The organism is Mesorhizobium sp. M0491 (genome assembly GCF_040321265.1).
Lineage (GTDB): Bacteria > Pseudomonadota > Alphaproteobacteria > Rhizobiales > Rhizobiaceae > Mesorhizobium.
Genome location: NZ_JAMYRE010000009.1, coordinates 107462 through 220432 on the forward strand (window position 1 = coordinate 107462; position 112971 = coordinate 220432).

The window sequence follows — 112971 nt, forward strand, 5'->3', positions numbered from 1 at the left end:
CGAGCGCCACCCTGGTGATCGGCTCGCCGTCCGCCAGCCTGGGCAGCGCCGCGAACAGGCAGGCCTGCTGGCGCCATGTCGACAGCGACAGGCCGGTCTGGCGCTGGAAGGCGCGCGTGAACGAACGCCGGCTCATGCCGGCGGCATCCGCCCATTCATCGATCGTCGCGTGCGGCGACGGTGCGGCGACGAAGCGCCGGCACAGCGCCGACAGCCTCGGATCGGACGGGAATGGCAGCCCGAGAGGCCGTTCCGGCAAGGTCGGGATTTCGTGCAGCAAAAGGTTCATGATCAGCCCACCGCGTCCTTCCAGAACGCCGCCTTGCGGCAGCTTTTCCGATTCCACGATCAGGCTGTGCATCAGGTCGGTGACGCCGACGACGCGCAAGCCTTCGGGCAGCCCGGGGATCGCCTGTGGCATGACATAGACCGAACGCATCGAGACATCGCCCAGCATCTCGACGGAATGCTCAGTGCCGGCTGGAATCCACATCGCGTGGTCCGGCGGCACCATCCAGCGCCCGTAGCGCGTCGTCACCAACACCACGCCGACAAGCGCATGCAAGAGCTGGCTGCGGCTGTGGCGGTGCTGCGGCACACGGTAGCCATCGGGATATTCGGTCGGCAATGCCACCGCCGGCCCGGCCACTTGCTCAAGCCACTGCCAGCGGCTCTCGTGCAACTGGCCGAGATTGGCGTTGCCAGCGTGAAAGACTTCTTTGCCGTGCGGCATCCGATATGGCCCACTTGCGAAACTATTGGACCAAACCACGAAAGAAGTCATCCCGCAAGCAGCTTATAAGGCACCGTCCCAAGCGCTCCACAGGAGCGTCCGACAAGGCGGCCGCAGGTGCGTCCGTCAACTGCCTGCGGGCCTGCCCGCCAAAAAGACCACGGAGCCTACCTTGACCGATACGATAGCCGCCAGCGTCGCCCCACCGGCGACCACCAGTCACGCTTCAGCCCAGGCGACGGCCTTCACCGTCATCCTGGCGGTGAGCTTCTGCCATTGCATCAACGATATCATGCAGTCGCTGCTGTCGGCCATTTACCCGCTCCTGAAAGAGAATTATGGCCTCGATTTCTGGCAGATCGGCTTGTTGACCTTCACCTTCCAGGTGACCGCGTCGCTGCTGCAGCCTGTGATCGGCATGATCACCGACAAGCGGCCGATGCCCTACTCGCTGCCCTACGGCATGGCGTCATCGCTGATCGGCCTGATTGTGCTCGCCTATGCCGGGCATTATTCGCTGCTGCTGATCGGCGCCTCGCTGATCGGCATCGGCTCGGCGATCTTCCATCCGGAATCCTCGCGCATCGCCCGCTTCGCCTCCGGCGGCCGCTTCGGCCTGGCGCAGTCACTGTTCCAGGTTGGCGGCAATTTCGGCCAGTCCATGGGGCCGCTGCTGGCGGCCTTCATCGTCGTGCCGTTCGGCCAGACCAGCATTTCCTGGTTCGCCGTCGGCTCGCTGATCGGCATCATCGTTTTGTGGCAGGTCGGCGGCTGGTACAGCCGGCTGCGTGCCGCGCAGGGCACCCGCAAGGCGGCGAGCTTCGTTTCGCCTTTCCCGCGCCGCAAGGTGACGAATGCATTGATCGTGCTGACATTGCTGGTGCTGAGCAAGAATGCCTACATCGCCAGCCTCGCCAGCTACTACACCTTCTATTCCATGCATAAGTTCGGCGTTTCGGTGCAGATGTCGCAGGTCATGCTGTTCCTGTTCCTCGGTGCCTCGGCGCTGGGCATCCTGCTCGGCGGCCCGTTCGGCGACCGCTACGGACAGAAGGCGATGATCTGGTTCTCCATCGTCGGCGTGCTGCCTTTCACGCTCGCCCTGCCCTACGCCAATCTGGAATGGACGATGGTGCTGACGGTGCTGATCGGCCTGATCCTGTCCTCGGCCTTCTCGAACATCGTCGTCTTTGCGCAGGAGCTCGTGCCGGGCCGCGTCGGCATGATCGCCGGCATCTTCTTCGGCTTCGCCTTCGGCATGGGCGGCATCGCGGCGGCCGTGCTCGGCATCGTCGCCGACATGAAGGGCATCGATTTCGTCTTCCAGATCTGCTCGTATTTGCCGTTTCTTGGATTGCTCACCGTGTTCCTGCCGAACATGAAGGAAGCACGCAAAGCGCAGTTAGTTGCCTAGATCACGCTAATCTGAACCTCACAAAAAATGCACCCGCCTGATGGCGGGTGCATTTTTGTAGGCTATTCGGAAAGCCCTATGCCTTGAAGAAGGCCAGCAGGTCGGCGTTGATGACATCGGCATGGGTTGTGGCCATGCCGTGCGGAAAACCCTCGTAGACCTTAAGCTCGCCCTTCTTGAGCAGCTTGATCGTCAGCAGCGCCGAGTCGGCGATCGGAACGATCTGGTCGTCGTCTCCGTGCATGACCAGGACCGGCACGTCGATTGCCTTCAGATCCTCCGTGAAGTCGGTTTCCGAGAAAGCCTTGATACAATCATAATGCGCCTTGGTGCCGCCCATCATGCCCTGGCGCCACCAATTGTCGATGACGCCCTGCGAGATGTCCGCGCCCGGGCGGTTGAACCCATAGAATGGACCGGCGGGAACATCGCGGAAGAACTGGGCGCGATTGGCTGCCTGGGCGGAGCGGAAGCCGTCGAAGACCTCGATCGGCAGGCCGCCGGGATTGGCAGCGGTCTTGAGCATGATCGGCGGCACCGCGCCGATCAGCACCGCCTTGGCGACACGGCCTTCGGCGCCGTATTTGGCGACATAGCGCGCCACTTCGCCGCCGCCGGTCGAATGGCCGACATGGATGGCGTTCTTGAGGTCCAGATGAGCGGTGAGTTCCGCGACGTCGGCGGCATAGGTATCCATCTCGTTGCCGATATCGGTCTGGGTCGAGCGGCCGTGGCCACGACGATCATGTGCAATGACACGGTAGCCCTGTGACAGGAAGAACAGCATCTGAGCGTCCCAATCGTCGCTGCTCAACGGCCAGCCGTGATGAAAGACGACAGGCTGCCCGGTCCCCCAGTCCTTGTAGTAAATCTGCGTTCCGTCCTTGGTGGTGATCGTACCGCTGCCGGAACTGGGCTTGGTTTGCGAGGTCATCTCAATCTCCTTCTGTTATTTTCGCGATAAACGATATCGCGATAACGATTTAGCTAGCGCGACTCAAAACCCTTGTCCACAAAAATATGTATCGCGATATTATTTTTCGTGGTATCAAATTGACGCCCATATTGGCAAAAGGAATGCGCCGTGCCTCTCCCGTTGGACAATCAGCTCTGTTTCACGCTCTATGCCACCAGCATGGCCATCAACCGCAGCTACAAGCCTATGCTGGACGAGATGGGCATCACCTATCCGCAGTACCTGGTACTGAACGCACTTGGAGAGGCTGACGGCATGTCGGTCGGCACGATCGCCCACAGGCTCGCTCTGGAATCGAGCACCGTCACGCCGCTGGTAAAGCGAATGGAGCAGGCCGGGCTGGTGACCCGCCAGCGCAGCCAGACCGACGAACGCCAGGTGCAGGTCGACCTGACATCAGCCGGGCGCGGGCTGCTGGTGCAATGCAACTGCCTGAATGAAGCCTTGATCGAGCGCTCGGGCATGACGCTGGCGCAGCTCGATGCCTTGAACCGGCAGATCCAGGCGCTACGCGCCGCGTTGATCGGCGACCGGTAGCCGGCCCGGCCTTCTCGACGGTCGGACCTCACCCGCCGGCCTCTGCCCGCGAGATGCATCCTCGAAGACATTCGCGGATCGAACGCGACGACTGCGTCAGGGCGCGTCGCCCAGATAGATGCGGTGGAGATCGTCACGCGCTGCAAGGTCGGCCGCCGGCCCTTCGAGCGCCACGCGGCCGGTGTCAAGAACATAGCCGCGCTGTGCGTAGGCAAGCGAGAGAGCCGCATTCTGCTCCGCCAGCAGAAAGGCCGTCCCTTTCTCCCGGTTAAGGCGCGCGATGATCGCGAAGATTTCCTGAACGATGCGCGGTGCGAGCCCCATGGAGGGCTCGTCGAGCAGGACGAGCCTTGGTTGCGTCAACAACGCCCGGCCGATGGCCAGCATCTGCTGTTCGCCGCCGGACGCAAGCCCGGCATGCGTGCGCCGCTTGTCGCGCAGGCGTGGAAACCAGCCGTAGACGTCGTCGAGCTGACGCTGCAGTTCCTTGCGGCTTGGCCGGTGCAGAAATGCGCCGGTCAAGAGGTTCTCCTCGACCGTCAGATGCGAGAAGACATGGCGCCCTTCCATGACGTGGACGATGCCCCGCGTTGCCAGTCTGTTGGCCGCAAGCCCGAGAATATCCTCACCGTCGAGGCGAATATGCCCCCGGCGCACCTTGGCCCGATCGGCGCTGGCCAGGCCCGAAATCGCCTTGAGCACAGTACTCTTGCCGGCACCGTTGGCTCCAAGCAAAGCAACGATTTCGCCGTTGCCGATCGTCAGCGACACATCGGCGACGGCCAGAATGGCGCCCCCATAGACGACTTCGATGCCCGACACTTCGAGAAGGGTGTCCTGATCAGCCGCCGGGGCGACGGGCTTCGATGTCGTGGTCATGGCGTTTCTCCTTATCGTGGGAAACCGTCAAAGCGGCCGCCGCGTCCTGTCAGTTGCTGCCGATATCGCGGGGCGTAATTCCATGCTCCTTGGCATAGGCCTCGGATTTCGCGTCGATCAACGGACGCAGCGTTGTGCGATCGGCCTGCACCCAGTCGCTGACGAGAGACCATTTGGACCCGTTCCATTGCTGCACGCGCACCGCGCCGCCGCCCTCATGGTCCGCGGGCGTCAGTTGGAGGTTCTGCACCAGGCCTCGGAAACCTGCCCTTTCAAGGGCTGCGTCATCAAGCTTCAGGTGCTCCAGCGCCCACTGGCCTTCTTCTCCGGTGATCGGGCGGTTGCCGAACTTGGCCTGGGCCTGCCGAACGATCTCCACAGAGAGCAGGGCGCCGACGAGACCTGAATTGTAATAGACGCTGCCGAAGGCCTTGGTATCGCGCAGGTCGGACTTGCCGGCGTCGATGATGTCCTTCTTCAAACGCTCGTGGATCTTGAAGTCGGCGCCGGCCGGATAAGGCGTCAGCGCCAGATATCCCTTCGCCGCTTCGCCGGCCGGGATCACGTCTTCCTCGGACGAAGCCCAGACATCGCCGATGATGTGGTCGGCGGGAAAGCCGAAACGCACCGCGGTCTTGATGGCTACCGGCGTCGAAACACCCCAGGTTCTCAGGAACACCCAGTCCGGCTTTGCTTCGCGGACCTGCCGCCACTGCGAGGATTGTTCGCTGCCCGGATCGGCAACGGGAATCTGGATATTCTCGAAACCGTATTTCTTTGCCAGAAGGGCGAGCGGATCAAGCGTCTCGCGGCCATAGGCGCTGTCATGGTAGACGGTGGCGATCTTCTTTCCCTTGAGCTTGTCGAAGCCGCCTTCGCGCTCGGCAACATAGTTCACGACCGCCGACGCCTCGCTGTAGAAGGTCACTATGACCGGAAAGATATAGGGGAACACACGCCCGTCGGTGGCCTCGGTGCGACCGTAGGCAAGTGTTACCAGCGGTATCTTGTCCGTGGCCGCGCGGTCGGAAAGCGCATAGGCGGCCGGCGCGCCGTTCGGGAAATAGGCGGCGACCGGAGCGCCGTTCAACCCGTGCTTGAAGCGCTCATAGCATTCGATGCCCTTTTCGGCCGTCCATTCGGTCTCGCATTCCTGCCAGACAATCTTGACGCCGTTTATGCCGCCTTCGACTTCGTTGATATAGCGGTAATAATCGATCTGCCCGGCCCAGATGGAAGCGCCCGACGCCGCATAGGGGCCGACGCGATAGCTGGCGATCGGGAAAAACTGTTTGTCGCTGTCGGGACCCGGCTGGGTTTCAACGGCCTTGGCTGCACTGGCAAGCAGCAGCAACGAAGTGGCAGCCGCCAGGGCAGCGCGCAAGAGCTTTTGGTGCATGGCGAGCTTTTGGTGCATGTTTCAGGCAAGGAGGGGCACGACGCCCCTCCCCCGGTGGGACTATCAAGTGGAATATCAATTGGTTTCGGTATCTGGCGTACGCGGTGCGATGCCGTGTTCCTTGGCATAGGCGGCGGCTTGCTGCTCGATCAGCGGCCGTAGCGCTTCGTGGTCGGCCTTGATCCAGTCGGTCTGGAGAACCCACTTCTTGCCATCCCAGCTCTGGATGCGGGCAGCGCCGCCGCCTTCATGGTCAAGCGGCGTGATCTGGATCGGCTGCAGCAGGCCGACAAAGCCGATCTCCTTGAGATGGTTTTCGTCGATGGTCAGATGCTCGAAGGCCCACCGGCCTTCATCGCCATTCAGGGGACGAGCGCCAAACTTCTTGTAGCCGGTGCGGAGCGCCTCCACGGCGAGCGCGGCATTGACCAGACCGACATTGTAATTGACGGCGCCGAAATACTTCTGATCGCGCAGGTCGGACTTGCCGGCGTCGAGAATGAATTTCTTGAGCCGCTGATGGATCTCGAAATCGGCCCCCGCCGGATAAGGCGCAAGGGCGGAATAGCCGATCGCCGCCTTCCCGGCCGGGATGACGTCGGATTCGGAGCCGGCCCAGACGTCGCCGATGATATGATCGGCCGGAAAGCCGAAGCGGGCTGCCGTCTTGATGCCCACCACGGTGGAGACACCCCAGGTGCGCAAGAACACCCAGTCCGGCTTCAGCTCATGGACCTGGCGCCATTGCGGCGACTGTTCATTGCCTGGATCGGCGACGGGGATCTGGATGTTCTCGAAGCCGTATTTCTTGGCGAGCAGGTCGACAGCGGGCTGGGTGGCACGCCCATAGGCGCTGTCGTGATAGACGGTTGCTATCTTCAAGCCCTTGAGCTTATCGAACCCACCGACCTTGGACGCGATATAGTTGATGCCGGTCGAGGCCTGGCTGTAATAGCTGAACAGCAGCGGGAAGGCATACGGGAACACCCTGCCGTCGATGGATTCGGTGCGCCCACCGGCCGGATCGATCAGCGGGATCTTGTCGGCGGCAGCCTTCTCGAGCAGCGCATAGGTCGCGGGCGTGCCGTGCGTGAAGAAGAAAGCGATCGGCGAACCATCCTTGCCGCCCTTGACCCGCTCGTAGACCTCGACAGTCCGGTCCGGGCTCCACTCGGTCTCGAACTCTTCGTAGTTGAGTTTTATCCCGTCGATGCCGCCCTCGACCTCATTGATATAGCGGAAATAGTCCCTTTCGCCTGCCCACCAGAGTTCGCCCGAAGAGGCGTAGGCACCGACACGATAGGTCGGCAGCGGGATATATTGCGACACGTCCGCGGCGTTGAGCGTGGCGGGGCTCGCCACGAAGGCGCCACCCGCCAAAAGCGCGGCAATGATCAGTTTCTTCACGTCTGTCTCCTGATTTTGAGCCGCGCAAGGCGGCGATTGCCTAAATCTCCACGCTGTCTTTGCAGCAAGCGGGCTAGTCCCTCCGGTTCCTTGATGAGAAACCAGAGGATGAGGACCCCGAAGATCACCTTCTGGATGTTTTGAAGCAGTCCGGCGTCGACATGGCCGCCGAGCAGCCGCTGGAACAGCCAGTCGAGCGCCAGCGGCAACAGGCTGACGAAGGCGGCTCCGAAAGAAGCGCCGCGAATGGTGCCCATGCCGCCAATGATGATGATGAAGAGTATCTGGTAGGATCGCGTCAGGCCGAAGCTCTGCACGCTGGCCGATCCGAGATACGCAAATGCCCAGAGTGCGCCCGCAATGCCCAAGATGAAGCTCGATACGGCGAAGGCCTGGAGTTTCGCGCGCAGGATCGGCACGCCGATCACGGCCGCTGCCGTATCCATGTCGCGGATGGCCATCCAGTTGCGACCGGTCTGGCTGCGCACGAGATTGTAGGAAAGCCAGGTCAGCACGGCGACGCTGGCGAGCGTCAGGTAATAGCGTCCGTGCGGGCTGTTGAGATCGATGCCGAAGACGGACAGACCCGCTGGAAGCGAGATCGTGGCGGACGGATCACCGTTGTAGAACCACGGAAATTTGAGAAACAGCCATTCGAAGAAGAACTGCGCGGCAAGCGTGCTGACGATCAGATAGAAACCCTTGATGCGGGTCGAGGGAAAGCCGAAGGCGAACCCGACCGCGCCGGCGACGATGCCGGAAGCTATCAGCGCGAATGGCAGCGGCAGTTCGGGCAGCCGCAGCTGGAAGGCAAATGCCGCATAGGCGCCCACCATCATGAACGCACCGGCGCCGAGCGATATCTGGCCGGCATAACCCGTCAAAAGGTTAAGGCCGAGACCTGCCAGCGACAGAATAAGGAACGGCACGGCGATAGCATTGATCCAGTATTCCGTGGCGAGGAAAGGTAGGGCAACAATGAGGGCAGCTGCGGCTATGCCGGCCAGTGTCCGGGTGCTTGCGCCCTCGCCTATGCCGCCGGTAAGCCGGAGTTCAATATCGGACATGATTCAGACTCTTTCGATTTTCTGTTCGCCAAACAGACCGGCGGGGCGGATGAAGAGGAAGGCGAGCGCCAGCGCATAGGCAAACCAGGGCGTGATGCCGCCGCCGAGGAAGGGGCCGATATAGGTTTCGGCTAGGCTTTCCGTTGCACCGACAACGAGCCCGCCGACGATGGCGCCGGCAATAGAGGTGAAGCCGCCGATGATGAGCACCGGCAGGGCCTTCAGCACCACCAGCGACAATGAGAACTGCACGCCCTGGCGGGCGCCCCAGAGCAGACCGGCCACAAGCCCGACGAGCCCCGCAATGGTCCAGACGATCTGCCAGATGCGGTTGACATCGATGCCGATGGAGAGAGCGGCGCGAGTATCGTCGGCCACGCCCCTGAGCTCAACTCCGAGGCGGGTCTTGTTGAACAGCAGCGACAGGGCCACCACCAGGACGAGCGCGACTGCGGCGGCGGTGAGATCAAACTGGCTGATCATGATGTCACCGAGGAAGATCGGCAGATCCTCGATGCCGAGATCGAGCGCCCTGACCTGCGACCCCATGAGCCCTTGGGCTGTCCCTTCGACGATGTAGGCCAGCCCGAGCGTCGCCATGAACAGCGTCATCGGGCTGCGGTTGACGAGCGGGCGCAGTATCAGCCTCTCGATCCCGACTGCCATCAGCGCAAGCACGACCACCGTGATCGCCAGCGCCACCAGCACCGGCACACCCTGATCGGTCAGCGACACGAAGGTCAGGGCTGCAAACAGCAGGATGGACCCCTGCGCGTAGTTGAAGACGCCGGAGGCCTTGTAGATAAGCACGAAGCCGATGGCGACGAGCGAGTACATCGTGCCCGCCAGCAGGCCGCCGATGAGGGTTTCGAGAAACATGTTCATGCGGCGATCTCAACCTTGTCGTGGCCCAGATACGCGGCGATGACCTCGGGATTGTCGCGAATGGTATCCGGCGCGCCATCGGCCAGCTTGCGCCCGTAATCGAGCACGACGACATGGTGAGCGAGCTTCAGCACGATGCCGATATCGTGCTCGATCAGCACGATCGTCAGCTTCAGGTCGCGGTTCAGCCTGGCAATGATCTGCGCGATTTCCTGTTTCTCGGCGCTGTTCATGCCTGCCAGCGGTTCATCGAGAAGCAGCAGGCGGGGAGCCGCGACAATGGCGCGCGCTAGTTCGACCTTCTTCTGCACGCCGTAGGGCAGCAAGGCCACGGTGGTCTCGGCATGCCGCTCCAGATCGAAGAGGCGCAGGACTTCATGGGCGCGCTCGCGGAAACGGCGCGCCTCGGCGCATGCGCGCGGCAAAAGCAGTGCTTCTTCCAGGAGCGTTGCGCGAGCATGCCTGGACAGGCCGGCAATGACATTGTCGGCGACACTCATTCCCGAAAACAGCGCGTTGTTCTGGAACCCGCGGCCGATGCCGCGGCGCGCGGCCTCCAGCGGCTGCATCCGATGGAAATGTTCGCCCTCGAAGATGATCTCGCCTGAATCGGGAACATAGACGCCGTTCAGGATGTTCAGCAGCGAGCTTTTTCCCGCCCCATTCGGGCCGATCAGGGCGCAGATTTCCTGAGGCGCCACCTCGAAACTTAGATCGGAGATCGCCTTCACGCCTTTGAATGCGAGGGAGATGTTCTTGACTTCCAATGCGGGTGCGGATGGCGTTGTCATGAATTCAGCGCTCCATGGTGGCTAACAGAGGCAAAGTCCGACGGTCCGGCGGCGCGGGCCGCTTTCCCTTCGGCGCCGTGCAGGGATGATGTCAGGCCGGTTCGGATTGGCGGGCGTGCCCTTCGGTCAAGGTTGATTGCGCCGCGGCCTCGTCGCGCTTGACGCGTTCGATGTCGCGGAAGCGATGGGCCGGATGGTTTGCCGGCAGATAGGGGCCTTCGCCGAACAGCTTTTCGCGCAGTGTGCCCTCGCGATACTGCGTCGCGTACACCCCGCGCTTCTGCAGTTCCGGCACGACGTATCCGATGACGTCGGCAAAGCTGTCATGCGCCAGCGCATAAGCCAGGTTGAAGCCGTCGATGTCGGTTTCCTCGACCCACTCCTGCAGAAGATCGGCGATCGTCGATGGCGATCCCACGAAAAGCGGCCCGAGACCGCCAATGCCGCCCCATTTTGCAAGCTCTTCGATGGACCAGACCTTGTCGCCTCCGGCCAGATGCTCGACGGCGGAGATGATCGCGTTTGTCTTGACCTTCTTGACCGTATCCGTCGGTTTGTAGTGTCCGAAATCGATGCCGGTCCAGCCAGACATCAGGACCAGGGCGCCGTCATAGGAGGCGTGGTTCGCGTAATCCTGATATTTAGCCCGTGCCTTTTCGTCGGTTTCATCGACGATGATGGTTGCCATCGCGTAGATCAGCACCTTTTTCGGATCGCGACCCTGCTCGGCGGCGCGCTTGCGGATTTCCGCGACATAGGCGCGGGTGGCATCCTTCAGAGGCGTCGAGATGAACACGCATTCGGCGTGGCCGGCGGCGAACTGCTTGCCGGCACCCGAGGCGCCGGCCTGGAAGAGAACGGGCGTGCGCTGTGGCGAAGGTTCGCATAGGTGAAAGCCCGGCACATCGAAATATTTTCCCTTGTGGCCGATCTCGTGGATTTTTGTCGGATCGGCAAATATCCCGCGCTCCTTGTCGCGCAGCACGGCTCCCTCTTCCCAACTGCCCTCGAACAGCTTGTAGAGGACTTCGACATATTCGGTTGCAACGTCATAACGATTGTCGTGGCTGCGCAGCCCGCCTTGGCCGATGTTCTTGGCCCCGCTCTCCAGATAGGACGTGACGATGTTCCAGCCGATACGGCCCTTGGTATGGTGGTCCGCCGTCGAGAGGCGGCGTGCGAAGGTGTAGGGATGCTCAAAGCTCGTCGAAGCCGTGATGCCGATGCCGAGATGTTTGGTGGCCAAGGCGATCGGGTTGGCGAGCTGCAGCGGATCGTTCACCGGGATTTGCACGCCTTGCAGCAACGCATTGTCGAGGTTGCCCTTGTAGACATCATAATAGCCGATCACATCGGCGATGAAGACGGAGTCGAAGAACCCGGCCTCCAAAAGCCTGGCGAGATCTGTCCAATACTCCAGATCCTTGTAGTCCCAGGACCGGTCACGCGGGTGGCGCCAGAGGCCGGGCGACTGGTGACCGACGCAGTTCATTTCGAAGGCATTGAAGCGGATGGTCTTGCTCATTGTCGGTTCCGGAATCCTGCAAGCAATCGTGGTTGAGCTGGCAGGGTAGGGCCGGGAGCCAAATATTAAAGTAAATATATGGTTTTAATAGACTAATCCAGGGAATAGCATTCCTCGATCGAGCCGTTTCGCGGAAGCAAGGTGTTTTGCGCGAGATCCCCATCAGGAAAAAGTAGACGCAATCACCTTGCCGCCGGTGGCGATCTTGACCCGGTCCACCAAGCGGATGGTGCGATGATCCTGACGGCGATGGTCGGGCTGATCTGGCGCCGGCCTTCTCCACGTGGTCGTCTTTGGTGCCGGGCCGCGTCTCGACATCCGCCGCGGCTCAGCCCGCTGACGGTGTTCCTGCCGATATGAAGCAGGCCAGAAACTGGAAGCCGGCGCGGCGCTCAGGTGAAGTCAGCTAGACTTCGGCTTTTGGCCCGTCGCGGCCAAATAGCGGCCTAAACTCTAAGCCAAATGCCACCGCCCACACGTCATCATGCGGACTTAAGCACGGCAAATGACCGTTTGCGCATGGCCCGCTTTGCCTGGAAACTGACGGCGGGAGCGGGGCGGCCGACATGGAAGCCCTGGATCTTGTCTATGCCGAATTCGCGCATCAAGACCATCTGCTCGTCGGTTTCCACCCCTTCGACCAGGATCTTGTGGCCGCGATTTCGGACCAGGGTGATAATGTCCTGTAGCATTGCCTTGCCGCTCGGGGAGCTGCAGTCGTGAAGAAACGAGCGGTCGATCTTCACCGTATCGAAATCGATCAGGCGAAGCCACGAAAGGCCCGCGAAGCCCGTCCCGAAATCATCGAGCCATATCTTGATCCCGAGCAGCTTCAGGTCGCTGATGCAGCGCAGGATGTCCGAATGCATCTCCATCTCCAGCCCTTCGGTGATCTCGAAGGCCAGTCTGCTGCCGGCGACGCGGGTCTCGCCCAGAATGGTCGCAACAGACGTTGCGAAGCCCGGTGTCTTAAGCTGGATCGGGGAGACGTTGACACTGACGACATGGACGTGATCGTCTGCCAGGAGCTCGGCGCACACTGTCCTTATCGCCCAGCGCCCGAGTTCCAGGATCGCGCCGGTTCGTTCGGCGACGGGAATGAACAGGCTGGGCGGAACCGATGTGCCGTCCAGCATCTTGAGGCGCATCAGAGCCTCCACCGCTTCGACCCGGTCCGATTTGACATCCTGGATGGGCTGATAAACGAGTGAAACGAGATTCTGGCCGATCGCGATCTTCAGCAAGGCCGCAATGTTCTCACTCTCGTCGCTGCTTTGCGGATCGGTTGGATCGAACAGCCGGGCACAATTTCGGCCGCCGGCTTTTGCCAGATAGAGAGCGCGATCGGCCTCGTGGATGATCTTCTCCAGCTTGGCCCCGGTCTGCGTCCTGGTGAATGCGGCGCCAACGCTCACCGTTACGATCGAGACGCCGTCGCGCCGGAGCTCGTGGGTAAGCGCCAGGTTCTCCACCGTGCTGCAAATGGCTTCCGCGATGTTCAGGATCTGCTCTTTTGTCTCCATGCGCGCCAGGACGATGAACTCTTCGCCGCCGTAGCGGCCTATGGAACCATTATACTGTTTGATCATCTCGCTAAGGGCATTGGCGACATGGATCAGGCAGCGGTCGCCTTCCTGATGGCCGTAGCAGTCGTTGAATTTCTTGAAGAAGTCCACGTCGATGAGGATCGCCCCGAAGCTGGTGCCGACCTTTTGCCAATCGCTCCAGTAGTCCCGCAGCTTCTCGTCGATCGCGCGCCGGTTCTCCAGACCTGTAAGCGGATCGGTCCGCGACAATCTCAGCAGGGCCTTGCCGCGTTCGGTCGCCTCATTGTGCTGGATCTTGGCTTCCAGGGCATTCAGAAAGACGTTGTAGCGTTCCTCATTTAGTTTCCAGTTCACATACGAGGTGAACGTGAAACAAGAAACATAGAAAGCCCCAAAAACCATTTTGTATGTGAGGGTTGAAGGAACAAAGTAGTTTACAATGTAAAGTATACATAAAATTATTGCGGAAGTTACGATAGAAAGCTTGAAATTGAACGTAAAGAAAAGATTGGCGCTCATCATGAATATGGTCCCAAAGACCATATAGTAAGAGACACTTTCCTTGTCCGCGCCCATAATCGCCGGACACAGCCAACCAACATAGCCAAAGATAATGGCCCCGGCGCAGGTCACGTCGAGCCATTCCGTCCCGACGCCATGGCGAAGCTGCGCTTCCAGGATCAAAAGCGCGCTCAATCCGACCGTGAAGCGCGCCGTGATCGTATAGGCGGCCACATCCGGGATCAGCAGCAGATCGGTTGCCGAAAACAAGAGATAGATCGCAACCGCGATCCAAAGCCCTGGCCTGGCTTCCCCTCTTCGCGTCGCCTGCGCTTCCGTGCGGTAAAGGGTGCGAAGCTCGTCGGCCCCCAGTTCGTAGCGCGGCTCGTACGGCTCCGCATCAACCGCATCGACCAATACGGAGGACAGGTGTTCGTTCATCACAATAGACCCCGTTTGAAAGGGATTTTGTTTTCCGAACTCATTTCCAGCTTCTGCCCCCACGCGGGCCGGCTCCTTGGACGCGACGGCGATTGCGACGCCGGGCAAACAAATGCAATCGCGCAAGACAAGTTTCCGTTAACTCGAACCCGGAATTCGGGCCGAAAGCCGTCTAAAGAGGAACATGGTTGGCGGGAAATTAATCATAACGATAAAATGCCGTCGGCCCGACATTGGCAAAGGGAGCATTCTACGCAATAAGTTAACCGACTGTTAACTATGGAGTGATGGCGTGCAGACCGTTCTTGATGGCAAAAGCTTGATTACTGCCGAGATGCTCGCCGGCACGCTGCCTCGGGGAAAGCTCGAGCATCATGGCGAAGCGTTCGAAACCGCGCGTGCTGAGCTGGCCCTCATTCTCCACGCGACACAGCAGCAGGTCGAACAGGACAAGAACCCGGCCGAGATCGTCGGTCGCTTGCTGTCCTTTCTGAATGGCCTGCATTCCAAGGTTCATCCCGACGTCTGGCATGCGTTGATACCGGTCGCGCAGAACCATCCGATCCTGAAGTATTTTCTCGAGGATCCGCTGACGCACTGGTCCTTCACCAAGCCCAGGGGCTATTCCGGCGACGCGCAGTTGCTTGATTACATCTATTGCGATCCGCATGTGGCAGAGAGCGTGGCCAACGCCTCGGAGATCGGCAAGGCCCTGTACAGCCATACCCAGAACGTACCGTCATGCGTCGCCGCACGGGAGCGGCGCGATCTCTTGACCCGATATGTCGATCAGATCGCGGCGAAGAATGGACCGGAAACCGAGGTCCTGGCGATCGCGGCCGGCCATTTGCGGGAAGCCAATCGTTCGGTCGCCCTGACGGAGGGCCGGCTCAAGCGCTGGGTTGCGCTCGACCAGGACCCCCAGAGCGTTGGGCTTATCGCGCGCGACTTCCAGGGCACCGCGGTCGAAGCCATCGACGGCTCGGTGCGAACCGTGCTCACGCGAGGCCACAAGCTCGGCAAATTCGACTTCATCTATGCCTCCGGCCTTTACGACTACCTCGCCCACAACGTCGCCGTGAAACTCACGAAGACCTGCCTGCAGATGTTGAAGCCGAACGGCACCTTCCTGTTTGCGAACTACGCCGAGGGCACGCCTGACGCCGGCTACCGGGAGACATTCATGGACTGGGTGTTGCTGCTGAGATCGGAGATCGATATGTGGAACATCGTCAATGCCAGCGTCGACCGCAACACCGTCGAGGCGCAGGTGTTCTTCGGCGAGAACCGCAACGTGCTTTATGCCGTCATCGAAAAGCGCGGATAGCGACCGCCTGGACTGCACCAGGCCGGGCGTGCCTTTGGCTTGCACCTCCGGCCGCCTTCCGCTATAGAGCCGCCACCCGCGTAGACACCCTTGGAGGCAACGCGGCGGAAGGCCGCCTTCCCGCATGATCCCGAAAAGTGGATTCCGGTTTTCGGACCAGATCATGCATGGGTATGTCGGCTTTCGACGTTTACGGTCCAGGCACTCTGCCCACCGTGAGCGCTCCAGAACAAACCGAAAGGAAATGCCATGAGCCACGACACTTACGAGCTCAAGGCCGAAGCACGCGAACAGGTCGGTAAGGGGTCCGCCCGTGCAGTTCGCCGCAACGGTAAAGTGCCTGCAGTAATCTATGGTGACAAGCAGCCTCCCCTGGCTATCGCGCTCACCTACAAGGACATCTACTACAAGATCCATGGCGGCGGGTTTCTGACCACGATCGCCACGATCGATGTCGACGGCAAGAAGATCCAGGTCCTGCCGAAGGACTTCCAGCTCGACCCGGTCAAGGATTTCCCTGTCCATGTCGACTTCCTGCGCATCGGCAAGGACACCCAGGTCAATGTCGACGTGCCTGTCCACTTCATCAATGAAGACAAGTCGCCCGGCATCAAGCGCGGCGGCGTGCTCAACATCGTGCGTCACGAAGTCGAGTTCCACTGCCCGGCCAATGCGATCCCGGAGTTCATCACCGTCGATCTCACCGGCGCCAACATCGGCGACTCGATCCACATCTCGGCGGTCAAGCTGCCGGCTGGCGTCAAGCCTGTGATCTCCGACCGCGACTTCACCATCGCGACCATTGCCGGTTCGTCGGCGATGAAGCCGGAGACGGAAGAGACGGCTGAAGCGGCTGCACCTGAAGCGGCTCCTGCCGCCGAAGAGAAGTAACTCTTTCCCGCCCGGAGCAGACGATGCTTGTCTTTGCAGGCCTCGGCAATCCGGGCGCGAAATACGCCAGCAACCGCCACAATGTCGGTTTCATGGCGGCGGACGCAATCGCCCGCCGCCATTCCTTTTCGCCCTGGACGAAGAAATTCCAGGGCCTGATTTCTGAAGGCACGCTCGGCGGCGAAAAAATCGTCCTGATCAAGCCGCAGACCTTCATGAACCTGTCCGGCCAGTCGGTCGGCGAAGCACTGCGCTTCTACAAGCTCGAGCTTTCCGCGCTCACCGTCTTCTATGACGAGATCGACCTTGCCGAAGGCAAGCTGCGCATAAAGACTGGCGGCGGTGCCGGCGGCCATAACGGCATTCGCTCGATCGACGGCCATGTCGGCAACGCCTATCGCCGCGTACGCATCGGCGTCGGCCATCCCGGCGTCAAGGAAATGGTCCAGCACCATGTGCTCGGCGATTTCGACAAGGCCGACCGCGAATGGCTCGAACCGCTGCTCGACGCGATCGCCGACAACGCCGCCATGATCGCCAAGGGCGACGAGTCCGGCTTCATGAACAAGACCAGCCTCGCCGTCCAGGGCAAGGCCGGCTCGCAACCGGAAAAGCCGGCACCGAAGCAGCCGGCGCAGAAGCAGCAAAGTCACGTCCGCCAAGCACGGCCGCAGCAGGTGCCAGCCAAGCTGCCGGAAAGCGGTCCAATGGCCGCCATGCTGAAGAAGCTGTTCGGCGGCAAGGACTGAGCATCAAGGGGACCGAAGGGCTTGACGTTGATCACCCCTATCGCCCATAGCCCTGATCAAATTTCTATTTTCCCGATAGGACCGAACAAAAATGGGTTTCAAATGCGGCATCGTTGGCTTGCCCAACGTCGGCAAGTCGACGCTTTTCAACGCGTTGACCAGAACGGCTGCGGCGCAAGCCGCCAACTATCCATTCTGCACCATCGAACCGAACACCGGCGAGGTGGCGGTGCCAGATCCGCGCCTGCAGAAGATCGCCGCGATCGCCAAGTCGAAGGAGATCATCCCGACCCGCATATCCTTCGTCGACATTGCCGGTCTGGTGCGCGGTGCCTCGAAGGGCGAAGGGCTGGGCAACCAGTTTCTCGCCAACATCCGTGAGGTCGACGCCATCGTGCATGTGCTGCGCTGCTTCGAGGATGACGACATCACCCATGTCGAGGGCCGCATCGACCCCGTCGCCGATGCCGAGACGGTCGAGACCGAGCTGATGCTCGCCGACCTCGACAGCCTCGAACGCCGCATCGTGCAATTCCGCAAGCGCGCCGGCAGCAAGGACAAGGAAGCGACGACCGTGCTGCCGCTGATGGAGGCAGCGCTCGAACTGCTGCAGGCCGGCAAGCCGACCCGCATTCTGCTCAAGGGTATTTCGCCCGAAGATTTGCGCATCCTGCAGGGCTTGAACCTTCTGACCTCGCATCCCGTGCTCTATGTCTGCAATGTCGCCGAGGCCGACGCCGCCACCGGCAACGAGCACACCAGTGCCGTGGAAAACATGGCCACCGCCCAAGGCGCCGGCACCGTGGTGATCTCGGCGGCGATCGAGGCGGAAGTCGCCCAGCTCTCCGACGAGGAAGAAATGGAATTCCTGTCGTCGCTGGGCCTCGACGAACCCGGCCTGAACAAGGTCATCCGCGCCGGCTACGACCTGTTGCATCTCATCACCTATTTCACCGCCGGGCCGAAGGAGACGCGCGCCTGGACCATCCATAAGGGCGACAAGGCGCCACAGGCCGCCGGTGTCATCCACACCGATTTCGAGCGCGGCTTCATCCGCGCCCAGACCATCTCCTACAACGACTTCGTCACACTGGGCGGCGAAGTGGCGGCCAAGGAAGCCGGCAAGGCGCGTGACGAAGGCAAGGAATATGTCGTCCAGGACGGCGACGTGCTGTTGTTCAAGTTCAACACCTGATGTGACGGATGTCACGCCGCCGTGGCGGCGTGATCAGCGCCCTCTCCGGCTAGCCCGGGAAAACCAGCTATTGCCCAACTACCCTCCGGCCACTCACCCAGACCGTGGCGATGTTGGCCCGCGCTGCGTTGAGCACGATCTTCTGGAATATCTCCTCAAGCGTATCGTCGGCCATGCCGATGTGGATGTTCGATGCCCTGGCGCTGGTGTCGATCAGCAGCGCGTCAAACTCATAGCCGACGCGAAAATTGCCCGTCGGCAGATCAAGTGCTTCCGCACCGCCGGCGGTCGCCAGCCAGAACGCCTCCTGGTGCGTGATGGGTTCGCCGGGCGCACCGCGTTGCTCCGGCGGCAGGCCGGCATGCACACCGCTTTGCAGCGTCCTCGACGCTGACAATGCATGTCGGCAGCCATCGAACAGTGACGGGCTGTAGCCTCCGGAAATGTCGGTTCCGAGCCCGACGTGCATGTGCCGGTCAAGTGCTGCGCGCAGCGGAAATGCGGCATTGGCGAAATAGAAATTGGACAGCGGGCAATGGGCAACAGCCGCGCCCCTCTCCTCTATGAGGTCCATATCCTGCTCATCGATGAAATTCGAATGCGCCAGGATCGTATGCCGGGTGAGCAGGCCGAAACCATCAAGGCTTGCCGCATCGGTGCGGCCGAAGCGCGTCTCGACGAACTGCTTTGCCCAGTCGCTCTCCGAGCAATGCGTCTGCACGTGGCAGCCGAATTCGGTTGCCAGCTCGCCGAGTCCTTGCAGCGCCGCATCCGTGCAGCTTGGGATGAAGCGCGGTGTGATCGCCGGCTGGACGAGCGGCCTGTCGCGCGGATCCAGCGACTTGACCGCCTCGATGAACCGTCTGGTGTCCGATACCGCGCTTGCCGCATCGGCATCGCGGTAGAAAGGTGGACACTGCTCTGGATCGTCCATCACCACCTTGCCGACGAGCGCGCGTTGACCCTTCTCAAGACAGGTCTCGGCAAGCGCCAGGCTCGCGTCAACATGGACCGTGGCGAAATAGAGCGCCGTGGTGGTTCCGTTGGCCAGCAGGTTATCGACCAGATCGGCATAGACCTCGCGGGCATAATCGACATCCGCATAGCGGGCTTCGAGCGGAAAGGTGTATTTCTGCAGCCAGACTTCGAGCGGCACATCCAGCGCCTTGCCCATCTGCGGCCATTGCGGCGCATGGATATGCAGGTCGATGAGACCGGGCAGCAGGAATTGGCCATTGGCAAGCTCAACAAGCGTGCCCGCCAGGCGGGCAGCGTTCTGCCTGACCTCGTACTCGCGATGATCCGGCGCCAGCATTTCCGCGATGCGCCCCTGTGCATCGACGCTGAACAGATGGTCCTTCAGCACCTCCAGCCTGCCGCGTTGGGGCGTGTGGAAGGCGGTGCCGAGCAGCGTGAAGGGTTCTCTCGTCATTGCGGCTCCGGTTTGGCTAACGGTCTGCTTGGCCTACAAAAAAACAGTTGGCAAATGTTGTGGCCGCTGTCCTTCGGCACCGACTGATCCCATGATCGAGCGGGAATTTCCAGAGGGGTCAGAAGGGGAACGGTACATGGAACGCGTTGCGTCAGAGATCACATTGATTGCCCAACCGGACGATCCGCTGCCATGGGGCAAGGCAGCGCTGCTCGGCCTCCAGCATGTACTGGCGATGGACGTCTACATCGTGCCGTTTATCATCGCATCGGTGCTCGCCTTCAGCGTCGGCGATGCCGGCGCCTTTATCCAGTCCGCATTCGTGGCCGCAGGCATTGCCACACTGATCCAGTCGCAGCTTTTGATGCGGCTGCCGGTCGTCCAGGGGCCGTCCTTCGTCCCGATCGGCGCGGTGCTGGCCATCGCCTTCGGAGCAGGCGGCGGCGTTGGCGGTCTCTCCGCCGTGGTCGGAGCGCTCATTCCGGGCGCCATACTGGTCATCCTGCTCGGTTCGCCGACAAGAATCTTCCATCGCCTCGTCAACCGCTTCGTACCGCCCATCGTCGGCGGTGCGATCATCATCGTCGTCGGCGTCGCCTTGATGCCGGTGGCGCTCAAGGAGAGCGTGTTCGCGGTCCACGGCACCGCCACGGTCGGCGGCAACATCGTCCTCGCTTTTATCGCCGCTGCCTTCCTCGTCGGCTGCATGCTGACCGGCATGGCACTTGGCGCGAAGGGCGCCTGGCTGCGCCTGCTGTCCGTGATCATCGCCCTGGTGGCAGGCAGCGTGGCCGCCGCCTTCATGGGCCAGTTGAACATGGCGGGCGTTGCGGACGCGACATGGTTTTCCATGCCGCGAATCGCCTTCCTCAATCTCGACGTGACGTTCTCGCTGTCGGCGACACTGACGATGCTGATCGTCTATATCGTCGTTCTCGCCGAAACCACCGGCACCTGGTTCGCCGTCGGCGCCGTCAGCGACAAGCCGCTGTCGGACGAGCAGCTCGACAAGGGCGCGACAGGTGAAGGCCTCGGCTGCCTGGTCAGCGCGCTGCTGTGCAGCACCCCGGTGACCGGCTATTCGTCCAATGCCGGCATCATTGCCATCACCGGCATTGCCAGCCGCGCCGCCTTTGCCGCCGCCGGCATCTTCCTGGTGCTGTTCGGGCTGATCGGCAAGCTTTCGGCGGTCATCGCCTCGATACCGGGGCCTGTCATCGGCGGCGTTTTCGGCGTCCTCTGCGTCGTCATCGCCATGAACGGTTTCCGCGTCGTGCGCGGTACACCCCTGACCGAGCGCAACATGCTGGTCATCGGTCTGCCGATCCTGATGGCGCTGTTTGCCACGCTGGCGCCGCCGGATTTCGTCAAGACGCTCCCCGACCTCGTGCAGTACATCCTCGGCTCATCGATCGCCTTCGGCGCCGTCTGGGCCATCGTGCTGCACCAGATCCTGCCAAACTCCCGGTAGACGTATCCTAAGATGGCGGGCGGCAATGTGCCGTCCGCTATCTCTCTGCATCGTTGACAGCACTTGCCGTTGACCTGTTTTGCGGGCGGCATGGCCTGCCTTGACCTTGTCACATCACGGGTCTAATCGGCTGGGGCACGCGGTCGGCGCTTTCGGCGAAAGTGTCCGTCTCGTGCAATCCAACACGACGCGTCAATCCGAACGCACCCTTTGACCCCAGCAAGGGATATCAGGCGATGATCAAGGCCTTCGTCGTGGACAATGACCGCCTGCGCGTCGTCGACGATCTCCTGGCAAACAGCGAGACCATCGTCTGGGCGGACCTGTTCAACCCGACAAAGGAAGAGGAAGCGACGATCGAGAGCTGGCTCGGCGTTGCCATTCCGACGCGCGAGGAGATGGAGGAGATCGAGATTTCGAGCCGCCTCTATGTCGAGGACGGCGCCTACTTCATGACCGCCACCCTGCCCGCCCAGACCGAGGTCGACGATCCCTTGATGTCGCCGGTCACCTTCGTGCTCGCCGGCACAAGGCTGATCACGGTGCGCTACCACGAGCCGAAGGCCTTCAAGACCTTTCCGCAGCGCGCCGAGAAGGTGGCGACCGGCTGCACCAGCGGCGACACCATCCTGATCGGCTTGCTGGAGGCGATCGTCGACCGTCTCGCCGACATTCTGGAACGCGCCGGCCGCGACATCGAGGCGATCTCGCGCGATATATTCGAGGCGCGGTCGACCAAGGTTTCCAAGCGCAACCGTGATTTCCAGGAGTTGCTGAAAGCCATCGGCCGCAAGGAGGACATCGCGTCTTCGATCCGCGACAGCCTGATCTCTCTGCAGCGGCTGGCAGGCTTCTTCGCCCATGCCTCGACCCGCACCAAGATGAGCAAGGACACCAAGGCGCGCATCAAGACGCTGTCGCGCGATGTGCTGTCGCTCGCCGACCACGCCACCTTCCTGTCGCAGAAGATCTCCTTCCTGCTCGACGCCACCCTCGGCATGATCTCGATCGAGCAGAACGCCATCATCAAGATCTTCTCGGTCGCCGCCGTCATCTTCCTGCCGCCGACTTTGGTCGCCTCGATCTACGGCATGAATTTCGACGTCATCCCCGAGTTGAAATGGGAGCTTGGCTATCCCTTCGCCATCGCCATGATGGTGCTGTCGGCGATCCTGCCCTTCTGGTACTTCCGCCGCCGCGGCTGGCTCTGAGTGGCCCTGTCGATCGGCTGCCACAGGCTGGCGCAGTAGAAATCGCTTGACCAAACGAACGCCGGCCTGCATCCGGAAACCCCGATCCTGGGGATCGTGGGTCGACAAGCCGGATTCCAGACCATGACTGCAGAGATAAAAACATGGGCCTATGAGGACTTCATCGAGGGCGCATCGATCGACCTCGGCTCGAAGCTCGTGAGTGCCGCCGAGATCGTCGAATTCGCCGGAGAATTCGACCCGCAGCCGATGCATCTCGACGAGGAAGCCGGTAAGGCCAGCATCCTCGGCGGGCTGGCAGCGTCGGGCTGGCACACCTGCGCAATGTTCATGCGCATGCTGTGCGATGCGTTCCTGCTGGACTCGACCTGCCAGGGCGCGCCCGGAGTCGATCAGGTCAAATGGAAGAAGCCGGTCCTGGCCGGCGACCAACTGACCGGCACCCTGATGGTTATTGCCAAGCGCCTGTCGAAATCGAAGCCGCAACTCGGCTTCGTCACCATGCGCAGCGAACTGTTCAACCAGCGTGGCGAAAGCGTCTTCGAGCTCGAGAACTCCGTCATGTTCCTCACGCGCGATGCCGCGGGGAGCCAAGCATGACACTGGACGAGTTCTTCCGTATCGGCACCACCGTCACGCTCGGCTCGCACTCATTCGAGCCCGAGGCGATCAAGGCCTTCGCCCGTAAGTACGACCCGCAAATCTTCCATATCGACGAGGAGGCCGCGAAGAAAAGTGTGCTCGGCGGCCTCTGCGCGTCCGGCTGGCACACGGCCGCGACCTGGATGAAACTCAATCTGGAAAACCGTATGGACGCCGAGATCGCTGCGTGGAGCGGTCCCGGTCCAGTGCCGGAATTCGGTCCCTCGCCCGGCTTCAAGAACCTGAAATGGCTGAAGCCGGTCTATGCCGGGCAAACCATCACCTTCACGCGCACCGCGCTGTCGCACCGCCCAATCGCCTCACGCCCCGGCTGGCGGCTGCTGGCGCTGCGTTCGGAAGCTTTCGATTCCACCGGCGACAAGGTGCTCGAGTTCGAAAGCGCCGTTCTGGTGAAGGCCGAGTAACGCCACTTTCCCTCTCCCTTCTTGTAGGAGAAGGGAGAGCACTCCTCAATGTCCTTCGAACCCTATCAGCGTTCTGACCGGCACACCGAGGGCTTCGAGCTTGGCGCGGCCGCCGAGGTCCGGCAGGTCGATGACAAAACAGGCAGCGAGGATGTCGGCGCCGATCTGGCGCAGAAGTTTGACCGCGGCTTCAGCCGTTCCGCCGGTGGCGATCAGATCGTCGACAAGGATCACCTTCTCGCCCGGAGCAACGCCGTCCTTGTGCATCTCCATCTCGTCCAGCCCATATTCCAGGCTATAGGCGACGCGCACCGTTTCGTAGGGCAGCTTGCCCTTCTTGCGGATCGGCACGAAACCGGCCGAGAGCTGATGGGCGACGGCGCCGCCAAGGATGAATCCACGTGCCTCGATGCCGGCGATCTTGTCGATCTTCTGGCCGGCATAGGGATGCACCAGTTCGTCGATGGCGCGGCGGAAGGCGCGCGCATTGCCGAGCAGCGTGGTGATGTCGCGAAACAGGATGCCGGGCTTGGGATAATCCGGAATGGTGCGGATCGCGGCGAGCAATGTGTCTTCGAGGGAGGATTTCATGGGTCGAGATTACCTGAAACGGACGTTCTTGCGCGACAATTGTTCGATCGAACTGCAGCCCATCAGCTTCATGCCGCGTTCGATCTCGACCCGCATCTGCTCAAGCGCCCGTTCGACCCCGGGCTGGCCTGCCGCCGCGAGCGGGAACAGATAGTAGCGTCCGACGCCGACGGCCTTGGCACCGAGCGACAGCGCCTTCAGCACATGGGTGCCGCGCTGCACGCCGCCATCCATGATGACGTCGATCCTGTCGCCAACGGCGTCGACGATCTCGGCAAGCTGATCGAACGCCGCCCGCGAGCCATCCAGCTGCCGCCCGCCATGGTTCGACAGCACAATGCCGCTGCAGCCGATGTCGACGGCGCGTCTTGCATCCTCCACCGATATGACGCCCTTGAGGCAGAACGGACCCGACCAAAGCTTGACCATCTCGGCCACGTCGTCCCACGTCATCGACGGGTCTAGCATCTCGGTGAAGTAGCGGCTGATCGACATCGTGCCGCCACCCATGTCGACATGCTCGTCGAGCTGCGGCAGCTTGAACCCCTCATGGGTGAAATAATTGATCGCCCAGGCCGGCTTGAGCGCGAACTGCGCCATTCCGGCGAGATTGAGCTTGAAGGGAATGGCAAAGCCGGTGCGTTTGTCGCGCTCGCGGTTTCCCCCGGTGATGCTGTCGACGGTCAGCATCATCACCTCGACGCCGACCGCCTTTGCGCGCTGCATCATCGCCCGGTTAAGACCTCGGTCCCGGTGGAAATAGAACTGGTAGACCTGTGGGCTGCTGCTGATGCCGCGCGCCTCCTCGAGGCTGACGGTGCCAAGCGAGGAGACGCCGAACATGGTGCCGTATTTGGCGGCGGCCCTGGCGACCGCGCGCTCACCCTGATGGTGGAACAGGCGCTGCAAGGCGGTCGGCGAGCAATAGAACGGCATCGCCAGCTTCTGGCCCATGACCGTCACCGACATGTCGACCTCGCTCACTCCGCGCAGCACGTTGGGAACAAGGTCGCAGGTCTCGAAGCTTTCGGTGTTGCGGCGATAGGTGACCTCATCGTCGGCCGCGCCGTCGATGTAGTTGAAGATCGGCCCGGGCAGCCGCTGCTGTGCCATCCGCCGGAAATCGGAAAAGTTGTGACAGTCGCTGAGCCGCATCATCGAATTCCAAAGGCCATGGCGGGACGAGCTTCTCGCCACCGTTCGATGCGTCGAATATCAACCTGATGCCGCCATGCCAACGGACTAATTGCCGAACTTTCGCTTGAGCACGAGCGTTAACAAAAAAGGAGCGCCTTAAGCGCCCCTTCCCGTCTAAATCCGGCTGACGAGGATTACATGCCGAGATCGGAACGAAGCTCGGCCCTGGCCACTTCATATTCAGCCTTGAAGTCGTCCCGGTTGAGCAGGACCGCGGCAATAACGCTGCCGGAAATCTTGCCCATCTCGACGTCGGACGCATAGTGGATGCCGCCGACCTCGCGGTTGTGGGCGTATTCGGCCGCACGCGCCATGATCTCGGCGCGCTTTTCCGGGACCATGTCGGACAGGATGATGCCCATCATCGTGCCTACGGTGGCATGGCCGGACGGCCAGGAACCGGAGCTCGACAGCTTGACCGCCGGCTTGACGAGATCGCTGAGCTGATGCGGGCGCGGGCGCTTCCAGACATCCTTGGCCGGGTCGACTACAGCCCCTTCAGTAGCCACCACGCGATCGAAGAAAGCGCTGAATTTCGGCAGCGTTTCCTTGTTGAATTTCGGCCCCATGACGTCGGCAAAGCGCCAGACATTCTCCTCGGCATCAGCCACCGCGCTGGCGACCATCTCCGGGGTGCGCGTCACCTGCAGCGTCAGCACCTCGCCGAGTTCGGCCTTGGTCTGCGCCGAATCGTTTGCCGGCGGCGGCGGCAGGATCATCGTCAGGTCGACGTCCTTGTTGGTGACGAAGGGCTGGGCGTCTTCCGCTTGCGCTGCCGAGCCGAGGATGAGCAGCAACAGGCCTGCCGCGAGCGATGCGTATCTTTTCATGAATGCGATCCTTTGATGAGAGCAGCACAGGATCGCCGGATGCGATGACGGCCATGTGACATGACCAGCCTCCGGAAATGCAAAAGGGCGCCTCTCGGCGCCCTTCGCGATCACTTGATTGTATGGCCTAGTGGGCCACGCCTTCCCACACCTTGCGCTTGGTGAGATAGACCAGCGCGCCGAACAAAAGCAGGAACACCAGAACGCGAAAACCGGTCTTCTTGCGGTCTTCCATATGCGGCTCGGCCGCCCACGCCAGGAAGGCGGAGACGTCGCGGGAATACTGGTCGACGGTCTGCGGCGCACCGTCATCATAGGTCACCTGGCCGTCGGAGAGCGGCTTGGGCATTTTCAGCGACACGCCGGACATGAAGTACGGATTGTAGTGGGTGCCTTCCGGGATCACCATGCCGGCCGGCGGCGTCTGGTCGTAGCCGGTCAGCAGCGAGTGGATATAGTCGGGACCGCCGGCATCGTATTGTGTGAAGATGTCGAAGACGAATTGCGGAAAGCCGCGCTCGACGCCGCGCGCCTTGGCCAGCAGCGACATGTCGGGCGGGGCAGCGCCGCCATTGGAAGCAGCAGCCGCTTCCTCATTGGCGAAGGGCGGCGGGAAATGGTCGGACGGCTTGCCGGGACGGTCGAACATGTCGCCGGCATCGTTGGGGCCGTCATGGATTGTGTACTCGGCCGACAGCGTCTTGATCTGCGCATCGGAATAGCCGAGGTCCGACAGCGTGCGGAACGCCACCAGGTTCATCGAATGGCAGGCCGAGCAGACTTCCTTGTAGACCTTGAGGCCGCGCTGCAACTGCGCCTTGTCGTAAGTGCCGAATGGGCCGGTGAAACTCCAGTCCATTTCCTTTGGCTCGTCGATCGGGAAATGCGTCGGATTGGCCACATTGTGTGCCTCTTCGGCGGCGATCGCCCGAGTGCCCGCGGCCCCAGCGGCGACCGCCACGAGGCCGATCAGCGCCAGCGAGGTGAGAATCTTTTTCATGCCAAATCCCCTTAGATTCTCTACCCGCTCAGCCTTTGGTTTCCGGAGCCGCCGTAGCGCCCGCCGGATGTCCGCTGCCGCCCTTGTTCTTCTCGAGCACCGCCTCGGTGATCGAGTTCGGCAGCCGTCGCGGCGTCTCGATCAGGCCGAGCACCGGCAGCGCGATCAGGAAGAAGGCGAAGTAGAACAATGTCGCCATCTGCGCCATGAACACATAGCTGCCTTCGGCCGGCTGCGAGCCCAGCCAGCCAAGCAGGATGGCATCGGCCACGAACAACCAGAAGAACAGCTTGTACCAGGGCCGGTAAACGGCCGAGCGTACCTTCGAAGTGTCGAGCCACGGCACCAGGAACAACATGACGATGGCGCCGAACATGCACAGCACGCCGCCGAGCTTGGAGTTGATCGGCCCGACATTGAAGGTGATGGCGCGCAGGATCGCGTAGAACGGCAGGAAGTACCATTCGGGCACGATGTGGGCCGGCGTCTTCAGCGGGTTGGCGACGATGTAGTTGTCGGGATGGCCGAGATAGTTCGGCAGGTAGAAGACGAAATAAGCGAAGAAGAACAGGAACACGATCATGCCGAACGCGTCCTTGATGGTCGCGTAGGGGGTGAAGGCGACAGTGTCGGTCTTCGACTTGACCTCGATACCCGTCGGGTTCGACTGGCCCACGACATGCAGCGCCCAGATGTGCAAAACGACGACGCCGGCAATCATGAACGGCAACAGATAGTGCAGCGCAAAGAAACGGTTCAGCGTCGGGTTGTCGACGGCAAAGCCGCCGAGCAGCAGCTGCTGAATCCAGTCGCCGACCAGCGGAATGGCGCTGAAGAAGCCGGTGATGACGGTGGCGCCCCAGAAGCTCATCTGGCCCCATGGCAGCACGTAGCCCATGAAACCGGTCGCCATCATCAGGAGATAGATGATGCAGCCGAGGATCCAGAGCAGTTCGCGCGGCGCCTTGTAGGAGCCGTAATAGAGGCCACGGAAGATGTGGATGTAGACGGCGACGAAGAAGAACGAGGCGCCGTTCGAATGCATGTAGCGCAGCAGCCAGCCGGAATTCACGTCGCGCATGATCTTCTCGACCGAGCCGAAGGCCAGATTGGTGTCAGCCGTGTAATGCATGGCCAGCACGATGCCGGTCAGGATCTGCGCCACCAGCATGATCGAAAGGATGCCGCCAAAGGTCCACGCATAGTTGAGGTTGCGCGGCACCGGATAGGCAACGAAGCTGTCATAGACCAGCCGCGGCAGCGGCATGCGGGCGTCGAACCAGCGTCCGAGACCGGTTTTGGGCGTATAGGTCGAGTGTCCCTCGCTCATCGAAATATCCCCTGCCTCAACCGATAAGGATCTTGGTATCGGAAATGAACTTGAATACCGGAACCGCCATGTTCTCAGGCGCCGGGCCTTTGCGGATGCGGCCGGCCGTATCGTATTGCGAACCGTGGCACGGGCAGAACCAGCCGCCGAAATCGCCTTCCTGGCCAAGCGGAATGCAGCCGAGATGCGTGCAGACCTGAACCATCACCATCCAGGCCTCCTTGCCGGGCGTGGTGCGATTGGCGTCGGTCGCCGGCGCATCGGACGGCAGATTGGCGTTGCGGGCGATCGGATCCTTGAGATCGGCGAGATTGACAGCCTCGCCGTCCTTCATTTCCTGTTCGGTGCGGTTGCGGACCACGACCGGCTTGCCGCGCCACTTGACGATCAGCGACATGCCCGGCGTCAGCGAGGCGACGTCGACTTCGACGGAAGCGAGCGCCAGCGTCGAGGCATCGGGGCGCATCTGGTCGATGAACGGCCACGCGAAAGCACCCGCGCCGACCACTGCGGCCATGCCGGTGGCGACGTAGAGAAAATCACGACGGTTGGGATCCTGGGTGTCGGTTGCGCTCACGGGTGCCTGATCCTTTCGCCTCTTCCGTGCCGGTGGCTGAGCCTTGTTCCCCGCTCAATTACGCCAACCCGACAGCGCATGGCGAACAGGCTTGCGAATTCCTCCGGCATTTGGACTTCGGTTTATGCGTGAAGCCCGTTTTTGTCCAGACGGGTGAAGGCACAAGGGCAGATTGTCGCGGGCGTTCCGCACAGCGATGAATTTGACGTGCTTGGCTAAATGTAGCAATATGTCTACATCTACTCGACGGAGGTGCTGAAATGAACATCTCAACGAAGACGATCACCATCATGTCGAGCCGTGAATTCAACCAGGACACGGCGCTTGCGAAGCGGGCTGCCAGGAACGGACCGGTTATCATCACCGATCGCGGCAAGCCTTCCCATGTGCTGATTTCGATGGAGGAATACGAGCGGTTGGAGAAGAAGCCGAGAAGCCTCGCGGACGCGATTGCCGACGATCGCCCCGAAGCAGACTTCGACTGGGAACCACCTCGCCTGGAAGGACCGTTTTTCAAGATTCCCGATCTCGACTGATGTTTATTCTCGACACCAATGTCGTTTCGAATCTGCGTCGTCGGGACAAGGCCGATCGCAACGTTTTAGCCTGGTCTGAGACCCACGACGTCGCCAGCTTTTTCATGTCGGTGATTTCGATCCTGGAACTCGAAATCGGAACACTGTTGTTGTCGAGGAAGGACACCCGCCAGGCCGCCATGTACCGTGAGTGGTTGGATCAAATACTAATTCCACAGTTCGACGACCGGATACTGAGCATAGACACGGCCGTTGTCGTGCGTTGCGCAAACCTCCACGTTCCTGACCCTAAGCCGGAACGCGATGCTCTCATTGCCGCCAGCGCGCTTGTCAATAATTTGACAGTCGTGACACGCAATACCAAGGATTTTGAGGGCACCGGGGTGAAGCTTTTCAACCCCTGGATACCCGCGAAGGGCTAGATAGCCAGGGCACAAATCATAGACCGCGACACCTGGTCTGTTCGCTCCGACCATTGGAAGGGCGAATTGCAATGTGGCGCCTACGGCTCTCCTGCCTGATCTTCAACTATCTGCCTGGCGTCGGAGGCGGCCCCGCCTGCATACACATCCCTACGCTGAGATCTTCATCATTCGCCAGGGCACCGGCCTGTTCACCGTCGGCGACCAGGAGATCGAGGCATCCGCCGGCCAGATCCTGATCGTGCCGCCCAATACGCCGCACAAATTCACCAATCTCGGCCCAGGCCCGCCGGAGACGACCGACATCCACGAGAATGGCAGCTTCATCACCGAATGGCTTGAGTAGACCATGATCCCGAAAAGTGGGAACCGGTTTTCGGAATAAGATCATGGTCCAACAAAAGAGAGTTATTTCGCGCCGAGCCTGGCCAGCACCGCTTTCGGGATGTTGTATTCACGAATGACGGTATCGTGCTTGCGCAAGCCGCACAGCTCGCGCTGGATGAAATAGCCATGCACCGCCTCGGCGGCATCCTTGAGCAGCCGGGGGCGCAGTTGCTCGTCGGCATTGTCGCGCAGCCTGGCCAACGTTTCCTCTACCCGCTGGCCGGCGCGGCCAAGTGCTGCCGCCTTTTCCGCCAATATTTCATGGCCGAGCGCGTCGAAGGCGGCTTCCGCGGACGAGGCGCCGGCTAGATGAGATGGCGGACGCAAGGACATTTCAGCTTCCTTTCCCGAAGACCATGCGGTGTGTGACGAATTCTTCGCCTTCCACGCGCTGAAAGCCAAGCCGTTCGTAGAAACCGAAGGCTTCTTGCGGCGCGCGGGTGTTCAGCACGGCGAAATGGTGACGTGCCCTGTCGATAACGGTCTCGACCAGCATCCGGCCAAGACCGTTGCGACGGTGGCGCGCACTGACGAACAGGTGCCGGACCCGGCCGTGGCCCCTGGCCTCGAAATAGGGATCGATGTTCAGCCCGCACACGCCGGCGAGTTCCCGGCCATTCCAGGCTCCGTAGAGTGCCTCGCCGCGCTTCAAGAACTTGTTACGGCCGCTAGCCCAGCCATCCGCCAGGCGCACCAGCATCCAGTAGCCCCCAAACCGGCTTTCCTGCTTCAGCGCGTCGAAGGCCGGCGTGGTTGGCCGGAGCCGCTTGAGCACATAGCTCACTCCGGGGCCGATCTCTGGAATGACCTCTGCCGATCCAACCATGCCCTACTCCGCAGGCCGCGTCTCTTCGAGCACGCTGTCCTCGTGATAGAGAAAACCGCCGGACTGCCGCTTCCACAGCCGCGCATAGAGCCCGTCGAGCGCCACCAGCTGGTCATGCGTGCCTTGCTCGACGATGCGGCCGCCGTCGAGCACCACCAGCCGGTCGAGTGCTGCGATCGTCGACAGCCGGTGGGCGATGGCGATGACCGTCTTGTTCTCCATCAGCCGCGTCAGATTCTCCTGGATTGCCGCCTCGATATCCGAATCGAGCGCCGAGGTCGCCTCGTCGAGGATCAGGATCGGCGCGTCCTTCAGGAAGACACGGGCGATCGCCACGCGCTGGCGCTGGCCGCCCGACAGTTTGACGCCGCGCTCGCCGACAAAGGCCTCGTAGCCGGCGCGGTCCCTGTTGTCGCGCAAGGTCAGGATGAACTCGTGCGCCTCGGCCTTTTTCGCCGCCGCGATCACCTCCGCATCGGTCGCGTCAGGCATGCCGAGCTTGATGTTGTCGCGCAGCGAACGGTGGAACAGCGCCGTGTCCTGGCTGACGACGCCGATATTGGCGCGCAGCGAATTTTGCGTGACTTTGGCGACATCCTGGCCATCGATGGTGATCGACCCGCTCTCCAGATCGTAGAGCCGCAGGATCAGATTGGCGAGGGTCGTCTTGCCCGCGCCAGACGGTCCGACCAGCCCGACCTTCTCGCCCGGCTTGACGACAAGGTCGATGCCGTTCAGTACGCCGAAACCTTTGCCGTAATGGAACTCGACGTTCTTCACCTCGATACGCCCGCCTGCCACCACGAGTTCCTTGGCGTCGGGCGCATCCGTGAGGCCGAGCGGCTGCGAAATCAGCGCCTTGGAGTTCTCCAGCACGCCGAGGTTTCGCAAGATGCTGTTGAGCTGCATCATCAGCCGGCCAAGCAGCATGTTGAGCCGCAGCACCAGCGACAGGGTGAAGGCGACAGCGCCGACGGTGATCGAGCCCTCGACCCAGAGATAGACGGCAAAACAGCCGATCGCCGTGATCATGATGCCCGACAGCGTCGTCAGCGCCATGCGCACGCCGGTCAGCCGGCGGGTGAACGGGCGCAATGCGTCGAGGTAGATGTCGAAACCGTTCCTGATGTAGCGGTCGTCGCCATCGGCCGAGAACAGTTTCAGCGTCTGCACGTTGGAATAGGAATCGACAATGCGGCCGGTGATCATCGAGCCGGCCTCGGCTGTTTCCTCGGCATGCTTGCGGATTGCCGGCAGATAGAGCTTGGCCAGCCAAGCGAAAGCGGAAATCCAGATCACCACCAGCACCGCCAGCCTGAGATCGAGGCCTGCGACCAGCGCCAGCGTCGTCACCGTATAGACGATCATGAACCAGACGACCTCGATGAAGCTTTCCATCAGGTCGCCGGTGGCCTGGCCCGCCTGCCAGACCTTTGTTGCGATGCGGCCGGCGAAATCGTTCTGGAAGAAGGCGTAGGACTGGCGCGAGACATGCCGGTGCGCCTGCCAGCGCACCAGATTGTAGAAGCCGGGCGTGATCGTCTGTTCGTCGACCAGCGCCGAAAGGCCGACGACGACGGTGCGGATGACCAGCACCACCACGGCCATGAAAACCAGTTCAGGGCCTGCGGCGGCCCACAGTGCGTGCCAACTGCGCTCGGCGGGAAGCTGGTCGAGAATATCGACCAGCCGCCCGACGAAGTAGAACAGGCCGGCCTCGACCAGCGGCGCGATGCCGCCGATGACCAGCATGGCGAAGAAGGCGAACTTCGCCTGGCCGACATAGTGCCAGAGAAAGCCGCCGACGCTGGTCGGTGGCCGAAGATTCGCTGGCTCCCTGAACGGATAGACCCAGTTCTCGAACCAGCGATAGACGGCTGTCATCATGCGGCGGCCATCATTCTGCGGCTTGCCCCTTTGCAAGTGCGTCGTTGGCGGCGTCGGCGGGACCGTCCTCAAGCAGGAACCCGCCCGACTGGCGCTGCCAGAGCTGCGCGTAGAGCCCGCCCTTGGCGACGAGTTCCTCGTGCGAACCTTCCTCGATGACACGACCCTTGTCCATCACCACCAGCCTGTCCATCGCCGCGATGGTCGACAGCCGGTGCGCTATGGCGATGACGGTTTTGCCTTGCATGAGCTTGTAGAGATTCTCTTGGATCGCCGCCTCGGCTTCGGAATCAAGCGCCGAAGTCGCTTCGTCAAGGATAAGTATAGGTGCGTCCTTCAACATAACGCGAGCAATGGCGACGCGTTGCCGCTGGCCGCCGGACAATTTGACGCCGCGGTCACCGACATGGGCATCGAAGCCCTTGCGGCCGCTGGCATCCGAAAGCCCGCCGATGAAATCCAGCGCCTCGGCGCGGCGCGCCGCCTCGACAAGCATCTCGTCGGTGGCATCGGGCCGGCCATAAAGGATGTTCTCGCGCACCGAACGATGCAGCAGCGAGGTGTCCTGCGTGACCATGCCGATCTGCGCACGCAGCGAATCCTGCTTCACACCGGCGATCTCCTGGCCGTCGATCAATATCTGCCCGGCTTCGAGGTCGTAGAAGCGCAGCAACAGGTTGACCAGCGTCGACTTGCCGGCGCCGGAACGGCCGACGATGCCGACCTTCTCGCCCGGTTTCACCGCCAGCGACAGGCCTTCAATCACACCCTTCTGCTTGCCGTAGTGGAAGCGAATGTCCTCAAAGCGGATCTCACCCCTGGAAACGCTGATCTCCTTCGCGTCCGGCCTGTCCTCGACAAGGCGCGGCAGCGAGATTGAGGCGATGCCGTCCTGCACCGTGCCGATGTTCTCGAACAGGCCCGACATTTCCCACATGATCCATTGCGACATCCCCCACATCCTGAGCACAAGGCCGATGACCACGGCGACCGCGCCGATCGTCACTGCTTGCCCCAGCCACAGCCACAACGCCATCGCGGTGACAGAGAACAAGAGCAATGCATTTAGGATGTAAAGCGAGCCAAAAAGCACTGTCACCAGCCGCATCGACCGGTAGACCGTTTCGAGAAAGCCGGACATGCCGTCTTTGGCGAATGACGCTTCGCGGCGTGCATGGCTGAACAGCTTGACCGTCTGGATGTTGGAGTAGCTGTCGACGACACGGCCCGTCATGATCGAGCGCGCATTGGCCTGTTCCTCGCCAACCTTGCCCAGCCGGGGAATGAAAAACCGCAGCAAAAGGATATAGCCGACCAGCCAGACGCCGAGCGGCGCGGCCAGCCGCCAGTCGGCCGAGCCGACGATGAGCAGCATGCCGAGGAAATAGACGATAACGTAGTTCAGGACGTCGATCACCTTGATGACGCATTCGCGCACGGCGAGAGCCGTCTGCATCAGCTTTGTCGCGATGCGGCCGGCGAACTCGTCCTGGTAGAAACTCATCGACTGCTTGAGCAGATAGCGGTGCACCTGCCAGCGGATGCGCATGGGATAATTGCCCATCAGCGTCTGCTGGTTGAGAAACGAATGCAGCCATACCGTGCCCGGCAGCGCGAACAGCACGATGAAGGCCATGCCGGCGAGCTTCCAGGCTTCCGTCTGCAGGAAGGTTTCGCGATTCTGCCCCGACAGCCAGTCGACGATGCGGCCGAGGAAGCCGAACATCCATACTTCGGCGATCGCGATGGCCGTCACCAGCACCGCGTCGAAAAGGATATAAGGCCATGCGCCGCGCGTATAATGCAGGCAGAAGGCAACCAGCGTCTTGGGCGGCTCGACCGGTTCCGCTGCGGGGAACGGATCGAGCCTTTTTTCAAACCAGCTAAACAACAACATAGGTTATGCCTGTGAAATGTGTTTGCCGCTTACGCGGCACGTGAGCGTACGAAATCCCCGGTACCCATGGCATCAAGGGCCGACGGTCTGGAATCACCCGGACCGTCGGCCATGCCTCGTGCAATATAGGGGCTCGCGGGCTTTTCGCCGACAGCTGCGCCAGCCGATCCTGACGACACGGTGCCGCCAGCCCGGTTTTTCGCGCCCGGCCTGACCAGCCGGATGATCCGGCGCACCAGCGACGGGCGGCTCGGATCGGGAACCGCGCGCGAAAAATCGACATCCGGCAGCATGCCGCGATGCGGCCGGCGGCGAACCTCGGCGTGAACCGCAGACGAATAGGTGTCGCCGATCAGCAGCGCCCAGGTCGGCAGTCGGTGGATATGCAGGCTCCTCGAGCCAGGTATTCTATAGGGATCGAACATCGGTCCGTCCTCCGTGTGAAAATCGAGATAAAAAGGCGAAGCAATATCGTCCGCCGGCATTCGGCCGGAGGCGCGCTTTGCGTCGGTCTGGACACGATAAGCATCGGTCCGGACACGACAAGCATCGGTCCGGACAGCTTCAGTTGGGGCGTTTAGCCCTTTTGACTTTTTGAAAACATCGCAGGATTCCTTCGAGAGCCGAAAAATCGTTTCGGCGGGAATCGGTGCGATCAAGTCTTAGAGAGTCAGGAGAATCGTCGTACCGAAACCGCCGGCAGGCAGGTAAGCCCATAAGAGGGGCGCTGGATGTGCATGGTCATCATGAATTACCCCTCCATCGGTTCGGGTTGACAATGGAGCTGACATACCCGACTTCGCAGAAAATGGCCACCCGCAGGTCCAGCAATTTCCAAAACCGCGAGCCCGCTGTGGCCGATTTGCCACTTATTAGAAAGACGCGGAAATGAACTGTCGTCTCCGCATCGCGCTCTACCAGCCGGATATCGCCGGCAACACCGGGACAATCCTGCGCTTCGCCGCTTGCCTCGGACTTGGCGTCGACATCATCGAACCGGCCGGATTTCCGCTCTCCGACAAAGCGCTCAAACGAGCCGGCATGGACTACCTCGAAATGGCTGCCCTGACCCGGCATGTCGACTGGCACGCCTTCGAGGAACGGCGCAAGGCTGGTTCGCACCGGCTGGTGCTGCTGTCGACCAAAGCGACGACGGCCTACACCGACTTCACCTTCGCCGAAGGCGACATTCTGCTGTTCGGTCGCGAATCCGCAGGCGTGCCGGATCCTGTCCATCAGGCGGCGGATGCGCGGCTGACCATCCCCATGCAGGGCACGGCGCGCAGCATCAATGTCGCGCTTTCGGTCGCCATGGCGGCGGGCGAAGCCATCCGGCAACTCGGATAGGATCCGCAACCCATCGACAACACCATGCTTGCCGCCGCCGACGACAGTGGTTTCTCCACTCATTCTTACCCAGGCACACATCGCCTTCTCCTTCGTTTGCAGACCCCGGGTTTCTTCGCTACAAGCTCAGCTTAACTTGAGGTCAAGCGGGAAAATCAGGAATGGCACCGATAACGGAATTAACGGTCGGCCAGGTCGCCATGCGCAGCGGTGTGGCGGTGTCGGCATTGCATTTCTATGAGGCCCGCGGCCTGATCCGCAGCCACCGCACGGCGGGAAATCAGCGCCGCTACGGCCGTGACGTGCTGCGGCGCGTGGCGATCATCAAGGTGGCGCAGGAGGTCGGCATTTCGCTGGCCGAGATCGGTGAAGCCCTGGCATCGCTGCCAGAAGGCCGCACGCCGACGCGCGATGACTGGAACCTTTTGTCGACCGCCTGGCGCGACGGGCTCGATCACAAGATCGCCCAGTTGAAGAAACTGCGCGACGGGCTGACCGACTGCATCGGCTGCGGCTGCATGTCGATCGACAAATGCCCGCTGCGTAACAAGGGCGACCGGCTGGCGCGCGAGGGGACAGGGGCAAGAAGGCTGGTTGCTCCGCCTCTCTCGAGGACATCCTAGTCAGCCGCAGGCAAGCGCCTGATGGTGAACTCAATCAAGTCGCCCGGCCGCTCGAACCAGCTTTCGATCTCGGTCCAGTAGGCCTGCTTGGGAAAGCGCTCGAACCATTCCTTGGCCTTGAGCCGCGCATCGGAGCGCGGCAGCACGAAGGTCTCGCGCAGGAAACCGTCGCGCGGCACACGAACACGCTCGGCACGGCTTTGGTCGAGCCTTTTCTTCAGGCCATCCAGCGGCGGTCTTGCCGGGGTGCGCACGAAACAACTCCTTGCACCTGGCGCATGACCCCGAAATCGGAATCGAGTTTCGGAAAGGATCATGCGCAAAACCAAAGTGACTTGACCCTTGCCCTTAAGAGATTAGGGATCGCGCCGGCAAAAGACGAGTCATTTGTGGGACTCGCCGCCCCAACCGGAGACGGCACTTGGAACGACCAGAAATACCGGCAGGCCTGCCCGCCGACATCGAACAGAAGAAGATGAAGGCAAGGCTGTGGTTCGAGGCGCTGCGCGAACGCATCTGCGCCACCTTCGAGCAGATCGAGCAGGATCTTGGCGGGCCGCTGGCCTCGTGGTCGCCCGGCCGCTTCGAAAAGACGCCATGGGAACGTGACGAGGGGCGCGGCGGCGGCGGCACCATGTCGATGATGCACGGCCGCGTCTTCGAAAAGGTCGGCGTCCACACCTCGACCGTCCACGGCGAGTTCTCACCCGAATTCAGGAAGCAGATGCCGGGCGCCGAGGAAGACCCGCGCTTTTGGGCATCTGGCATTTCGCTGATCGCGCATCCCTGGAACCCAAACGTTCCGGCCGTGCACATGAACACGCGCATGGTGGTCACATCTCGCCAATGGTTCGGCGGCGGCGCCGATCTAACGCCGGTGCTCGACAGCCGCCGCACGCAGGACGACCCCGACACGGTAGCCTTCCACCGCGCCATGCAATTCGCTTGCGAGAAGAACGCCGACGTCGCCGATTACCCGAAATACAAGGCCTGGTGCGACGAGTATTTCTATCTGTCGCACCGCAACGAGCCGCGCGGCACCGGCGGCATCTTCTTCGACTGGCTGCATTCGGGCGAGGACAAAGGCGGCTGGAATGCCGATTTCAACTTCGTCCAGGATGTCGGCCGCTCTTTTCTCGTCGTCTACGGCCACCTCGTGCGCGCCAACTTCAACGAGAACTGGACCGATGGCGACCGCGACGAACAGCTCATCCGCCGCGGCCGCTATGTCGAATTCAATCTGCTTCACGATCGCGGCACCATCTTCGGACTGAAGACCGGCGGCAATGTCGCGTCCATCCTTTCCAGCCTGCCACCCGAGGTCCGCTGGCCGTAACAAAATGGTGAGCCCGGCGTGAGCCGCATTGATGTCCCATTCGCTCGAAATGGGCATGGAATGTGGCACACGGTGCGGCGAAAAATTTCTTTTTCGTCTAATAGGCTATTGAAAAGACTAGTCTATTTGTGGCGCCGGGTCGGGAAGCGCCGGCGGCTCGCCTGCGCGCAATTCCAGGAAAGTGCGAAACGGCTTTCCGACGGGAATTGCGTCAAGACAAAGCGAGCCGCGACCCGACGCGACCGGACGGCCCAAGACGATGCGGGACATCTTCGTCAAAAAGATACCCGCCTTCCAGGAGTACTTCGCAATGCGCAAGATCATTGTTTCGGCTGCCGCCGCTGCCCTTCTCGCTTCCGGTTCAGTGGCATTCGCCGCCGTCAAGCACACCACCGGAACGATCAAGACCTTTGACACGACGGCCATGAGCCTGGTCCTCGATGATGGATCGTCTTTTACGCTTCCCAAAACCTTCAAGGATCCTGGCCTGACGGTCGGTGAAAAGGTCCGCGTCTCATGGGATATGAAGGGCAAGAACAAGGTCGCCGAGGCCGTCAAGGTCGCAAAATGATGGCTTGCCCGCCAGAGCAGGATGAGACGATATCCGGTCCTGTTTGGGGGTAGCGTAAGAGGGCGGAGCAGCGCCTGCTCCGCCTTTTCGCCGTTGACTGCAACCAATGCCACTCTACCTGTGTTATGCTTCTCCCGCTCGCGGCCCCAGGATCCGATCTCGGATTTGGACCGTCAGCCAAAAAAGTGCCGGAGCCTCGGGCTCCACGGAGGAAAAGGAGAAATCTCATGAAGGAATTTCACTGCGGGTCGCTCGTGCCCGGCTGTGACTGGCACACGCGTGCCGACGAGGAGGCCGAGGTCATGCGCCGTGCCGTCGAGCACATGCGCGAGACGCATGGCGAGACGGTCATCCGCGAGACGATGATCGAGGCGATCCGCTCGCGCATCGAAAAGACCCGCGACGCGGCCTGATCTACCCGGCCTTCAAGGCTTCGGCGGCGCGCTTGAGGAGCGCGTCGCGATTAGGGGTAAACCCGGCTTCGACCCATTCCGCTTCAAGATTCCTGAGGATTTCGCCCAGTTTCGGCCCCGGAGTTGCGCCGAGCGCCGTCAGATCGGCACCTTTCAGCGGAAATAACGGCTTTTCCCATTTGGTGGCGAAGGCAAGCAGGCGCGAAAAACCACCGGCTTCGAGCAGCGCCTCATTGTCCTCGACGGCGCGCACCCTGGCTGCCGCAAGCGACAGCCGCAGACGGTCGACAAACCCCTGCCGGTCACCGCGATAGAGCCTTTTCGCCAGTTCGCCCTCGGTCGTCTTCGGCTCGACGGCGCTGGCAAGCGCCCAGTGACGCAGGCGATCCGCTTCGGCGGTCGAGAGTTTGAGCCGCTCGGCGAGCGTCTTCATGCGAGCGGCATCGGGCGGCACGATCGCTTCCAGTCTGAGCAGCGGGTCGGGTGCCCAGCCCAGATCCTTCCCGGCCTTGGCCAACCCATGGATGGCATCGATGCCCCATTTCTCGCTTTCCGGCAGCGCTGCGGTCAAGACACCTGCCTGCCGCATCCAGAGCAGCGCGCGTGACGGATCGGGCGCCGACAAAAGTTTCTTCAGTTCCGACCAGATTCGCTCGGACGAAAGCTGGGCCAGCCCTTCCTTAAGCCGGGCACAGGCTTTCAGCCCTTCGGCGTCCGGCCGCCCGTCGCCGTACCAGGCGAAGAAGCGGAAGAAGCGCAGGATGCGCAGGTAGTCTTCGCGAATGCGCGCTTCCGGGTCGCCGATGAATCGCAGCCGGCGCGCCTCGATGTCGGCAATGCCGTCAACCAGGTCGACCACCTTGCCATCGGCCCCGGCATAGAGCGCGTTGATGGTGAAGTCGCGCCGCTCGGCATCGAGCTTCCAGTCGCGCCCGAACGACACTTTCGCGCGCCGCCCGTCGGTCTCGATATCAGCGCGCAAGGTGGTGATTTCATAAGGTTTTCCGCCGGCAACCACGGTGATTGTCCCATGCTCGATGCCGGTTGGCACCGCCTTGAACCCTTCCGCTTCGGCGCGGCGGAGGGTTTCCTCCGGCAGGCAGGTGGTGGCGATGTCGATGTCGGCGACCGGCTGGCCCATCAGCGTGTTGCGCACCGCGCCGCCTGCGACTCGCGCCTCTTCACCGCCTTCGGCCAGTGCGAACAGCAGGCGCTGCAGATGCTTGTCGCCGAGCCAGTCGGCCCTGTCCGCGATCGAGACACTCACGCATAAAGCCTTTCATAGAGGGTACGGATGATGCCGGCGGTGACGCCCCAGATGCGCCGTTCGCCGTAAGGCATGTCGTAGAAGAACCATTCGAGATCGTTCCACATACGGCTGTCGCGCTTGTGGTTGGCCGGGTCCATCAAGAAGCGCAGGGGCACTTCGAAAGCGGCGTCGACCTCGTCGGCGTTGAGCGTCAGTTGGAAACCGGGCAGCACGATGCCCAGCACCGGCGCGATGCGGTAGCCGCTGCCGGCCACATAGTCGGGCATGCGGCCGATGATCTCGATGCGGTCTCGGCCAAGCCCGATCTCCTCGAAGGTCTCGCGCAGCGCCGCAGCCTCAGGGCTCGGATCGGTCGGATCGATTGTGCCGCCCGGAAATGCCACCTGCCCCGAATGGCTGCGCAGCTTTTCGGCCCGTTTGGTCAGGAGAACCGTCGCATCGCCCTCATGATCGACCACCGGGATCAGCACCGCGGCATTGCGCAGCGCCATGCCCTGATTGAGGCGCGGATGGCCGGGGTTAAAGCGATGATCGCCATAATCGTCGCCTGCATGCGCATCGGGCTGCACGGCAAAACGCGCGCGAAAATCCGCGGATGAAAACGGCGCCGGCGTCACCTGGTCCATCACGCGCTCAGCCGCTTCAACTGGTCCGCCGGCATGATCGGGAACACGGCGCCCTTGGAGCGCACCGCGAACATCGTCTCGCCGCCGATCTCGACCTCCTCGCAATGCCCGACCAGTTCATACATCACCGGCCGCGCCACCAGCGCCTCCAGACGGCCACGCACCAGCACATAGGGCTTCAATCCGCCGGTCTCGTTCTCGTCGACAAAGCGCAGCGGCCGTTCCGGCCCGGCCTCGACGACATCGCCGACATTGGTGCGGAAGGTGATGGTCTGCGCTTCGCCGCTACCCGAAACGTCCATTTCGACGGCGATGAACGGCGCATCGGCGACGCGGATGCCGACCTTTTCCACCGGTGTCACCAGATAGGTCCTGCCATCGGCGTCCTTGCGCAGCACCGAGGAGAAAAGCTGCACCAGCGGCATGCGCCCGATCGGCGTGCCCAGATAGAACCAGGTGCCGTCGGACTTGATCTCCATGTCCAGATCGCCGCAGAAGTCGGGATTCCAGCGTTCGACGGGTGCCGCGCCCTTGCCGGCACGGGCGGCGCGCGAGATGAGTGCCTCGAGGCCACGCGCCTCGGTGGCACCAGTCAGGCTTTCTTCACGATGTACCAAGGGTCCCGTCATGGTCACGAAATAGTCACTGTTGTTCCGCTTGTCAGCCTAAGTCTGTGATTTAAGTTTCGACATAGGCGCCACGCGAGGCCGAATCGCGGCAACTTATGGTATGGTGCAGCCGTTGTTCCAGCCATGGTATTCCAACCACAAGGATCGATGCGGCATGAGCGTGATGGTCAAGGAAAGCCCGATCAGCGAAAAGGACATGATCGCCGAGGCCGAAAAGGCGCTTGCCGACATCTCCCGGATCCGCGACGGGGTCGGCCGGGTCATCTTCGGACAGGAAAGCGTCGTCGAGCGTACGCTGGTGGCGCTGCTGGCCGGTGGACATGCGCTTTTGGTCGGCGTGCCGGGCCTCGCCAAGACCAAGCTGGTCGAAACACTTGGCATCGTGCTCGGCCTCGATTCGCGCCGCATCCAGTTCACCCCGGACCTGATGCCGTCCGATATCCTCGGCTCCGAGGTGATGGAGCAGGACGAGACCGGCAAGCGGGCCTTTCGCTTCATCTCCGGGCCGATCTTCGCCCAGCTTCTGATGGCCGACGAGATCAACCGCGCCTCGCCGCGCACCCAGTCGGCGCTGCTGCAGGCCATGCAGGAATACCACGTCACCATTGCCGGCGCCCGCTACGACCTGCCGGCGCCCTTCCATGTGCTGGCAACGCAGAACCCGCTCGAGCAGGAAGGCACCTATCCCCTGCCCGAGGCGCAGCTCGACCGTTTCCTGATGCAGGTCGACATCCTCTATCCAGAAATCGAGGCCGAGCGCCGCATCCTTCTGGAAACCACCGGCATCGAGGACGCGAAAGCCCAGAACGTGCTGCAGCCGGTGCGGCTGAAGGAAATCCAGACGCTGATCCGCCGCATGCCGGTGCCGGAAAGCGTCGTCGAAGCGATCCTGACGCTGGTGCGCTCGGCGCGTCCCGGCCAAGGCAACGCCGAAACCGACAAGAACGTCGCGTGGGGCCCCGGCCCTCGCGCCAGCCAGGCGCTGATGCTGTGCACAAGGGCGCGCGCGCTTTACGACGGACGGCTGGCGCCCTCGGTCGACGACGTGCGTGCGCTGGCCGAGCCGGTGCTGCAGCATCGCATGGCGCTGACCTTCGCCGCCCGCGCCGAAGGCACCAGCGTGCGTGACGTGGTGGCGAAACTCGTGAAAGGGATTTGATGCCGCGCATCGGCGAGGTCCAGGCTCCGGCAGCGACGCGTGACGCGCTCGCCCGTGGCCGGTTGCGGGCCTCGCTTGTGCCAGACCTGCTGGTCGAGGCGCGGCGCATCGTCAACACCGTGATCGCCGGCTGGCACGGCCGCCGCAAGCGCGGCATCGGCGAGAATTTCTGGCAGTTCCGGCCCTATGTCGAGGGCGATTCCTCGCGCATCGACTGGCGCCGCTCGGCCCGCGACGACCACACCTATGTGCGCGACCGCGAATGGGAAGCCGCCCATACCGTCTGGCTGTGGGCCGACCCCTCGCCGTCGATGCTCTACAAATCGACCGGCGCCAGCGTTTCCAAGCAATCGCGCGCGCTGGTGCTGGCGCTGGCCATGGCCGAGCTGTTGTCGCGCAGCGGCGAGCGCATCGCCTGGCCGGGCCTCACCGATCCGTTCACCGCCCGCAACGGCGCCGAACGCATCGCCGCCCAGTTGATGCATGCCGGCGATTTGCCGGCAAAACCCGATTTGTCCGATATCAGGCGCTTCTGCGACATCGTCATCGTCAGCGATTTCCTCGATCCCGTCGAAGAGACGATGGCCTGGCTCGACGTGCTGGCCCGCCACGGCGTACGTGCCCACCTGATCGAGGTCGCCGACCCGGCCGAGGAGACCTTCCCCTATGCTGGCCGAACCGAGTTCACCGATCCTGAGACCGGCGACAAGCTGACCGCCGGCCGCGCCGAAATGCTGGGGGATGAGTATCGCCTGCTCTACGCCGCCCGACGCCACGAACTGGCAGCCTGGTGCAAACGGCTTGGCTGGAGCTTTACCGTCAACCACACCGATCGGCTGGCTTCCGACGCGCTGGTGCGGCTGCACATGGCGATGACCACTGATGGCCCCTCGGTCAGGCCGACCGCTGACGGTCGTGCCGGCACGATCGCCGGTGGCGATCGGCCAGGAAAGGCTGTCGCATGAGTTGGCTGCCGCTTTCCTTTGGCGCCCCCATGGTGCTGTGGGGCCTCCTGGCACTGCCGGTGATCTGGTGGCTGCTCAGGCTGACGCCGCCCAAGCCGCAGACCGAAATCTTCCCGCCGCTGAAGATCCTGGCCCGCGTGCTGAAGCGCGAGGAGACGCCGCAGCAGAGTCCGTGGTGGCTGACGCTGCTCAGGCTCTTGATGGCGGCCCTCATCGTCGCCGCATTGGCCGACCCGGTCTTCAATCCGCGCGAAAAGCTGCCGGCCGAGGGTGCAGCGCTTGCGCTCGTCATCGACAATGACTGGGCAAGTGCCGCCGACTGGGGCAAACGCGTCGCCACCGCCGAGCGGCTGATCAACGACGCCGGCTCCAACGGCGTGCCGGTCGTCATCGCCTTCACCGCCGAAAAGGCCAATGCCGAGATCGGGCCGTTCGATGCCGCCACCGCCCTTGACCGGCTGCGTGCCGCCAAGCCGCGGCCGATCCCGACCGACCGGCCCGCCGTCTATGCCCGCGTCGCCGGCGTGCTGGAGACCTTGCCCGGGGCCAGTGTCGCCGTGCTTGCCGACGGCCTGGCGGCAAAAGGCGATGAAGCCGCCTTCAACACACTTTTGTCGAAAAATGCCACCCGTGTCGTCTGGGCAACCGCAGACAGGCTGTCGCTGACCGGCCTGACCACCGCCGACAACCAGGTCGACGGCTTTGCACTGACCGCCATCCGCGCGCCGGGCGACCCTGCCCCGGCTCAGGTCACCGCCGGCGCCTTCGATGACAAGGGCCGCCGCATCGCCGATGCTACGCTGACCTTTTCGCCTGGCGAAACCACCGCCACCGGCACCATGGCGGTGCCGTTCGAGCTGCGCAACGACTTCGCATCCATCGCGCTCGACGGCGAGCGGCAGGCCGGTGCGGTCCGCGTGCTCGACGAAAGCTCCAAGCGGCGGCGCGTCGGTCTATTGTCGCAGGCCGAGGCCGACCAGGCACAGCCGCTTTTGTCGCCGCTCTACTACATCAGGCGGGCGCTGCAGCCATTCGCCGATCTGGTCGAACCCTCCAGCGCCGATCTTGCCGACGCCATCCCGCAGATCCTCGACCAGAAGCCCGCGATGATCGTCATGGCAGATATCGGCACCATTCCCGGACAAGTCCGGCAGAGGCTTGTCGATTGGGTCGACAATGGCGGCACGCTGGTGCGTTTCGCCGGTTCGCGGCTGGCTACTGCGGGCGATGACGACGATCTGCTGCCGGTCCGCCTTCGCACCGGCGAGCGTTCGCTCGGCGGCGCGCTATCATGGACGTCGCCGCAGCCTGTCACCGAATTCCCCAAGGCCGGCCCGTTCGCCGATCTGGCGCCCCCGACCGAGGTCACCGTCAGCAGGCAGGTGCTGGCCGAGCCGACACCCGATATCGTCGAGCGCACCTGGGCGGCCCTTGCCGACGGCACGCCGTTGGTCACCGGACTGAAGAAAGGCAAGGGCACGCTGGTGCTGTTCCACGTCACCCCTGAGGCAACCTGGTCGAACCTGCCGATCTCTGGCAGCTTCGTCGAGATGCTGCGCCGCATCGTGCAGCTGTCGCGCAACCAGGGCGCGGCCATCGCCAATGCCGAAGCCGCCGCGGCGTCGCTGGCGCCCTATCGCATGATTGCAGCCGACGGCTCGCTGGTGCCGCCGACGCCGGACGCGCGGCCGCTTGTACCGGGCGCTGGCGCGCTGCCGGTGACTTTTGAAAACCCGCCCGGTCTCTATGGTTCCGAGACGGGTGTATTTGCCCACAATCTGCTGGAAACCGACAGCAAGTTGGCGCCCCTGGTGCGCCCGCGAATCACTGTTCCAGTCACCTCGATCCAGTATGCCTTTGACGAATCGCGCAATTTGAAAGGCACGCTGGTCGCGGCCGCCCTGGTGCTGATGCTGCTTGATACGCTGGCGGTGTTCTGGATGGGTGGCCTGTTTTCACGCCGGCCGCGCCGCGCCGGTGCCGTGACAAGCGCCGCCGTCGTCCTGATTGCGCTCGGTGCCTTGTTCGGTCATGCCGACCTTGCCCGCGCCGACGACGCCAAGCCGGGTGACGAAATTGCCATCGAGGCGATTTCGAAGACCCGCATCGCCTATGTGCTGACCGGCGTGCCGGGCGACGATTCGATCAGCCGCGCCGGGCTCGAGGGCCTGACGCGCTTTCTGGTCGAGAAGACGGCACTGGAACCGGGCGAGCCGGCCGGCGTCGACATCTCGAGGGACGAGTTGTCGTTCTATCCGCTGATCTACTGGCCGATCGATCCGGCCGCACCGATGCCCAGCCAGGCCGCGATCGCCCGCGTCGACGCCTATATGCAGCAAGGCGGCACGGTGCTGTTCGACACCCGCGACCAGTTCGCCAACGGCATCGGCGCCGATTCGACCAGCCCGGCGACGGAGCGGCTGCGCGACATCCTCGGCAACCTCAACGTGCCGCCGCTGGAACCGGTACCGTCCGACCACGTGCTGACCAAATCCTTCTTCATCCTGCCCGAATTCCCCGGCCGCTTCGCCGGCAGCCCGCTCTGGGTCGAGGCCTCGCTCGACGCCAGCAACGCCGAGAACCGGCCGGTGCGCACCGGCGATGGCGTCTCGCCGATCATGATCACTGCCAATGATTTCGCTGGCGCCTGGGCGGTCGACGAGAACGGCGATGCGCTGCTTCCGACCGTGCCGGCAGACCCGATGCAGCGCATCTACGCGCTGCGCGCCGGCGTCAACATCATGATGTACATGCTGACCGGCAACTACAAATCCGACCAGGTGCACGTGCCCATCCTGCTCGAACGGCTGGGGCAGTAAGATGAGTTTGTTTGGTGCCCTCCGGTCTCGGATAAACCCTCCCCACAAAGGGGAGGGTAAGGGATGAACTGGTCGATCTCCTTCGAACCGCTGATCTCCTGGCCCCTGCTGGCCTTGGCGCTGGTGCCGCTGGCGCTGCTGGCGCTTGTCGGCCTGTGGTTTCGCCAGCGCGGCTCGGTCTTCCGCTTCGTCGCCCTTCTGGCGCTCGCCGCCGCCCTGTTCAACCCGGTGTTCCTCAACGAGGAGCGCGAGCCGCTGAAAAGCGTCGTCGCGCTGATTGTCGACCGTAGCCAGAGCCAGGATATCGGCGACCGCACCAAGCAGACCGACGAGGCACTGGCCGGGCTGCAGCAGCGTCTTGGCCGCTTCAAGCAGTTCGACGTGCGCGTCGTCGAAGCGGGTAAATCCGAAGCCGCCGAGGAGCGCACCGAGACACGGCTGTTCGGCGCGCTCGAGGGCGCCTTCCGCGACGTGCCGCCGTCGCGCATCGGCGGCGCCATCATGATCACCGACGGCGAGGTCCATGACGCCCCCCCGGCCGCGCCCGATTTCAACGCCCCGCTGCATGCCCTGATCACCGGCAACGACCACGAAAAGGACCGCCGCATCCGCTTCGAGAACGCGCCGCGCTTCGGCCTTGTCGGCAAGCCGCTCGACATGACCTACCGCGTCATCTCGACCGAAAACGAGACCGGCCCGGTCGATGTGCGCGTCTCGGTCAATGGCGAACAGGTCGCGGTCGAGCACGCCACCGTTGGCCAGGCGATGCCGCTGCAGGTGACCATTCCGGGTGCCGGGCGCAACATCGTCGAACTCGCCATCGACCGCGAACCGGGCGAACTGACCGACACCAACAACCGCGCCATCGCGCTCATCGACGGCATTCGCGAGAATCTGCGCGTGCTGCTCGTCTCCGGCGAGCCGCATGCCGGCGAACGCACCTGGCGCAACCTGCTGAAATCCGACGCCTCGGTCGATCTCGTCCATTTCACCATCCTGCGGCCGCCGGAAAAGCAGGACGGCACGCCGATCAACGAATTGTCGCTGATCGCCTTCCCGACCCGCGAACTGTTCGTCGAGAAGATCAAGGATTTCGACCTCATCATTTTCGACCGCTACCAGCACCGCGACGTGCTGCCGATCCTCTATTACGACTACATCTCCGAATATGTCGAAAAGGGCGGCGCGCTGCTGATCGCGGCCGGCCCCGAATATGCCGGCGAAAGCTCGATCGCGCGCACGCCGCTGATGTCCGCCCTGCCGGCGATGCCGACCGGCGAGGTGGTCGACAAGGCCTTCTATCCGCGCCTCACCGAACTCGGCCAGCGCCACCCGGTGACGCGTGGGCTGGATGGCTCCGCCACCGAGCCGCCGCACTGGAGCCGCTGGTTCCGCACCATCGGCGTGCAGAACCCCGAAGGCGCAGTGGTGATGAAGGGCGCCGACAACCGGCCGCTGCTGTTGCTCGACCGCAAGGGCGAAGGCCGCGTCGGCATGCTGCTGTCCGATCAGGGCTGGCTGTGGGCGCGCGGCTTCGAGGGCGGCGGCCCGCATGTCCAGCTCTACCGGCGCATCGCCCACTGGCTGATGAAGGAGCCTGAGCTCGAGGAAGAGCGGCTGACCGCCGACGGCCGTGGCATGGTGCTGGAAATCCGCCGCCAGACGATGGCCGACGATCCCGGCCCCGCGCAGATCATCACCCCGTCCGGCAAGACCTTGACCGTCAAGCTCGATAAATCCGAGCCCGGGGTCTTCCTCGGCAGCGTCGAGACCAGCGAGATCGGCCTCTATCAGGTCGCCAATGGCGACCTCACCGCGCTCGCCCATGTCGGGCCGGTCAACGCACCGGAATTCGGCGACGTCATTTCCACCGAAAGCCGGCTGAAGGCGCCGGCTGAAGCCACCGGCGGCAGCGTGCGCCGGCTGGCGTCGTCCACAGCCCTTGGCAGCGACGTGACGCTGCCCTCCATCGTGCCGGTGCGCTCGGCTGGCGCCGCGTCCGGCAACGACTGGATCGGACTGCGCACCACGGACGACAGCGTGCTCAAGGCCGTCTCGCGCGTGCCGCTGTTCGGCGGCTTCCTCGGCCTCGGCCTGCTGCTTCTGGCAATGGGTTCGATGTGGTACCGCGAAGGACGGTAGGGCTACTCTTCCGGCTCCGTCGTGAACATCAGCGGATAGCCCTTGGCCTTGCCGGCATCGGTGGCACGCGTCGCCTTGGTCTCGGCGACATCCCTGGTGAACACGGCGACGACGCAGACGCCACGCCGATGCGCGGTGATCATCACCCGATGCGCCTGGTCTTCGCTGAGTTTGAACTCGCCCTTCAGCACCGTCACCACGAACTCGCGCGGCGTGAAATCGTCGTTGATGAGGATGACCTTGTAGAGCTTTGGCCGTTCGACCTGCGGCTTGACCTGGACGCGCGGTTTTGTGGTGATTTCAGGCATTGGAACCGACCATTTGCGTAAGCGACCTTCGCCATTCTGGCACCAGCGAAAGCAGCCGTCTATTTTGATCAACGCCGCAAGCCGGGCGCGGCTATTCACACCTATGTGGGAAAGTGTCGTTTGCCGTTCAACGGCCCTGGCGACCGAACATCCGACGGCTTGGAATCTGCCGCGCGGTCGTGGCGGACGGCATATCGGGGCGAAAGCGGTTTCCACCGGCATCCGCCCGGCGTTCCAGCCAGGTCGCGATCGGCCACGCGGCGACGCAGATCAGCGTCGCGCCGGTCAGCACGACCAGCAGCCAGGTCTGTGCCGGCGTGATGTAGTCCCAGCTGGTGGAAATCGCCGGCGCGAACAGCGAAGGCTCGGTGCGTCCGGTGGCCGGATCGGGCACCGGGCTGGCGGTGAACAGGATCAGCACCCTGGCGACGCCGGTGGCAACCAGGCCGCCGATCACCATCGAGCGCAAAATGGACGAAAGCCGCTTCTTCATGCGGATTGTCCTACACGGTCGGCGTTGCAAACGGGTTAAGTGTCAGTCGAGGCGGAAGCTGCCGGTGCCAGACTTCGTCAAGATCAGTTGAACCCATCGACCCGCTTCATCGCCAACGTCAGGGCTTCAGCGGTTCGGACAGGAAGAAGGCCGCTCCAGCCGAAACCAGCTGGAGCGGCCTTGGTCAACAGGCCGGCATTTTGCGCCGGACCTTATTAGGTCTTCGGGGCGTCCTTCTTGACGGCCTTCTCGGCAGCCTTCTTGTGCTTCTTGACGGTCTTCTTGACGACCTTCTTCGGAGCAGCCTTGGCCGGAGCGGCAGTCGCCGGAGCGGTGGTCGTCGAAGCAGCCGGAGCAGCGGTCGTGGTGGCGGCGGCGTTGCCGAGAGCCGGCATCGCGAAGGCGAGAGCGACGGCGAGACCCGTTGCGGAGAGGATGGACTTTTTCATGGCTTCGTTTCCTTTTTATGCGGGCCAAGTTTCGGAGTGTTACTGAACCGGGTCGTTCGGCGTCACTCCAAGCAGCTTCAAAGCACTGGCGAGCATCCGGATGCCCTGCGCCTGTTTCTTGGCGGCGCAGTACCGGTTGCCCTTTCTCTGAAGTGCCTTTGCCGCGGTGACCTGCGTTGCCGTGGCATGGGTTTCGAGGGCTTCATCAAATTGGTGGCTAAGATTGGCGCACCGTTCGCTCCGGGTTGTGAGCGTCACCTTTGCGTCCGATTGTCCGACAGCGGCAGTGACCAGGCAGAAGCCCAGCAACGCACCCAACAAACTGATCGACAACCTTGGCATCGGTTTATCCGTAAACCCGGAGACTAGCGTCGCAGCCGATGACCTGACCGCCACGAGATCAGTTATGCCCTTGAAATTTTTCAGGAGTTTTTCTGAACTGTAGAATTTTGTTTCTGGATTGTGTCTGAGAAAGCCGGTGTGAACCCGTCATAGCCACTGGCCAACATATGGCCTGAATTCTATCGTGTGGGTTGCGACAGAAGGGCTTGGCAATCAAAGACAGAAGGGCTTGGCAACAATGACAGGGCTGCTGTGAAATCCGACGCACACATACTGATCGTCGACGACGACAAGGGTATCCGCGACCTGCTGCAGGAATTCTTCCAGAAACGGGGCCTGCACACCTCGGTTGCCGCCGACGGCATCGAGATGGAGACCATCCTGCGGCGCGTCCAGGTGGACCTCATCGTCCTCGACGTGATGCTGCCCGGCAAGAGCGGGCTGGAGCTGTGCCGCGACCTGCGCGCCCAGTATTCGACGCCGATCATCATGCTGACCGCCGTCACCGAGACGACCGACCGCGTCGTCGGCCTGGAAATGGGCGCCGACGACTATGTGCCCAAACCCTTCGACCCGCGCGAGCTTTTGGCGCGTATCCGCGCCGTGCTCAGGCGCAATGGCGCCGCCGAGCCGAAGCGCGCCACCACCAAGCAGATCTACCGCTTCGCCGGCTGGACGATGGATTGTGCTCGGCGCCGGCTGATCGCACCCGACGATGTCAGGGTCGAACTGACCATGGCCGAATTCAATCTGCTGCAGACCTTCGTCAAGAGCGCGCAGCGCGTGCTGACCCGCGACCAGCTCATCGAGCTGTCCGGCGGCGACAGCGACTATTCCTTCGACCGCAGCATCGACATCCTGGTCAGCCGGCTGCGACGCAAGATGGAGGATGACCCGAAGACGCCCAAGCTGATCCTGACCGTACGCAGCGGCGGCTACCAGTTCCTGCCCGAGACGACCTCCGAATGAGACGTTTCCTGCCGCAGACCTTGCCTGTCTGGGTGCTGCTGATCGTCATTGCCGGCCTGCTGATCAGCCAGGTCGCGACCCTCTATATCGTGTCGCGCGACCGCGCCGCCGCCAACGGCGTCGTCGACCTCTACCGGCTCAACGACCGTGCCTTCTCGCTGGTTCAGCTCATGCATGACGCCAGTCCGGACGAGCGCAAGGCGACGGCGACCGGCCTCTTCAACTCCACTTACGCGCTCACCGTTTCGGACACGCCGGCGGTCACTTCGTCGATCGCCGGCGACGACGAACTGGCCGAACTCGAAGACATCCTCGTCGGCCGGCTGTCGAAATTCGGCATCACCGATGCACGCGTGCGCCGCGATCCGGCGACGCGCGAGGCCGATGACGCGGACGGCACGGCGCCGGGACCCGACATCGGACAGGTCGAGCGTGACCTTCTGGTGCTGGCCGCCGACTTCGCCCAGAGCGACAAGCTGACGGCCTCGCTGCGCTTCGCCGACGGCCAATGGCTGAACTTCACCGAACCGATCACGCCCGTCGGCCCGATCCTGAGCTTCGACAGCCTGCCGCTTTATTCGCTGATCGCAGGGCTGGTGGTGATCATGTCGATCTGGTCGCTGCGCCGGCTGACGGCGCCCTACCGGATGATGGAAACCGCCGTGAACCGGATCGGCAAGGATCTGAAGAGCCCACCGATCGCCGAGAGCGGCAGCCGCGAGGTCCGTGCCGCCGCCAAGGCGATCAACGCCATGCAGGCGAGGTTGCGCGAATATGTCGAGGACCGCGAACATCTGGCGGCGGCATTGGCGCATGATCTGCGCACGCCGATGACCAGGATGCGCCTGCGCCTGGAGCTGTTGCGCAAATCGGCGGTCCGCGAGGCGCTGGCGCACGACCTCGCCGACGTCGAGGGCATCGCCAGCTCGGTGATCGACTTCGCCACCTTCGAAGTGACCGAGGAAAAGAACGAACGCATCGATTTCTGGTCGCTCGTGGAATCGATCGCCGACGGCTATGACGACGTGTCGTTCGACGACGAGACCCGTTCGCGCGGGCTGATCTGCATGGCGCGGCCGGTCGCGCTCAAGCGCTGCGTCACCAATCTGGTGCAGAACGCGGTCACCTACGGCAAGAAGGCGCATCTTTCGCTGCGCCGGTCGGAAGACATGATCCTGCTCACCATCCGCGATGAAGGGCCCGGGATACCGCAGGCACAGATCGACGCCGTGTTCGGCTCGTTCGTGCGCCTCGAACAATCGCGCAACCGCCAGACCGGCGGTCTGGGCCTCGGCCTGACCATTGCCCGCAACATCGCGCGCGCCGCAGGTGGCGAGATCCGCCTGTCCAACAACCCGGGCGGTGGCCTGCTGACGCAACTGCGCCTGCCGCTGGCGGCATAAAAAGCATTCAAGCAGCCTCCGCTGCCCGCGGCGGCGTCCACGAATTTGGCGTTACCGCCGCAGCACCGCGCTCAGCACATCGCGGATGCCGATGGCGCCGACGAAGCGCGACTGGTCGTCGAACAGCGCCACGGGTGCTGTCTGCGAGCGGTGCATGGCCAGCATGACGGTTTTCAGCGAGGTGCCCGGATTGGCCCAGAACACCTGCGCTACTTCCTCGGGCTGGCCTTCGACGTCGGCGCACGACACCCACACCGCCGGCTTGCCGTCGCGTTCGGCCGCCGCCACCAGCCCGTGATCGTCGATCTTGAAGCGCGTCGTCTTGCGGCGGTCGAGCCACACCCAGCCGTCCTTGCCGTGCTCCAGATCGCGACGGTCGCGCATCACGTTCCAGGCGGTCAGCACCGACAGCGGGTTCACATTGGCGATGAAGTCGCGGACATAGTCGTTGGCAGGCCGCAGCACGATGTCCTCCGGCGCGCCGGTTTGCACGATGCGCCCACCCTCCATGATGGTGATGTGGGAGCCAATCTTCAGCGCCTCCTCGAGGTCGTGGCTGACGAAGATGATGGTCTTCTTCAACTCGGCCTGCAGTTGCAGCAATTCGTCCTGCAGCTTGGTGCGGATCAGCGGGTCGAGCGCCGAGAACGGCTCGTCCATCAGCAGGATCGGCGCCTCGGTGGCGAAGGCCCGCGCCAAGCCGACGCGCTGCTGCATGCCGCCCGACAGCTCATGCGCGTATTTCTTCGACCACTGGTCGAGATTGACCAGCTTGAGCTGGCGTTGCACGCGCTCCTTGCGCTCGGCTTCCGGTACGCCGGCGAGTTCGAGGCCGAGACCGACATTCTCCTCCACCGTACGCCAGGGCAAAAGGCCGAACTGCTGGAACACCATCGCCACCTGTTTCTGGCGCAGGCGCCGCAGGGTCGCCTCGTCGCAGGTGACGACGTCGACGGTCTTGTCGCCATCCTTGACCAGCACCTGGCCGCGCGACACCACGTTGAGCCGGTTGACCGCCCGCAGCAATGTCGACTTGCCCGAACCGGAGAGACCCATCAGCACGGAGATTTCGCCCTCGTTCACGGTCAGGCTGGCGCCGGCGCAACCCAGTACATTGCCGGTCTTGTCGAGGATCTCGGCGCGGCTGGCTCCGGCGTCGACCATCTTCAGCGATCCGGCCTGGTCGGCGCCGAAGACGATATCGACGTTCCGGAAATCGACGGCGACGGTCATTTCTTGCCTCCAACGGCGATGCGGGTCATCCGGTCGAGCACGATGGCCAAAACGACGATAGCGAGGCCCGCCTCAAGCCCGAGGTCGATCTTGCGCGAACCCAGCGCCCGGTTGATTTCGGTGCCGAGGCCGCCGGCGCCGATCAGTGCGGCAAACACCACCATCGACAGCGACAGCATGATGGACTGCGTCAGACCGGCCATGATGGTGGGCAGCGCCGAGGGCAGCTCCACCTTCCACAGCAACTGGCTCTTGGTGGCGCCGAACGCCTCGCCGGCTTCGACGATCGACTTCGGCACCGAGACAACGCCGAGATGCGTGAGACGAACCGCGGTCGGGATGACGAAGATGATGGTGACGATGAGGCCGGGCGCATTGCCGAGGCCGAACAGCGTCAGCACCGGGATCAGGTAGACGAAGGTCGGCAGCGTCTGCATCAAATCGAGCACCGGCAGCATGACGCGATAGACCTTCGGCTTGTGCGCCGCCCAGATACCGAGTGGCACACCGATGGCCATCGAGACGGCGGCGGCGGCAACCACCAGCACCAGCGTCTCTACCGTCTGCTTCCAGAGGTTCTGGTTGAGGATGAACAGCAACCCGAGAAAGACAGCCACGGCCAAGCCTCTCGATCGCTGCAGATAATAGGCAAGCAGTGCAATCAGCGCGATGAGAAGGACCGGCGGTACCAGCAGCAGCGTGTCGACCACTCCGTCGAGCAGGAAATTCAAACCGCCGGAGAGACCGCGGAAGAAGGTGTTGAAATTGTCGGTAAGGAAGGTGAAGAACGCTTTGCCCCATTCGCCTATGGGGATCTTGTAACTGACAAAGAATTTTGAAATCGGATCCATCTTGCCCCTCTTTGACAGTCGCCGTCCTTGCCGGACGGTCATCTTGTCACAGGATATGAAAAAGGGCAGCCCCTTCTAAAGTGACTGCCCTTCTTGATCGGTCACGCCGAACGCAAGACCTGCTCAGCTTCCGAGCGCAGTCTTCACGGCTGCAGCCGCGTCGCCGCCATCGAAAGTGGTCACGCCGGCAATCCATGGAGCAACCGCGTCCGGATGCTTCTTGAGCCAGTCGGTCGCAGCCGTATTGGCATCGGCGCCCTTGAGGATCGCGTCCATTATCTCGCCTTCCATGTCGAGATTGAACTTCAGGTTGGCGATGAATTTTCCGGCATTCGGGCACTCGGTGGTGTAACCCTTGCGCACATTGGTATGCACGGTGGCTGCGCCAAAGCCGCTGTCGCCCATGCCATCGAGATAGGTGATCTTCATGGCACCCATCACCGGATGCGGCGTCCAACCGAGGAACGCGATCCACTCATTGCTCTTGATCGACTGCTCGGCCTGCGTGAGCATGCCAGCCTCCGAGGATTCGACCAGCTCGAAGCCTTCGAGATTGTCCTTCGGGTTCTTGATCATGTCGAGGATGATGCGGTTACCATCATTGCCGGCCTCGATGCCGTAGATCTTGCCGTCGAACTTGTCCTTGAACTTGCCGAGGTCGGTCAGCGTCTTGACGCCGGCGTCCGCGACATAGGTCGGCACGACGATACCGTAGCCGGCGCCACTGAGGTTTTCGCTGATGGTCTCGACCGAACCGTCGGCGGTGTAGTCCTTGATGTCGTTGGTCATCGACGGCATCCAGTTGCCGAGGAAGACATCAAGATCCTTGTTCTTCAGCGACGCCATGGTCACCGGCACCGACAGCTGGATCGTCTGCGGTTCGTAGCCGAGCGCGGTGAGCAGTACCGATGCGACGCCGGTCGTCGCCTGGATGTCGGTCCAGCCGACATCGGAAAGACGCACCGCCTTGCAGCTCGCCGGATCGCCGGCAAAGGCAGCGCTGGTGGACAAAAAAGCCGCCAGGCCGAGGCCGGCGACGAAAGAGTTCATACGCGACATAGACAGTCTCCCATTGTGATTCTTTGGCGAAGCGTAGCTACGGTTTCTATGCCCGCCTTGTTTCGTCAGCCAAACACCATTCTGGTGTGGTTTCAAGCATTAAGACAATCACGATCAACGGCGCGGGCTGGCCAATCAGCGACACATCAGGCGCTTTTGCCATGCCGGACGGTTTTTTCGAAGACGGGCGGGCTTTTTCAGGGGAATGCGGGCGACCGCCCCTCCCCGTATCAGGGCAAGTCGGCTTAAAAGAGCGGCATGGCCAAGCTTTACTTCCACTACGCGACTATGAACGCCGGCAAGACGACGATGCTCTTGCAGGCCTCTTACAATTATCGCGAGCGCGGCATGGGCACGATGCTGTTCGTCGCCGGCCACTACCGCAAGGGCGACACCGGCCTGATCTCGTCGCGCATCGGCCTGGAGACGGAAGCCGAGATGTTCCGCGATGGCGACGATCTGTTCACCCGCGTCGCCGATCATCACGCGCATACGTCAGTGCATTGCGTCTTCGTCGACGAGGCGCAGTTCCTCGAGGAGGAGCAGGTCTGGCAGCTCGCCCGCATCGCCGACCGGCTGAATATCCCGGTCATGTGCTACGGCCTGCGCACCGATTTCCAGGGCAAGCTGTTTTCCGGCTCGCGCGCGCTGCTGGCCATCGCCGACGATTTGCGCGAAGTGCGTACAATCTGCCGCTGCGGCCGCAAGGCGACGATGGTCGTGCGCCTCGGCCCCGATGGCAAAGTGGCGCGCCTGGGCGAGCAGGTGGCGATCGGCAAGGACGTCTATGTCTCGCTCTGCCGCCGTCATTGGGAAGAAGAAATGGGCCGCGCCGCGCCCGACGACTTCATCGGCTTTATCAAGGGCTGACTCTGTCTCTTGGTTTTTGGAGCAGTTCCCAGGGGGAGCGCTATGTGCTTTTCTTGGAATTGCACCGGGCTCATACGGTCGAGACACGCCACTTCGGAAACCGCCAACCCAGCCGCACACCCAGCGTCGCCACTGCAATCAGCGCCATGCCGGCAGCCTGCGCCAGCCCGAGCGGATGCCCATAGATCGCCCAGTCGACGATGATGGCGACGACGGGATAGATGAAGGTGATGACGCCGATCACCGGTGTCGTCAGGCGCGGAAAGGCCGAATTCATCAACACGTAGGCAATGCCGGTGTGCAGCACGCCGATGCCGAGCAGCCAGCCCCATGACGCAAGCGCAATATGTTGGCCGACGCCGGCGAACGGGGCGAGCATGACGACCCCCACCACCGTCTGGCAGAGTACCGTAATTTCGGCGCGCTGCTGACCAAGGCCCTTGGCGAGGATCGTTGTAACGGCGTAGAGCATTGCGCCGCCCAGCGTCAGCGCAATGCCCGGCGCCCAGTTGGCATCGTCGTGGCCGTGCGCGAAGACGAGGCCGCTGGCCAGCACGACGCCGAGAAACGCACCGAGCATCCACAGCAGTTGGTCGAGCGAGATGCGCTCCTTGAGGAAGACGACACCGATCAGGACCACGAAGAACGGCTGGATATGGTAGATAATCGTCGTCGTGGCGATCGATGTCATGGCGAAGCCGGCGAAGAAGGCCGTCCAGCTCAGCACCATGCAGACGCCGGCAAGTGCTGCAAGGGCAAGCCGAGACGGCGACAGCGTCCGATCCGGCAGATAGCCGCGCAACAGGCACCATAAGAAAAGGAATATCGCGCCGAACACACATCGCCAGAAGACGACGGCAACGGGATGCAGCCCCGATTCCGTGGCGAAGGCGCCGACCGTGCCTGCGATCACCATTGCCAGAGCAAGGCTCGCGGCCGGGAAGCGGGCTGTCGAGGCGTCCGTCATGTGATGGTTCCCAGCGATCCCAGCAACCATCTGGTCACTGGCGCCACCTTCAAACAAGCGAATAGATTTGGCATGACCTATTCGATATGCTGATAGCACCATGGCCGCGCCACTCGATCTCAATCTGCTGAAAACCTTTGTCGCCGTCGTCGAGAGCGGCAGCCTTTCCAATGCAGCACCCAGGGTCGGCCGCAGCCAGTCGGCGGTCAGCATGCAGATGCAGCGGCTGGAGGAGATAGTCGGCAGCCAGCTTCTGGTGCGTGGTCCCAGAACCGTCACTCCCAATGCGATCGGCGAGGATTTCCTGATCTATGCGCGCCGGTTGCTGAAACTGTCGGATGAAGCCTGGGCAAGCGTCACCCGGCCTAAGGAAACAGGCAGCGTCCGCTTGGGGGTGCCCGACGATTATGCCGCCTTCCTCCTGCCGCCCGTGCTCTCACGCTTCGCGGCGGAGCATCCCCTGGTGACGGTGGAGTTGATCTGCGAACAGTCGACCGCGCTGGTGAAGACGCTGGCGGAGGGGCGGCTGGATCTGGCGATCATCACCCGCTTGCCGGAGCAGCCGCTTGAGGTGATCCGGCTGGAACGCTTCGTCTGGGTCGCCTCATCAAACCATGTCGCCTGGGAGACCGATCCGCTTCCGGTCGCCTTGTTCGAACCGGGCTGCGCCGCCAGGATGAATGTCCTGCAGGCGCTTGGCGATGCCGACCGCTCCTATCGCTGTACCTATTCAAGCGCCTCTCTGCTTGGCCTGATCGCCGTCGTCCAGGCCGGGCTCGCGGTGGCTGGCCTCGCCCTGCGCAGCGTACCACCGTCGCTGCGCATCGTCGGCGGCAATGAAGGGCTTCCGGTGCTGCCGGACCTCGAAATCGGCATCCTGCGCAACCCGCTGTCGACGACCCAGGCGGTCGAGCGGCTGAATGATTTCCTGCGCCGCGATCTGGCACAACAGGCCTGACTCGCGGGCCTGTCTTCCGCAATCCCGCCGCGATGCAGCGTTTGTTAAAGCCTCGGTACTATAAGGCCGCCAGCCAGAACTCTCCGGAGGCAGCATGTTTCGAGCCGCTTCGTCCGCCAGCATCCTTCTCCTTGCCAGCTCGCTTGTGGCCCATGCCGGCGGCGACCCGGCCCTGGGCAAGAAGGCCTTCAACCGGTGCATGGCCTGCCATGAAGCAGCCACCGACCGCGACAAGGTCGGTCCGCATCTGCTGGGCGTCGTTGGTCGCACCGCCGGAAGTGCGGAGAGTTTTCTTGGCCGCTATTCCGAGGCGATGAAGAGTGCCGGCGCCGCCGGCCTGGTCTGGGATGAAGCCAATCTCACCGAGTATCTCAGGGCACCCAAGCTGAAAGTGCCCGGCAACAAGATGGCGTTTGCCGGCCTGGCCAAAGACGACGACATCGCCAATGTCATTGCCTATCTGAAGGCCGATCCCAAGCCCTGATCCGCTGTTCGTCAGCTCTGTAAAGCCGGCTTTCTCCTCGCATATCGCGGCCGCGATTGCTTCGGTGGTTTGCCCAATACAAAGGCATCCGTGCGCCTTCGCCTTGCCGCATGAAAGTTCAATGACAGCTGAACTATGGCTGGTCGGCAAGCTAATCACGCCAAGCCCACGCCTTCACTGGTTTTCAAGACCCTGACGAATTTTTTTGTTTTCACGCCGCCCTTATCTTCACGTCTTTCAATCCCCTGATGCCCCACATATATTCGCCGCTGTTCGCGACCAGCGACGTCATGCCGAAGCGGGAGGCCCCAATGGCGACATTGCAGAATTTCGACGCCGAAATTGCCAAGACCAAGCAGGTCGTGCAGGACATGCGCTCCAAGATCGAGCAATCCGGCACCATGCTTGATACGCTTGCCACATCAGACAAGAAGATCGGCGACGCAAATTTCGACCTCGAGAACGCCCGCATCGAGGATGTGCTGAAGCAGCAGAAGGTGATGGAAGGCAACATTGCCGACCTGATCATCGGGCTGGAGGACGCCACCAACGTCTTCGGCGCCGAGTTCGAGAGCATGAAGAACTACACCGGCTGGGAAAAATTCATTGGCATCTTCTCCAGCCAGAGCAAGCAGCGCATGCGCACCGACCGCGTTCGCAACATGTCGCTGGCCGGCAATCTGCAGGAACTGCTGGTCAAATCCGACACCATCGTCGGCATATTGAAGGCGCAGAAAGAGGTTCTCGACCAACGCTACAAGACCTCGGAAACCAGCCTGTCTCAGGTTATCGAGCGCCGCAAGACCACCATGACCAATCTCGAAGCCGTGCAGAAGCGCATCGAGGAGCTCAACCCGATGCTGCTCGACATCGAAAACAAGATCGCCGCTTCGACCAGCCAGAAAGACCGCACGCAGCTCGAAGGCGAACGCTCCAAGCTGGCGACGGAATACAACGAAAAGCAGGCCAAGGAGCAGGAGCTGCTGGCCGAGAGCCAGACGCTCGAGCGTTACACCTCGATGTTCCAGACCTTCGTCGATTCGCTCAACAACCAGATCGCCGCGCAATCGACGCTGATCAACAAGCTGACCATCGATACCGAGCAGCGCATCGTGCTCTACAAGGCGCTGGAAGATTCGCTGAAGACCGCGGCCCAGCAGGACGTCGCCCACAAGATCAACACGCTGGGCAGCCGGGTCGACAACACCGCCGAGGAAACCATGGCCGGCATCGGTGCCGCATCGCAAAAGCACATCGGTGACCTGCTCGAGATGCACGAGAAGAACATGGTCGCCACCGCCGACATCCAGCGCCGCAAGAAGCTGGCCGACGATGCCTTCGCCCGCCGCTTCGACGAGGTGCTGAAGAAGCACAATTCGGCTAACTACGTGCAGTCTTAAGGGTGACAGCACTGCCCGCGAGCGACCAGGCATGACCCCCGAAAACGAAGCGGCGGCACGGTATTTTTCCGCCATCACGGCCGCGCTCAGCGGCCTTGAAGTGTTCATGCGCGACGATCGCTCGCCGCTCTACCGGCATGGCATCGTCGCCAAGATCGTCGCCGAACACATCGCCAGGCTCGACAAGTCGTTTTCCTGCTGGCGCAACCGGCTCGGCTTCATGGACACATTCCGCATTTCGCGCGCCGAAAGCGGATTTCCGGTGTTCCAGAACCTGCTCGAACTGGAAAACGACCGACGCCAGGCCGACGCGCGGCTTGCCAACATTCCGCTCGCCGGCGAGTTGCGCGAGGAAATGGCCGACTTCATCCTGCGCCACAAGGAATTCCCCGCGGCGCTGCAGAAGTCGATAGCCGAGCGGCTTTATCTCGAGGACGTGAAAAGCGAGAACACCTTCGGCCCGTTCACCCTGGCGCAAACGGCCAAGGTCTCGGTCAATCCGAAGACGGGGCGGCCTTATTATCTCGTCCACTGGGCGACGTTCGACGGCAGCGCCAACCTGCCGCTAGTCTACATGGTGACGGTGGAGGATTCGTCCGAAACGATGATTCGCCAGCTTGTCGATAGAAACGGCAAGCTGAACGAGACGATTGACATTCCGCTGCCGGTCGATGGCCTGCTCAATCCCGAGCTTGCCCACCGTTTCGACGATTTCACCGAGAAGAACTCCGCCTATACGCTGTCGCCGGCGACCATCGCGGTCAATCTCGACAAGGATTTCGAGCCGCTGCACCCCAAGCAGCTGCGCCGCGTCGTGCTCGGCCCGTTCTATTCGGCTGGCATTACCGACAACAATTCGACGGTGACCGAGGTACTCGCCAAGGTGCGCAAGCCCGAAAATGCCTGGCTGCTGACCTGGACCATCCAGGAGGTCTATTCCAAGGCCGAGAAGCCCGGCCGCAAGGGCCTGTTTTCGAGCGAGAAGACGACCCAGGAATTCTTCATCAACACCGACGATCTGGAAGCCGCGCGCCAGGGCGTGTCGAGCTATGAAAACCACGCGCTGATCCCGCACGAGGCCTATCAGGCGCTCTACGCCGCTGGCGAAGCGCAAAAGGTCTTTGCCGGCTACAAGGTTCACATCCTGTCCAACGGACAGGTCATCTCGGACGTCTGACCGTCACACCACGGAGCACCCTTCATGGATACCGGCCTGACCACCATCCCGGAAGCCGCCATCGAGAAGCACCGCGCTACCGCGCAGAGCTTCATCACCCGTGTCGTCGTGCTGGAGGACCCGTCTAGCTCCTCCGGCACAGCGCTTGCCGGCACCAACCGCCGCTTCGTTTCGACCGTCTCGGTCGGTTCGGTGCGCCGCACGCGCGAGGTCGAGCTGTCGAAGACCGTCGGCGCCGTTCATCCCGATGATCAGCTGCTGACCATCCCGCAGCACACGCTCCTGTTTCGCGCCCGGCGCGGCACGGCGATCGCGCTGGCAATATCGGACGTCTTTGCCGAGGGCTCGGACCTTGAAAGTCTGCAGGCCAAGAACACCCGCGCGCCGCTCGAAGGCGACGAGGCGTCTACCTTCAAGAAGCTTCTGTCGGCCTCGGCTTACATTTCGGCCTTCAGCCTCGCCTCCTACCTGTTCCAGCTGATCGACAGCGACGGCGAGGCGCCCAACGACAGTCCCGAACCGGACTTCCTGTTCGACACGCCGCAGGATGCGGTGAAGTCGATCCTGGCCAGCCTCGACAAGGCGATCTCGGGATCGTCCGACGACGCCGACCTGATGACAAGGGCGCGTGCCTTCGCCCGCGTCGCCATCGACGGGCTGCTGGCCCGCAAGGGCCGCTTCGACGGCATCGGCCCGTTCGAGAACGCGCATATCCGTATCGATGCCGACGATTTCACCCTGGATGGTTTCGACGTCGCGCCGGGCAAGCGTTCAAAACCGCTGGTGATGACATTCAAGAAGCCGGAAGAGGTCGTCGGCAATCACATCGCCAAATACCAGTCGGTCAAGCTCGCCAAGATGCTGATGGCCTACGACTTCGAGCGCGAACTCAATCCGTTCGTCGAACTCGGCGGCTTCCTGTTCACGTTCATCGGCGACGGCGCCCCCGGCACCGGCAAGACGACCCTGATCCAGATGATCGCCGGCCTCGTCAACGGCTACTGCCAGGTCGCCGGCTATCCCTTCGCCTACGAGAATTTCGGCGTCGACCAGATCTCGTCCTATCAGGGCAAATCAGGCCAGAACTGCCGCCAGTTCATCAACAATGTGCTGAACCCGCGCGTCATCGGATTCGGCACCATCGACGACATCGACCAGGTGGCGGCGCGCCGCTCAGACGACCGCGCCTCGGCCGGCCAGCAGGAAATCACCGGCGTGTTGATGGATGCCTTCGCCGGTGCCGCGACCGTGGTGCGCGGCAATTGCTCGTTCGGCATGTTCTCCAACTATCCCGAAAATGTCGACGACGCGCTGCGCCAGCGCGCCGGCGCCCGCTGGCTGGTCGACGGGCCGCAGAGCCGCAACGACTACATCGATATTTTTGTCCTGCTGGCGGGAAAAAACCACAAGATCCCGCTCGGCGACCACGATCTCTACGCCGCGCAGGAAATCCAGCGCGCCGTGACCGAAGCCTATGAGGGGCACGAGAAGCCGCAAGAAGACGGGCTGATGAAGGTCTACGAGCGCTACATGAAGGAGAACGGCGCACCGAAATCGATGGCCGACATCGGCACCTATCTGCACCTGATCAAGGATGCCGAGCCCCGCTTCACCGGCCGCGCCATCAAAAACGTCACCGACGCCATCAAGATGCGCGCCATGGACATCGAGCTTCCCGACGACTGGTTCGAGAAGCCGGAAGTCTTCATGCACAAGGGTTATGACGAGAAGAAAGCGATGATCGAGGAACTGCGCGGCCCCTTTTCGATGGACATGGTCATGCAGGAGATCAACCGCTACGCCGACTCGGAGTTCCGCTATTCCGACAAGTCCGACGACTCCGCCGTACAAAAGCTGCTGCGCGACGCCCGCCTGCGCGAACGGGCCGCGCGCGAGATGGAGGAGATGAAGAAGAAGGGGCTGTGGAATGCGTGAGTGCGCGCCTACCCCCCTCTGGCCTGCCGGCCATCTCCCCCTCAAGGGGGGAGATCGACTTTCACCATCGCTTTTGCCAATCTTCGACCTATCTGGAGAAGCGACACGGACGACGCTGCCAATCTCCCCCCTTGAGGGGGAGATTGCCGGCAGGCCAGAGGGGGGTGCTGGCACGCTCCTCGGGAGCGATGAACCTTGACCACAAAACCCGCCAAACCCGATCTCCTGCGCGACAACGAGCTGATCTATGGCCGGCTGCTGACGGTCGACGAGCCGCATTTGATCCAGCGCTACAACAAGGCGCTCGCCGCATTCGGCTTGAAGCCGACCAAACTAAAGAGCTTGCAGATCGACCGCACCGGCTTCTCGCCTGAAGTGGCCGAGGAATGCGATGATTATGACTATCTCGATCCCAACGAGGTCAACCGCCGCTTCATCATCCTGACGCCGTCGCAGATCGACCTGCCGGTGGTGCACACCGCCTTCTCCAACACCTCGCAACTGATGTTCGAGTTCATGTCCAGGAACCGGCGCGCCATCGATGCGCTGACGATCAAGGACGTCATCTACGGCGAGATCGAGGATTCCATTCCGAAGGTCAACGACATCGAGGATTTGCTGTCGATCAGCCAGGTCGAATTCAAGGTGCTGTCGGCCGAGGATGTGCTGGGCAAGGCCGCCGAACTCGGCAAGCTCGTGGACCGGCTGAAGCAGGAGCCCGATGCCTGGCGCGACAGCGCCATGCTGAACCGGATGGTGGAGCTTGCCAAGATCTGCGGCGACATCCGCGAGAACGCGCTGGTGCCCGACCAGGTGATCTTCCGCCACAATGCCTACTGGACCAGTCACTTCGGCGGTCTCTACGTGTTCGTCGACCCTGATATAACGACGGTGATCAGCGATCCGGCCGCCCCCGGTTTCCGCCGCTCGCGGCCGTGGCAGGTCAGCTATCTCTCGATCAACGACGCCGACAAGGTGTTCAAGTTCCTCGCCACCACCGGCCGCATCGAGCTGCCGCGTGCCTCCTGGGTGGAGACCTCGGGCTATCTCGAGCACCGCGCCGAGATGGTGGTGCGCGCGCTGATCCGCGATGCCGAGCCGAACCGCAATTTGACCGATGTCGACAAGGTCTGGCTGCAGACCTGGATCCAGAGCCATGCCGACCTGATCACCAGAGACGGCAATTTTCCGTTCCTCAACGCCGCCAAGCGCGAGATCGCCCAACTCGGCCACCTCAAGATCGAGGATGTCTTCCCGCAGCAACGTTTCCTTGTCATCCGCGCCAAGCCTGACCACCCCGACGCCTGGCTGACCAACCGGCTGATCTCGGATTTCGTACCGTCGGACTTCGTTTCGCGCTACATCTTCAACAAGGACGGCTTTTATGAGGACTATGGCGGCTTCAGCGACGCGTGGCGATCGCATGTTGTGGACGTTCTCAAAACCACATATTTGAAGGACAAGGTGGCGTTTCGCACACGCCTCTACGGCCTGACTGACTAGAACGAAATGAATCGTTATGTCGTTCTAACTTCTTGTTTTGGCGCATGATGTTATCCAAAAAGCCTGCAACTTTTTGGCGTCATGCTTTGAGGGGGTGACACAGCCATGCTCGATCCGATCGTGAATTTCTTCACCCGCATTTTCCAGTGGATTGGCCGCGGCATCGGCCTGTTGATCGGCGTCATCCTGTGGCCGTTCCTGTGGGCCGGGCGCTGGTACACGCAGCGCGGCTGGATCCTCAAGGCGGCGGTCGGCCTCGCCCTGCTGGTGCTGATCGGCCTCTACGCCAATTTCTTCTACGCCACCCAATGGTGGAACAATTTCAACCCGAACTATCCCGACACCTACACGTTCGAGAAGCGCAATGTCTCCGCCGGCGAACAGGTCTCCGCCGGCGCCGGCACCGACACCGCCAAGACCTGCGGCAACTCCGGCATTGCCCAGATCGCCGCCGACCTGACCGACTTCAACGTCAACCAGAATGCCTGGATCTCGTCGATGATCCTCTACAAGCTTGGCCTGTTCGGCATCGACTGGGACAACACGCCGTGGATGGACAACAAGGCCTCCTTCCAGCGCGGCATCAACCAGGCGGTGCGGCGCACCGCGACCGAACTCGCTGACAATCTCGGCCGCGTCCGCACCACCTCGCAGATCGACAGCGATCTGCAGAATGCCCGCGGCAACCTGCAGTTCGACGAGGAGACCTGGTATTTCGGCCTGAACCCGTTCGGCCCCAAGACGCCGACACCGAGCTACTATCGCGACGCTGTGCGCATGCTGCGTTCCTTCAACGCTCGCCTTGCTACCTGCCAGGCGACATTCGACGCCCGCGCCGACAATCTGAAACAGTATATCGACCGCATCTCGTCCGACATCGGCTCGACCTCGGCGATCCTCAAGGAACGCGCCGAGAACCACAACAATGGCTGGTTCGACTTCCGCGCCGACGACCGCTACTGGTTCGCCTATGGCCAGCTCTATGGCTATTACGGCCTGATGAAGGGCGCCCAGGCCGACTTCGAGGACGTCATCAAGGAAAAGCATCTGCAGAACCTGTGGGACACAATGGACTCGCAGTTCGTTTCGGCGCTGAAGATCCAGCCTTTCATCATCGCCAATGGCCGCGAGGATGGCTGGCTGTTGCCGACGCATCTGACGACGATGGGCTTCTATGTGCTCAGGGTGCGCTCCAACATGGTCGAAATCAGCAACGTTCTGACGCAGTAGCGCTGTTCCATTAGGGACCAGGCGATGGCGAATTTGCGCCGTCGCCTCTGTCGCATTCCGTGCATTGTGCGGCTGTTTTGAGACGGCGGCGCGGCGTGTCCTCTGGCTTCTATACGGCGCGGCAACGGAGCCAGGAAGAACCGATGACAGGTCGGCCGGTCCGCAGAGGAATTTTCTCTATAGGAAACATAGTTGCATGAAAGTTGACGCCGCGGCAGCGACAGGGTTAGAACATGCCCGCGCCCGGGTCCAACCTGCCTGCGAGTAAGATCAACCCGTCCCCTCCATCGTCCAATCCAGAGGAAAGCCGTCATGGCCGAAGTGAAGTCCGACATCGAGATCGCGCGCGGCGCCAGGAAAAAGCAGATCCAGGAGATCGGCCAGAAGATCGGTATCCCGACCGAACATTTGCTGCCCTATGGCCACGACAAGGCCAAGATCTCAGCTGAATTCATCAAATCGGTGAAGGGCAACAAGGACGGTAAGCTGATCCTCGTCACCGCCATCAACCCGACGCCGGCCGGCGAAGGCAAGACCACGACCACGGTCGGTCTCGGCGACGGCCTGAACCGCATCGGCAAGAAGGCGATCATCTGCATCCGCGAGGCCTCGCTGGGCCCGAACTTCGGCGTCAAGGGCGGTGCCGCCGGCGGCGGCTATGCGCAAGTCGTGCCGATGGAGGACATGAACCTCCACTTCACCGGCGACTTCCATGCCATCACCACGGCGCACAACCTGCTTTCGGCGCTGATCGACAACCACATCTACTGGGGCAATGAGCTCGGCATCGACACCCGCCGCGTCGTCTGGCGCCGCGTCATGGACATGAACGACCGCGCGCTGCGCGAAATCATCTGCTCGCTCGGCGGCGTCGCCAACGGATTCCCGCGCGAGGGCGGTTTCGATATCACCGTCGCCTCGGAAGTCATGGCCATCCTGTGCCTGTCGACCGACCTGAAGGACCTCGAAAAGCGCCTCGGCGACATCATCGTCGCCTATCGCCGCGACAAGTCGCCGGTCTATGCCCGCGACCTCAAGGCCGACGGCGCCATGGCCGTGCTGTTGAAGGACGCCATGCAGCCGAACCTGGTGCAGACGCTGGAGAACAACCCGGCCTTCGTGCATGGCGGCCCGTTCGCCAACATCGCGCATGGCTGCAACTCGGTCGTCGCCACCACGACGGCGCTCAAGCTCGCCGACTACGTCGTCACCGAAGCCGGCTTCGGCGCTGACCTCGGTGCTGAAAAGTTCTTCGACATCAAGTGCCGCAAGGCGGGCCTCAAGCCGGCGGCGGCCGTCATTGTCGCCACCGTGCGCGCCATGAAAATGAATGGCGGCGTCAAGAAGGAAGACCTCGGCAAGGAAAACGTCGAAGCGGTGAAGAAGGGCTGCGCCAATCTCGGCCGCCACATCGAGAACATCCGCCAGTTCGGCGTGCCGGCGGTGGTTGCCATCAACCACTTCTACTCCGACACCGACGCCGAGATCCAGGCGATGAAGGACTATGTCGCATCGATGGGCGAAGAGGCGATCCTGTGCAAGCACTGGGCGCACGGCTCGGCCGGCATCGAGGATCTCGCCAACAAGGTGGTGGCACTGGCCGAATCCGGTGCTTCGCAGTTCGCGCCGCTCTATCCCGATGCCATGCCGCTGTTCGAGAAGATCAACACCATCGTCCAGCGCATCTATCGCGGCTCGGAAGCGATCGCCGACAAGTCGGTGCGCGACCAGCTCAAGGCCTGGGAAGACGCCGGCTACGGCCACTTGCCGGTGTGCATGGCCAAGACGCAGTACTCGTTCTCGACCGACCCGAACCTGCGCGGCGCGCCGACCGGCCACACGGTGCCGGTGCGCGAGGTCAGGCTGTCGGCCGGTGCCGGCTTCGTCGTCATCATCTGCGGCGAGGTCATGACCATGCCCGGCCTGCCCAAGGCGCCGTCCTCGGAAAAGATCTTCCTCAACGAGATGGGCCAGATCGAAGGCCTGTTCTAAAATCCTTCAGTTCAAACCGCAAAGGGCGCCGCAGCGATGCGGCGCCCTTCTGTTTTCGGATAACCCTAAGCAGCGCTGCGCGACAGCGCCCGCTGGTTGGAGCCGAAGATCGTGTCGCGTTCCGGCAACGCGCCGGTTTTCAGGCACTCGACCCATTCGGCGGTCTTGAGCACCGCCGCGAAGCGCGACTGCAGGATGATCGTGACCACGCGGTGGATCTCCTCGGCCGAGGCGTAGCCGGCGCTGTTGGCGTAAGGCACCGAGCCGGTCGCATCCGACAGGAACTCGACGGCAAAGCCCATATGCACGGCGTGGATGATGGTCGACAGGTCGCAATTATGCGTCATGTAGCCGACCACAGTGATCGTGTCGATGGCATTGGCGCGCAGCCAGTCCTCGAGATCGGTGCCGGTGAAGGCGGAGGGCAGGTTCTTTTCGACATAATGGTCGCGCTCGCGCCTGGCGATCTCGGGATGCAGTTCCCCGCCGTGGCTGCCCCTAGCGAAGATCGGCGATGTCTCCGGCGCCATCTGCTTGACGACCACCACCTTGATGCCGGCAGCAGTCGCTGCATCCATCGCCCGCGCCACATTGACGACGCTGTCGCGGAACGGCGGATGCTGGATGGCGAGATTGCCGCCGTCATAGTCGTTCTGCACATCGACGACGATCAGCGCCCGGCGTGGCGTGGTGTTGGCTGGGTCAGACATGGTGTTTTCCTTTCCGGCTTGAATGCGATGGGCCGAAAATAGACGGGTCGCCGGCCTGCTAAAAGTGGCCCGATTGACATCATTCGAAAGAATTGGGACAATCCGCTTTCAACTACCGGAAGCACCCATGACCGACCCGATCATTGCCGTACTCGCCTTCGACGGCATCAGCCCGTTCCATCTTTCCGTACCGTGCCTGGTCTTCGCAGAGGACAGGACGGCGCTTGGCCTGCCGCGCTTCGACTTCCGCATCTGCGCGGTCAAGCCCGGCCCGATCCACACCGAGGCCGGACTGACAATTGCCGCGCCGCATGGGCTCGAAGGGCTCGACGGCGCCGATATCGTCATCATTCCAAGCTGGCATCATCTCGGCGAGCCGGCATCGCCGCCGCTGATGGAGGCGTTGCGCCGGGCGCACCAACGCGGCGCCTTGATCGTCGGCCTGTGCCTCGGAACCTTCGCCATTGCCGCGGCCGGGCTGCTTTCGGGCCGTCGTGCCGCGACGCACTGGGCCTATTCCGAACAGTTGCAGAAACTCCATCCCGACGTCGCCGTCGACGCTTCGGTGCTCTATGTCGACAATGGCAACATCGTGACCTCGGCCGGCGTCGCCGCCGGCCTCGACTGCTGTCTCCACATCGTGCGCGCCCGCTACGGCGCGGAAGCGGCATTGCGGCTCGCCCGCCAGATCGTTCTTTCTCCGCATCGGCAGGGCGGGCAGGCGCAATTCATCGAGCATCCGGTGGCAAGAAGCGCCGACGCCGACCGCTTCACCCAGGCCCTGGACTCGGTTCGTGCGACGCTTGGCGAGACGCATAGCCTCGACAGCGTCGCCGAGGCCGCTGGCCTGACCCGCCGCACCTTTACCCGTCGCTTTCAGAAATCGATCGGCGCCAGCTTTGGCGATTGGCTGACCAGCCAGCGGATCGAACTGGCGCAGCGTTTGCTGGAAGCGACGGAGAAATCCATGGACATAGTGGCCTTCGAAGCCGGCTTCGGCAGCGCCACCTCGCTGCGCCAGCATTTTTCGGCACGGCTCAAGACATCGCCGGCGCAATACCGGCGGGAATTCTCCAGAAGGACCGATCAGGACGAACGCATGACGTACGTCCTATCGTCCTGACCTGTTCAGCCTCGCTTGATCGCCCGCGCCGGATTGCCGACCACCGTGGTGTTCGCAGCCACGTCGCGTGTCACCACCGCGCCGGCGCCGACGATGGCACCTTCACCGATGCTGACGCCGCCAAGGATGACGGCTGAGCCGCCGATCCACGCATTGGCGCCGATCTCGACGGGTCGGGCGATCTCCAGTCCGGCCTGCCGCCCACTGGCCTCCTTGTGATGCTCGGCGCAATAGATCTGCACATTGGGACCGAGCAGCGTTCCCTTGCCGATGCGCACACTCGCTGTGTCGAGGATGGTGCAGCCGGCATTGAGAAAGACGCCGTCGCCGAGAAAGATGTTGAAGCCATAGGCGCAGTGAAACGGTGCCTCGATGCGGGCGCCCTCGCCGGCGTTGCCGAGCAAAGCTCTCAAGCCCGGCCCGAGATTGCCGCGCTGCCGCGGCGGCAGGCAATTGTGCTCGAACACCGCGTCACGCGCGACAACACGCAAGGACTCCAGCTCATCATCGAGGCAGGTGTACCATTCGCCGGCCGCCATCTTCACGCGCTCGCTCTCAGCCATGACGCGGTCTCCAGTTCACGTCCTTGCAAAGCACAGGTACAGCCAACAGAAAAGCGCCGATGCCAGTACTGGTCAAATATTGGACCTATGGTAGCCTGTGACTCAAGGCCGTCCTGGCCCGGTGATCGAGGGGGATCGACCATGCTCTATATTCTCGCACTTCTGATCGGCGTCATTGCCGGTCTTCGCGCCATGACCGCGCCGGCCGCCGTGGCCTGGGGTGCGTATCTCGGCTGGCTGCCGGTGGCCGGCACCTGGGCGAGTTTCATGAGCCACTGGGCGGCTGTCGGCATCTTCACCATCCTGTGCATCGTCGAACTGGTCACCGACCAACTGCCGTCGACGCCGAGCCGCAAGGTACCGCAGCAGTTCGGCGCCCGCATCGTCATGGGCGCCTTCACCGGCGCGGTGATCGGCGCCACCGGTGGCGCCACCATCGGCGGCCTGATCGCCGGCGCCATCGGCGCTGTTATCGGCACGCTGGGCGGCGCCGAAGTACGCGGCCGGCTGGCAGCCGCCTTCGGCAAGGATCAGCCCGCCGCCTTCATCGAGGACGCGGTGGCAATCATCGGCGGTCTGCTGATCGTAGCGGCGGTGGCATGACGACGAAAACCTTCGACGCCATCATCATCGGTGCCGGACAGGCTGGCTCCCCGCTGGCCGGCCGGCTGAACGCCGCCGGCATGAGCGTGGCGCTGATCGAGCGCAAGCTGGTCGGCGGCACTTGCGTCAACACCGGCTGCATGCCGACCAAGACCATGGTCGCCAGCGCCTATGCCGCGCATCTGGCGCGCCGCGCCGCCGACTATGGCGTGACGCTCAGTGGCCCCGTCGGCGTCGACTATGCCAGGATCAAGGCGCGCAAGGACAAGGTGACGATCGACGCCCGCACCAATCTCGAGACCTGGATTGCCGGCATGAAGGGCTGCACGCTCTATCGCGGCCATGCGCGTTTCGAATCCGCCAACACGGTGCGCGTCGGCGACGATCTGCTGACCGCCGAAAAGATCTTCCTGAACACCGGCGGCCGCGCCTCGGTCCCAGACCTGCCCGGCATCCACGACATCGACTATCTGACCAATTCCTCGATGATGAATCTCGACGTGCTGCCGCGCCATCTCATCGTCGTCGGCGGCAGCTACATCTCGCTCGAATTCGCACAGATGTTCCGCCGCTTCGGTAGCGAAATCACCGTCATCGAGAAGAGCCCCCGCCTGACCGGCCGCGAGGACGAGGATGTCTCCGCCGCCATCCTGTCGATCCTCGAAAACGAAGGCATTACGGTCCATCTCGGCGCCGACGACATCGGCTTTGCCAGACAGGGCAAGGACATTTCCGTGACCTTCTCGGCCGGCAAACCGCCGGCGGTCGGCTCGCACGTGCTGCTGGCTCTGGGGCGGACGCCCAACACCGACGACCTCGGCCTGGAAAAGGCCGGCGTCGAGGTCGACAAGCGCGGTTTCGTCTCTGTCGACGACCAGTTGCGCAGCAGCGTGCCCGGCATCTGGGCAATGGGCGACTGCAACGGCAGGGGCGCCTTCACCCACACCTCCTACAATGACTACGAGATCGTCGCCGCCAATTTGCTCGACAACGATCCGCGCAAGGTCAGCGACCGTATCGAGGCCTATGCGCTCTACATCGACCCGCCGCTTGGCCGCTGCGGCATGACCGAGGCCGCGGTGAAGAAATCCGGCCGTCGCGCACTGGTCGGCCAGCGGCCGATGACCCGCGTCGGCCGCGCTATCGAAAAGGGCGAGACGCAGGGCTTCATGAAGATCCTGGTCGATGCCGACACCAGGCAGATCCTCGGCTGCTCGGTGCTCGGCCCCGGCGGCGACGAGGCTATCCATTGCGTGCTCGACCTGATGTACGCCAAGGCGCCCGTCGACACGCTCGCGCGTGCCGTGCATATCCACCCGAATGTCTCGGAACTGTTGCCCACCATTGCTCAGGAACTGAAGCCGCTGGCTTGACAGCCTGTTGGCGACCCATTTCAAAGCTCTTCCTTTTCTGCATCGCTGCAATGCAGCAATGCCGCTTGCGCACGGCGGCGTCCTTCGCGCAGTCTCAATTTGAACCGATTCAGTCTGGACGCCCCATGCCCTTGCCGATCCTTGCGCTTGCCATTGCGTCCTTCTGCATCGGCACCACCGAATTCGTCATCATGGGCTTGCTGCCCGAGGTCGCCGCCGACCTCGGCGTGTCGATCCCATCTGCGGGCCTGCTGGTCACAGGATATGCGCTGGGCGTCGTCTTCGGCGCCCCGATCGTCGCCATGGCCACCGCGCATTTGCCGCGCAAGCCGGTGCTGGTCGGGCTGGCCGTGCTGTTCGTCATCGGCAATCTGTTTTGCGCCATCTCGCCCAATTACTGGACGCTGATGGCCGCGCGCGTCTTCACCGCTTTCGGCCATGGCGCCTTCTTCGGCATCGGCTCGGTCGTTGCCGCCAGCCTGGTGCAGCGCAACAAACGCGCCAGCGCCATCGCGCTGATGTTCGCCGGGCTGACGCTGTCCAACATCCTGGGTGTTCCCGCCGGAACCGCACTTGGCGAAGCGTTCGGCTGGCGCTCCACCTTCCTTGCCGTGGTGGGTATCGGCCTGATCTCGGTGGCAGCGATCGCCTGGCTGGTGCCGTCCGATGTCGCCCAGCCAAGCGGTGGCGGCCTGCGCGGCGAGCTGCGCGTGCTGGGCAAGCTGCAGGTCTGGCTGGCCATGCTGATCGCGGCGCTGACTTCCGCAAGCCTGTTCACCGTCTTCACCTACATCAAGCCCTACCTCACCGAGGTATCGGGCTTGTCGACCGCCGCAGTCACGTGGGTTCTGCTGCTGTTCGGCGCGGGCATGACCATCGGCAACATTATCGGCGGCAGACTGGCCGACTGGAAACTGATGCCGACGGTGATCGGCACGCTGCTGCTGATGGCCCTGCTTTTCGTTGGCTTCAGGCAGTTCGGCGCAATCGCCAGCGTTGCCGTCGGCATCGTCTTCCTGTGGGGCCTGCTCATCTTCGTCGTCGTGCCGCCGCTGCAGATCCGGGTCGTCGAGGCGGCCTCCGAGGGACCGAACCTCGCCGCCACGCTGAACCAGGGCGCCTTCAATGTCGGCAATGCCAGCGGCGCCTGGATCGGCGGCGTGGCCCTTTCCGCCGGTGTTTCCTATGCCAATTTGCCGCTGGTCGGCGCAGCACTCGCTTTGTTGGCAGTGACCGTCGCCGTGCTGTCACAGGCGCTGGACCGGCGCGCGCCGGTCATCCCGCTCCCGGCTGAATAGTCTCTTGCGCCCATAGCGCGGCGGGCTGGACCAATCGACATAGGCGCCTTCAAATCGCATGTCTTCTGGTCCTTGATGGAGGAAGTCATGCAGAAATCGATCGAGCGCATCGCCGGCGAAAGCGAAGGGGTTTCCTACGAATTCCCGCTGTTCCGCTTCACTGGTTCCGACAAGGCTGCTCCTTCGGCCTATCTGCAGGCGGCGCTCCATGCCGGTGAGTTGCCGGGCGTCGTCGCCATCGACGCGCTGATGGCGATGCTTGCCAGGGCGGAGGCCGAAGGCCGCATCAAGGGCAACCTCACCGTCGTGCCCTGGGCCAACCCTGTCGGCCGGGCGCAATATCATTTCGGCGAGCATCAGGGCCGCTTCCATCTGGGCACGCGCACCAATTTCAACCGCGGCTTTCCGCTGCTCGCCGCGCCCGACACAGCCCTCTTGCCCGACACCACCCTTGGCAGCGTCGACCAGCGGCTGAAGACGCGGCTGGTGCAGCTGTCGTTCGGCCATGACATCGTGCTCGACCTGCACTGCGATGACGAGGGCCTCGCCTATCTCTACGTCCACACCAGCCTGTGGCCGGCCATGGCCGATTGCGCCGCCGCCATGGGCGTCGACGCAGTCGTGCTGTGGAGCGAGGACACCGACGGCACCTTCGAGGGCGCCTCGATCATGCCCTACCAGAACGTCCCCGCCGATATGGCCAAGCTCGACCGTCGCGTCGCCACCACCGTCGAATATCGCGGCATCCTCGATGTCGACGGTGCCTTGGCCGACGCCGACGCCGACGGCCTCTACCGGCTGCTGGTGGCACGCGGCGTGATCGCCGATAGCGCCCTGCCCGCGCCGGGTCCTTTCACCGGCTTCGTGGCGCTATTGGAAAACATCGACATGATGCCGGCGCCACGGGCCGGTGCCGTGCTCTACGACGTGAAACCCGGCGACCGCGTCGCCAAGGGCGCGCGCCTAGCCACCATCGTCCATGCACCGGGTGAAACCGATGGCCGCACCGAAGTGTTTGCGCCGCAGGATGGCATCATCCTGACCCGCCGCTCGCGCCGCATCATCCGCGCCGGCGAGGATCTGTTGAAGCTGGTCGGCGACAGGAAGAGCGCCGACGCCCGGTCGGGGACGCTGGAGGACTGACTTAACCCGAAATAGCCAGCCGCGCCTTCGCCTCCAGCCATTCGGCCATCTGCCGGTAAGGCACCGGGCCGTGGCTGATGCGGGCGACACCCAGTTCCGCCAGCCGCTGGCGCGGCGGCACATGCGCCAGCGCAATGATGTTGACCGGCAACGCAATTGCCTTGCAGAGTGTCTCGATCAGGCCCTCATCGCCAAGGCCCGGCGCAAAGAAGCCGTGCGCGCCAGCTTTTTCGAAGGCCTGTGCGCGCTCTATGGCCTGGTCGAGCAGGGCGTCATCATGCGCATCCGGTTTCGCCTTGAGGAAGATGTCGGTTCGAGCGTTGATGAACGCCGGTATCCCTGAAGCCTTGACGGCCGCCGCCGCGGCTTCGATGCGTTTTACCTGAACAGCGATGTCGTGCAGGCCGCTGCCACCGACAACCTGGTCTTCGAAATTGAACCCAACAGCGCCGGCCCGCAGTGCCGACGTTACCGTGCGAGCAACAATTTCCGGGTCGACGCCGTAACCACCCTCGAGGTCCATGGTCACCGGCAGGTCGACGGCAGTGACGATGCGCTTGATGTTGTCGAGCGCCAGCTCCAGCGGGATTTTCTCGCCATCGGCATAGCCGAAGGCGGCCGCCACCGGCCAGCTTCCGGTGGCGATCGCCTTGGCGCCCGCTTTCTCGACGATCTTGGCCGAACCCGGATCCCAGACGTTGTAGAGAACGATCGGGTTTCCCTTGACGTGGAGGGAATGGAACGTCCGCGCACGCTCGATCTGCTCGGTCATGATTGTTTTCTCGTCTTCCTGCTGTTGATGAACATTCTAAGCGCCATAGCCGGTTCTGGCGATGTACCATGAGGCGCAGAAGCGACAGCCACCGGACAGGCTTTTCAAACCTGTTGCGTATCCTCCCTTTCGCAGCTATGGATTTCGCCATGAACATGCGTTCGATCAAGACCATTTGGTGGTGGGCCTGCTGACAGCGGCCTGTTCGAACACGTGCGCGTGAAAAGAGAGGGTGGCCGCAACGGAAAGTCCGGGCGGCCATTTGTTTTTTCCAAGCCATTCCCGGGTCCGTTGCCCAAGAAGCTGATGGAGACGGCAATGACGATGAAGGTTCTGGAAAACGGCGCGGAAAGTTTCGTGACCGCGGGTGGCATAACCATCACGCGCGCGCGCCACGACCGGCCCTATGCAGGTGCGATTGACGCCTATGTCGACGGCCTGAATTCGCGCCGCGGTGCGGTGTTTTCCTCCAATTATGAATATCCCGGCCGCTACACGCGCTGGGACACCGCCATCATCGATCCGCCGCTGGTCGTCTCGGCGCGCGGCCGTGCCATGCGCATCGAGGCGCTGAACCGCCGTGGCGAGGCGCTGCTGCCGGTCATCGGCAAGGCGCTCGCCAGCCAGGCGGATGTCACCATCGCCGAGACGTCGAAGACACTCATCCGCCTCGATGTCGCCAAGCCCGGCCGTGTCTTCACCGAGGAGGAGCGCAGCCGCGTCCCTTCAGTCTTCACCGTACTGCGCGCCATCACCGCTCTGTTCAAGACCGAGGAAGACGCCAATCTTGGTCTCTACGGCGCCTTCGGCTACGACCTCGCCTTCCAGTTCGATCCGGTCGAACACACTCTCGAGCGCAAAGAGAGTCAGCGCGACCTGGTGCTTTTCCTGCCCGACGAGATTCTGGTCGTCGACCATTATTCGGCCAAGGCCTGGACCGACCGCTACGACTATGCCGGCGACGGGTTTTCGACGGAGGGGCTGGCGCGCGACGAAACCGCCGAGCCGTTCAAGAGCCCCGACCGCATCCCGCCGCGCGGCGACCACGAACCCGGCGAATACGCCGATCTGGTGCGCAAGGCGATGGATTCGTTCAAGCGCGGCGACCTGTTCGAGGTCGTGCCCGGCCAGATGTTCTACGAGCGCTGCGAAACGCAGCCATCCGAGATTTCGCGCAAGCTGAAGGCAATCAACCCCTCGCCCTATTCCTTCTTCATTAATCTGGGCGAAGGCGAATACCTGATCGGCGCCTCGCCCGAAATGTTCGTTCGCGTCAACGGCCGCCGCGTCGAGACCTGCCCGATCTCGGGCACCATCAAGCGCGGCGACGATGCCATTTCGGACTCCGAGCAGATCCTGAAACTGCTCAACTCGAAGAAGGACGAATCCGAGCTGACCATGTGCTCGGACGTCGACCGCAACGACAAATCGCGGGTCTGCGAGCCGGGTTCGGTGCGCGTCATCGGCCGCCGGCAGATCGAAATGTATTCGCGTCTGATCCACACGGTCGACCACATCGAAGGCCGGCTGCGCGAAGGCATGGATGCTTTCGACGCCTTCCTGTCGCACGCCTGGGCGGTCACCGTGACCGGCGCGCCGAAATTGTGGGCCATGCGCTTCATCGAGCAGAACGAGAAAAGCCCGCGCGCCTGGTATGGCGGCGCGATCGGCATGGTCAATTTCAACGGCGACATGAACACCGGCCTCACCCTGCGCACCATCCGTATCAAGGACGGCATTGCCGAAGTGCGCGCCGGCGCCACATTGCTGTTCGACAGCATTCCCGAGGAAGAAGAAGCCGAAACCGAACTGAAGGCATCCGCCATGCTCTCCGCCATTCGCGACGCCAAGACAGGCAATTCCGCCAGCACCGAGCGAACCACCGCGCGCGTCGGCGACGGCGTCAACATCCTGCTGGTCGACCACGAGGATAGTTTCGTCCACACGCTGGCCAATTATTTCCGCCAGACCGGCGCCAACGTCTCGACGGTTCGCTCGCCGGTGCCGGAGGAAGTCTTCGACCGGCTGAAACCCGATCTCGTCGTGCTGTCGCCCGGCCCCGGCACGCCGAAGGACTTCGATTGCGCCGCAACCATCAAGAAGGCGCGCGCCCGCGAACTGCCGATCTTCGGCGTCTGCCTTGGCCTGCAGGCATTGGCGGAGGCCTATGGCGGCGAACTGCGGCAGCTACACATACCGATGCACGGCAAGCCGTCGCGCATCCGGGTCTCCAAGCCCGGCATCATCTTCTCGGGCCTGCCCAAGGAAGTGACCGTCGGCCGCTACCACTCGATCTTTGCCGATCCGGTGCGCCTGCCCGACGATTTCATCGTCACGGCCGAGACCGAGGACGGCATCATCATGGCCTTCGAACACCGCAAGGAGCCGATCGCCGCGGTACAGTTTCACCCGGAATCGATCATGACGCTCGGCCACAATGCCGGCATGCGCATCATCGAGAACATCGTCGCCCACCTGCCGCGCAAGGCCAAGGAAAAGGCCGCCTGACGATCATGGCCGAAGCCGAGAACACGATGGCGATCGCGGCCAAGGCGGCCGCGAAGCGCAAAGTCGCCAACCTCGCCTTCTGGTCGATCGTCGTCGCCTTTGTCGTGCTCGCGCTGAAGGCCGCCGCCTGGTACGTCACCGGCTCTGTCGCGCTCTATTCGGACGCCTTGGAATCGATCGTCAACGTCATTGCCTCGGTTGCAGCCTTCTGGGCGATCCAGGTCAGCCACAAGCCGGCCGACCAGGACCACCCTTTCGGCCATCACAAGGCCGAGTATTTCTCGGCGGTGCTGGAAGGCGTGCTGATCGTGCTCGCCGCCCTTTTGATCCTCAACGAGGTCTGGCGCCACTGGCAGACCCCGGCACCGCTCCAACAGCCCTGGGAAGGTCTTGCCGTCAACGGCGTCGCTACAGTCATCAACGCCTTCTGGGCCTGGACGCTGATCCGCGCCGGCAGGGCTGAGAAATCACCGGCGCTGGTTGCCGACGGCAACCACATCATGACCGACGTGGTGACCTCGATCGGCGTCTTCGGCGGCCTGGTCGGGGCGATCCTGACCGGCTGGCAGATCCTCGACCCGGCGCTTGCTGTCCTCGTGGCCTTGAACATCCTGTGGCAGGGCTGGCATGTCATAGGCTCGTCGATGAACGGCCTGATGGACCGCGCAGTCGATACGCAGGAGCACATGCGCATCCGTGACGTCATCTCGGCCAATTGCAAGGGCGCGCTGGAGGTGCACGACCTCAAGACGCGCATCGCCGGCCGCGCCACCTTCATCGAGTTTCATCTGGTCGTGGATGCCGACATGTCGGTCGGCGCCAGCCATGTCATCTGCGACCGGATAGAGGACGCGCTGAAGGCCGAAATCCCCTCGGTGCGCGTCACCATCCATGTCGAGCCCGACGACGAGGCCAAGCTCCCCAAGGGCACGACGGCCGTGCCGTTTGCGTGAGGCGGTCTCCCGTCACGACCTTGGAAAATTAGCCGAAGTCTCTCGACTTCGTCATCCACGGGCGGAGCAGGAGCGAAGCTCCGTCGCGGAGACCCGAGGATCCATGCCGCGACCTTGGCCTCAGAGTGCAGCGGAACAGAATTCTGCACCGCAGCAGCGCTCGGATGTCACGGCATGGATCCTATGGTCTGCGCCGCGTCGCTTCGCTCCTTGCTCCGCCATAGGATGACGAAAACGCTGGGTGCTCACGGCGAGCAGGCCGATTGCGGCATCGGCTGCAGCCGATAGACCTTGTCGTCGGATTTCGTCTTGCCGTCGACGGCCTTCGAACACAGGTCGACGATCGCGAGTGCACTGTTGGGATTTGCCAGCATCATTGTGCCATCGGCGCCACGCTTGAGGAAAATCTCCTTCTGCGCGATGTCGCAGGAGAAATCGCTCATCTTCGAACTGGCCGCGCAGCGCCACTGGTCGGCTTCGCCCTGGCAGGAATAAGTCTGCGTCACCTCAGCCGATTTCTGCTGTGTGGTGACGGTAACGGCAATGTCGGCGCCGTCTGGCCAGTTGGCGGCGTCGCCCCCTGAAGCAAACGACGCCAGTTCGACCCGGCCGCGGAAAACCCGGATCGACTTGGTGAGCTGATCGGGGTGCGAGCCGAGATGCGCTGCATCGTAGTCGCGCCCATAGCAGAATGCCTGGTCCGGCTTCAGCCGCTCGCGCAGTGGAGCCCCGAGCGCAGGGGCGATCGGATCGATGCGCGCGAACTCGGCCTTGCAGGTCGCCGCCGGCATCGGGTCGAGGCGGAAATTGTCGTCCTCCGAGCCGAGCGCCTGCCTGTCATACTCCGCTGCGCCAAGCTCCTCTTCCGATCCGGCATCGAGATAGATGTCGGGCTGCAGATCCGAGAGAAGCAGCCGGCCCTTGTCGTCGACCTTCAGCGATGCAAGCGTCCGGTCGCACTCCATACCGCAATGGATGGGGCCTGTCTTGCCGTCCTCCGACACATGATTGCACCAGCCGCCGGCCCATTCCGGCGCCTTGGCGCCGCGCACGGAGGTGGCGATGAAGGCATTGTAAGAAGTGTCGGAATTCACGGTCGGCTCTTCATTCGGCCGGCTGACTGGATCATGGCCGTAGTAGAAGAAGATCCGCGCCACCTTCTGCTTCGGGTGCGCCTTGAGATGCCCCGCATCATAGACGCGGCCGAAACAGACATCAGCGCCGTTCGGACTGAGTTCGGTGAGCTTCAGCGCATCGTCGGCGGAGGCCGGTCCGGCAAGCAAGCCAAGCAGCGCCGCGCCAAACCCGGCGCCGGCGACTGTCTTCCATTCCCCTGCCCTGAACGCCATGTGATCTCTCCTCCGCATCGACAGGACGCAACGTCAATTTATGCTAGTATTGCGGCCGCAGCCACGCAATTCGCGGCGGGCCGCCAAGCGAAGGAGGATGCCATGCGTCGGCGCGACATGTTCCGCGCGGTTCTTGCCGGAACCGGAACGCTTCTCGGTTTGCGGGCAGCACAGGCAGCCGCCACCGAGCCCACAAGGCAAAAAGTCGCCTACCACTTGAGCGACACCGACAAGGTCAATTTCGTGCTCGGCAACATCAAGAACCACTATGAGGGCACCGGCGGCAATGTCGACATCGTGCTGGTCGTGCATGGTCCGGCCTTGGCCAGCTTCAAGTCGAAGGGAACATCGGCCGCTATTTCCGGGCGCTTCGCCGGCCTGGTGCGGCAGGGGCTGGAATCCCATGCTTGCACCAACACCATGCAAGGCATGGATATTTCGCTCCCCGACCTGCTCGCCGGGTTTCATGCCGCCGACAAGGGCGGCGTCGTCAAACTCGCCGAACTGCAAGGCCAAGGTTACGCCTATCTGCACCCGTAGAGCGGTTTGTTTGATGCAAATTCCCCAAGGGAAAGCGCTACTCCTTTTCCTGGGAAGCCGTTTCACACGTTTCCTTGAATTGCTCCAAGGCTTGAACACCGGGGTGGCAAGGGCCTACGAAGGACAGGCAGACGTCCCGGAGGAAGAACCGTGCCAGCCACCACACTCAGCATACCCGATCTTGCCGGCAAGGCAGTGCTGGTCACCGGTGCGTCGACCGGCATCGGAGCGGCGCTCGCGCTGGCCTATGCAGCGCAGAAATGCAAGGTGGCGCTGCACTACAATTCGAGTCAAGACGCCGCCGAGAAGCTCGGCCTGACGATTGCCGACAAGGGCGGCGAGGTGTTTCTCGTTCAGGGCGATTTCTCCGTTGCCGCCGATGTCGAGCGCGTCGTCGAGGATAGCGCGCAATATTTCGGCCGCCTCGACGGGCTGGTCAACAATGCCGGCGGCATGCTTGGCCGCATTCCCTATGCCGAGCAGACCGAGGCGCATTACGACGCTGTGATGGACCTCAACGCCCGTTCGGTACTGACTGCTTCGCGCAAGGCGATCCCGTGGCTGAAGAAACAGGGCGGCTTCATCGTCAACACCTCCTCGATCGCCGCCCGCAATGGCGCCGGCGGCGGCGCCGGGCTTTACGGCTCGGCCAAGGCCTTCGTCTCCAATGTGACGCGCGGCATGGCCAAGGAACTGATCGGCTTCGGCATCCGCGTCAACGCGGTGGCGCCCGGCACCATTCTCACCCCGTTCCACGAGCGCTATTCGACCGACGAGCAGATCAAAGGCATGGTCGCCACCATTCCGCAGGGACGCGCCGGCACGGCGCAGGATTGCGTCGGCGCCTATCTGTTCCTCTCTTCCGATCTTCTCAGCGGCTACATCACCGGCCAGGTCATCGAGGTGAATGGCGGCCAGTTGATGCCTTGAGCGGCTATCGGCATACTGGCGGTCTGCACGCTCTTGTCGAAACCTCAAAGGGAGACAACGGAATGTATGGACTGATCGGCAAGATGCGGGCGGCGCGCGGCCAGCGTGACGCGGTCATCGACCTCCTGCGCGCCAGCACCGGCGCCCTGCCGGGTTGCCTGAACTACATCATCGCCCGCGACCCCGCGGATGCCGATGCGATCTGGGTCACCGAAGTGTGGACCGACGCCGAAAGCCACAAGGCCTCGCTGCAGCTTCCCGAAGTCCAGGCGGCGATCGCCAAGGCGCGGCCGTTCATCGCCGGCTTCGAATTCCAGGTCGAAACCCACCCTGTCGGCGGCTTCGGCCTGGCCGACGGCAAGACGGGGTGAGTTCGATGCCGACTTTGAGGAGCAACCTTTGACGCAGACAGTAAACATTCGCGATGCGAAAGCCCATCTGTCGCGCCTTGTGAGACGTGCAGCCCAAGGCGAGTCGTTTGTTATTGCCAAAGCCGGCAAGCCGTTGGCCAGAATCGTGCCGATCGAACAACCGGCTCTGCAGGCGCGACGGGTCGGTTTTATGGCCGGCCAGTTTTCCGTCCCCGACGATTTCGACCGCATGGGTCGCAATGAGATCGAGCAACGGTTCGACGCCGGCTTATGAAACCTGTTACTCGACACCTGGACGGGTGAAACAATAGTTTTCTATGAACCGCGGTTCGCATTTTTCGCCCTGCGGGTCTAAGAGCGAAACATGGATTCCTCGGCCGAGCAGCCCTCCCCGGACCTGCCCACACTCGAGCGCATGGCGCGGATGCGCAAGCTCTGGCAGTGGCTTGCCCTGCTGGTTGTTTCTCTCCTGTTTGCCGGCGCGCTGGAACTCGCCACCCTGCCGGCGGCGTTGCTGATCGGGCCGATGCTGGCGGCCATCGTCGCCGGCACCAATGGCGCCACGGTGCGTGTGCCGCGCCTTCTGTTCGGCGCCGCCCAGGCGATCGTCGGCTGCCTCGTCGCCAGCTCGATCTCGGCCGACATCTTTCCAGTCTTCTACCGGGAATGGCCGCTGTTTCTCGGTGTGGTGGTGGCCACCGTCACGGCCTCCAGCCTGCTCGGTTGGCTGATCAGCCGCTGGCGCATCCTGCCCGGCACCACCGCCGTCTGGGGTTCGTCGCCGGGCGCGGCCACCGCCATGGTGCTGATGGCCGGTGCGTTCGGCGCCGACCAGCGTCTCGTCGCCTTCATGCAATATCTGCGCGTCATCTTCGTCTCGATGACGGCAGCACTCGTTGCCAAGATGTGGGTCGACACATCGGGCGTCGAAATCCCCGCCATCACCTGGTTCCCGCCGATCGACGCCCAAGCCTTCGCCGCCACCATCGGCATCGCGTTTATCGGCGGCTTGGCGGGAAAGCTGTGCCGGCTGCCTTCTTCCTACTTCCTCGGCACCTTCATCTTCGGCGGCGTCATCCATCTCGGCCTGGGCGTTGAGATGCAATTGCCGCCCTGGCTGCTGGCATTCAGTTACGCTATGGTCGGCTGGTCGATCGGGTTGAATTTCACCAGGGCGATCCTGCGCCATGCAACGCGCGCGCTGCCGCAGATCATCGCCTCGATCGTGGCGCTGATCGCCTTTTGCGGCGGCCTTGCCTTCATGATCAGCCATCTCCTGGGCATCGATCCGCTGACCGCCTATCTGGCGACCAGCCCTGGCGGCATGGACAGCATCGCCATCATCGCCGCCGCAGCGCAGAACGTCGACATCTCCTTCGTCATGGCGCTGCAGTCGGCGCGCTTCCTGATCGTGCTGCTGGTCGGCCCGAGCGTCGCGCGGCTGGTGGCCAGAAGCGTCAGGCAATAGGCAAAACCGACGCCAGAGACGGTCATAAGCCGCGGATTATTCCTCGCCGCCCTCATCCTCGCTTTGCGCGTCGCGGCGCCAGTAGGCGGTGACCAGGTGCCGGTTGCGCGATAGGTTCCATTGCTTGCGCACGATCTTGCGGATCTCCCGGAAATCGCCGAATTCGCATCCGGCCCAGACATAAAGACCGTCGGCAAGCGCCATGTGGCTGCGCTCCCGCAAGGCGGCTGGCAACAGGCCGGCGGTGCCGGCCTCTCGGCCGTGCCGGTAGAGCCAGGTGATATCGACATTGTCCCCTTGCGCCAGCGCGATCCGGTCATCCGGGCCATCGACCTCGATCAGTGCCTCGGCGCGGGTTGACGCCGGCAAATGCTCCAAAATCCGGCCGATGGCTGGCAGTGCGGTGTCGTCGCCGAGCAGAAGCAAGGTCTGCGCCACCGGGGCGTCGCCGCCACCGGGTCCGATCATGCCGATCACGTCTCCTGCCTGTGCGCTTTGCGCGAAGGCGGCGGCGGGCGTCTCCTGGCCTGGATGCAACACGAAATCGACGTCGAGCCAACCGCTTGCGGCGTCCACCGCCCGGATCGTGTAGACCCGCACGGCAAGCGCATCGTCGCCAGAAGGCCAGACGATCAAGCCGTCAGCGCCCATCGTCGGCCAAACCAGCCGGCGGCCAGGCGGCGGCAGCAGCAGCCGCATGTGCAGGCCGCCATGGGTAAATCGGCCGAGATCCTTGCCGGCGAAGCGCAGGCGCTGCATGTGCGCCGATATCCGCGTTGACGACATCACCGCGATCTCGCGGAAGAAGACCGGCGTACCGGCGTCGCTGCCGTCACCTTGCCAATGGATGCCCTTGGTCGTGCCGAGATGTTCGGCGACATGGCCGGCGACCGTCATCTTCATGTAGGACAGGCAGGTTTCGTCTGTCGCCGCGACCCGGATCAGCACGCTTTCATCATCAAGCGTAGCGCTCAACGAGCCGTAGTAGAGGCGGAGCTCCCACTGGTCGGCAACGCCAGTGTCAATCTCGAATTCGCTGTGCTCTGCGCGCAGCCGGTCCATCACCAACCTGATCGCCGCGTCGCTGATCCGGGTTTGCGCGTTCAGTTGGTCCATCGCTCAGTCCTTCGCAACAATTCGGCAAGCGCCGCAGCGCCACCGCCGTCAGCGACATGCCACAGCCGCTGCGGCGTTTCCACATAAACTTGATTATAAAATTCATATTTAGCGATGAACGCCTACCGCGCAGCAAGCCGCTCGGGAAGAAAGTCGACGAAGACGCGCACCTTCGGCGACAAATGGCGATTGGAGGGCCACAGCATCCGGAACTGGCCACGGCCGTCGACATGACCGTCGAGGACGGTACGCAGCCTGTCTTCGTGCAGCGCCTCGCGCACCAGGAAATCCGGCATGCAGGCGATGCCGAGCCCGGCGAGCGTGGCGCCTTTCAACGCCTCCATGTTGTTGCATGTCAGCATCGAGCGTATCTGCGGTTCGGCGCTTCCGGTAGTGAACGGCCACTCCAGCAGCCTGCCGCTGTTCAGGAAGCGGAAGTTTATGCCGAAATGCCTGGTGAGATCAGCCGGCACGCTGGGGGCGCCATGGCGGTCGAGGTAGGAGGGCGCCGCGCACAGCAGCATGCGAAAGGGCGCAACGGGTCTCGACACAAGGCGCGAATCCGGCAGTTCGCCACTACGGATCGCGACATCGATGCCCTCGTCGATGACGTCGACGATCCGGTCGTTGAAATCGATGTCGAGCTCAATCTCGGGATAGCGGGCCATGAACTCCGACAGCACCGGCAGCAGCAGATGATAGGTGACGATCGGGGTGGATATGCGCAGCCGCCCACGCGGTGTTTCCCGTGTCCGCGACAGCATCGCCTCGGCATCGCCGATGTCGTCGAGGATCCGGCGCACCCGCTCGTTGAACAGCTTGCCCTCTTCCGTCAGGCCAATCCGCCGCGTGCTGCGCTGCAGGAGCCGCACGCCGAGCTCCTGTTCGAGCCGCGCGACGCTCTTGCCGACGGCGGAAGCCGAGATGCCGAGCGCCCGCCCTGCAGCGACGAAACTGCCGAATTCGGCGGTGCGGGCGAAGGCCAGGAGCCCGTTGAGACGATCCATCGTGTCATTCCATTCGAGCGTTTCAGTCCGATATACCAGGAGATATAACACCATTTTTCCTGAAATGCCGACGACCTATCTTGTCGTCACGACCGGATCCGCAAACGCGCGGCCGACCGGCGAGTGCTGTTTCAGATAGGGAAATCCATGACTTCTAGGACCACAACCGGCTCTGCCGAGAGATGGCTCGTGCTCTTGTCCGTTTGCCTTGCCGCGATGACGATGCCCTTGACCTTCACCGGTCCGGCCGTCGCTCTGTCGCGCATCGCGGCCGATCTCGGCGGCAGTCCGATCGAGCTCAACTGGGTGACAAACGCCTTCATGCTGACCTTCGGCGCCACCCTGATGGCGTCGGGCGCTCTGGCCGACAACCATGGCCGCAAGCGCCTCTTCCTCGTCGGCCTCTCCCTCTATGTCCTGGCGTCGCTGGGCGCGATGCTGGCGCCGGACATCATCTGGTTCGACATTTTCCGGGCCGCGCAGGGGATCGGCAGTGCGGCCGCCTTCGCTGGCGGCGCCTCGGCACTCGCCCAGGAACTCGAAGGGCCATTGCGGCTGCGCGCCTTCAGCTTTCTCGGCACCAGTTTCGGCATCGGCCTCGCCTTCGGCCCGATCGCGTCGGGCCTGCTTATCTCTGCATTCGGCTGGCGGTCGATCTTTATTCTGGTTGCAGCACTCGCGATTGCCGCCGCCATGCTCGGCCTGCGCACCATCAGGGAATCGCGAGATCCGGATGCGACTGGCCTCGACTGGGCGGGAGCCGGCACCTTCACGATCGCGCTGGCGTCGCTGACCTATGGCGTGCTCCAGGCCCCGCAGCGCGGCTGGGCCGATCCCCTTGTCGTCACCCTTCTGGCCGCTTCTGTCATCTGTTTTGTCGCCTTCGTCTTTGTCGAGCGGCGCGCACAACGGCCGATGCTTGACCTCACGCTGTTTGCCTATCCCCGCTTCGTCGGCGTCCAGTTTCTGGCTGCGGCACCCGCTTACGCCTTCGTCGTCCTGCTCGTCCTGTTGCCGATCCGCTTCATCGGCATCGAGGGCATGAGCGAGATCAAGGCCGGGCAATTGATGATCTGCCTATCAGGCCCGCTGCTGATCCTGCCGATGCTCGCCGGACAGCTGGCGCGCTGGATCGCGCCGGCCACGATCTGCGGCGTCGGCCTGCTTGTCGCTGCCGCCGGGCTTGTCTGGCTGAGCCTGACACCACCGGTCGATAGTGCGCTGGTGGCGCCGCTGATGCTGATCGGCGTCGGCATCGCCCTGCCCTGGGGATTGATGGACGGGCTTGCCGTCAGTGTCGTGCCGAGAGAGCGCGCCGGCATGGCGGTCGGCATCTTCAACACCACCCGCGTCGCCTGCGAGGGTGTGGCGCTCGCGATCGTCATGGCGACCCTTTCCGGCTTTACCGCCGCGCAGGTCGCCGCCGAGGAAACGGCATCTTCGACGGAGGCGGCGGCGGCAGCCCAGCTGCTGGTGACCGGCAATCTCGGCGAAGCAGCACAACATCTGCCCCAAGCCGGAGCCGCTGTTCTGGTCCAGGCCTACGAGACGGCGTTCGACAGGCTGCTGATCGTGCTGGCGGCAATCACCGTCATGACCGCCGTCGTCGTCTTCCTTGGCCTGCGTCGCGGATCGGCTTCAGGTGAAAGTGTCGACGTCCAGGCAGTGCCGCAGGAAGGGTAGCAGTCAGCGGACGGCCCCCGCTATCAATCGAGCCTGTGCATCAGGTCCTCATCCAGCCAGCGGCCGAAGAAATAGACCAGTTGCTTGTGCCACCACGGCCAGTCGTGGCTGACATCGCCACCCCAATAATCGACCCAGGCGGGAATGGACTTGTCGCGCAGGATTTGTTCCAACCTGCGCGTCTCGACCAGCATCCGCTCTTCCCATGCGCCCTGCCCGCAGCAGAAGATCAGCCTGAGCGCCTTCAGCCGGGTCAGCAGTTTGGGATCGACGATGCCGGGCAGATAGTCCAGCGGCGAGTTGTAGAAAATGTCGCCCTCGAGCGCTTTGCCGAAGAAGTCGCGCGCCGAATAGACGCCCGACAGCGCGATGACGCCGCTGGCAAGTTCGGGAAAGCGGAAGACGAAGTTCGACGAGTGATAGCCGCCCATCGAACAGCCCGAGAACAGCGGCTTCAGCTTGCGGCCGCCATTGGCCTGCTCGGCTGCGGACAGGAACTCCGGCAGCGCCTCCTCGCGCACATAGCGGAAATAGGCTTCGTGGCGGGCGATGCGATGGGCCGCGTCGGCATGCTTGTCGAAGAAGGATTCCGAATCGACGCCGTCGACCGTGAACAGCTGGATGCGGCCGGTGTCGATGAATTCGGCCAGTGCGCCCACCCCGCCGGAATCCTCGAACTGGTAGAACCGGCCCTGCGAGGTCGGAAACACCACCACCGGCCGGCCGGCATGGCCGTAGCGCTTGTATTCCATGTCGCGGCCGAGCTGGCTCGAGAAATTCTTGTGATAGGAGATGTCCATCGCCTCACGCCTTTTCCGCGTGGATATAGGCGACTGCCTCGCGCAACGCTGCTTCGTCCTTCGAGCGCATCTGATAGGCGTAATTTCCCATGGCGCGGCTGAAAACCTCTTCGATGGCCTGATGGTGGACGATCTTGTCGCGGTGCGCGGCTAGCACGTCCTCATGGCTGTGCAAATAGTGGAGGCGTCGCTTGCGGCTGGCATAGGCGGTGAAGTATTTGCCCTCGTAAGGGCCGCCGGCGGCATCTCTGACCACCATATCGGCCCATGCCGCATAGACGTCGACGTCGAACGTATAGTTGATCGCATCGGTCATCCAGGCGCCGGGCGGACGCATGTTGACCTCCAGCGCGATGACCCGGTCGTCCTTGGTCTCGAACAGCTCAATGTGGAAGAAGCGTTCGCGCACGTCGAACGCCTTCAGTATCTTGCGGCCGGCCTCCTCGATCGCCGGTCTAACCTTGGGAAAGCAGGTGTAGCTCATGTGGCGGTCCTTGTTGACCACCTCCATGATGCTCTGGTCATAGCGATGGCTGGCCGCCAGCACCACCTCGCCGTCGCGGTTGACCAGCCCGTCATAAGTCACCACCAGTCCCTCGATGAACTGCTCCATGACGAAGGTCACGTCCTCGGGCTTGTCCCGGAAGAACTGGTCGAGTTCCTTGGCGTTGGAGATCTTGAAGGTGTTCGATGCGCCGGAACCGCTGTCGGGCTTGACCACCACCGGATAGCCGACGCGCCGGATGAAAGTCATGGCCCCGGCACGGTCGGAGCATTTGCGCTGCGCGATGGTGTCGACGCCACTCTTGCGGAAGAAGGCGCGCATGCGGCTCTTGCGCTTCAGATTCTTCACGAAATCGAGCTTGGTGCCGTAGATGTTGAAGTCGGAGCGGATGTTGGCTTCCAGCTCCAGCCAATGTTCATTGAGCGATTCGAAACGGTCGATGCGGCCCCATTTGTGGATGAAATGCCCCATCGCCCGGAACACCGGATCGTAGTCTTCCATGTCGGCGACACGGTAATATTCCGAAAGCGCCGCCTTCAGCTTGGCGTCGAGTGCGTCATAGGGTGCGTCGCCGATGCCGAGCACCCTGGCTCCGGCCTTCTTCAAACGGTCGCAGAAATCCGCGCCGTTGGCGGGAAAATGCGGGGAGAAGAACACGAAATTCATGGACAACCCCATCGCAACCCGTCGATGCCCAAGTCTGGCGCATTTGCAGCGCCTGGGGAAGGGCATGTGCGGTGGGGACAATATCCAGCAAAATCCGGCCAGCAAAGCCAAGGCACCGAACTCGGGTTCCCTCGCGGCCTTCGGCGCGTTGGCTGACGGAGCATCAAACGAAAAACCCGCCTGTGCGGCGGGTCACTGGCGCAGATCAGCACCATGGACGAATATGTACCGTAGCTGAGGTCACCCAGTCAAGAAAAAATTCCTATCGTGGAAAGCTGCCGGCACAAAGGCTGCCAACACTGCCGAACTCGCTGTCATCAGCATTACCCGCAATGCGGCCCCACTTGCCTCCCACAAGCCGCTCCTATATGAGATCAGCCATGAACACGCGCGCCACCAACGCTTCCCGTCCGACCGGTTTTTCCGGCGAGACCGTGCGCGCGCTGGCTTCGACCCTGCTTCTTCTCGGCCTTATCGGCGATCGCCGGGTTCGCTGAAGGAGCGCCCGGCGGTCGAACCGCCGCGCAAGCGCATGCTCCTTGGCAATCACATCAAGCGAACGAAATTCTGGTAAGGCGCCGCTCGCCATCAATCCACCTGAGGGTGGATCCATGAGCCGCCGGGAGAAAAGACGATGAACGCACGAGAAGAGATCCGTTCCGATGCCGCGGTAGCCGGCAAGGATGCGGAACGAAGCATCCAGAACAAGGGCATGTCCGACGCAGCCCGCAAATATCAGCCCTATCCGACCGTCGGCCTCACCGACCGCACATGGCCCTCGAAGGTCATCGACAAGGCGCCGATCTGGTGCTCGGTCGACCTGCGCGACGGCAACCAGGCGCTGATCGATCCGATGGGCCATGAGCGCAAGGCACGCATGTTCGGCCTGCTGCTCGACATGGGCTTCAAGGAGATCGAGATCGGCTTCCCGTCGGCCTCGCAGACCGATTTCGACTTTGCCCGCTGGTGCATCGAGGAAGGCAACGTGCCCGCCGATGTCTCGCTGCAGGTGCTGGTGCAGTGCCGGCCGGAGCTGATCACCCGCACCTTCGAGGCGCTGAAGGGCGCCACCAACCCGATCGTCCATTTCTACAATTCGACCAGCGAGCTGCAGCGTCGCGTCGTCTTCGAAAAGGACGTCGGCGGCATCAAGCGGATCGCCACCGACGCCGCCAAGATGATCACCGACATGGCGGCCAAGGCCGGCGGAGGCTTTCGCTTCGAGTATTCGCCGGAGAGCTTTACCGGCACCGAACTCGAAGTGGCGCTGGAGATCTGCAACGCCGTCACCGAGATCGTCAGGCCGACGGCGGACAACAAGCTGATCGTCAACCTGCCCTCGACGGTCGAGATGTCGACACCCAACATCTATGCCGACCGCATCGAGTGGATGTGCCGCAACCTCGACAACCGGGAGAACCTGCTGGTCTCGCTGCATCCGCACAATGACCGCGGCACCGGCATCGCCACCACCGAACTCGGCCTGATGGCCGGCGCCGACCGTGTCGAAGGCACGCTGTTCGGCAATGGCGAGCGCACCGGCAATGTCGACATCGTCACGCTGGCGCTGAACATGTACACGCAAGGTGTCGATCCGTTGATCGACTGCTCCGACATCAACCGGATGAAGGACGTCTACGAATATTCGAACCAGTTGAAGATCCCCGAGCGCCACCCCTATGTCGGCGAACTCGTCTACACCGCCTTTTCCGGTTCGCACCAGGATGCCATCAACAAGGGCATGAAGGCGCTGAAGAAGGCCAATACGAGCCTGTGGGAAGTGCCCTATCTGCCGATCGATCCGGCCGATGTCGGCCGCAGCTATGAAGCCATCATCCGCATCAACTCGCAGTCCGGCAAGGGTGGCATCGCTTATGTGCTGCAGGCCGATTACGGCCTCAACTTGCCGCGCAATCTGCAGATCGAATTTAGCCAGGAAATCCAGGCGATCACCGACGCCGAGGGCAAGGAAGTGCCGGCCAGGCGTATCTACGAGCGCTTTCTCGAGACCTATGTCGATCAGCCGGCCGCGCGGCTGAAATTCCTCGATCACCACACCTATCCCAGCACCGAAATCAAGGGCCGGCGCGTCGTCGAGGCGGTCATCCTGGACAATGGCAAGGAAGTGACGATCTCCGGCACAGGCACCGGTCCGATCGACGGCTTCGTCGATGCGCTGTCGCGCCATGTCGGCGTCGAGATGTCGGTGCTCGACTATTCCGAGCACTCGATGCAGCGCGGCTCGAACGCGTCAGCCATTTCGTATGTCGAGATGGAGTATCCCCAGGGCAAGCTGTTCGGCGCCGGCATCAACACCAACATCGTCGCCGCCTCACTGGAGGCGGTGATGTCTGCCGCGAACCGTATCGTCGGTAAAAAAGCCGGCTGACGCCCGACGGGAACAAAGATCGGAACCCTCCCAACCTGGTGAACGGTTCCGATCTTTCGGGCCATTAACCACCGCGGAATTATCCGGTGGGTACGTGATCGCATAACGGGGTGTATACTTGTGTGGTGGTGCGGGACCTATATGATCGCGCCTCAACCTGTGCCGACTTCGAGAGGATCGACACTTGCAGCATGCCACGCCTGCCGCCCCCGCAGTGCGCGAGACACTGGAGCGACTGCTTGCCAGCCAAACGTTCGGCCGATCCGAACGCGCGCGCAAGCTGCTGCGTTATCTTGTCGAACGTGAACAGGCCGGCGAAGCCGACAGGCTCAAGGGCTTTTCCATTGCCATGGATGTTTTCGGCAAGGACGGCGACTTCGATCCGTCCACCGATGCCGTGGTGCGTGTGCAGGCAGGCAGGCTGCGCGAGCTTCTGCAGCACTATTTTGCCAATGAGGGAATTGCCGAGCCGGTCCGCATCGCCATTCCGCGCGGGGGCTATGTTCCTGCCTATGAATTGAACGCGATCCGCCTGCCGGATATTGCCGAGGCTGTTCCCGAACTCAGGCTGGACGGCGTCGTATCCGCCGATCGGTCCAACGAAGCCGGCACGGGCATGCTGGACGCGATGTCTCTGGCTTCCGTACCGATTTCGCCTGCCCCCTCGGTGGCGCGCCATCTCCGCTTTTTCTGGATGGCGATCGCCTTGGTCATCGCCATGCTGGGCGTACTGATCCTTCGCCAGGGCAGCACTGCCTTGCTGGCAGGCGGCGACATCTCGGCAACGCCGGAGATCGCTGGCGCAAGCGCAAGCGTCACGGCATCGGCAAGGGCTGACGCCCTTCCGCAAGTCTATATCGGACTCAAGGCTGACGGCCCCGACGCCAGCCGTGTCGCCGCATCGCTGCGCGCCGGCCTGAGTGGCTTCGATACCATCGACTTCATCGGCCGCGACACCGTCGGCGATCCGGCTGACGACGCTGCGAGCTTCATATTCGACGTCCTGCCCGGACCGGACGCGGGCGACATCACGATCGAACTGCAAAGCATGGCGTCCGGACGGGTGCTTCTATCGCGCAATCTCACCCCCGCCGACAGCGCACCTGCCGCGGTCGAAGACCGTATCGCCGACATGCTGAGCTCGGCACTCCCCGCCTCCGGCACCATCTACAACTATATCGAGCAGACCGGCACGCCAAACGGCCTGACGCAATGTCTGCTGCTCAACGGCAAATATTATCTCGACCAGAACGCCAGGACCCATGAGGCAGCCTACCGTTGCCTCGAGAAGCTGGCCAATGGTGGAACCAAGTCCTCGCTCGTCTATTCGGAACTTGCTTCCCTGCATCTCGAGGCGGTGTCCGATCATTACGCCTATCCGCCCAATGCGACGATTGAGACAGCCGTCGAGTTTGCCCATCGCGGCGTGCAGATGGGTCCGACCAGCCCTTATGCGCATCGCTCCTACGGCTATGTCAGTTCGCGCCTCGGCAATACGGACGAAGCGATCCGCTGGATGCGCAAGGCCTATGAACTCAACCCCTACGACCTCGGCATGGCCGCCGCTTACGGCTACGGGCTGATCTTCGCCGGACGATACGCCGAGGGAACGCCGATCCTCGATCATGCGGCGGAGACCTTCAGCGGGCACCCGACATGGTGGGACTACGGGCTGTTCGTTGGTGAGTTCATGCTCGGCGACATGAACAAGGCGGTCGCGGCCAGCATGGCACTGAGAACGACGGCAACGAAATCACACTATCTGGCGGCGCGGCTGGTCGGCGCCAAGGCTGCCGGACAGGACCATCTGGTGAGCACGCTGCTGAAACAGCTGACCACCGAGTTCCCCAAATTTGCCGCCGATCCACGGGCGACTTTCGTCGAGCGGAAATATCCGGCCGACCTGACCGACCGGCTGGTCCAGGCACTCCGCGCTGCCGGGCTCGGCAGCCCAAGCTGACACCATCGACGTCCGCGCACTGGCTGCGCCGCGTCCCGATGGATTTCCTGCGCTCCGATCGCCGATTGCCGATTGGTGGCCAAGTTCTGTACACAACCGTACAAATCGCGAAAATTTTACTGGTCATCACGTTGGACTAGGAGCAATTCAGCCATCATTGGTGTCGCGCATTCTGCAATAACAAAAAAATCAGCTTTCATGACCGCATCACTTTTTGCCGCCGAAGAGGGTGTTGGCTCGAAGGCCATCGTCCTGCTGCACGGTTTCGGCGGCTGCCATGATGTATGGCGCGAGGTGATTTCCGCCCTGACGCCTTCCACGCATACGCTGGCCTATGATCTGCCTGGGTATGGGATGTCGCTCGATTTTCCCGCCGCCGGTCCGGCCAGGGTGGCGGCCAAGGCCGTGCTCGCCGATCTCTCTGAGCGTCGCCTGAAGCGCGTTCATCTCGTGGGCCACTCGATGGGCGGTGCCGTGGCGGCGCTGATGGCGCTGGCCGAGCCTGAAAAGATAGCCTCGCTGACGCTTCTGGCGCCGGGCGGCCTTGGCCCCGAAATCAATGGACCGCTATTGCGCCGCTATGCCGAAGCCTCGGATCGGTCCGAGATCCGCTCCTGCCTCGCCGTCATGTCGGGACCTTCAGCCCCGCCACTCGAACATATGGTGGACACCCTTTGGGAAATGCGCAGGCGACCCGGCCAACTCGAAAAGCTGGTCGAGATCGCAGCCGCCATGACCGTGGACGGTCGGCAAGGCGTCATCCCGCACGATCGCCTCGATGGACTGAACATGCCAGTGATGGTGGCATGGGGAACCAACGATGCGGTGCTGCCCTTTACCCAGGCGGATGACCTGCCGGCGCATTTTCACGTGCACCACGTGCTGGAGGCCGGCCATATGCTGGCTGAGGAAGCCCCCGGCCTTGTTGCCGAGATCATTCGCCGCAACACCAATCGTCGCGCCAGGCCACATCGCCAGAAATTCGCCGCAGCAGCCAGCTGACCTTTTTCGCACGACAACCTTCCTGGGCACCCCGGGGGCCGTCGATCTCGCCAGTGCATTTTGCCGGCGGCTGTGTTAACCCGGTGTTAACCAAACCCACGAGGCAGACGCCGATGAAGGAAGCAGGCGAGAAGACCATCGACCAGTCCAAGAAACTGTCCGATGCCATCCGTGATGTCAAAAATGCCTTCGCCGACCGCGACGACGTCGTCGTCGACATGCGCGAGGCGCATCGCATGCGCCTCGATCTGCTCGCCGCCGAACTGGCACCGGTTTTTGCCGATGTTCCGGCCGACATGGACAATTTCGACTTTGTCGTCTCGTCCGGCTTGCAGCCGCGCTTGTGGATCGACGCCATCAGTCATGTCGCCATGGGGCGCGACCGCCGGACCTATCGCTTCCTCAAGGACACCCGTATCGGCCGGGTGGTGCTTGCCGAATCCACCGAGATGAAGCCGGTTGCCCATTCCGTGACACGCTATGTCGCGGAGCGCATTGTCGAGCGTCAGAGGATGCTGGAAGGCGGCGTCGAACCGGCCGTCGCCGGCATGAAACGTGCCTATGTGCCGGAAGCCGAACCGCCGCTGCGCGCGACGGCGCGCGGCAAACGCTGGTCGGCCTTTCTGTCCGGGCTTGGCCTTGTGGCTGCCGGTGCCCTGGTCGGTCTTCTCGTGTCCATCGTCCTGTTCTGGGACCGCATCGTCGCCATGGTAGTCAGCTTGCGGCCATAGCGGCGCCAGTCACGGCACCGAGTTCCAGCGTCTGCAGATCGGATGGCGGCATGGACGGCCCGGTCAGGCCGCGCCGCGTCAGCCGGATCCGCCAGTTGCCCGTCTCGCCGTCAATGTCGAACAGATTGTACTGCGCCGCCGGGTTCTTGCCGCCCGGCGCCTGGCCGGCGGCGGCGACGCCGACCGCTGGAATCCTGACGCCGCGACCGCCGATGAAGAACAGCGACGGCAGATGTGAATGGCCGTGCAGGACAAGGTCGGCGCCGTGGCGGCGAATGATCTTGTTGAAGCGGGCAATGCCGAACAGCCGCTTGTGCTGCGGGACCGCGCCGCGCACCGGCGGATGATGGATCATGATGGCGCGGAACAGCCCCTGTCCGGCGGTATCCCCGAGGATTTTGCCGAGCCGCTTCGCTTGGCCTTCCATGAAGAAACCATTGGCCATGAAGGGTGCCGTGGCGCGCGCTGTCGAGACACCGATCAGCGCGACGTTGCCGCGCACGCGCAGATAGGGAAATGCGTTACGATCGACCGGCGTGTTGACGCCGTCGCCGCTCATCCACGCCGCCCAGGATCGGCAGACCTTGTCGAAGGCGCCTGGCACATAGGCGTCGTGGTTGCCCGGAACGACCGAAACATCATGCGCCGGCCCCAGCGTCTCCAACCAGTGCCTGGCCATCTCGATCTCGCCGTCGAGCGCCAGATTGACCAGGTCGCCGGTGACGGCGAGGTGGTCAGGCGTGTTCGCCTTGATGTCGGCGACGATCGTGTCAATCACCGCATCATGCATATGGCGGCGGCGGTTGCGCTGCCAGTTGACATAGCCGAGCACGCGCTTGGAGGCGAGATCGCGATAGGATACATCGGGGAGCGGCCCCAGATGGACATCGGAAATATGCGCGAGCCTGAACATACAACCTTCATAGGCGACCCGCGCGCGGCTTTCCACCCACGGTTTCGCTATCAATGACGAGCCCTGAAGATGCCTTCCGCCAGACCGGCTGGCCAGGTTTGAGGGCCAGGCTGTTCCATCTCTATTTCGTGCTGCGGAGGCCGATGACGCTTGGCGTGCGCGGCTTGATCCACGACAGGGCGTCCAGGTCCGTCTTCCTTATTCGCCATACCTATGTACCGGGCTGGCAGCTTCCCGGCGGCGGCGTCGAAGTCGGCGAGACGATGAACGAGGCACTGGCCCGTGAACTGGCCGAGGAAGGCAACATCGCTCTCACCGCCCCGCCGGTGCTCAAATCGATGCATTTCAACCGCCGCTCCAGCCGCCGCGACCATGTCGGCTTTTATTTGCTCGAGCATTTCAGCCAGACGGCGCCGAAGCTGCCGGACCACGAAATCGCCGAAGCCGGCTTCTTCCCGCTCGACGGCTTGCCGCAGGGCACGACGCCGGCGACGCTGCGCCGGATCGCCGAGGTTTTTGACGGCGAGCAGCCCTCGCCCTACTGGTAGATCAGGCTGCCGCTTTCTCGAAGCGCGCCCGGTCATGCCGTGCGGCATAATCCAGATCCGGTCCGACAGGCACGATCCGCGTCGGATTGATTGTCTGGTGGCTGCCGTAATAATGCGCCTTGATATGATGCAGATTCACCGTCCCGGCCACATCAGGCACCTGATAGAGATCGCGCAGATAGTTGGACAGGTTCGGGTAGTCGGCGATACGGCGCAGATTGCATTTGAAATGGCCGACATAGACCGGATCGAAGCGCACCAGCGTGGTGAACAGCCGCCAGTCGGCTTCGGTGATACGATCGCCGACGAGATAGCGCTGCTTCGACAGCCGCTCCTCCAGCGTATCCAGCGCTGTGAACAATTCACCGAACGCCTCTTCATAGGCACGTTGCGTGGTGGCGAAGCCGGCGCGATAGACGCCGTTGTTGACCGCGGGATAGACCAGCGCATTGATCCGATCGATCTCGCCGCGCAACGCCTTCGGATAGAAATCGAGGCTGGCGTCGCCCCATTCGTCGAAGGCTGAATTCAGCATGCGGATGATTTCGGAAGACTCATTGGAGACGATGGTCTGCTCCTTTTTGTCCCACAGCACCGGCACCGTCACCCGGCCCGAATAGGCGGGATCGGCCTTGGCATAGATCTGGTGCAGGAAGTCGAGGCCGTAAAGCGTGTCGCCCGTGGCGCCGTCCTCAGCCACGAACGTCCAGCCGTTGGCGCCCATGAAATGATGCACCACCGACACCGATATGACGCCTTCCAGCTTCTTCAGCGCGCGAAAGATCAACGTCCGGTGGGCCCACGGACAGGCAAGCGAGACATAGAGGTGATAGCGGCCGGGCTCGGCCTTGAAACCGCGCGTCCGGCCTTCAGCCGGCTTGCCGTCAACAGTGATCCAGTCGCGCCATTGCGACTGCGTCCGCACGAAGCTGCCACCATTGTCCGCCGTATCATACCAGCGATCCTGCCATCTTCCTTCAACCAGCAATCCCATGCAAATCTCCTTGCGTCCTGTTGGTTGATGTAGGCACAAGGCTGCCCTGTCGAAGACGTCAGGTGCTGAACAGACCGTCACTTGGCAGAAATGACGGACAAAAACGGCCGATTGCAGCGGCGGGAAATTGATGCTAGCGCACAATCCGCATGTTCGACTTTGCTTTGATCCGGTTTGACCGACGACGAAAGGGCGCCCGCGCTTGATGAAGCGCTGACTGGCGAATGCTGCCGTTTGCAGCAAACCTCTCCTCCTTGTATCGGACCGCAACGACCATGAGCCTTGCCGACGTGAAATACCTGCCGGAAACCCCGGCGCACGACCCCGAGATCGAAGCCATCAACGACGAAGCCTTCGGGCCCGGCCGCTTTGTGCTGGCCGCTTACAAGATCCGTGAAGCCGGAGGGCACGAGCGCTCGCTGTCCTTTGTCGCCGTCGACGGCGACCTTGTCGTCGCCTCGGTGCGCATGACCCGCATCGCCGCCGGCGCCGGCCGCGCATTGATGCTCGGGCCGCTCGCGGTGCGGCCGGCCTTCAAGAATCTCGGCATCGGCCGCCGGCTGGTGGCGATCGCGCTGGAGGCCGCCGCCCGGGCCGGCGCACCTGCCGTAATGCTGGTCGGTGACGAGCCCTATTACGGGCCGCTCGGTTTCAAGCGGATTCCGCGCGGCCAGATTTCGATGCCGCGCCCCGTCGATCTCGACCGGCTGCTGTCGCACGAGATCGCGCCGGGCGCGGTAGCCAGGCTCTTGGGCGAGGTCGGCCACGCCGATCAGGCCAGGGTGGCCGATCCTACCGCGGCGATGGCTTGACCTTTCCCTTCGATCTGGCGCCTGATCCATCCCACTGTTCCCGAGATCAAAGGATGACGCCATGAACCCGAACGGCCAGATCGCGATCGTCACCGGCGGCGGCTCCGGCCTTGGCGAGGCAACGGCGCGCGCGCTGGCGGCCAAGGGCGCCCGCGTCGCCATCTTCGATGTCGGTATCGATCGCGCGGCCAAGGTCGCGGCCGAGATCGGCGGTATAGCCGTCCAGTGCGACGTCAGCAGCGCCGACAGCGGGACCGCTGCCCTCGCCGACGTTACGGCCAAGCTTGGCCAGCCACGGATCCTGGTCAACTGCGCCGGCATCGCCATCGGCGTGAAGACGATCGGCAAGGATGGTCCCCACCCCCTTGATCAGTATCGCAAGGTGATCGAGGTCAATCTGATCGGCACGTTCAACATGATCCGCCTCGTTGCCGAGCGCGCGTCGAAGCTCGAGCCGCTGCAGTGCGGCGAGCGCGGCGTCATCGTCAACACCGCTTCGGTTGCCGCTTATGATGGCCAGATCGGTCAGGCCGCCTATGCGGCTTCCAAGGGCGGCGTCGTCGGCATGACGCTGCCGGCGGCGCGCGATCTTGCCCGTTCCGGCATCCGCGTCTGCACCATCGCGCCCGGCATCTTCAAGACGCCGATGATGGCCGGCATGCCGCAAGAGGTGCAGGATTCGCTGGGCGCCGCCGTGCCTTTCCCGTCGCGCCTGGGCGAACCGTCCGAATACGCCGCGCTCGCCCTGCACATCGTCGAGAACCAGATGCTGAACGGCGAGACCATTCGTCTCGACGGCGCCATTCGCATGGCGCCGAAATAGAAGGTCATGAGCGCCGGCCTGTCCGCTGCCGCTAAAACCGGGCCGCTGGCCGGGCTGAAGGTGATCGAGATGGCCGGGCTCGGCCCGGTGCCGCTGGCCGGCCTGATGCTGTCGGAGATGGGCGCGCAAGTGTTGCGCATCGAACGGGCGGGGACGAGCCAGTTCCTGTCGCTGCCGGATGAGTACAACATCGACCGCCATGGCCGCGCCGTCCTGCGCCTCGACCTGAAGCGCCGTGAAGGCACCGATCTGTTGCTGCGCCTTGCCGAAAAGGCGGACATGTTGCTCGAAAGCTTTCGCCCGGGCGTCATGGAGCGGCTCGGCCTCGGCCCGGAAGCGGTGCTGGCGCGTAACCCCGCGCTGATCTACGGCCGTATGACCGGCTTCGGCCAGGACGGCCCGCTCGCCGGCCGCGCCGGCCACGACATCACCTACCTCGCCTATAGCGGCGTGCTGCACGCCATCGGCCATGCCGACGGCCGTCCGGTCCCGCCGCTCAACCTTGTCGCCGACTATGGCGGTGGCGCCATGATGCTGATGGCCGGCGTGCTGGCCGCCCTATTCCAACGTTCGCGCACCGGCAAGGGTGAAGTCATCGACGCCGCGATGGTCGACGGTGCCTCGATGCTGGCGGTGCCCCTGCACGCCTTGATGGCGGCCGGCTTGTGGAGCGACAAGCGCGGCGCGAACCTGCTCGATTCCGGCGCCCCGTTCTACGATACCTATGAGACGTCGGACGGACGCCATATCGCCATCGGCTGTCTCGAGCCGCAATTCTTCGCCGAATTCGCCAGGCTGCTGCCGCTCGACGAGCGCTTTGCGTCCGGCCAGTACGACAAGGCCCTGTGGCCGCCGATGCGCGCCGCCATTGCCGATCGGATCCGGCAGAAACCACGCGACGACTGGGACCTTCTGTTCACGCAAACCGATGCCTGCGTTGCACCCGTCCTGTCGCTGCAAGAGGCGAAGCACCACCCGCACAATCGGGCACGCAACGCCTCTGTGACGACAGGTGCATTTGAGCGCCCGGCCCCCGCGCCGCGTTTCTCGAGCTCGCAACCGACATTGGCCCCTATGCCAGGCAATGAGGATGTGTCGCCATCGGAAATTCTGGCACGTTTCGGCTTTGCGAAAGCCGAGATCGACGACCTTGTCAAATCCAGCTTGCTGACCGATAACTAGAGAAGAAAGATCAACTTACTGTGGTGCTGCCTTGGACGAGCCGAAAAAGGACGTGATCCGCGAGACGGACGCCGAAGCGATCCGGCTGGCGAAGACGCTTCTGCGCAGCGCCCGCTTTGGCGCCCTGGCGGTGATCGAACCGCAAACCGGCTCGCCGCTGGCCAGCAGGGTCGGCGTGGCCACCGACATCGACGGCGCGCCGCTGATCCTGGTTTCGATGCTTTCGGCGCACACCGGCGCTCTGCTTGCCGATCCGCGCTGTTCCCTGTTGCTCGGCGAACCGGGCAAGGGCGACCCGCTGGCGCACCCGCGCCTGACATTGATCTGCCAGGCGGCACGGCTTGAGCGCGGATCAGCCGAACACGCCCGCACCGAGCGCCGTTATCTCAATCACAATCCCAGGGCGAATCTTTACGCCGGTCTCGGCGACTTTTCGATCTTTCGCCTCGGTCCGCAACGCGCCAGCCTCAACGGCGGCTTCGGCAAGGCCTATCAGCTCGATCGATCGGATTTGCTCGCCAGCGGACCGGTCGTCGAGGAACTCGCGGCGCGCGAACAATCCGCCATCGACCACATGAACGCCGACCATCTCGACGCAATCGCCGTTTACGCACAGCATTTCGCCAAAGCGTCCGGAAACGGCTGGCGTGTTGCCGGATTCGATGCCGATGGCATGGATCTGGTGTCGGGCGACGATGTTTGCCGGGTCTTTTACCCACACCCTTTGGCGGCGGCAGGCGAATTGCGGCACGTTCTGGTCGATATGGCCAAGGCCGGCCGAGCCATGGCCGACGCCGGGACTGAGACTTAATTATGCTGGATCAAAAGCAACACTTGAGATTTAAGTGAAATGCTCTACCTTTTGGTGACGCTGAATCGCCAGCGCCGATCGACAAGTGAATTTATGGAATCAGACGCCATTGCCCCCATGGCGTCGGGATGAACAGGAAGCATGGGGGATCGATGGTCTCGACAAAGCTAATCGTGAACGCCGAATCGGCGGCAGAGTTTCTCATGCTGATGGGCAATGAGAAGCGACTGTTGATCATGAGCTATCTCGCCGAAGGTGAAATGTCGGTTGGAGCCATTGCTGAGAAGGTGATGCTCAGCCAATCCGCCCTGTCCCAGCACCTCGCCAAGTTGCGGGCGCTCGACCTGGTCGAGACCCGCCGCGACCGGCAGATGATCTACTACTCCTGCAAATCCGACGCCGTGCGAGAACTGCTTGTCATGCTGGACGGCATTTTCGGCAGCGGCAAGGATGACCTGTCCCAGATGGCGCACCGTTTGCGCCGTGCTGGAACCTGACCACATAGCGCCGATCTCGCCGGTGATTTCAGAGCGACATGCGCCCATCCGGGGCGTACAGAGCTGGCTGATTGTCCCGAATTGTCGCATCGTGCTTTCCAAACAAGGTGAGCGCCGGGAAGCGGTCCGGATTTTCGGGCCGATGCGACGGTCGCGAGGAATGCATGGATCCCATTCGCATCGACGACCCGCAAGATCCGCGCGTCGCTGCCTATCTCGACATTCGCGAGCGTGACCTCGCCGGCCGGCAAGGCCGCTTCGTCGCCGAAGGCAAGGTGGTGCTCGACCTGCTGCTCTCGACCGGGCGCTTTGCCGCCGAATCGATCCTGGTCCTGGAAAACCGGCTGGCAGGTCTCGACAACATCCTGAGCAAGGCGCCCGCCGACCTCCCGGTCTATGTCGCCACCAGCGCGGTGATGGACGCTATCGCCGGATTTCATATGCATCGCGGAATCCTGGCCATTGGCCGCAAGGGAGAGCCGCAGCCGGCCGAAGACCTGCTCGATGGCTTGCCGCCTCGGGCGCTCGTCGTAGTGCTCGTCGGTATCGCCAACCATGACAATGTGGGCTCGATCTTCCGCAATGCCGCCGCCTTTGGCGCTGACGCTGTTCTGCTGGATGCGACATGCTGCGACCCGCTCTATCGCAAGGCGATCCGCGTTTCGGTCGGCGCCGCGCTCAAGATCCCCTTCGCATCGTTCTCCGATACCGCCGGCTTCACAACGATGCTCGCCCGACGTGGCTTCGAACAATTCGCGCTGTCGCCACGCGGGAAGACCGACATCCGCGATGCGCAGCGCAGTAAGCGCCTGGCGCTCTATCTCGGCACCGAGGGCGAAGGCTTGCCGGACAACCTGCTCGCAAGCCTGCGCAACGTGCGGATTACCATGGCGGAAGGCTTCGACAGCCTGAATGTCGCCGCGGCTTCAGCCATCGCGCTGCATCATTTTTCGGCTAGAGCAATTCTAGGAAAAGTGTGAAGCGGTTTTCCGTCCAGAATTGCGTCAAAGCAAAGAGTTCGGGCATTTCGCCGTTTCCGTGAAACGGTGAAATACTCTAAAGAGGCCTGATTCAGCTTGTCGCGTCAGCCTTCTGCAGCGCGCGCACGCGGTCGGCAAGACTGCGGTCACCGTTGCCGGAGCGGGCGTCCGACGGTACCGCCAATGCCTTGGCGACCGGCGAACCAGGCCCCTCGAGCTTCGCCGTCAGATGGACGACCTCCGCCGCCAGCGCGTTCATCTGCTCGCGCAAGGCAGAGCTGCTGTCCGTGGCCTTGGACGCGGCCAGTGCGGTGAGGTCGGCCTTCAGCCGCTTGTTCTCGCGCGCCAGCGCCGTCAGCCTCGCCTCGAGCTGCTCACGGTCACTGTCGAGCTTGGCGATTGCCTTGTCCAAATCATCACTCCTGGCGACATCGCCGCCCTTGCCGACCAGCCGCAAGGCTGGCGCGCTGTCTTCGGATTTCGATCTTTCGCGCATGCGTGCCAGTTCCTTTTCGCGGCGGTCGAGTTTGTCTTCGCGATCGGCAAGTGTGGCCAGCAGCCGCTCGACCTTCTTGTCGAGCTCGGCGGTCCTTTTCTTCTCGGCTTTCAGAGCGTCCCGCGCGGCCTTGCTTTCGGCCGCGATTTCCTGGCCGCGCCTGTCGGCTTCCTTGCGCTGGCCGCGCAGCATCGCAATGTCACTGGCGAGTTTCTGCATTTCGGACTCTCGCGCCACGAGCTCGATCTGCCGGCTGCTCGAGGAAAAACTGGCATCGTCATACATGCGCTCCAGCTTTTCCAGCTCAACTGCGCGCTTTTCCAGCTTGCGCTCGGTTTCCTTCAACCGCTCCGAAAGCTGCTGCAACTCGCCCTCTCGTTGACGCAGCGCTTCGTTCTTCGCGCCCAGCTCGGTCAGCGCCTGGTTCTTGTCCGTCCGCTCGACCGCCAGGCCCTTCATGGCCTCGCGACCGCGATTGATCTCGACGAGTTGTTCGGCCGCCTTCTCTCGCAACGCCTTGACGCTGATTTCCAGGCGGCGCGTCGTCATAGCGTATTCGGCGCGGATGCGATCCTTGTCCGCCTGGATCTCGGTTTGCGTCAGAGGGATCGAGGATTCGACGCGTCTGCGTGTAAGCGCGACCGCACGACGCCATATGGCCGGAGCCACCATGAGCGCCAGAAAGCCAGCGCAGAGAAAGCCGAGGACGAAGAACAGGACCGACTGGACCAAGTGACTACCCGTTGTGGCCGGTAAGCATCAAACAAGATAAACCAAAAGCGCATAGAGCGCTTGACTGTGCCACGTTGACATGGCGGAAATCCAGCGTTGCGGCAAGGGTTTGCCGCAACGCCACGAGTTTAATGCATGTCGACCCAAAAGCGGTCCCGGTTTTGGGCAACGACAGCCAAGGACTTCAGCTTAGAACGGATTCCAGGTGGCGCGCTCGGTAAGCTTCAGATAGCCGAGATTGACGCCAAGCCGGGCACCGACACCGGTGCGGATCGGCACCAAAATCACATTGTTGTTCTTCAGCACGTTGAAGCCGACGCCAGCCACCACATAGGCCGAACCGGCGACGCCGCCATAGCGGTTATAGAGGCTGCCCACATCGTCGAGATTGTAGACCAGCATCATCACCCGCGACCCCTCGCCGCCGAAATCCCAGCCGAGTGACGGGCCTTGCCAGAACACTTTGTGGTCGCCGGCATTCTTGGTGTAGAGCGTGCCTTCGCCATAGGTCAGGCCACCGATCAGCGCACCCGAGCCTTCTTCGCCCAGCAGATAGCCGTTGGGCAGGCCGTAGGAGGCAAAAATCTTCTCGATCACCGTGGCGAGCCCGCCCGATGTCGCGCCAAAAAATTTGTGACCGGAATCGACAATCTCTTGAGCGGTGTATTCCTGGGCCCGCAGGGCTGAAGTCGAGAAGACGAGAACGCCCAGGAGCGTGACCGCCATTGAGAAGACACGGAGAAAGCTCCGGTCGTAGTATCGGGAAAACATGCTTCCAATCTCCGTCAGGGAGCACCTTCGCCGACGCCTCGCACCCCGTACGGCTCTTTTAGCCGGCCGTTAAGGGTAACTGTTAGGGGCAAACTATGCCGTAATCCTTTTTCAACCATTAAGCTCACACATGAACATGGCGGTTCGAAGGCTGTTTGGGGTCGCTCAAGTGGGGCCGGCAGCCTGCGTGAACACGCCATTTGCCACAACCACAATTTGGATTTGTTGCTGCACGCACGGGCGCTGTGTATTCAGAAAGCCCGAGGAGAGAGTGCGTGATTCGTGTGGCAGGCGACGATCGATCGCCCGGCCATGAGTTGTGAGATTTTGCAGGGATTTTTCGCCGATGGCCGATCTGTTCACCCTTTCCGCACCCGATCTGGCAGCGCTTTTGTGCAGTCGGGTCTGCCACGACATCATCTCGCCGGTCGGCGCGATCAACAACGGGCTCGAATTGCTTGATGAAGGCGGCGCCGACGAGGACGCGATGAAGCTGATCCGCCAGAGCGCCCGCAACGCTTCGGCCCGCCTGCAGTTCGCCCGCATCGCCTTCGGTGCCGCCGGCTCGGCCGGCATGTTGATCGATACCGGCGATGCCGAAGCGGTCGCCATCGCCTTCCTCAAGAACGAAAAGCCGGAACTGACCTGGAACGGGCCCCGCGCGTTGCTGCCCAAGAACAAGGTCAAGCTGCTGCTCAACCTGATCCTCGTCGCCAATGCCGCCATTCCGCGCGGCGGCAAGCTTTCCGTGACGCTGGAAAATCTTGAGACCGAACCGCGTTTCGCGCTTGCGTCGGCCGGCCCGATGCTGCGTGTGCCGCCGAAGTTCCTCGAACTGCATTCCGGCCACAAGCCGGAGGAACCGATCGACGCGCATTCCGTGCAGCCCTACTACACGCTGCTTCTGGCGCGCGAAGCCGGCATGACGATATCGATCCACGCGACGCCGGAAGAAATCGTCCTTTCTGCGGCCTGATTGCGCAGCCGATAAAGCGAAGTATTTCTACATTGAAATCTGTAATTCCAGCTCATCGACTTGAGATGCATCTGGTCGTCCAGGCAGTGCCAAAGCATTCGCGAATAAAAGCAGGCACCTGCCTATCTTTGTAAAAATTTTACCTAACGCCTTTTCGGCTTCTTTACCAGATTGGCCTATGGTCCGCCCTGGATGCCCCCGACGCTACCGGACTGCCAGAAGGCAAAGAGGACCCGGAAATGAAACGCTGCATGTTCGTCGACGATTCAAGCGTCATCAGGAAGGTTGCAAAACGCATCCTGGGCGGCTCCGAAATGATTGTCATCGAGGCCGCCAGCGGACTTGACGCGCTGGAGATGTGCGCCGCCGACATGCCCGACATCATCGTCGTCGATGGCGCCTTGCCCGACGTACCGGCGGTCGATCTCATCCGTCGCGTCCGCGCCATGGAGAGCCCGATAAGGCCGCAGATCCTGATTTCCCTGGTCGAGCTCGATATTGCTTCGATCATGCGGGCCAAGCGCGCCGGCGCCCAGGGCTATCTCTTGAAGCCATTCAACCGCCCGCAGCTGCTCGAGCGCTTTCGCACCTTGAAGAGCGCACCTGATTCGGCATCCTTGAGCAATTCCAGAAAAAGTGCGTGACGGTTTTCTGCTCGGAAGCCCGAAAACAGACTGTTACCAGCCCATCATGCAAAAACCCGGCCGAAGCCGGGTTTTTTATTGAAAAGATTCGAACGATTCGTCGCTCAGGCGCTGACGCGAATGTCTTCCGGTTCGCGCAGCACATAGCCGCGTCCCCAGACCGTTTCGATGTAGTTCTGACCGCCCGATGCCGCGTCGAGCTTTTTGCGCAGCTTGCAGATGAAGACGTCGATGATCTTCAATTCAGGCTCGTCCATGCCGCCATAGAGGTGGTTGAGGAACATTTCCTTGGTCAGCGTGGTGCCTTTGCGCAGCGAAAGCAACTCCAGCATCTGGTATTCCTTGCCGGTCAGGTGCACCCGCTGGCCGCCGACCTCGACTGTCTTGGCATCGAGGTTGACCACGAGGTCCCCGGTAGTGATGACCGACTGGGCGTGGCCCTTGGAGCGCCGCACGATGGCATGAATGCGGGCAACCAGCTCATCCTTGTGGAATGGCTTGGTCATGTAGTCGTCTGCACCGAAGCCGAGGCCGCGCACCTTGTCCTCGATGCCGGCCATGCCGGAGAGGATGAGAATAGGCGTTTTGACCTTGGAAAGGCGAAGCGTTCTCAAGACCTCGTAGCCCGACATGTCAGGCAGGTTGAGATCGAGAAGAATGATATCGTAGTCGTAGAGCTTGCCTAGATCGACGCCCTCTTCACCGAGATCGGTCGTGTAGACGTTGAAACTTTCCGATTTCAGCATCAGTTCGATGCTTTGTGCGGTTGCACTGTCATCTTCTATCAGCAGAACACGCATTTCATTCCCCTTTTCTGCTGCCGGACCATTTCACGACCCGTCCGGACCCGGAGCAGTGGTTGCCTTGTGCAGAGGCTGCCATTGAATGGTTAACAAATCCTAATTTCCCGTCCATGACGGTACCAGATTTTTTAACCTCTTTCTACACCCTCTTGAATCTAATAACGAATCTCAGAACCAAATTCTAATGCAACACATTAACAACCTGGACTAAGCGACTCCAGGGACTCATCGACGTCGCTTCCGCATCGGTGGTCGGAATTTTTACCCGGCCTTAAGTCCTGACCCGTATGATTAACAATGCCCGTAAACGAATGGTTACCGTCGGCAAAAAACTTTAGGGTTTTGTTTCCCATAGTTAGGGGAAAGGCGGTGGACACGGGTGCGGCCTGGGCGTTTCCAGGTGGTTTGGACGATAGATGCGGGTGTGCGTTTCCGGGAGTACCGAATCATGAAGTCACGTGAAAACCTCGTTCGGCTGAAACAGTTTCAGGTGAATGAGAAGCGGCGGCAGCTGCTGCAGCTCGACATGATGATCGCCGAGTTCGAACGCATGGCCGTCGAGCTGGAGCTTCAGATCACCGCCGAGGAAAAGAAGGCCGGCATCACCGACATCAACCATTTCGCCTATCCGACCTTCGCCAAGGCGGCGCGTTTGCGCCGCGACAACCTCAGAAATTCGCAAAGCGACCTCGCGCAGCAGCGAAGCACTGCCGAATCATTACTCGGCGAAGCTGAAGCGGAGCTTTCCAAGGCGGAAATGCTGGAATCGCGTGACACCAAGATCCGCGAAGCCGAAATCGGCGGCCGCAGCGCCATGATCGGCTAAGACTGGCGGTTTGCCGCGCCAACGCCCGCCATCAGGCTGGCGCATTGTCGCGGCTTGCGGCTCCGGCGGGAAAAATGAATCCGCCCTACGCGGCCCAATCCCCTTCACTCTCGGCAATTGCCCTTGCACGGGCATCCTTGATATCCGGCGCATGCTGCTCCGCCCATGACCTGATCTGGGTAAGCAGTCCCGCCAGGTTCTGGCCGAGCTCGGTCAATTCATATTCGACGCGCGGCGGAATGACCGGGAAGATCTCGCGCCGCACCAGGCCGTCGCGCTCGAGCACCCGCAGCGTCTGCGTCAGCATCTTCGGCGTGATGCCTTCGAGCTTGCGGGCGAGCTCGCCATTGCGCAGCCGGCCTTTGCGCAGCGCGCAAACCACCAGATAGACCCATTTGCTGGCCAGCATCTCCAGCACGGTGTGCGAAGGACACGTCCGCCGGAACGCATCATAGCCGAAACCGCAATCATCTTCACTATCCATAGGGTGCGTATATATCAGGAAGGTACATACTGGACAAGAGACTATTACTATCCAAATGATAGTGGCATCAACCGAGCAGGAGACATCTCAATGCGTGCCGTTATCCAGAATTCCGTCGGCGGACCCGACGTCCTTGTCATCGCCGATCAGCCGGATCCCACGCCAGAGGCCGGCGAAGTGCTGGTTCGCGTCAAGGCCGCAGGCATCAATCCGGTCGACGGCGCCGTCCGTGCCGGCTACTACCCCTTGCTCGGCGAGCCGCCCTTCATCCTGGGTTGGGACATCTCGGGAACTGTCGAAGCACTCGGCCCCGGCGTCATCGGCTTCAAGATCGGCGACGAGGTGTTCGGCATGCCGCGCTTCCCCAAGCAGGCGGCGGCCTATGCCGAACTGGCTGCCGTGCCTGCCGATCAAATCGCACTGAAGCCGAAGGGCGCGGACCACCTCGAGGCAGGCGCCTTGCCGCTGGCTGGCCTCACTGCCTGGCAAGGTCTCGTCCGTCATGGCAGGCTGGAATCGAGCCAGCGCGTGCTGGTTCACGCCGCAGCCGGCGGCGTCGGTCATCTCGCGGTGCAGATCGCCAAGGCGCGCGGCGCTCACGTCATCGCCACCGCCAGCCCGCAAAAACTCGATTTCGTCCGCAAACTGGGCGCCGACGAAGTCATCGACTACACCAAGGGCGATTTCACCGATCAGGTCCGCGACATCGATCTGGTGCTGGATCCAATGGGCGGCGACCACGCCCAACGCTCGCTGAAGGTGCTCAAGCGTGGCGGCGTGCTGGTGTCATTGCTCGATGTCAGCGACAACACAAGGGCCCAGGCCGGCGCGCGAGACATTCGGGTCGAGCGTATGTCCGTCGTGCCCGACAGTGAGGGCCTGCTGGAACTGGCTCGGTTGATCGATGCCAACAAGCTTGCCGTCCATGTGGCGAAGAGCTTCCCGCTGGACCAGGCGGGGGCCGCTCACGCCTTCCTCGCCACCAAGCCGATCGGCAAGGTTGTGCTGTCGCTCTGAGCGGGAGCGGTGAAAAACAGAAGGGCGCGGGGTTAGCCGCGCCCTTCGTCTAAATTCGCAATGGTCAGTGCCGGTATTGCTGGATGCGTGTCGTGCGCAGCCCGGCAAGGCCATATTCGTCGATCGACGCCTGCCAGGACAGGAATTCCTCGGTGGTGAGCTTGTAGCGTTGGCATGCCTCGTCCAGGCTCAAAAGCCCGCCGCGCACGGCCGCAACCACTTCCGCCTTACGCCGGATAACCCAGCGACGTGTATTGGTCGGCGGCAGATCGGCAATCGTAAGAGGGCTGCCGTCAGGCCCGATAACATATTTGACTCTCGGTCTAACCAGATCGGTCATCGTACTCTCTACAAAAAACTCAAAGACCCAATCCCCGCCACGTTACCGCCACAGCTTTAAAAATTGCCTAAGCAGACCCTAATGACTAGGTAAGGATCATGAACGCCGCGTTAGTCTTTTCGCCGGCATTTGAAACATCTGCCCGCAAACCCTGATTTGCCGGGGAAAATGCATCCCCTGGCGGAGATCGGACGCAACCGGTGAATCGCCCTGCACGCTGGCGCGCCGGTAAAGCTTGACCTATATTCTCGACATTGGCATTGAGGCGCCGTGCAGAACGAAAGCATCATGAACAGTCTCGATCTTCCCGGACGTCCCGAAAACACCCGCATCGTCGTCGCCATGTCGGGCGGTGTCGATTCCTCTGTCGTCGCCGGCCTGCTGAAACGTGAGGGCTACGACGTCGTCGGCGTCACCTTGCAGCTCTACGACCACGGCGCGGCGACGCACCGGGCCGGCTCATGCTGCGCCGGGCAGGACATCGACGATGCCCGCCGTGTCTCCGAGACGCTCGGCATCCCCCATTATGTGCTCGACTACGAGGAACGCTTCCGCAAGGCGGTCATCGATCCCTTCGCCGAGAGCTACGTCGCCGGCGAGACGCCGATCCCGTGCGTTTCCTGCAATCAGACGGTGAAGTTCGCCGACCTCCTGGCCACCGCCAAGGAGCTCGGCGCCGACGCGCTGGCCACCGGCCACTACATCCGTTCCGGCGCCAACGGCGCCCACCGCGCGCTCTACAGGCCGGTCGACGCCGACCGTGACCAGAGTTATTTCCTGTTCGCCACCACGCAGGCACAGATCGATTATCTGCGCTTTCCCCTTGGCGGCCTGCCGAAGCCTCAGGTTCGCGCCATTGCCGAGGAGATGGGGCTGGCGGTTGCCGCCAAGCAGGACAGTCAAGACATCTGCTTCGTGCCGCAGGGCAAGTATTCCGACATCATCGCCAAGCTGAAGCCAACCGCCGCCAATCCGGGCGACATCGTCCACATCGACGGCCGCGTGCTCGGCCGCCATGAGGGCATCCTGCGCTACACGATCGGCCAGCGCCGTGGCATCGGCATCGCTTCCGGCGAGCCGCTTTACGTCGTCCACCTCGATGCCGACCGCGCTCGCGTCGTGGTTGGCCCGCGCGAGGCGCTGGAGACGCACAAGATCTATCTGCGCAACATGAACTGGCTGGGCGACGGACCGCTCACAGACGTCCCTGCTGGCGGCCTGGAGCTGTTCGCCAAGGTCCGCTCGACGCGGCCGCCGCGCCCGGCCGTGCTGCATCATCGTGCCGGTGCCACATGGGTGGAACTGATCGACGGCGAGTCCGGCATCGCGCCGGGCCAGGCCTGCGTGCTCTACTCCGATGACGGCAACGAAGCTCGCGTGTTCGGCGGCGGCTTCATCGAGCGTTCGGAGCGTGGCGCCGAGGCCGAGGCGATGCTGACCCGGCTTGCCGCCAGGCCGGCCCAGATACCTGCCGAATAAGGTTCCCGCCGAATAATCCGCGCTTCAGGAATTCGACTTGGTGTGGGTGACCGTGCCGGCGGTCAGGATGCGCAGCACCCTGATCGCTTCCTCGCCGCTGGTACGCGGTTCGGCACGCGTCTCGATGCACTGGATGAAATGCTCCAGCTCGCGTGTCAGCGGCATGCCCTGGGCAACCGCGACATAGGACGGCTCATTGGTGGTGAAGGCCCATTGGCCGCTGTCCTGCCACACCGCGTGGCGGTAGACGGCTAGCTTGCGTTCCCATGGCTCGACGTCGTCGAACACCGCCATCGCCTTGGTGCCGACCACGGTCAGCCGCCGCTCGCGATAGGGATTGAGACGCGAGGTGAAGAGATGGCTGCGCAGGCCGTTGGGAAAGCGCATGTGCAGATGCGCGAAGTCGCTGAGACTGTCGAGCAGCGCGGCCCCCTCGCCGCGCACCTCGATCGGCTCTGTGCCGGTGATCGCCAGGATCATCGACAGATCGTGCGGCGCCAGGTCCCACAGCGCGTCGTTCTCTGTGTGGAACTTGCCGAGGCCGAGCCGGTGCGAGTGGATGTAGCGGACTTCGCCGAGTTCGCCCTTGTCGATGAGCCCTTTCAGCGTCTCGAAAGCGGGGTGGAACCGCAGGACATGGCCGACCATGAAGACGCGGCCATTGTCCTTGGCCGCCCGCACCGCACGCTCGGCATCGGCAACCGTCAGCGCGATCGGCTTTTCCACCAGCACGTCCTTGCCGGCCTCGACGGCACGCACGGCAAGGTCGGCATGGAATTGCGGCGGCAGTGCCATGACGATGGCGTCGATATCGTCACGGACGAACAACTGG

General features: G+C 62.6%; 111 protein-coding genes and 1 pseudogene (2 of these 112 only partly in view). 62 read left to right on the forward strand and 50 right to left on the reverse strand.

Annotation, left to right across the window (positions count from 1 at the left end):
* Positions 1–733: the 5' portion of an AraC family transcriptional regulator gene (locus NKI69_RS13785; RefSeq protein WP_023809816.1), read on the reverse strand. It extends 152 nt beyond the left edge of the window; the window shows 733 of its 885 coding nt (coding positions 1–733); it begins with the start codon at positions 731–733; the stop codon falls past the left edge of the window.
* 172 nt (positions 734–905) lie between these two features.
* On the opposite strand from NKI69_RS13785, the gene NKI69_RS13790 reads away from it, so the two are divergent.
* Positions 906–2147 (forward strand): MFS transporter, encoded by a 1242-nt coding sequence (locus NKI69_RS13790; RefSeq protein WP_023809817.1) that lies wholly within the window; start codon positions 906–908, stop codon positions 2145–2147.
* 76 nt (positions 2148–2223) lie between these two features.
* On the opposite strand, the gene NKI69_RS13795 is transcribed toward NKI69_RS13790, so the two are convergent.
* Complete coding sequence (locus NKI69_RS13795; RefSeq protein ID WP_023809818.1) at positions 2224–3081, reverse strand: alpha/beta fold hydrolase; 858 nt, start codon at positions 3079–3081, stop codon at positions 2224–2226.
* 150 nt (positions 3082–3231) lie between these two features.
* Here NKI69_RS13795 and NKI69_RS13800 point away from each other — a divergent pair, with 150 nt between their 5' ends.
* Positions 3232–3660, forward strand: coding sequence for a MarR family winged helix-turn-helix transcriptional regulator (locus NKI69_RS13800; protein ID WP_023809819.1), 429 nt, complete (start codon positions 3232–3234; stop codon positions 3658–3660).
* A gap of 96 nt (positions 3661–3756) precedes the next feature.
* On the opposite strand, the gene NKI69_RS13805 is transcribed toward NKI69_RS13800, so the two are convergent.
* The 8 genes from NKI69_RS13805 to NKI69_RS13840 all read right to left on the reverse strand — a co-directional run bounded on the left by NKI69_RS13805 (position 3757) and on the right by NKI69_RS13840 (position 14102).
* Positions 3757–4539 carry an ABC transporter ATP-binding protein gene (locus tag NKI69_RS13805; protein ID WP_128303763.1) on the reverse strand — a complete coding sequence of 261 codons (783 nt, stop codon included), beginning with the start codon at positions 4537–4539 and terminating at the stop codon, positions 3757–3759.
* Positions 4540–4588: 49 nt separating this feature from the next.
* A complete protein-coding gene (locus tag NKI69_RS13810; protein WP_352721651.1) occupies positions 4589–5938 on the reverse strand; it encodes an ABC transporter substrate-binding protein in 1350 nt (449 codons plus the stop codon).
* Between the two features lie 75 nt (positions 5939–6013).
* Positions 6014–7345 carry an ABC transporter substrate-binding protein gene (locus NKI69_RS13815; RefSeq protein WP_502900178.1) on the reverse strand — a complete coding sequence of 444 codons (1332 nt, stop codon included), beginning with the start codon at positions 7343–7345 and terminating at the stop codon, positions 6014–6016.
* Entirely contained in the window at positions 7342–8412 is a 1071-nt protein-coding gene (locus NKI69_RS13820) for a branched-chain amino acid ABC transporter permease (RefSeq protein ID WP_352721653.1), read from the reverse strand. The genes NKI69_RS13815 and NKI69_RS13820 overlap by 4 nt, the downstream gene beginning before the upstream one ends.
* Before the next feature lie 3 nt (positions 8413–8415).
* Positions 8416–9297, reverse strand: a complete 882-nt coding sequence (locus tag NKI69_RS13825) for a branched-chain amino acid ABC transporter permease (RefSeq protein ID WP_023809823.1) — start codon at positions 9295–9297, stop codon at positions 8416–8418.
* A complete protein-coding gene (locus NKI69_RS13830) occupies positions 9294–10088 on the reverse strand; it encodes an ABC transporter ATP-binding protein (RefSeq protein ID WP_352721655.1) in 795 nt (264 codons plus the stop codon). Before NKI69_RS13830 ends, NKI69_RS13825 begins: the two co-directional genes overlap by 4 nt.
* Before the next feature lie 91 nt (positions 10089–10179).
* Entirely contained in the window at positions 10180–11613 is a 1434-nt protein-coding gene (locus NKI69_RS13835; protein ID WP_352553454.1) for an LLM class flavin-dependent oxidoreductase, read from the reverse strand.
* 482 nt (positions 11614–12095) lie between these two features.
* Positions 12096–14102 carry a putative bifunctional diguanylate cyclase/phosphodiesterase gene (locus tag NKI69_RS13840; protein ID WP_128303836.1) on the reverse strand — a complete coding sequence of 669 codons (2007 nt, stop codon included), beginning with the start codon at positions 14100–14102 and terminating at the stop codon, positions 12096–12098.
* Between the two features lie 292 nt (positions 14103–14394).
* On the opposite strand from NKI69_RS13840, the gene NKI69_RS13845 reads away from it, so the two are divergent.
* The 4 genes from NKI69_RS13845 to ychF all read left to right on the forward strand — a co-directional run bounded on the left by NKI69_RS13845 (position 14395) and on the right by ychF (position 18264).
* Entirely contained in the window at positions 14395–15429 is a 1035-nt protein-coding gene (locus NKI69_RS13845) for a class I SAM-dependent methyltransferase (protein WP_023809826.1), read from the forward strand.
* Positions 15430–15678: 249 nt separating this feature from the next.
* Positions 15679–16320 carry a 50S ribosomal protein L25/general stress protein Ctc gene (locus tag NKI69_RS13850; protein ID WP_023809827.1) on the forward strand — a complete coding sequence of 214 codons (642 nt, stop codon included), beginning with the start codon at positions 15679–15681 and terminating at the stop codon, positions 16318–16320.
* Positions 16321–16343: 23 nt separating this feature from the next.
* Positions 16344–17069, forward strand: a complete 726-nt coding sequence (pth, locus tag NKI69_RS13855) for an aminoacyl-tRNA hydrolase (RefSeq protein WP_352553450.1) — start codon at positions 16344–16346, stop codon at positions 17067–17069.
* Between the two features lie 91 nt (positions 17070–17160).
* A complete protein-coding gene (gene ychF, locus NKI69_RS13860) occupies positions 17161–18264 on the forward strand; it encodes a redox-regulated ATPase YchF (RefSeq protein WP_023809829.1) in 1104 nt (367 codons plus the stop codon).
* A gap of 67 nt (positions 18265–18331) precedes the next feature.
* Here the strand turns inward: ychF and guaD are convergent, their stop codons facing one another.
* Complete coding sequence (gene guaD, locus NKI69_RS13865; protein ID WP_023809830.1) at positions 18332–19696, reverse strand: guanine deaminase; 1365 nt, start codon at positions 19694–19696, stop codon at positions 18332–18334.
* A gap of 136 nt (positions 19697–19832) precedes the next feature.
* Between guaD and NKI69_RS13870 the strand changes: the two genes are divergently transcribed.
* The 4 genes from NKI69_RS13870 (at position 19833) to NKI69_RS13885 (ending at position 23445) form a co-directional block, all read left to right on the forward strand.
* Positions 19833–21167, forward strand: a complete 1335-nt coding sequence (locus tag NKI69_RS13870) for a uracil-xanthine permease family protein (RefSeq protein WP_352721658.1) — start codon at positions 19833–19835, stop codon at positions 21165–21167.
* Positions 21168–21403: 236 nt separating this feature from the next.
* Positions 21404–22378 carry a magnesium/cobalt transporter CorA gene (gene corA / locus NKI69_RS13875; RefSeq protein ID WP_023809832.1) on the forward strand — a complete coding sequence of 325 codons (975 nt, stop codon included), beginning with the start codon at positions 21404–21406 and terminating at the stop codon, positions 22376–22378.
* Positions 22379–22501: 123 nt separating this feature from the next.
* Positions 22502–22978 carry a MaoC family dehydratase gene (locus NKI69_RS13880; protein ID WP_023809833.1) on the forward strand — a complete coding sequence of 159 codons (477 nt, stop codon included), beginning with the start codon at positions 22502–22504 and terminating at the stop codon, positions 22976–22978.
* Complete coding sequence (locus NKI69_RS13885) at positions 22975–23445, forward strand: MaoC family dehydratase (protein WP_023809834.1); 471 nt, start codon at positions 22975–22977, stop codon at positions 23443–23445. The genes NKI69_RS13880 and NKI69_RS13885 overlap by 4 nt, the downstream gene beginning before the upstream one ends.
* 45 nt (positions 23446–23490) lie before the next feature.
* On the opposite strand, the gene NKI69_RS13890 is transcribed toward NKI69_RS13885, so the two are convergent.
* The 6 genes from NKI69_RS13890 to petA form a co-directional block, all read right to left on the reverse strand.
* The gene (locus tag NKI69_RS13890; protein ID WP_013529989.1) at positions 23491–24036 is read right to left on the reverse strand and encodes an adenine phosphoribosyltransferase; all 546 of its coding nucleotides are present in this window, start codon (positions 24034–24036) and stop codon (positions 23491–23493) included.
* A gap of 9 nt (positions 24037–24045) precedes the next feature.
* Complete coding sequence (locus NKI69_RS13895; RefSeq protein ID WP_023809835.1) at positions 24046–25191, reverse strand: alpha-hydroxy acid oxidase; 1146 nt, start codon at positions 25189–25191, stop codon at positions 24046–24048.
* Positions 25192–25367: 176 nt separating this feature from the next.
* Positions 25368–26063: an acid phosphatase gene (locus NKI69_RS13900; RefSeq protein ID WP_023809836.1), complete on the reverse strand. Its 696-nt coding sequence runs from the start codon at positions 26061–26063 to the stop codon at positions 25368–25370.
* 127 nt (positions 26064–26190) lie between these two features.
* Positions 26191–27063 carry a cytochrome c1 gene (locus NKI69_RS13905; protein ID WP_023809837.1) on the reverse strand — a complete coding sequence of 291 codons (873 nt, stop codon included), beginning with the start codon at positions 27061–27063 and terminating at the stop codon, positions 26191–26193.
* A gap of 28 nt (positions 27064–27091) precedes the next feature.
* Positions 27092–28393 carry a cytochrome b gene (locus NKI69_RS13910; protein ID WP_013529985.1) on the reverse strand — a complete coding sequence of 434 codons (1302 nt, stop codon included), beginning with the start codon at positions 28391–28393 and terminating at the stop codon, positions 27092–27094.
* A 16-nt stretch (positions 28394–28409) separates the two neighbouring features.
* The gene (petA, locus tag NKI69_RS13915; protein ID WP_023809838.1) at positions 28410–28970 is read right to left on the reverse strand and encodes a ubiquinol-cytochrome c reductase iron-sulfur subunit; all 561 of its coding nucleotides are present in this window, start codon (positions 28968–28970) and stop codon (positions 28410–28412) included.
* A 260-nt stretch (positions 28971–29230) separates the two neighbouring features.
* On the opposite strand from petA, the gene NKI69_RS13920 reads away from it, so the two are divergent.
* The 3 genes and pseudogenes from NKI69_RS13920 (at position 29231) to NKI69_RS13930 (ending at position 30274) form a co-directional block, all read left to right on the forward strand.
* On the forward strand, positions 29231–29506 hold the full coding sequence (locus NKI69_RS13920) for a type II toxin-antitoxin system Phd/YefM family antitoxin (RefSeq protein WP_031212730.1): 276 nt from the start codon (positions 29231–29233) through the stop codon (positions 29504–29506).
* Entirely contained in the window at positions 29506–29928 is a 423-nt protein-coding gene (locus tag NKI69_RS13925; protein WP_023809840.1) for a type II toxin-antitoxin system VapC family toxin, read from the forward strand. Before NKI69_RS13920 ends, NKI69_RS13925 begins: the two co-directional genes overlap by 1 nt.
* Positions 29929–30274, forward strand: a pseudogene (locus NKI69_RS13930) (cupin domain-containing protein).
* Positions 30275–30336: 62 nt separating this feature from the next.
* Here NKI69_RS13930 and NKI69_RS13935 read toward each other — a convergent pair.
* The 5 genes from NKI69_RS13935 to NKI69_RS13955 are packed head-to-tail and all read right to left on the reverse strand — an operon-like array spanning position 30337 to position 35350.
* Entirely contained in the window at positions 30337–30648 is a 312-nt protein-coding gene (locus NKI69_RS13935) for a DUF6665 family protein (RefSeq protein ID WP_023809841.1), read from the reverse strand.
* A 1-nt stretch (position 30649) separates the two neighbouring features.
* The gene (locus NKI69_RS13940; protein ID WP_023809842.1) at positions 30650–31141 is read right to left on the reverse strand and encodes a GNAT family N-acetyltransferase; all 492 of its coding nucleotides are present in this window, start codon (positions 31139–31141) and stop codon (positions 30650–30652) included.
* Positions 31142–31144: 3 nt separating this feature from the next.
* Positions 31145–33028, reverse strand: a complete 1884-nt coding sequence (locus tag NKI69_RS13945; protein ID WP_023809843.1) for an ABC transporter ATP-binding protein — start codon at positions 33026–33028, stop codon at positions 31145–31147.
* Between the two features lie 10 nt (positions 33029–33038).
* Complete coding sequence (locus tag NKI69_RS13950) at positions 33039–34925, reverse strand: ABC transporter ATP-binding protein (RefSeq protein ID WP_023809844.1); 1887 nt, start codon at positions 34923–34925, stop codon at positions 33039–33041.
* 29 nt (positions 34926–34954) lie between these two features.
* The gene (locus NKI69_RS13955) at positions 34955–35350 is read right to left on the reverse strand and encodes a hypothetical protein (RefSeq protein WP_023809845.1); all 396 of its coding nucleotides are present in this window, start codon (positions 35348–35350) and stop codon (positions 34955–34957) included.
* A gap of 463 nt (positions 35351–35813) precedes the next feature.
* Between NKI69_RS13955 and NKI69_RS13960 the strand changes: the two genes are divergently transcribed.
* Both NKI69_RS13960 and soxR read left to right on the forward strand, forming a co-directional pair.
* Positions 35814–36272 carry a tRNA (cytidine(34)-2'-O)-methyltransferase gene (locus tag NKI69_RS13960; protein ID WP_023809846.1) on the forward strand — a complete coding sequence of 153 codons (459 nt, stop codon included), beginning with the start codon at positions 35814–35816 and terminating at the stop codon, positions 36270–36272.
* A 161-nt stretch (positions 36273–36433) separates the two neighbouring features.
* Positions 36434–36895, forward strand: coding sequence for a redox-sensitive transcriptional activator SoxR (gene soxR, locus NKI69_RS13965; protein WP_023809847.1), 462 nt, complete (start codon positions 36434–36436; stop codon positions 36893–36895).
* On the opposite strand, the gene NKI69_RS13970 is transcribed toward soxR, so the two are convergent.
* On the reverse strand, positions 36892–37149 hold the full coding sequence (locus tag NKI69_RS13970) for a hypothetical protein (protein WP_352721663.1): 258 nt from the start codon (positions 37147–37149) through the stop codon (positions 36892–36894). The genes soxR and NKI69_RS13970 overlap by 4 nt on opposite strands.
* A 167-nt stretch (positions 37150–37316) precedes the next feature.
* Here NKI69_RS13970 and hemF point away from each other — a divergent pair, with 167 nt between their 5' ends.
* The 3 genes from hemF (at position 37317) to NKI69_RS13985 (ending at position 39215) form a co-directional block, all read left to right on the forward strand.
* Positions 37317–38231 (forward strand): oxygen-dependent coproporphyrinogen oxidase, encoded by a 915-nt coding sequence (gene hemF / locus NKI69_RS13975; RefSeq protein ID WP_023809848.1) that lies wholly within the window; start codon positions 37317–37319, stop codon positions 38229–38231.
* Between the two features lie 310 nt (positions 38232–38541).
* A complete protein-coding gene (locus NKI69_RS13980) occupies positions 38542–38802 on the forward strand; it encodes a DUF1344 domain-containing protein (protein WP_023809849.1) in 261 nt (86 codons plus the stop codon).
* A gap of 227 nt (positions 38803–39029) precedes the next feature.
* The gene (locus tag NKI69_RS13985) at positions 39030–39215 is read left to right on the forward strand and encodes a DUF1059 domain-containing protein (protein WP_013529972.1); all 186 of its coding nucleotides are present in this window, start codon (positions 39030–39032) and stop codon (positions 39213–39215) included.
* Position 39216: 1 nt separating this feature from the next.
* Here NKI69_RS13985 and NKI69_RS13990 read toward each other — a convergent pair whose 3' ends face one another.
* Genes NKI69_RS13990 through NKI69_RS14000 form a run of 3 tightly spaced genes read right to left on the reverse strand, consistent with a single transcriptional unit; the run spans position 39217 to position 41740 of the window.
* Positions 39217–40482, reverse strand: coding sequence for a CCA tRNA nucleotidyltransferase (locus NKI69_RS13990; protein WP_352721665.1), 1266 nt, complete (start codon positions 40480–40482; stop codon positions 39217–39219).
* The gene (locus tag NKI69_RS13995) at positions 40479–41111 is read right to left on the reverse strand and encodes a CoA pyrophosphatase (protein ID WP_023809851.1); all 633 of its coding nucleotides are present in this window, start codon (positions 41109–41111) and stop codon (positions 40479–40481) included. Before NKI69_RS13995 ends, NKI69_RS13990 begins: the two co-directional genes overlap by 4 nt.
* Positions 41111–41740: a DUF1285 domain-containing protein gene (locus NKI69_RS14000; RefSeq protein ID WP_023809852.1), complete on the reverse strand. Its 630-nt coding sequence runs from the start codon at positions 41738–41740 to the stop codon at positions 41111–41113. The genes NKI69_RS13995 and NKI69_RS14000 overlap by 1 nt, the downstream gene beginning before the upstream one ends.
* 154 nt (positions 41741–41894) lie before the next feature.
* On the opposite strand from NKI69_RS14000, the gene NKI69_RS14005 reads away from it, so the two are divergent.
* The 4 genes from NKI69_RS14005 to NKI69_RS14020 all read left to right on the forward strand — a co-directional run bounded on the left by NKI69_RS14005 (position 41895) and on the right by NKI69_RS14020 (position 48825).
* The gene (locus tag NKI69_RS14005; RefSeq protein ID WP_023809853.1) at positions 41895–42899 is read left to right on the forward strand and encodes an AAA family ATPase; all 1005 of its coding nucleotides are present in this window, start codon (positions 41895–41897) and stop codon (positions 42897–42899) included.
* The gene (locus NKI69_RS14010; RefSeq protein WP_023809854.1) at positions 42899–43864 is read left to right on the forward strand and encodes a DUF58 domain-containing protein; all 966 of its coding nucleotides are present in this window, start codon (positions 42899–42901) and stop codon (positions 43862–43864) included. The genes NKI69_RS14005 and NKI69_RS14010 overlap by 1 nt, the downstream gene beginning before the upstream one ends.
* The gene (locus tag NKI69_RS14015) at positions 43861–46683 is read left to right on the forward strand and encodes a DUF4159 domain-containing protein (protein WP_023809855.1); all 2823 of its coding nucleotides are present in this window, start codon (positions 43861–43863) and stop codon (positions 46681–46683) included. The genes NKI69_RS14010 and NKI69_RS14015 overlap by 4 nt, the downstream gene beginning before the upstream one ends.
* 63 nt (positions 46684–46746) lie before the next feature.
* On the forward strand, positions 46747–48825 hold the full coding sequence (locus NKI69_RS14020) for a hypothetical protein (RefSeq protein ID WP_352721668.1): 2079 nt from the start codon (positions 46747–46749) through the stop codon (positions 48823–48825).
* A 2-nt stretch (positions 48826–48827) separates the two neighbouring features.
* Here NKI69_RS14020 and clpS read toward each other — a convergent pair whose 3' ends face one another.
* From clpS to NKI69_RS14040, 4 genes are all read right to left on the reverse strand, one after another.
* The gene (clpS, locus tag NKI69_RS14025; protein ID WP_023809857.1) at positions 48828–49133 is read right to left on the reverse strand and encodes an ATP-dependent Clp protease adapter ClpS; all 306 of its coding nucleotides are present in this window, start codon (positions 49131–49133) and stop codon (positions 48828–48830) included.
* 127 nt (positions 49134–49260) lie between these two features.
* Positions 49261–49626, reverse strand: coding sequence for a hypothetical protein (locus tag NKI69_RS14030; RefSeq protein WP_023809858.1), 366 nt, complete (start codon positions 49624–49626; stop codon positions 49261–49263).
* A gap of 215 nt (positions 49627–49841) precedes the next feature.
* Positions 49842–50075, reverse strand: coding sequence for a hypothetical protein (locus NKI69_RS14035; protein ID WP_013529962.1), 234 nt, complete (start codon positions 50073–50075; stop codon positions 49842–49844).
* 39 nt (positions 50076–50114) lie between these two features.
* Positions 50115–50417: a hypothetical protein gene (locus tag NKI69_RS14040; RefSeq protein WP_023809859.1), complete on the reverse strand. Its 303-nt coding sequence runs from the start codon at positions 50415–50417 to the stop codon at positions 50115–50117.
* Positions 50418–50669: 252 nt separating this feature from the next.
* On the opposite strand from NKI69_RS14040, the gene NKI69_RS14045 reads away from it, so the two are divergent.
* Together NKI69_RS14045 and NKI69_RS14050 are read left to right on the forward strand one after the other, a co-directional pair.
* Positions 50670–51386 (forward strand): response regulator, encoded by a 717-nt coding sequence (locus NKI69_RS14045; protein WP_013529960.1) that lies wholly within the window; start codon positions 50670–50672, stop codon positions 51384–51386.
* Complete coding sequence (locus NKI69_RS14050; RefSeq protein ID WP_023809860.1) at positions 51383–52789, forward strand: ATP-binding protein; 1407 nt, start codon at positions 51383–51385, stop codon at positions 52787–52789. The genes NKI69_RS14045 and NKI69_RS14050 overlap by 4 nt, the downstream gene beginning before the upstream one ends.
* A gap of 51 nt (positions 52790–52840) precedes the next feature.
* Here the strand turns inward: NKI69_RS14050 and choV are convergent, their stop codons facing one another.
* The 3 genes from choV to NKI69_RS14065 all read right to left on the reverse strand — a co-directional run bounded on the left by choV (position 52841) and on the right by NKI69_RS14065 (position 55932).
* A complete protein-coding gene (gene choV / locus NKI69_RS14055) occupies positions 52841–54022 on the reverse strand; it encodes a choline ABC transporter ATP-binding protein (protein ID WP_023809861.1) in 1182 nt (393 codons plus the stop codon).
* Positions 54019–54873 (reverse strand): choline ABC transporter permease subunit, encoded by an 855-nt coding sequence (choW, locus tag NKI69_RS14060; protein WP_023809862.1) that lies wholly within the window; start codon positions 54871–54873, stop codon positions 54019–54021. Before choW ends, choV begins: the two co-directional genes overlap by 4 nt.
* Before the next feature lie 123 nt (positions 54874–54996).
* Positions 54997–55932, reverse strand: coding sequence for a choline ABC transporter substrate-binding protein (locus tag NKI69_RS14065; RefSeq protein WP_023809863.1), 936 nt, complete (start codon positions 55930–55932; stop codon positions 54997–54999).
* A gap of 258 nt (positions 55933–56190) precedes the next feature.
* Between NKI69_RS14065 and NKI69_RS14070 the strand changes: the two genes are divergently transcribed.
* Positions 56191–56802, forward strand: coding sequence for a thymidine kinase (locus tag NKI69_RS14070; protein ID WP_023809864.1), 612 nt, complete (start codon positions 56191–56193; stop codon positions 56800–56802).
* A gap of 70 nt (positions 56803–56872) precedes the next feature.
* Here the strand turns inward: NKI69_RS14070 and NKI69_RS14075 are convergent, their stop codons facing one another.
* Positions 56873–57769 (reverse strand): DMT family transporter, encoded by an 897-nt coding sequence (locus NKI69_RS14075; protein WP_023809865.1) that lies wholly within the window; start codon positions 57767–57769, stop codon positions 56873–56875.
* Positions 57770–57869: 100 nt separating this feature from the next.
* Between NKI69_RS14075 and NKI69_RS14080 the strand changes: the two genes are divergently transcribed.
* From NKI69_RS14080 to NKI69_RS14115, 8 genes are all read left to right on the forward strand, one after another.
* Positions 57870–58727 (forward strand): LysR substrate-binding domain-containing protein, encoded by an 858-nt coding sequence (locus tag NKI69_RS14080; protein ID WP_023809866.1) that lies wholly within the window; start codon positions 57870–57872, stop codon positions 58725–58727.
* Between the two features lie 94 nt (positions 58728–58821).
* Positions 58822–59211, forward strand: a complete 390-nt coding sequence (locus NKI69_RS14085) for a c-type cytochrome (protein ID WP_023809867.1) — start codon at positions 58822–58824, stop codon at positions 59209–59211.
* Between the two features lie 311 nt (positions 59212–59522).
* On the forward strand, positions 59523–60611 hold the full coding sequence (locus NKI69_RS14090; RefSeq protein ID WP_023809868.1) for a hypothetical protein: 1089 nt from the start codon (positions 59523–59525) through the stop codon (positions 60609–60611).
* 31 nt (positions 60612–60642) lie between these two features.
* Positions 60643–61788: a hypothetical protein gene (locus NKI69_RS14095; RefSeq protein WP_023809869.1), complete on the forward strand. Its 1146-nt coding sequence runs from the start codon at positions 60643–60645 to the stop codon at positions 61786–61788.
* Positions 61789–61812: 24 nt separating this feature from the next.
* A complete protein-coding gene (locus NKI69_RS14100) occupies positions 61813–63723 on the forward strand; it encodes an AAA family ATPase (RefSeq protein WP_023809870.1) in 1911 nt (636 codons plus the stop codon).
* Positions 63724–63918: 195 nt separating this feature from the next.
* Complete coding sequence (locus NKI69_RS14105) at positions 63919–65226, forward strand: DUF6638 family protein (protein ID WP_031212740.1); 1308 nt, start codon at positions 63919–63921, stop codon at positions 65224–65226.
* A gap of 105 nt (positions 65227–65331) precedes the next feature.
* Entirely contained in the window at positions 65332–66456 is a 1125-nt protein-coding gene (locus tag NKI69_RS14110) for a DUF2333 family protein (RefSeq protein ID WP_013529949.1), read from the forward strand.
* A 312-nt stretch (positions 66457–66768) separates the two neighbouring features.
* Positions 66769–68448: a formate--tetrahydrofolate ligase gene (locus NKI69_RS14115; protein ID WP_023809872.1), complete on the forward strand. Its 1680-nt coding sequence runs from the start codon at positions 66769–66771 to the stop codon at positions 68446–68448.
* 65 nt (positions 68449–68513) lie between these two features.
* On the opposite strand, the gene NKI69_RS14120 is transcribed toward NKI69_RS14115, so the two are convergent.
* The gene (locus tag NKI69_RS14120) at positions 68514–69158 is read right to left on the reverse strand and encodes a cysteine hydrolase family protein (protein ID WP_023809873.1); all 645 of its coding nucleotides are present in this window, start codon (positions 69156–69158) and stop codon (positions 68514–68516) included.
* A gap of 127 nt (positions 69159–69285) precedes the next feature.
* Here NKI69_RS14120 and NKI69_RS14125 point away from each other — a divergent pair, with 127 nt between their 5' ends.
* Positions 69286–70281 carry a GlxA family transcriptional regulator gene (locus NKI69_RS14125; protein WP_352721673.1) on the forward strand — a complete coding sequence of 332 codons (996 nt, stop codon included), beginning with the start codon at positions 69286–69288 and terminating at the stop codon, positions 70279–70281.
* 5 nt (positions 70282–70286) lie between these two features.
* Here the strand turns inward: NKI69_RS14125 and NKI69_RS14130 are convergent, their stop codons facing one another.
* Positions 70287–70844, reverse strand: a complete 558-nt coding sequence (locus tag NKI69_RS14130; protein WP_352721675.1) for a sugar O-acetyltransferase — start codon at positions 70842–70844, stop codon at positions 70287–70289.
* Between the two features lie 141 nt (positions 70845–70985).
* Between NKI69_RS14130 and NKI69_RS14135 the strand changes: the two genes are divergently transcribed.
* The 4 genes from NKI69_RS14135 (at position 70986) to NKI69_RS14150 (ending at position 75261) form a co-directional block, all read left to right on the forward strand.
* On the forward strand, positions 70986–71447 hold the full coding sequence (locus NKI69_RS14135) for a DUF4126 domain-containing protein (protein ID WP_352553394.1): 462 nt from the start codon (positions 70986–70988) through the stop codon (positions 71445–71447).
* On the forward strand, positions 71444–72820 hold the full coding sequence (locus NKI69_RS14140; protein WP_352721677.1) for an FAD-containing oxidoreductase: 1377 nt from the start codon (positions 71444–71446) through the stop codon (positions 72818–72820). Before NKI69_RS14135 ends, NKI69_RS14140 begins: the two co-directional genes overlap by 4 nt.
* A 125-nt stretch (positions 72821–72945) precedes the next feature.
* Positions 72946–74118, forward strand: coding sequence for an MFS transporter (locus NKI69_RS14145; protein WP_352721679.1), 1173 nt, complete (start codon positions 72946–72948; stop codon positions 74116–74118).
* 87 nt (positions 74119–74205) lie between these two features.
* Complete coding sequence (locus NKI69_RS14150; protein ID WP_352721681.1) at positions 74206–75261, forward strand: succinylglutamate desuccinylase/aspartoacylase family protein; 1056 nt, start codon at positions 74206–74208, stop codon at positions 75259–75261.
* Between the two features lies 1 nt (position 75262).
* On the opposite strand, the gene NKI69_RS14155 is transcribed toward NKI69_RS14150, so the two are convergent.
* A complete protein-coding gene (locus tag NKI69_RS14155) occupies positions 75263–76033 on the reverse strand; it encodes an isocitrate lyase/PEP mutase family protein (protein ID WP_023809880.1) in 771 nt (256 codons plus the stop codon).
* A 318-nt stretch (positions 76034–76351) separates the two neighbouring features.
* On the opposite strand from NKI69_RS14155, the gene NKI69_RS14160 reads away from it, so the two are divergent.
* Both NKI69_RS14160 and NKI69_RS14165 read left to right on the forward strand, forming a co-directional pair.
* Positions 76352–78541 carry an anthranilate synthase gene (locus NKI69_RS14160; RefSeq protein WP_352721683.1) on the forward strand — a complete coding sequence of 730 codons (2190 nt, stop codon included), beginning with the start codon at positions 76352–76354 and terminating at the stop codon, positions 78539–78541.
* A 5-nt stretch (positions 78542–78546) separates the two neighbouring features.
* A complete protein-coding gene (locus NKI69_RS14165) occupies positions 78547–79494 on the forward strand; it encodes a cation diffusion facilitator family transporter (protein ID WP_352721685.1) in 948 nt (315 codons plus the stop codon).
* A 245-nt stretch (positions 79495–79739) separates the two neighbouring features.
* Here NKI69_RS14165 and NKI69_RS14170 read toward each other — a convergent pair whose 3' ends face one another.
* A complete protein-coding gene (locus NKI69_RS14170) occupies positions 79740–80843 on the reverse strand; it encodes a hypothetical protein (RefSeq protein WP_352721687.1) in 1104 nt (367 codons plus the stop codon).
* 102 nt (positions 80844–80945) lie between these two features.
* Between NKI69_RS14170 and NKI69_RS14175 the strand changes: the two genes are divergently transcribed.
* From NKI69_RS14175 to NKI69_RS14195, 5 genes are all read left to right on the forward strand, one after another.
* Entirely contained in the window at positions 80946–81383 is a 438-nt protein-coding gene (locus NKI69_RS14175) for a DsrE family protein (protein ID WP_352721689.1), read from the forward strand.
* A 150-nt stretch (positions 81384–81533) separates the two neighbouring features.
* Complete coding sequence (locus tag NKI69_RS14180) at positions 81534–82313, forward strand: SDR family NAD(P)-dependent oxidoreductase (RefSeq protein WP_023809885.1); 780 nt, start codon at positions 81534–81536, stop codon at positions 82311–82313.
* A gap of 62 nt (positions 82314–82375) precedes the next feature.
* A complete protein-coding gene (locus tag NKI69_RS14185) occupies positions 82376–82684 on the forward strand; it encodes a putative quinol monooxygenase (RefSeq protein ID WP_127290228.1) in 309 nt (102 codons plus the stop codon).
* 28 nt (positions 82685–82712) lie between these two features.
* Complete coding sequence (locus NKI69_RS14190; RefSeq protein WP_023809887.1) at positions 82713–82958, forward strand: type II toxin-antitoxin system Phd/YefM family antitoxin; 246 nt, start codon at positions 82713–82715, stop codon at positions 82956–82958.
* A gap of 90 nt (positions 82959–83048) precedes the next feature.
* Entirely contained in the window at positions 83049–84152 is a 1104-nt protein-coding gene (locus NKI69_RS14195) for an AbrB family transcriptional regulator (RefSeq protein ID WP_352721691.1), read from the forward strand.
* A gap of 36 nt (positions 84153–84188) precedes the next feature.
* Here NKI69_RS14195 and NKI69_RS14200 read toward each other — a convergent pair whose 3' ends face one another.
* Positions 84189–85268, reverse strand: coding sequence for a siderophore-interacting protein (locus NKI69_RS14200; RefSeq protein ID WP_023809889.1), 1080 nt, complete (start codon positions 85266–85268; stop codon positions 84189–84191).
* A gap of 122 nt (positions 85269–85390) precedes the next feature.
* Positions 85391–86275: a LysR family transcriptional regulator gene (locus NKI69_RS14205; RefSeq protein ID WP_352721693.1), complete on the reverse strand. Its 885-nt coding sequence runs from the start codon at positions 86273–86275 to the stop codon at positions 85391–85393.
* Between the two features lie 147 nt (positions 86276–86422).
* On the opposite strand from NKI69_RS14205, the gene NKI69_RS14210 reads away from it, so the two are divergent.
* Positions 86423–87958: an MFS transporter gene (locus NKI69_RS14210; RefSeq protein WP_023809890.1), complete on the forward strand. Its 1536-nt coding sequence runs from the start codon at positions 86423–86425 to the stop codon at positions 87956–87958.
* Positions 87959–87981: 23 nt separating this feature from the next.
* Here NKI69_RS14210 and NKI69_RS14215 read toward each other — a convergent pair whose 3' ends face one another.
* Positions 87982–88758, reverse strand: a complete 777-nt coding sequence (locus NKI69_RS14215) for an esterase family protein (RefSeq protein WP_023809891.1) — start codon at positions 88756–88758, stop codon at positions 87982–87984.
* A 4-nt stretch (positions 88759–88762) separates the two neighbouring features.
* Entirely contained in the window at positions 88763–89929 is a 1167-nt protein-coding gene (locus tag NKI69_RS14220) for an ATP-grasp domain-containing protein (protein WP_023809892.1), read from the reverse strand.
* 712 nt (positions 89930–90641) lie between these two features.
* Between NKI69_RS14220 and leuA the strand changes: the two genes are divergently transcribed.
* The 4 genes from leuA (at position 90642) to NKI69_RS14240 (ending at position 96011) form a co-directional block, all read left to right on the forward strand.
* Positions 90642–92318, forward strand: coding sequence for a 2-isopropylmalate synthase (gene leuA / locus NKI69_RS14225; protein WP_023809894.1), 1677 nt, complete (start codon positions 90642–90644; stop codon positions 92316–92318).
* Between the two features lie 184 nt (positions 92319–92502).
* Positions 92503–94278: a tetratricopeptide repeat protein gene (locus tag NKI69_RS14230; protein WP_023809895.1), complete on the forward strand. Its 1776-nt coding sequence runs from the start codon at positions 92503–92505 to the stop codon at positions 94276–94278.
* 198 nt (positions 94279–94476) lie between these two features.
* On the forward strand, positions 94477–95280 hold the full coding sequence (locus NKI69_RS14235) for an alpha/beta fold hydrolase (RefSeq protein WP_023809896.1): 804 nt from the start codon (positions 94477–94479) through the stop codon (positions 95278–95280).
* A 113-nt stretch (positions 95281–95393) separates the two neighbouring features.
* Positions 95394–96011 (forward strand): hypothetical protein, encoded by a 618-nt coding sequence (locus NKI69_RS14240; RefSeq protein ID WP_023809897.1) that lies wholly within the window; start codon positions 95394–95396, stop codon positions 96009–96011.
* Here the strand turns inward: NKI69_RS14240 and NKI69_RS14245 are convergent.
* The gene (locus tag NKI69_RS14245; RefSeq protein WP_023809898.1) at positions 95995–96924 is read right to left on the reverse strand and encodes a metallophosphoesterase family protein; all 930 of its coding nucleotides are present in this window, start codon (positions 96922–96924) and stop codon (positions 95995–95997) included. The two genes, NKI69_RS14240 and NKI69_RS14245, sit on opposite strands and share 17 nt — an antisense overlap.
* Before the next feature lie 53 nt (positions 96925–96977).
* On the opposite strand from NKI69_RS14245, the gene NKI69_RS14250 reads away from it, so the two are divergent.
* On the forward strand, positions 96978–97472 hold the full coding sequence (locus tag NKI69_RS14250) for an NUDIX domain-containing protein (RefSeq protein WP_023809899.1): 495 nt from the start codon (positions 96978–96980) through the stop codon (positions 97470–97472).
* Position 97473: 1 nt separating this feature from the next.
* On the opposite strand, the gene NKI69_RS14255 is transcribed toward NKI69_RS14250, so the two are convergent.
* The gene (locus NKI69_RS14255) at positions 97474–98466 is read right to left on the reverse strand and encodes a glutathione S-transferase family protein (RefSeq protein ID WP_023809900.1); all 993 of its coding nucleotides are present in this window, start codon (positions 98464–98466) and stop codon (positions 97474–97476) included.
* A 275-nt stretch (positions 98467–98741) separates the two neighbouring features.
* On the opposite strand from NKI69_RS14255, the gene NKI69_RS14260 reads away from it, so the two are divergent.
* The 6 genes from NKI69_RS14260 to NKI69_RS14285 all read left to right on the forward strand — a co-directional run bounded on the left by NKI69_RS14260 (position 98742) and on the right by NKI69_RS14285 (position 103571).
* The gene (locus NKI69_RS14260) at positions 98742–99278 is read left to right on the forward strand and encodes a GNAT family N-acetyltransferase (protein ID WP_023809901.1); all 537 of its coding nucleotides are present in this window, start codon (positions 98742–98744) and stop codon (positions 99276–99278) included.
* 61 nt (positions 99279–99339) lie between these two features.
* Positions 99340–100101: a 3-hydroxyacyl-CoA dehydrogenase gene (locus NKI69_RS14265; protein ID WP_352721698.1), complete on the forward strand. Its 762-nt coding sequence runs from the start codon at positions 99340–99342 to the stop codon at positions 100099–100101.
* A gap of 6 nt (positions 100102–100107) precedes the next feature.
* The gene (locus tag NKI69_RS14270; protein ID WP_023809903.1) at positions 100108–101283 is read left to right on the forward strand and encodes a CaiB/BaiF CoA transferase family protein; all 1176 of its coding nucleotides are present in this window, start codon (positions 100108–100110) and stop codon (positions 101281–101283) included.
* Positions 101284–101314: 31 nt separating this feature from the next.
* Positions 101315–102094 carry a HugZ family pyridoxamine 5'-phosphate oxidase gene (locus tag NKI69_RS14275; RefSeq protein WP_023809904.1) on the forward strand — a complete coding sequence of 260 codons (780 nt, stop codon included), beginning with the start codon at positions 101315–101317 and terminating at the stop codon, positions 102092–102094.
* 152 nt (positions 102095–102246) lie between these two features.
* A complete protein-coding gene (locus NKI69_RS14280) occupies positions 102247–102591 on the forward strand; it encodes an ArsR/SmtB family transcription factor (protein WP_023809905.1) in 345 nt (114 codons plus the stop codon).
* Between the two features lie 164 nt (positions 102592–102755).
* Positions 102756–103571: a TrmH family RNA methyltransferase gene (locus NKI69_RS14285; RefSeq protein WP_352721701.1), complete on the forward strand. Its 816-nt coding sequence runs from the start codon at positions 102756–102758 to the stop codon at positions 103569–103571.
* Between the two features lie 91 nt (positions 103572–103662).
* Here the strand turns inward: NKI69_RS14285 and NKI69_RS14290 are convergent, their stop codons facing one another.
* Together NKI69_RS14290 and NKI69_RS14295 are read right to left on the reverse strand one after the other, a co-directional pair.
* Positions 103663–104799: a coiled-coil domain-containing protein gene (locus tag NKI69_RS14290; RefSeq protein WP_352721703.1), complete on the reverse strand. Its 1137-nt coding sequence runs from the start codon at positions 104797–104799 to the stop codon at positions 103663–103665.
* Between the two features lie 189 nt (positions 104800–104988).
* A complete protein-coding gene (locus tag NKI69_RS14295) occupies positions 104989–105525 on the reverse strand; it encodes a DUF1134 domain-containing protein (protein ID WP_245273156.1) in 537 nt (178 codons plus the stop codon).
* A 391-nt stretch (positions 105526–105916) separates the two neighbouring features.
* On the opposite strand from NKI69_RS14295, the gene chpT reads away from it, so the two are divergent.
* Positions 105917–106546 carry a histidine phosphotransferase ChpT gene (gene chpT, locus NKI69_RS14300; RefSeq protein WP_024504504.1) on the forward strand — a complete coding sequence of 210 codons (630 nt, stop codon included), beginning with the start codon at positions 105917–105919 and terminating at the stop codon, positions 106544–106546.
* Positions 106547–106785: 239 nt separating this feature from the next.
* Positions 106786–107190, forward strand: coding sequence for a response regulator (locus tag NKI69_RS14305; RefSeq protein WP_024504503.1), 405 nt, complete (start codon positions 106786–106788; stop codon positions 107188–107190).
* 104 nt (positions 107191–107294) lie between these two features.
* On the opposite strand, the gene ctrA is transcribed toward NKI69_RS14305, so the two are convergent.
* Positions 107295–107990 carry a response regulator transcription factor CtrA gene (gene ctrA, locus NKI69_RS14310; RefSeq protein ID WP_006203583.1) on the reverse strand — a complete coding sequence of 232 codons (696 nt, stop codon included), beginning with the start codon at positions 107988–107990 and terminating at the stop codon, positions 107295–107297.
* A 451-nt stretch (positions 107991–108441) separates the two neighbouring features.
* Here ctrA and NKI69_RS14315 point away from each other — a divergent pair, with 451 nt between their 5' ends.
* Positions 108442–108819, forward strand: a complete 378-nt coding sequence (locus NKI69_RS14315) for a flagellar export protein FliJ (protein WP_109659601.1) — start codon at positions 108442–108444, stop codon at positions 108817–108819.
* A gap of 85 nt (positions 108820–108904) precedes the next feature.
* Here NKI69_RS14315 and NKI69_RS14320 read toward each other — a convergent pair whose 3' ends face one another.
* Positions 108905–109303: a winged helix-turn-helix transcriptional regulator gene (locus tag NKI69_RS14320; RefSeq protein ID WP_023809911.1), complete on the reverse strand. Its 399-nt coding sequence runs from the start codon at positions 109301–109303 to the stop codon at positions 108905–108907.
* A gap of 90 nt (positions 109304–109393) precedes the next feature.
* On the opposite strand from NKI69_RS14320, the gene NKI69_RS14325 reads away from it, so the two are divergent.
* Positions 109394–110320: an NADP-dependent oxidoreductase gene (locus NKI69_RS14325; protein WP_352721705.1), complete on the forward strand. Its 927-nt coding sequence runs from the start codon at positions 109394–109396 to the stop codon at positions 110318–110320.
* Positions 110321–110384: 64 nt separating this feature from the next.
* On the opposite strand, the gene sciP is transcribed toward NKI69_RS14325, so the two are convergent.
* Positions 110385–110660, reverse strand: coding sequence for a CtrA inhibitor SciP (gene sciP, locus NKI69_RS14330; RefSeq protein WP_013529904.1), 276 nt, complete (start codon positions 110658–110660; stop codon positions 110385–110387).
* A gap of 288 nt (positions 110661–110948) precedes the next feature.
* On the opposite strand from sciP, the gene mnmA reads away from it, so the two are divergent.
* Positions 110949–112139: a tRNA 2-thiouridine(34) synthase MnmA gene (mnmA, locus tag NKI69_RS14335; RefSeq protein WP_023809913.1), complete on the forward strand. Its 1191-nt coding sequence runs from the start codon at positions 110949–110951 to the stop codon at positions 112137–112139.
* Between the two features lie 24 nt (positions 112140–112163).
* Here mnmA and NKI69_RS14340 read toward each other — a convergent pair whose 3' ends face one another.
* Positions 112164–112971, reverse strand: partial view of a Gfo/Idh/MocA family protein gene (locus tag NKI69_RS14340; RefSeq protein WP_352440334.1) — the 3' portion only. 158 nt of this gene lie beyond the right edge of the window; only the last 808 of its 966 coding nucleotides appear in the window; its start codon lies off the right edge, out of view; its stop codon occupies positions 112164–112166.

Coding starts and splice junctions, on each gene's coding strand:
- NKI69_RS14280 (WP_023809905.1), top strand. CDS start 102,247: ATGGTCTCGACAAAGCTAATCGTGAACGCCGAATCGGCGGCAGAGTTT.
- NKI69_RS14320 (WP_023809911.1), bottom strand. CDS start 109,303: ATGGATAGTGAAGATGATTGCGGTTTCGGCTATGATGCGTTCCGGCGG.
- NKI69_RS14210 (WP_023809890.1), top strand. CDS start 86,423: ATGACTTCTAGGACCACAACCGGCTCTGCCGAGAGATGGCTCGTGCTC.
- NKI69_RS13995 (WP_023809851.1), bottom strand. CDS start 41,111: ATGGACCAGGTGACGCCGGCGCCGTTTTCATCCGCGGATTTTCGCGCG.
- NKI69_RS13825 (WP_023809823.1), bottom strand. CDS start 9,297: ATGAACATGTTTCTCGAAACCCTCATCGGCGGCCTGCTGGCGGGCACG.
- NKI69_RS13820 (WP_352721653.1), bottom strand. CDS start 8,412: ATGTCCGATATTGAACTCCGGCTTACCGGCGGCATAGGCGAGGGCGCA.
- NKI69_RS14090 (WP_023809868.1), top strand. CDS start 59,523: ATGGCGACATTGCAGAATTTCGACGCCGAAATTGCCAAGACCAAGCAG.
- NKI69_RS14170 (WP_352721687.1), bottom strand. CDS start 80,843: ATGGCGTTCAGGGCAGGGGAATGGAAGACAGTCGCCGGCGCCGGGTTT.
- NKI69_RS14270 (WP_023809903.1), top strand. CDS start 100,108: ATGAGCGCCGGCCTGTCCGCTGCCGCTAAAACCGGGCCGCTGGCCGGG.
- NKI69_RS14155 (WP_023809880.1), bottom strand. CDS start 76,033: ATGACCGAGCAGATCGAGCGTGCGCGGACGTTCCATTCCCTCCACGTC.
- NKI69_RS14195 (WP_352721691.1), top strand. CDS start 83,049: ATGGATTCCTCGGCCGAGCAGCCCTCCCCGGACCTGCCCACACTCGAG.
- NKI69_RS14325 (WP_352721705.1), top strand. CDS start 109,394: ATGCGTGCCGTTATCCAGAATTCCGTCGGCGGACCCGACGTCCTTGTC.
- NKI69_RS13980 (WP_023809849.1), top strand. CDS start 38,542: ATGCGCAAGATCATTGTTTCGGCTGCCGCCGCTGCCCTTCTCGCTTCC.
- NKI69_RS14015 (WP_023809855.1), top strand. CDS start 43,861: ATGAGTTGGCTGCCGCTTTCCTTTGGCGCCCCCATGGTGCTGTGGGGC.
- NKI69_RS14255 (WP_023809900.1), bottom strand. CDS start 98,466: ATGGGATTGCTGGTTGAAGGAAGATGGCAGGATCGCTGGTATGATACG.
- NKI69_RS14135 (WP_352553394.1), top strand. CDS start 70,986: ATGCTCTATATTCTCGCACTTCTGATCGGCGTCATTGCCGGTCTTCGC.
- NKI69_RS14260 (WP_023809901.1), top strand. CDS start 98,742: ATGAGCCTTGCCGACGTGAAATACCTGCCGGAAACCCCGGCGCACGAC.
- NKI69_RS13830 (WP_352721655.1), bottom strand. CDS start 10,088: ATGACAACGCCATCCGCACCCGCATTGGAAGTCAAGAACATCTCCCTC.
- clpS (WP_023809857.1), bottom strand. CDS start 49,133: ATGCCTGAAATCACCACAAAACCGCGCGTCCAGGTCAAGCCGCAGGTC.
- NKI69_RS14305 (WP_024504503.1), top strand. CDS start 106,786: ATGAAACGCTGCATGTTCGTCGACGATTCAAGCGTCATCAGGAAGGTT.
- NKI69_RS14295 (WP_245273156.1), bottom strand. CDS start 105,525: ATGGCGGTCACGCTCCTGGGCGTTCTCGTCTTCTCGACTTCAGCCCTG.
- NKI69_RS13835 (WP_352553454.1), bottom strand. CDS start 11,613: ATGAGCAAGACCATCCGCTTCAATGCCTTCGAAATGAACTGCGTCGGT.
- NKI69_RS13795 (WP_023809818.1), bottom strand. CDS start 3,081: ATGACCTCGCAAACCAAGCCCAGTTCCGGCAGCGGTACGATCACCACC.
- NKI69_RS14145 (WP_352721679.1), top strand. CDS start 72,946: ATGCCCTTGCCGATCCTTGCGCTTGCCATTGCGTCCTTCTGCATCGGC.
- NKI69_RS13810 (WP_352721651.1), bottom strand. CDS start 5,938: ATGCACCAAAAGCTCTTGCGCGCTGCCCTGGCGGCTGCCACTTCGTTG.
- NKI69_RS13950 (WP_023809844.1), bottom strand. CDS start 34,925: ATGTTGTTGTTTAGCTGGTTTGAAAAAAGGCTCGATCCGTTCCCCGCA.
- leuA (WP_023809894.1), top strand. CDS start 90,642: ATGTCCGACGCAGCCCGCAAATATCAGCCCTATCCGACCGTCGGCCTC.
- NKI69_RS14070 (WP_023809864.1), top strand. CDS start 56,191: ATGGCCAAGCTTTACTTCCACTACGCGACTATGAACGCCGGCAAGACG.
- NKI69_RS14130 (WP_352721675.1), bottom strand. CDS start 70,844: ATGGCTGAGAGCGAGCGCGTGAAGATGGCGGCCGGCGAATGGTACACC.
- NKI69_RS14020 (WP_352721668.1), top strand. CDS start 46,747: ATGAACTGGTCGATCTCCTTCGAACCGCTGATCTCCTGGCCCCTGCTG.
- NKI69_RS13840 (WP_128303836.1), bottom strand. CDS start 14,102: ATGAACGAACACCTGTCCTCCGTATTGGTCGATGCGGTTGATGCGGAG.
- NKI69_RS14250 (WP_023809899.1), top strand. CDS start 96,978: ATGACGAGCCCTGAAGATGCCTTCCGCCAGACCGGCTGGCCAGGTTTG.
- NKI69_RS13900 (WP_023809836.1), bottom strand. CDS start 26,063: ATGAAAAGATACGCATCGCTCGCGGCAGGCCTGTTGCTGCTCATCCTC.
- NKI69_RS14185 (WP_127290228.1), top strand. CDS start 82,376: ATGTATGGACTGATCGGCAAGATGCGGGCGGCGCGCGGCCAGCGTGAC.
- NKI69_RS13880 (WP_023809833.1), top strand. CDS start 22,502: ATGACTGCAGAGATAAAAACATGGGCCTATGAGGACTTCATCGAGGGC.
- NKI69_RS14200 (WP_023809889.1), bottom strand. CDS start 85,268: ATGGACCAACTGAACGCGCAAACCCGGATCAGCGACGCGGCGATCAGG.
- pth (WP_352553450.1), top strand. CDS start 16,344: ATGCTTGTCTTTGCAGGCCTCGGCAATCCGGGCGCGAAATACGCCAGC.
- NKI69_RS13890 (WP_013529989.1), bottom strand. CDS start 24,036: ATGAAATCCTCCCTCGAAGACACATTGCTCGCCGCGATCCGCACCATT.
- soxR (WP_023809847.1), top strand. CDS start 36,434: ATGGCACCGATAACGGAATTAACGGTCGGCCAGGTCGCCATGCGCAGC.
- NKI69_RS14220 (WP_023809892.1), bottom strand. CDS start 89,929: ATGAATTTCGTGTTCTTCTCCCCGCATTTTCCCGCCAACGGCGCGGAT.
- NKI69_RS13960 (WP_023809846.1), top strand. CDS start 35,814: ATGAACTGTCGTCTCCGCATCGCGCTCTACCAGCCGGATATCGCCGGC.
- corA (WP_023809832.1), top strand. CDS start 21,404: ATGATCAAGGCCTTCGTCGTGGACAATGACCGCCTGCGCGTCGTCGAC.
- NKI69_RS14150 (WP_352721681.1), top strand. CDS start 74,206: ATGCAGAAATCGATCGAGCGCATCGCCGGCGAAAGCGAAGGGGTTTCC.
- sciP (WP_013529904.1), bottom strand. CDS start 110,660: ATGACCGATCTGGTTAGACCGAGAGTCAAATATGTTATCGGGCCTGAC.
- NKI69_RS13945 (WP_023809843.1), bottom strand. CDS start 33,028: ATGATGACAGCCGTCTATCGCTGGTTCGAGAACTGGGTCTATCCGTTC.
- NKI69_RS14095 (WP_023809869.1), top strand. CDS start 60,643: ATGACCCCCGAAAACGAAGCGGCGGCACGGTATTTTTCCGCCATCACG.
- NKI69_RS13905 (WP_023809837.1), bottom strand. CDS start 27,063: ATGAAAAAGATTCTCACCTCGCTGGCGCTGATCGGCCTCGTGGCGGTC.
- NKI69_RS14035 (WP_013529962.1), bottom strand. CDS start 50,075: ATGAAAAAGTCCATCCTCTCCGCAACGGGTCTCGCCGTCGCTCTCGCC.
- NKI69_RS14205 (WP_352721693.1), bottom strand. CDS start 86,275: ATGGATCGTCTCAACGGGCTCCTGGCCTTCGCCCGCACCGCCGAATTC.
- NKI69_RS13850 (WP_023809827.1), top strand. CDS start 15,679: ATGAGCCACGACACTTACGAGCTCAAGGCCGAAGCACGCGAACAGGTC.
- NKI69_RS14165 (WP_352721685.1), top strand. CDS start 78,547: ATGGCCGAAGCCGAGAACACGATGGCGATCGCGGCCAAGGCGGCCGCG.
- NKI69_RS14080 (WP_023809866.1), top strand. CDS start 57,870: ATGGCCGCGCCACTCGATCTCAATCTGCTGAAAACCTTTGTCGCCGTC.
- NKI69_RS14120 (WP_023809873.1), bottom strand. CDS start 69,158: ATGTCTGACCCAGCCAACACCACGCCACGCCGGGCGCTGATCGTCGTC.
- NKI69_RS13870 (WP_352721658.1), top strand. CDS start 19,833: ATGGAACGCGTTGCGTCAGAGATCACATTGATTGCCCAACCGGACGAT.
- NKI69_RS14085 (WP_023809867.1), top strand. CDS start 58,822: ATGTTTCGAGCCGCTTCGTCCGCCAGCATCCTTCTCCTTGCCAGCTCG.
- NKI69_RS13955 (WP_023809845.1), bottom strand. CDS start 35,350: ATGTTCGATCCCTATAGAATACCTGGCTCGAGGAGCCTGCATATCCAC.
- NKI69_RS13805 (WP_128303763.1), bottom strand. CDS start 4,539: ATGACCACGACATCGAAGCCCGTCGCCCCGGCGGCTGATCAGGACACC.
- NKI69_RS14240 (WP_023809897.1), top strand. CDS start 95,394: ATGAAGGAAGCAGGCGAGAAGACCATCGACCAGTCCAAGAAACTGTCC.
- NKI69_RS14100 (WP_023809870.1), top strand. CDS start 61,813: ATGGATACCGGCCTGACCACCATCCCGGAAGCCGCCATCGAGAAGCAC.
- chpT (WP_024504504.1), top strand. CDS start 105,917: ATGGCCGATCTGTTCACCCTTTCCGCACCCGATCTGGCAGCGCTTTTG.
- NKI69_RS14215 (WP_023809891.1), bottom strand. CDS start 88,758: ATGGACATCTCCTATCACAAGAATTTCTCGAGCCAGCTCGGCCGCGAC.
- NKI69_RS13910 (WP_013529985.1), bottom strand. CDS start 28,393: ATGAGCGAGGGACACTCGACCTATACGCCCAAAACCGGTCTCGGACGC.
- NKI69_RS14235 (WP_023809896.1), top strand. CDS start 94,477: ATGACCGCATCACTTTTTGCCGCCGAAGAGGGTGTTGGCTCGAAGGCC.
- NKI69_RS14005 (WP_023809853.1), top strand. CDS start 41,895: ATGAGCGTGATGGTCAAGGAAAGCCCGATCAGCGAAAAGGACATGATC.
- NKI69_RS14265 (WP_352721698.1), top strand. CDS start 99,340: ATGAACCCGAACGGCCAGATCGCGATCGTCACCGGCGGCGGCTCCGGC.
- NKI69_RS14115 (WP_023809872.1), top strand. CDS start 66,769: ATGGCCGAAGTGAAGTCCGACATCGAGATCGCGCGCGGCGCCAGGAAA.
- NKI69_RS13925 (WP_023809840.1), top strand. CDS start 29,506: ATGTTTATTCTCGACACCAATGTCGTTTCGAATCTGCGTCGTCGGGAC.
- choW (WP_023809862.1), bottom strand. CDS start 54,873: ATGGATCCGATTTCAAAATTCTTTGTCAGTTACAAGATCCCCATAGGC.
- NKI69_RS13895 (WP_023809835.1), bottom strand. CDS start 25,191: ATGCGGCTCAGCGACTGTCACAACTTTTCCGATTTCCGGCGGATGGCA.
- NKI69_RS14010 (WP_023809854.1), top strand. CDS start 42,899: ATGCCGCGCATCGGCGAGGTCCAGGCTCCGGCAGCGACGCGTGACGCG.
- NKI69_RS14245 (WP_023809898.1), bottom strand. CDS start 96,924: ATGTTCAGGCTCGCGCATATTTCCGATGTCCATCTGGGGCCGCTCCCC.
- NKI69_RS13920 (WP_031212730.1), top strand. CDS start 29,231: ATGAACATCTCAACGAAGACGATCACCATCATGTCGAGCCGTGAATTC.
- choV (WP_023809861.1), bottom strand. CDS start 54,022: ATGACCGTCGCCGTCGATTTCCGGAACGTCGATATCGTCTTCGGCGCC.
- NKI69_RS14160 (WP_352721683.1), top strand. CDS start 76,352: ATGACGATGAAGGTTCTGGAAAACGGCGCGGAAAGTTTCGTGACCGCG.
- NKI69_RS13935 (WP_023809841.1), bottom strand. CDS start 30,648: ATGTCCTTGCGTCCGCCATCTCATCTAGCCGGCGCCTCGTCCGCGGAA.
- NKI69_RS14000 (WP_023809852.1), bottom strand. CDS start 41,740: ATGACGGGACCCTTGGTACATCGTGAAGAAAGCCTGACTGGTGCCACC.
- NKI69_RS13940 (WP_023809842.1), bottom strand. CDS start 31,141: ATGGTTGGATCGGCAGAGGTCATTCCAGAGATCGGCCCCGGAGTGAGC.
- NKI69_RS14030 (WP_023809858.1), bottom strand. CDS start 49,626: ATGAAGAAGCGGCTTTCGTCCATTTTGCGCTCGATGGTGATCGGCGGC.
- NKI69_RS14175 (WP_352721689.1), top strand. CDS start 80,946: ATGCGTCGGCGCGACATGTTCCGCGCGGTTCTTGCCGGAACCGGAACG.
- NKI69_RS13985 (WP_013529972.1), top strand. CDS start 39,030: ATGAAGGAATTTCACTGCGGGTCGCTCGTGCCCGGCTGTGACTGGCAC.
- ctrA (WP_006203583.1), bottom strand. CDS start 107,990: ATGCGTGTTCTGCTGATAGAAGATGACAGTGCAACCGCACAAAGCATC.
- NKI69_RS14040 (WP_023809859.1), bottom strand. CDS start 50,417: ATGCCAAGGTTGTCGATCAGTTTGTTGGGTGCGTTGCTGGGCTTCTGC.
- NKI69_RS14065 (WP_023809863.1), bottom strand. CDS start 55,932: ATGTCGCGTATGAACTCTTTCGTCGCCGGCCTCGGCCTGGCGGCTTTT.
- NKI69_RS13885 (WP_023809834.1), top strand. CDS start 22,975: ATGACACTGGACGAGTTCTTCCGTATCGGCACCACCGTCACGCTCGGC.
- NKI69_RS14125 (WP_352721673.1), top strand. CDS start 69,286: ATGACCGACCCGATCATTGCCGTACTCGCCTTCGACGGCATCAGCCCG.
- guaD (WP_023809830.1), bottom strand. CDS start 19,696: ATGACGAGAGAACCCTTCACGCTGCTCGGCACCGCCTTCCACACGCCC.
- ychF (WP_023809829.1), top strand. CDS start 17,161: ATGGGTTTCAAATGCGGCATCGTTGGCTTGCCCAACGTCGGCAAGTCG.
- NKI69_RS14140 (WP_352721677.1), top strand. CDS start 71,444: ATGACGACGAAAACCTTCGACGCCATCATCATCGGTGCCGGACAGGCT.
- NKI69_RS14050 (WP_023809860.1), top strand. CDS start 51,383: ATGAGACGTTTCCTGCCGCAGACCTTGCCTGTCTGGGTGCTGCTGATC.
- NKI69_RS14315 (WP_109659601.1), top strand. CDS start 108,442: ATGAAGTCACGTGAAAACCTCGTTCGGCTGAAACAGTTTCAGGTGAAT.
- NKI69_RS14075 (WP_023809865.1), bottom strand. CDS start 57,769: ATGACGGACGCCTCGACAGCCCGCTTCCCGGCCGCGAGCCTTGCTCTG.
- mnmA (WP_023809913.1), top strand. CDS start 110,949: ATGAACAGTCTCGATCTTCCCGGACGTCCCGAAAACACCCGCATCGTC.
- NKI69_RS14110 (WP_013529949.1), top strand. CDS start 65,332: ATGCTCGATCCGATCGTGAATTTCTTCACCCGCATTTTCCAGTGGATT.
- NKI69_RS14285 (WP_352721701.1), top strand. CDS start 102,756: ATGGATCCCATTCGCATCGACGACCCGCAAGATCCGCGCGTCGCTGCC.